General features: G+C 73.7%; 96 protein-coding genes, 1 tRNA gene, 2 rRNA genes, 1 other RNA gene, 2 pseudogenes and 1 riboswitch (1 of these 103 running past the window's edge). Of the genes and pseudogenes, 73 read left to right on the top strand and 29 right to left on the bottom strand.

Features of this window, described 5'->3' with window-relative positions; all coding sequences use genetic code 11:
* Window positions 1–140, top strand: a 23S ribosomal RNA gene (locus AB0M03_RS03130); the annotation flags it as partial.
* Between the two features lie 72 nt (window positions 141–212).
* Window positions 213–329: ribosomal RNA gene (rrf, locus tag AB0M03_RS03125) — 5S ribosomal RNA — on the top strand.
* Between the two features lie 84 nt (window positions 330–413).
* Here the strand turns inward: rrf and AB0M03_RS03120 are convergent.
* Window positions 414–1,370: an LLM class flavin-dependent oxidoreductase gene (locus AB0M03_RS03120; protein ID WP_363487747.1), complete on the bottom strand. Its 957-nt coding sequence runs from the start codon at window positions 1,368–1,370 to the stop codon at window positions 414–416.
* Window positions 1,371–1,454: 84 nt separating this feature from the next.
* Between AB0M03_RS03120 and AB0M03_RS03115 the strand changes: the two genes are divergently transcribed.
* Window positions 1,455–2,279: a helix-turn-helix transcriptional regulator gene (locus AB0M03_RS03115; protein ID WP_363487745.1), complete on the top strand. Its 825-nt coding sequence runs from the start codon at window positions 1,455–1,457 to the stop codon at window positions 2,277–2,279.
* Here AB0M03_RS03115 and AB0M03_RS03110 read toward each other — a convergent pair.
* The 5 genes from AB0M03_RS03110 to AB0M03_RS03090 all read right to left on the bottom strand — a co-directional run bounded on the left by AB0M03_RS03110 (window position 2,246) and on the right by AB0M03_RS03090 (window position 7,831).
* A complete protein-coding gene (locus AB0M03_RS03110; RefSeq protein ID WP_363487743.1) occupies window positions 2,246–3,556 on the bottom strand; it encodes a DUF58 domain-containing protein in 1,311 nt (436 codons plus the stop codon). The genes AB0M03_RS03115 and AB0M03_RS03110 overlap by 34 nt on opposite strands.
* An 85-nt stretch (window positions 3,557–3,641) precedes the next feature.
* Complete coding sequence (locus tag AB0M03_RS03105) at window positions 3,642–4,589, bottom strand: MoxR family ATPase (RefSeq protein WP_363487783.1); 948 nt, start codon at window positions 4,587–4,589, stop codon at window positions 3,642–3,644.
* 68 nt (window positions 4,590–4,657) lie between these two features.
* A complete protein-coding gene (locus tag AB0M03_RS03100) occupies window positions 4,658–5,950 on the bottom strand; it encodes a DUF4350 domain-containing protein (RefSeq protein ID WP_363487741.1) in 1,293 nt (430 codons plus the stop codon).
* A complete protein-coding gene (locus tag AB0M03_RS03095; protein ID WP_363487739.1) occupies window positions 5,947–6,630 on the bottom strand; it encodes a DUF4129 domain-containing protein in 684 nt (227 codons plus the stop codon). The genes AB0M03_RS03100 and AB0M03_RS03095 overlap by 4 nt, the downstream gene beginning before the upstream one ends.
* A 4-nt stretch (window positions 6,631–6,634) precedes the next feature.
* The gene (locus tag AB0M03_RS03090) at window positions 6,635–7,831 is read right to left on the bottom strand and encodes a hypothetical protein (RefSeq protein WP_363487736.1); all 1,197 of its coding nucleotides are present in this window, start codon (window positions 7,829–7,831) and stop codon (window positions 6,635–6,637) included.
* Between the two features lie 284 nt (window positions 7,832–8,115).
* Here AB0M03_RS03090 and mtrA point away from each other — a divergent pair, with 284 nt between their 5' ends.
* The 3 genes from mtrA to AB0M03_RS03075 all read left to right on the top strand — a co-directional run bounded on the left by mtrA (window position 8,116) and on the right by AB0M03_RS03075 (window position 12,752).
* A complete protein-coding gene (gene mtrA / locus AB0M03_RS03085) occupies window positions 8,116–8,793 on the top strand; it encodes an MtrAB system response regulator MtrA (protein ID WP_363487734.1) in 678 nt (225 codons plus the stop codon).
* Window positions 8,794–8,929: 136 nt separating this feature from the next.
* A complete protein-coding gene (gene mtrB, locus AB0M03_RS03080; RefSeq protein WP_363487781.1) occupies window positions 8,930–10,930 on the top strand; it encodes an MtrAB system histidine kinase MtrB in 2,001 nt (666 codons plus the stop codon).
* Entirely contained in the window at window positions 10,920–12,752 is a 1,833-nt protein-coding gene (locus tag AB0M03_RS03075) for an LpqB family beta-propeller domain-containing protein (RefSeq protein WP_363487732.1), read from the top strand. The genes mtrB and AB0M03_RS03075 overlap by 11 nt, the downstream gene beginning before the upstream one ends.
* A 39-nt stretch (window positions 12,753–12,791) precedes the next feature.
* Here the strand turns inward: AB0M03_RS03075 and AB0M03_RS03070 are convergent, their stop codons facing one another.
* Window positions 12,792–13,478, bottom strand: a complete 687-nt coding sequence (locus tag AB0M03_RS03070; protein WP_363487779.1) for a phosphoribosyltransferase family protein — start codon at window positions 13,476–13,478, stop codon at window positions 12,792–12,794.
* A gap of 477 nt (window positions 13,479–13,955) precedes the next feature.
* On the opposite strand from AB0M03_RS03070, the gene raiA reads away from it, so the two are divergent.
* Window positions 13,956–14,642: a ribosome-associated translation inhibitor RaiA gene (gene raiA, locus AB0M03_RS03065; RefSeq protein ID WP_363487730.1), complete on the top strand. Its 687-nt coding sequence runs from the start codon at window positions 13,956–13,958 to the stop codon at window positions 14,640–14,642.
* 164 nt (window positions 14,643–14,806) lie between these two features.
* Complete coding sequence (locus tag AB0M03_RS03060; protein WP_363487728.1) at window positions 14,807–15,547, top strand: response regulator transcription factor; 741 nt, start codon at window positions 14,807–14,809, stop codon at window positions 15,545–15,547.
* A 27-nt stretch (window positions 15,548–15,574) separates the two neighbouring features.
* Here AB0M03_RS03060 and AB0M03_RS03055 read toward each other — a convergent pair whose 3' ends face one another.
* Window positions 15,575–16,720 carry a crosslink repair DNA glycosylase YcaQ family protein gene (locus tag AB0M03_RS03055; protein ID WP_363487726.1) on the bottom strand — a complete coding sequence of 382 codons (1,146 nt, stop codon included), beginning with the start codon at window positions 16,718–16,720 and terminating at the stop codon, window positions 15,575–15,577.
* A 305-nt stretch (window positions 16,721–17,025) separates the two neighbouring features.
* Between AB0M03_RS03055 and secA the strand changes: the two genes are divergently transcribed.
* The gene (gene secA, locus AB0M03_RS03050; protein ID WP_363487724.1) at window positions 17,026–19,776 is read left to right on the top strand and encodes a preprotein translocase subunit SecA; all 2,751 of its coding nucleotides are present in this window, start codon (window positions 17,026–17,028) and stop codon (window positions 19,774–19,776) included.
* A gap of 82 nt (window positions 19,777–19,858) precedes the next feature.
* Here secA and AB0M03_RS03045 read toward each other — a convergent pair whose 3' ends face one another.
* The gene (locus tag AB0M03_RS03045) at window positions 19,859–20,407 is read right to left on the bottom strand and encodes an Rv3235 family protein (RefSeq protein WP_363487722.1); all 549 of its coding nucleotides are present in this window, start codon (window positions 20,405–20,407) and stop codon (window positions 19,859–19,861) included.
* Window positions 20,408–20,724: 317 nt separating this feature from the next.
* Between AB0M03_RS03045 and AB0M03_RS03040 the strand changes: the two genes are divergently transcribed.
* The 5 genes from AB0M03_RS03040 (at window position 20,725) to AB0M03_RS03020 (ending at window position 30,095) form a co-directional block, all read left to right on the top strand.
* Complete coding sequence (locus AB0M03_RS03040; protein ID WP_363487720.1) at window positions 20,725–21,777, top strand: patatin-like phospholipase family protein; 1,053 nt, start codon at window positions 20,725–20,727, stop codon at window positions 21,775–21,777.
* A gap of 120 nt (window positions 21,778–21,897) precedes the next feature.
* A complete protein-coding gene (locus AB0M03_RS03035) occupies window positions 21,898–22,407 on the top strand; it encodes a hypothetical protein (RefSeq protein WP_363487718.1) in 510 nt (169 codons plus the stop codon).
* A gap of 30 nt (window positions 22,408–22,437) precedes the next feature.
* Window positions 22,438–23,109 carry an HAD family hydrolase gene (locus AB0M03_RS03030; RefSeq protein ID WP_363487716.1) on the top strand — a complete coding sequence of 224 codons (672 nt, stop codon included), beginning with the start codon at window positions 22,438–22,440 and terminating at the stop codon, window positions 23,107–23,109.
* A gap of 104 nt (window positions 23,110–23,213) precedes the next feature.
* A complete protein-coding gene (pruA, locus tag AB0M03_RS03025) occupies window positions 23,214–24,839 on the top strand; it encodes an L-glutamate gamma-semialdehyde dehydrogenase (protein WP_363487777.1) in 1,626 nt (541 codons plus the stop codon).
* A 315-nt stretch (window positions 24,840–25,154) separates the two neighbouring features.
* Window positions 25,155–30,095, top strand: a complete 4,941-nt coding sequence (locus AB0M03_RS03020; protein ID WP_363487714.1) for an NAD-glutamate dehydrogenase — start codon at window positions 25,155–25,157, stop codon at window positions 30,093–30,095.
* Between the two features lie 21 nt (window positions 30,096–30,116).
* On the opposite strand, the gene AB0M03_RS03015 is transcribed toward AB0M03_RS03020, so the two are convergent.
* A complete protein-coding gene (locus AB0M03_RS03015; RefSeq protein ID WP_363487712.1) occupies window positions 30,117–31,151 on the bottom strand; it encodes a helix-turn-helix domain-containing protein in 1,035 nt (344 codons plus the stop codon).
* Window positions 31,152–31,222: 71 nt separating this feature from the next.
* On the opposite strand from AB0M03_RS03015, the gene AB0M03_RS03010 reads away from it, so the two are divergent.
* Window positions 31,223–31,861 carry an HD domain-containing protein gene (locus tag AB0M03_RS03010; RefSeq protein ID WP_363487710.1) on the top strand — a complete coding sequence of 213 codons (639 nt, stop codon included), beginning with the start codon at window positions 31,223–31,225 and terminating at the stop codon, window positions 31,859–31,861.
* Window positions 31,862–31,915: 54 nt separating this feature from the next.
* On the opposite strand, the gene AB0M03_RS03005 is transcribed toward AB0M03_RS03010, so the two are convergent.
* A complete protein-coding gene (locus AB0M03_RS03005; RefSeq protein ID WP_363487708.1) occupies window positions 31,916–34,669 on the bottom strand; it encodes an FHA domain-containing protein in 2,754 nt (917 codons plus the stop codon).
* A gap of 291 nt (window positions 34,670–34,960) precedes the next feature.
* Between AB0M03_RS03005 and AB0M03_RS03000 the strand changes: the two genes are divergently transcribed.
* The 3 genes from AB0M03_RS03000 to prfB all read left to right on the top strand — a co-directional run bounded on the left by AB0M03_RS03000 (window position 34,961) and on the right by prfB (window position 39,320).
* Window positions 34,961–36,757, top strand: a complete 1,797-nt coding sequence (locus tag AB0M03_RS03000; RefSeq protein ID WP_363487706.1) for a protein kinase — start codon at window positions 34,961–34,963, stop codon at window positions 36,755–36,757.
* A gap of 158 nt (window positions 36,758–36,915) precedes the next feature.
* Complete coding sequence (locus AB0M03_RS02995; RefSeq protein ID WP_363487704.1) at window positions 36,916–38,175, top strand: serine/threonine-protein kinase; 1,260 nt, start codon at window positions 36,916–36,918, stop codon at window positions 38,173–38,175.
* Between the two features lie 35 nt (window positions 38,176–38,210).
* Window positions 38,211–39,320, top strand: a complete 1,110-nt coding sequence (gene prfB, locus AB0M03_RS02990) for a peptide chain release factor 2 (protein WP_363487702.1) — start codon at window positions 38,211–38,213, stop codon at window positions 39,318–39,320.
* A gap of 149 nt (window positions 39,321–39,469) precedes the next feature.
* Here the strand turns inward: prfB and AB0M03_RS02985 are convergent, their stop codons facing one another.
* Entirely contained in the window at window positions 39,470–39,664 is a 195-nt protein-coding gene (locus AB0M03_RS02985) for a hypothetical protein (protein ID WP_363487700.1), read from the bottom strand.
* Between the two features lie 337 nt (window positions 39,665–40,001).
* On the opposite strand from AB0M03_RS02985, the gene ftsE reads away from it, so the two are divergent.
* From ftsE to AB0M03_RS02935, 10 genes are all read left to right on the top strand, one after another.
* Window positions 40,002–40,691 (top strand): cell division ATP-binding protein FtsE, encoded by a 690-nt coding sequence (ftsE, locus tag AB0M03_RS02980; protein ID WP_363487698.1) that lies wholly within the window; start codon window positions 40,002–40,004, stop codon window positions 40,689–40,691.
* Between the two features lie 54 nt (window positions 40,692–40,745).
* Entirely contained in the window at window positions 40,746–41,657 is a 912-nt protein-coding gene (ftsX, locus tag AB0M03_RS02975; protein ID WP_363487696.1) for a permease-like cell division protein FtsX, read from the top strand.
* Window positions 41,658–41,767: 110 nt separating this feature from the next.
* The gene (locus AB0M03_RS02970) at window positions 41,768–42,883 is read left to right on the top strand and encodes a S41 family peptidase (RefSeq protein ID WP_363487694.1); all 1,116 of its coding nucleotides are present in this window, start codon (window positions 41,768–41,770) and stop codon (window positions 42,881–42,883) included.
* Window positions 42,884–42,973: 90 nt separating this feature from the next.
* Window positions 42,974–43,456 carry an SsrA-binding protein SmpB gene (gene smpB, locus AB0M03_RS02965; RefSeq protein WP_363487692.1) on the top strand — a complete coding sequence of 161 codons (483 nt, stop codon included), beginning with the start codon at window positions 42,974–42,976 and terminating at the stop codon, window positions 43,454–43,456.
* Between the two features lie 126 nt (window positions 43,457–43,582).
* Window positions 43,583–43,960: a transfer-messenger RNA gene (ssrA, locus tag AB0M03_RS02960) on the top strand.
* A gap of 193 nt (window positions 43,961–44,153) precedes the next feature.
* The gene (locus AB0M03_RS02955; RefSeq protein ID WP_363487690.1) at window positions 44,154–45,521 is read left to right on the top strand and encodes a nitrate/nitrite transporter; all 1,368 of its coding nucleotides are present in this window, start codon (window positions 44,154–44,156) and stop codon (window positions 45,519–45,521) included.
* Between the two features lie 218 nt (window positions 45,522–45,739).
* Window positions 45,740–46,924, top strand: coding sequence for a uroporphyrinogen-III synthase (locus tag AB0M03_RS02950; RefSeq protein WP_363487688.1), 1,185 nt, complete (start codon window positions 45,740–45,742; stop codon window positions 46,922–46,924).
* Window positions 46,925–47,057: 133 nt separating this feature from the next.
* Window positions 47,058–49,346, top strand: a complete 2,289-nt coding sequence (locus AB0M03_RS02945; protein WP_363487686.1) for a UvrD-helicase domain-containing protein — start codon at window positions 47,058–47,060, stop codon at window positions 49,344–49,346.
* A 373-nt stretch (window positions 49,347–49,719) separates the two neighbouring features.
* Window positions 49,720–51,195: an NAD-dependent malic enzyme gene (locus tag AB0M03_RS02940; RefSeq protein WP_363487684.1), complete on the top strand. Its 1,476-nt coding sequence runs from the start codon at window positions 49,720–49,722 to the stop codon at window positions 51,193–51,195.
* Between the two features lie 481 nt (window positions 51,196–51,676).
* Window positions 51,677–51,958 carry an HU family DNA-binding protein gene (locus tag AB0M03_RS02935; RefSeq protein ID WP_030271959.1) on the top strand — a complete coding sequence of 94 codons (282 nt, stop codon included), beginning with the start codon at window positions 51,677–51,679 and terminating at the stop codon, window positions 51,956–51,958.
* Between the two features lie 75 nt (window positions 51,959–52,033).
* Here AB0M03_RS02935 and murA read toward each other — a convergent pair whose 3' ends face one another.
* Window positions 52,034–53,374 (bottom strand): UDP-N-acetylglucosamine 1-carboxyvinyltransferase, encoded by a 1,341-nt coding sequence (gene murA / locus AB0M03_RS02930; RefSeq protein WP_363487682.1) that lies wholly within the window; start codon window positions 53,372–53,374, stop codon window positions 52,034–52,036.
* A 315-nt stretch (window positions 53,375–53,689) separates the two neighbouring features.
* Here murA and AB0M03_RS02925 point away from each other — a divergent pair, with 315 nt between their 5' ends.
* From AB0M03_RS02925 to AB0M03_RS02885, 9 genes and pseudogenes are all read left to right on the top strand, one after another.
* A complete protein-coding gene (locus tag AB0M03_RS02925) occupies window positions 53,690–54,259 on the top strand; it encodes a YqgE/AlgH family protein (protein WP_363487680.1) in 570 nt (189 codons plus the stop codon).
* Window positions 54,260–54,332: 73 nt separating this feature from the next.
* Entirely contained in the window at window positions 54,333–54,608 is a 276-nt protein-coding gene (locus AB0M03_RS02920) for a DUF3039 domain-containing protein (RefSeq protein ID WP_363487678.1), read from the top strand.
* A gap of 60 nt (window positions 54,609–54,668) precedes the next feature.
* On the top strand, window positions 54,669–56,309 hold the full coding sequence (locus AB0M03_RS02915) for a beta-N-acetylhexosaminidase (RefSeq protein WP_363487676.1): 1,641 nt from the start codon (window positions 54,669–54,671) through the stop codon (window positions 56,307–56,309).
* A gap of 376 nt (window positions 56,310–56,685) precedes the next feature.
* Entirely contained in the window at window positions 56,686–57,552 is an 867-nt protein-coding gene (locus tag AB0M03_RS02910) for an FAD binding domain-containing protein (RefSeq protein ID WP_363487775.1), read from the top strand.
* Window positions 57,553–57,593: 41 nt separating this feature from the next.
* Window positions 57,594–58,055 (top strand): annotated as a pseudogene (locus AB0M03_RS02905) ((2Fe-2S)-binding protein); the annotation flags it as partial.
* A 725-nt stretch (window positions 58,056–58,780) separates the two neighbouring features.
* A complete protein-coding gene (locus tag AB0M03_RS02900; protein WP_363487674.1) occupies window positions 58,781–61,051 on the top strand; it encodes a xanthine dehydrogenase family protein molybdopterin-binding subunit in 2,271 nt (756 codons plus the stop codon).
* 138 nt (window positions 61,052–61,189) lie between these two features.
* On the top strand, window positions 61,190–62,491 hold the full coding sequence (locus AB0M03_RS02895; RefSeq protein WP_363487672.1) for a S8 family serine peptidase: 1,302 nt from the start codon (window positions 61,190–61,192) through the stop codon (window positions 62,489–62,491).
* Between the two features lie 120 nt (window positions 62,492–62,611).
* Window positions 62,612–62,941, top strand: coding sequence for a hypothetical protein (locus AB0M03_RS02890; RefSeq protein ID WP_363487670.1), 330 nt, complete (start codon window positions 62,612–62,614; stop codon window positions 62,939–62,941).
* Window position 62,942: 1 nt separating this feature from the next.
* Window positions 62,943–64,382, top strand: coding sequence for a WXG100 family type VII secretion target (locus tag AB0M03_RS02885; RefSeq protein WP_363487668.1), 1,440 nt, complete (start codon window positions 62,943–62,945; stop codon window positions 64,380–64,382).
* Between the two features lie 148 nt (window positions 64,383–64,530).
* On the opposite strand, the gene AB0M03_RS02880 is transcribed toward AB0M03_RS02885, so the two are convergent.
* Window positions 64,531–64,605 (bottom strand) — tRNA-Cys (locus AB0M03_RS02880).
* 284 nt (window positions 64,606–64,889) lie between these two features.
* Window positions 64,890–64,952: riboswitch (guanidine-III (ykkC-III) riboswitch) on the top strand.
* Between the two features lie 50 nt (window positions 64,953–65,002).
* Between AB0M03_RS02880 and AB0M03_RS02875 the strand changes: the two genes are divergently transcribed.
* Window positions 65,003–65,317, top strand: a complete 315-nt coding sequence (locus AB0M03_RS02875) for an SMR family transporter (protein WP_363487666.1) — start codon at window positions 65,003–65,005, stop codon at window positions 65,315–65,317.
* Between the two features lie 98 nt (window positions 65,318–65,415).
* Entirely contained in the window at window positions 65,416–66,864 is a 1,449-nt protein-coding gene (locus tag AB0M03_RS02870; RefSeq protein WP_363487664.1) for an MFS transporter, read from the top strand.
* A 53-nt stretch (window positions 66,865–66,917) separates the two neighbouring features.
* Here the strand turns inward: AB0M03_RS02870 and AB0M03_RS02865 are convergent, their stop codons facing one another.
* Complete coding sequence (locus AB0M03_RS02865) at window positions 66,918–68,165, bottom strand: hypothetical protein (protein WP_363487662.1); 1,248 nt, start codon at window positions 68,163–68,165, stop codon at window positions 66,918–66,920.
* Window positions 68,166–68,438: 273 nt separating this feature from the next.
* Here AB0M03_RS02865 and AB0M03_RS02860 point away from each other — a divergent pair, with 273 nt between their 5' ends.
* The 3 genes from AB0M03_RS02860 (at window position 68,439) to AB0M03_RS02850 (ending at window position 72,130) form a co-directional block, all read left to right on the top strand.
* Window positions 68,439–71,126, top strand: a complete 2,688-nt coding sequence (locus AB0M03_RS02860; RefSeq protein WP_363487660.1) for a phosphatidylglycerol lysyltransferase domain-containing protein — start codon at window positions 68,439–68,441, stop codon at window positions 71,124–71,126.
* 158 nt (window positions 71,127–71,284) lie between these two features.
* The gene (locus tag AB0M03_RS02855; protein ID WP_363487773.1) at window positions 71,285–71,803 is read left to right on the top strand and encodes a class F sortase; all 519 of its coding nucleotides are present in this window, start codon (window positions 71,285–71,287) and stop codon (window positions 71,801–71,803) included.
* A gap of 45 nt (window positions 71,804–71,848) precedes the next feature.
* Window positions 71,849–72,130 carry a phosphatidylglycerol lysyltransferase domain-containing protein gene (locus AB0M03_RS02850; protein WP_363487658.1) on the top strand — a complete coding sequence of 94 codons (282 nt, stop codon included), beginning with the start codon at window positions 71,849–71,851 and terminating at the stop codon, window positions 72,128–72,130.
* Window positions 72,131–72,140: 10 nt separating this feature from the next.
* Here the strand turns inward: AB0M03_RS02850 and AB0M03_RS02845 are convergent, their stop codons facing one another.
* Window positions 72,141–72,578, bottom strand: coding sequence for an SsgA family sporulation/cell division regulator (locus AB0M03_RS02845; RefSeq protein ID WP_363487656.1), 438 nt, complete (start codon window positions 72,576–72,578; stop codon window positions 72,141–72,143).
* A 321-nt stretch (window positions 72,579–72,899) separates the two neighbouring features.
* Between AB0M03_RS02845 and AB0M03_RS02840 the strand changes: the two genes are divergently transcribed.
* The 5 genes from AB0M03_RS02840 (at window position 72,900) to AB0M03_RS02820 (ending at window position 77,525) form a co-directional block, all read left to right on the top strand.
* Entirely contained in the window at window positions 72,900–74,729 is a 1,830-nt protein-coding gene (locus AB0M03_RS02840; RefSeq protein ID WP_363487771.1) for a DEAD/DEAH box helicase, read from the top strand.
* Window positions 74,730–74,935: 206 nt separating this feature from the next.
* On the top strand, window positions 74,936–75,172 hold the full coding sequence (locus AB0M03_RS02835) for a TM2 domain-containing protein (protein ID WP_363487654.1): 237 nt from the start codon (window positions 74,936–74,938) through the stop codon (window positions 75,170–75,172).
* Between the two features lie 83 nt (window positions 75,173–75,255).
* Entirely contained in the window at window positions 75,256–75,630 is a 375-nt protein-coding gene (locus tag AB0M03_RS02830; protein WP_363487769.1) for a DUF2752 domain-containing protein, read from the top strand.
* A gap of 387 nt (window positions 75,631–76,017) precedes the next feature.
* Complete coding sequence (locus tag AB0M03_RS02825; RefSeq protein ID WP_030271919.1) at window positions 76,018–76,668, top strand: helix-turn-helix domain-containing protein; 651 nt, start codon at window positions 76,018–76,020, stop codon at window positions 76,666–76,668.
* 50 nt (window positions 76,669–76,718) lie between these two features.
* A complete protein-coding gene (locus AB0M03_RS02820; protein ID WP_363487651.1) occupies window positions 76,719–77,525 on the top strand; it encodes a hypothetical protein in 807 nt (268 codons plus the stop codon).
* Window positions 77,526–77,552: 27 nt separating this feature from the next.
* On the opposite strand, the gene AB0M03_RS02815 is transcribed toward AB0M03_RS02820, so the two are convergent.
* Entirely contained in the window at window positions 77,553–78,035 is a 483-nt protein-coding gene (locus AB0M03_RS02815; protein WP_263105176.1) for an Lrp/AsnC family transcriptional regulator, read from the bottom strand.
* Window positions 78,036–78,249: 214 nt separating this feature from the next.
* Here AB0M03_RS02815 and AB0M03_RS02810 point away from each other — a divergent pair, with 214 nt between their 5' ends.
* A complete protein-coding gene (locus tag AB0M03_RS02810) occupies window positions 78,250–78,846 on the top strand; it encodes a VOC family protein (RefSeq protein WP_363487649.1) in 597 nt (198 codons plus the stop codon).
* A 19-nt stretch (window positions 78,847–78,865) separates the two neighbouring features.
* On the opposite strand, the gene AB0M03_RS02805 is transcribed toward AB0M03_RS02810, so the two are convergent.
* Entirely contained in the window at window positions 78,866–79,390 is a 525-nt protein-coding gene (locus AB0M03_RS02805; protein WP_363487647.1) for a hypothetical protein, read from the bottom strand.
* 167 nt (window positions 79,391–79,557) lie between these two features.
* Here AB0M03_RS02805 and AB0M03_RS02800 point away from each other — a divergent pair, with 167 nt between their 5' ends.
* From AB0M03_RS02800 to AB0M03_RS02785, 4 genes are all read left to right on the top strand, one after another.
* Window positions 79,558–80,274: a response regulator transcription factor gene (locus tag AB0M03_RS02800; protein WP_363487645.1), complete on the top strand. Its 717-nt coding sequence runs from the start codon at window positions 79,558–79,560 to the stop codon at window positions 80,272–80,274.
* Window positions 80,275–80,369: 95 nt separating this feature from the next.
* A complete protein-coding gene (locus tag AB0M03_RS02795) occupies window positions 80,370–81,773 on the top strand; it encodes a HAMP domain-containing sensor histidine kinase (RefSeq protein ID WP_363487767.1) in 1,404 nt (467 codons plus the stop codon).
* 173 nt (window positions 81,774–81,946) lie between these two features.
* Complete coding sequence (locus AB0M03_RS02790; protein WP_363487643.1) at window positions 81,947–83,473, top strand: cellulose binding domain-containing protein; 1,527 nt, start codon at window positions 81,947–81,949, stop codon at window positions 83,471–83,473.
* Window positions 83,474–83,677: 204 nt separating this feature from the next.
* Window positions 83,678–85,090 (top strand): glycosyltransferase 87 family protein, encoded by a 1,413-nt coding sequence (locus AB0M03_RS02785; RefSeq protein ID WP_363487641.1) that lies wholly within the window; start codon window positions 83,678–83,680, stop codon window positions 85,088–85,090.
* 94 nt (window positions 85,091–85,184) lie between these two features.
* Here AB0M03_RS02785 and AB0M03_RS02780 read toward each other — a convergent pair whose 3' ends face one another.
* A complete protein-coding gene (locus AB0M03_RS02780; protein ID WP_363487639.1) occupies window positions 85,185–85,601 on the bottom strand; it encodes an SsgA family sporulation/cell division regulator in 417 nt (138 codons plus the stop codon).
* Window positions 85,602–85,814: 213 nt separating this feature from the next.
* Between AB0M03_RS02780 and AB0M03_RS02775 the strand changes: the two genes are divergently transcribed.
* Both AB0M03_RS02775 and AB0M03_RS02770 read left to right on the top strand, forming a co-directional pair.
* Window positions 85,815–87,752: an RDD family protein gene (locus tag AB0M03_RS02775; protein ID WP_363487637.1), complete on the top strand. Its 1,938-nt coding sequence runs from the start codon at window positions 85,815–85,817 to the stop codon at window positions 87,750–87,752.
* A 134-nt stretch (window positions 87,753–87,886) separates the two neighbouring features.
* Window positions 87,887–88,570 carry an RDD family protein gene (locus AB0M03_RS02770; RefSeq protein WP_363487636.1) on the top strand — a complete coding sequence of 228 codons (684 nt, stop codon included), beginning with the start codon at window positions 87,887–87,889 and terminating at the stop codon, window positions 88,568–88,570.
* 128 nt (window positions 88,571–88,698) lie between these two features.
* Here AB0M03_RS02770 and AB0M03_RS02765 read toward each other — a convergent pair whose 3' ends face one another.
* Window positions 88,699–88,971, bottom strand: coding sequence for a hypothetical protein (locus tag AB0M03_RS02765; protein ID WP_363487634.1), 273 nt, complete (start codon window positions 88,969–88,971; stop codon window positions 88,699–88,701).
* Window positions 88,972–89,200: 229 nt separating this feature from the next.
* Here AB0M03_RS02765 and AB0M03_RS02760 point away from each other — a divergent pair, with 229 nt between their 5' ends.
* From AB0M03_RS02760 to AB0M03_RS02735, 6 genes are all read left to right on the top strand, one after another.
* Window positions 89,201–89,878 (top strand): endonuclease V, encoded by a 678-nt coding sequence (locus AB0M03_RS02760; protein ID WP_363487632.1) that lies wholly within the window; start codon window positions 89,201–89,203, stop codon window positions 89,876–89,878.
* 158 nt (window positions 89,879–90,036) lie between these two features.
* Complete coding sequence (locus tag AB0M03_RS02755; protein ID WP_363487630.1) at window positions 90,037–90,504, top strand: hypothetical protein; 468 nt, start codon at window positions 90,037–90,039, stop codon at window positions 90,502–90,504.
* Window positions 90,505–90,574: 70 nt separating this feature from the next.
* Window positions 90,575–91,936, top strand: a complete 1,362-nt coding sequence (locus AB0M03_RS02750; RefSeq protein WP_363487628.1) for a WXG100 family type VII secretion target — start codon at window positions 90,575–90,577, stop codon at window positions 91,934–91,936.
* 91 nt (window positions 91,937–92,027) lie between these two features.
* Window positions 92,028–93,434 carry a S8 family serine peptidase gene (locus AB0M03_RS02745; protein WP_363487626.1) on the top strand — a complete coding sequence of 469 codons (1,407 nt, stop codon included), beginning with the start codon at window positions 92,028–92,030 and terminating at the stop codon, window positions 93,432–93,434.
* 124 nt (window positions 93,435–93,558) lie between these two features.
* Window positions 93,559–93,765, top strand: coding sequence for a hypothetical protein (locus AB0M03_RS02740; RefSeq protein ID WP_363487624.1), 207 nt, complete (start codon window positions 93,559–93,561; stop codon window positions 93,763–93,765).
* 33 nt (window positions 93,766–93,798) lie between these two features.
* On the top strand, window positions 93,799–94,239 hold the full coding sequence (locus tag AB0M03_RS02735; protein WP_363487622.1) for an HIT family protein: 441 nt from the start codon (window positions 93,799–93,801) through the stop codon (window positions 94,237–94,239).
* 23 nt (window positions 94,240–94,262) lie between these two features.
* Here AB0M03_RS02735 and AB0M03_RS02730 read toward each other — a convergent pair whose 3' ends face one another.
* The 3 genes from AB0M03_RS02730 to AB0M03_RS02720 form a co-directional block, all read right to left on the bottom strand.
* Window positions 94,263–94,802, bottom strand: a complete 540-nt coding sequence (locus AB0M03_RS02730) for a GNAT family N-acetyltransferase (RefSeq protein ID WP_363487620.1) — start codon at window positions 94,800–94,802, stop codon at window positions 94,263–94,265.
* Window positions 94,799–95,290, bottom strand: a complete 492-nt coding sequence (locus tag AB0M03_RS02725; protein WP_363487618.1) for a GNAT family N-acetyltransferase — start codon at window positions 95,288–95,290, stop codon at window positions 94,799–94,801. The genes AB0M03_RS02730 and AB0M03_RS02725 overlap by 4 nt, the downstream gene beginning before the upstream one ends.
* 76 nt (window positions 95,291–95,366) lie before the next feature.
* Window positions 95,367–96,005 (bottom strand): NAD(P)H-binding protein, encoded by a 639-nt coding sequence (locus tag AB0M03_RS02720; protein ID WP_363487616.1) that lies wholly within the window; start codon window positions 96,003–96,005, stop codon window positions 95,367–95,369.
* 116 nt (window positions 96,006–96,121) lie between these two features.
* Here AB0M03_RS02720 and AB0M03_RS02715 point away from each other — a divergent pair, with 116 nt between their 5' ends.
* Together AB0M03_RS02715 and AB0M03_RS02710 are read left to right on the top strand one after the other, a co-directional pair.
* Window positions 96,122–96,649: a helix-turn-helix domain-containing protein gene (locus tag AB0M03_RS02715; protein ID WP_363487614.1), complete on the top strand. Its 528-nt coding sequence runs from the start codon at window positions 96,122–96,124 to the stop codon at window positions 96,647–96,649.
* Window positions 96,646–97,176 carry a DinB family protein gene (locus AB0M03_RS02710; RefSeq protein WP_363487612.1) on the top strand — a complete coding sequence of 177 codons (531 nt, stop codon included), beginning with the start codon at window positions 96,646–96,648 and terminating at the stop codon, window positions 97,174–97,176. Before AB0M03_RS02715 ends, AB0M03_RS02710 begins: the two co-directional genes overlap by 4 nt.
* Window positions 97,177–97,207: 31 nt before the next feature.
* Here AB0M03_RS02710 and AB0M03_RS02705 read toward each other — a convergent pair whose 3' ends face one another.
* Both AB0M03_RS02705 and AB0M03_RS02700 read right to left on the bottom strand, forming a co-directional pair.
* Window positions 97,208–98,290, bottom strand: a complete 1,083-nt coding sequence (locus AB0M03_RS02705; RefSeq protein WP_363487610.1) for a DUF2332 domain-containing protein — start codon at window positions 98,288–98,290, stop codon at window positions 97,208–97,210.
* Window positions 98,291–98,407: 117 nt separating this feature from the next.
* Window positions 98,408–98,797: a hypothetical protein gene (locus tag AB0M03_RS02700; protein WP_363487608.1), complete on the bottom strand. Its 390-nt coding sequence runs from the start codon at window positions 98,795–98,797 to the stop codon at window positions 98,408–98,410.
* Between the two features lie 550 nt (window positions 98,798–99,347).
* Between AB0M03_RS02700 and AB0M03_RS02695 the strand changes: the two are divergent.
* Window positions 99,348–99,464, top strand: a pseudogene (locus tag AB0M03_RS02695) (cation diffusion facilitator family transporter); the annotation flags it as partial.
* 453 nt (window positions 99,465–99,917) lie between these two features.
* Window positions 99,918–100,778, top strand: a complete 861-nt coding sequence (locus AB0M03_RS02690) for a hypothetical protein (RefSeq protein WP_363487606.1) — start codon at window positions 99,918–99,920, stop codon at window positions 100,776–100,778.
* On the opposite strand, the gene AB0M03_RS02685 is transcribed toward AB0M03_RS02690, so the two are convergent.
* On the bottom strand, window positions 100,753–101,325 hold the full coding sequence (locus AB0M03_RS02685; RefSeq protein ID WP_363487604.1) for a hypothetical protein: 573 nt from the start codon (window positions 101,323–101,325) through the stop codon (window positions 100,753–100,755). The genes AB0M03_RS02690 and AB0M03_RS02685 overlap by 26 nt on opposite strands.
* A gap of 314 nt (window positions 101,326–101,639) precedes the next feature.
* Between AB0M03_RS02685 and AB0M03_RS02680 the strand changes: the two genes are divergently transcribed.
* Entirely contained in the window at window positions 101,640–102,668 is a 1,029-nt protein-coding gene (locus AB0M03_RS02680; RefSeq protein WP_363487602.1) for a hypothetical protein, read from the top strand.
* Between the two features lie 30 nt (window positions 102,669–102,698).
* On the opposite strand, the gene AB0M03_RS02675 is transcribed toward AB0M03_RS02680, so the two are convergent.
* Together AB0M03_RS02675 and AB0M03_RS02670 are read right to left on the bottom strand one after the other, a co-directional pair.
* A complete protein-coding gene (locus AB0M03_RS02675) occupies window positions 102,699–103,286 on the bottom strand; it encodes an isochorismatase family protein (protein ID WP_363487600.1) in 588 nt (195 codons plus the stop codon).
* A gap of 198 nt (window positions 103,287–103,484) precedes the next feature.
* Window positions 103,485–104,813, bottom strand: a complete 1,329-nt coding sequence (locus tag AB0M03_RS02670; RefSeq protein ID WP_363487598.1) for a nicotinate phosphoribosyltransferase — start codon at window positions 104,811–104,813, stop codon at window positions 103,485–103,487.
* A gap of 150 nt (window positions 104,814–104,963) precedes the next feature.
* Between AB0M03_RS02670 and clpS the strand changes: the two genes are divergently transcribed.
* The 8 genes from clpS to AB0M03_RS02630 all read left to right on the top strand — a co-directional run bounded on the left by clpS (window position 104,964) and on the right by AB0M03_RS02630 (window position 110,736).
* Window positions 104,964–105,257 (top strand): ATP-dependent Clp protease adapter ClpS, encoded by a 294-nt coding sequence (clpS, locus tag AB0M03_RS02665; protein WP_363487596.1) that lies wholly within the window; start codon window positions 104,964–104,966, stop codon window positions 105,255–105,257.
* A 98-nt stretch (window positions 105,258–105,355) separates the two neighbouring features.
* Complete coding sequence (locus AB0M03_RS02660) at window positions 105,356–105,931, top strand: DUF2017 domain-containing protein (protein WP_363487594.1); 576 nt, start codon at window positions 105,356–105,358, stop codon at window positions 105,929–105,931.
* Window positions 105,932–106,163: 232 nt separating this feature from the next.
* On the top strand, window positions 106,164–107,606 hold the full coding sequence (locus AB0M03_RS02655) for an amino acid permease (RefSeq protein ID WP_363487592.1): 1,443 nt from the start codon (window positions 106,164–106,166) through the stop codon (window positions 107,604–107,606).
* 97 nt (window positions 107,607–107,703) lie between these two features.
* A complete protein-coding gene (locus AB0M03_RS02650; RefSeq protein ID WP_363487590.1) occupies window positions 107,704–108,135 on the top strand; it encodes a M67 family metallopeptidase in 432 nt (143 codons plus the stop codon).
* Window positions 108,136–108,272: 137 nt separating this feature from the next.
* Window positions 108,273–108,389, top strand: a complete 117-nt coding sequence (locus tag AB0M03_RS02645) for a putative leader peptide (RefSeq protein WP_363487588.1) — start codon at window positions 108,273–108,275, stop codon at window positions 108,387–108,389.
* 97 nt (window positions 108,390–108,486) lie between these two features.
* Window positions 108,487–108,765: a MoaD/ThiS family protein gene (locus AB0M03_RS02640; RefSeq protein ID WP_363487586.1), complete on the top strand. Its 279-nt coding sequence runs from the start codon at window positions 108,487–108,489 to the stop codon at window positions 108,763–108,765.
* Window positions 108,765–109,733: a cysteine synthase gene (locus tag AB0M03_RS02635; protein WP_363487584.1), complete on the top strand. Its 969-nt coding sequence runs from the start codon at window positions 108,765–108,767 to the stop codon at window positions 109,731–109,733. The genes AB0M03_RS02640 and AB0M03_RS02635 overlap by 1 nt, the downstream gene beginning before the upstream one ends.
* Before the next feature lie 250 nt (window positions 109,734–109,983).
* Entirely contained in the window at window positions 109,984–110,736 is a 753-nt protein-coding gene (locus tag AB0M03_RS02630) for an MBL fold metallo-hydrolase (RefSeq protein ID WP_363487582.1), read from the top strand.
* Between the two features lie 21 nt (window positions 110,737–110,757).
* Here AB0M03_RS02630 and AB0M03_RS02625 read toward each other — a convergent pair whose 3' ends face one another.
* Window positions 110,758–111,659, bottom strand: the 3' portion of a protein-coding gene (locus AB0M03_RS02625) for a branched-chain amino acid transaminase (protein WP_363487580.1). The gene runs 25 nt beyond the window's last position; 902 of the gene's 927 nt are visible here — the last part of the coding sequence; its start codon lies off the right edge, out of view; it ends in the stop codon at window positions 110,758–110,760.

Raw genomic sequence — 111,659 nt, 5'->3', positions numbered from 1 at the left:
GGAAGCCTGCTTCGAGATGAGCACTCCCACCTCCTTTGAGAGGGTAAGGCTCCCAGTAGACGACTGGGTTGATAGGCCGGATATGGAAGCCCCGTGAGGGGTGGAGTTGACCGGTACTAATAGGCCGAGGGCTTGTCCTCAGTTGCTCGCGTCCACTGTGTTGGTTCTGAAACCACGAACAGACAGGTGTCTGATTCACGGTTTCACAGTGTTTCGGTGGTCATAGCGCGAGGGAAACGCCCGGTCACATTCCGAACCCGGAAGCTAAGCCTCGGAGCGCCGATGGTACTGCAGGGGGGACCCTGTGGGAGAGTAGGACGCCGCCGAACAATCATTCAGAGAAGCCCCCTCCCCTTCGGGAGGGGGCTTCTCGCATTTCCGGACCCGAATCGGCCGGACAAATCCGAGCCGGATCAGTTCAGCTCGGGCAGGATCTCGGCAGCTGTCTCCAGTTGGACGTACTGCTCGTCGAGAGTCAGGCCGCCGAGGCGGAGGACCAAGTGGTGGGCGCCGGCGTTGGTGTACTCGCGCAACCGGGCTGCGACTTCCGCGCGTGGCCCGATGACCACGGCCTGGATCTTCCGGAGGTCGTCGAGGGGGAGGCCGTAGACGGCACGGGCGTATGCGTCCATGGCCTGGTGGGCACGTACGGGGTCGTCGTCGACCAGGACGGAGACGAAGAGGGCCGGTGTGATCGCCTCGGGAGGACGGCCGGCGACTGCGGCGGCGCGGTGGACGGTGTCGAGACCGGTGCGGTAGTCGGCCGGGTCGGGCGGATAGGGGAGCCATCCGTCGTAGTGGCGGCCGGTGCGGGCGAGAGCGGCGGGTGTGGCGCCGCCCAGCCAGATCGGCGGGCCGCCCGGGGTGTGCGGACGGACGGACGGCGGGACGTCCTCGAAGTGCAGGAGCTTGCCGTGGAAGGAGAACGGCTCGGTGGCCGTCCACAGACGGCACCAGAGCGAGACCGTCTCGTCCAGGCGGGTGAAGCGGTCCGGCCAGGGCACCTCGGAGAGCTCGTACAGGGGGCGGCCGAAGCGGCCGGGGAAGCCGGCGCCGACGGCGACGGTCAGGCGGCCGCCGGACAGCAGGTCGATCGAGGCCAGCGAGTGTGCTGCCTGGACGGGGCGGCGGAGGAAGGGCAGCAGGGCTCCCGTGCCGAGTTCGACGTGGCGGGTGACGGCCGCCAGCGCGGACAGCATGGTGAGTGCTTCGATCCGCGGGGTCAGGAGGGAGTCGTTGACGAAGAGCGAGGCGAACCCGAGCTCCTCGGCGCGCAGGGCGAAGGGGAGGAGCTCGCGCGGATCGGTGCCCTCGCCCCACTGGGCCTGCCCGGTCGGGAGGAGTACGCCGGCCTTGATGTCGTTCTGCATGCCGCCAGGCTCGCCCGCCCGCGGTATCGGCTCAATTCCCGAGAGGGAATGGCGCGGTGACGTACGGCTGCGGAGACTGGGGCCATGGACTTCCCGCAGGCACTGCGTGAGCGCCGGGCCCGCCGGCATCTGAGCCAGCTCGACCTGGCCCTGCGGGCGGGCACCACCCAGCGGCATGTGAGCTTCATGGAGAGCGGGCGCTCCGCCCCGGGCCGCAGGATGGTGCTGCGGCTGGCGGAGTCACTGGAGTTGTCGCTGCGGGAGAGCAACGACCTGCTACTGGCGGCCGGTTATGCGGCGGAGTTCGAGGAGAGTCCCTTGGACGCGGCGAGCCTCGTCCCCGTCCGGGAGGCGCTGGAACACGTGCTGGCCGGTCATCTCCCGTACCCCGCCGTGGTGGTGGACCGGCACGGCACCCTGGTGGCGGCCAATGCGGCGTTCCCCGTGCTGACCGAGGGGGCGGCACCCGAGCTGTGCGGACCGTCCGCCAATGTGTACCGGCTCGCCTTGCACCCACGGGGCATGGCACCGCGGATCGCCAACTTCGCCGAGTGGTCGCGACACATCCTGCTGCGGCTGGAACGGCGGGCGGAGCGCGGGGCGGACGGCCGACTGGCGGCGCTGCGGGAGGAACTCGGCGGGTACGTGCCGGCGGCCGCGACGGAGGGGGAGCCGACGGGGTTCGCCGTGCCGCTCCGACTGGAGTCGAGCCGCGGCCCGTTGCGGCTGATCACCACCGTGACCACCCTCGCCACGGCGGTCGATGTGACGCTCGCCGAGCTGATGCTGGAGGCGTTCCTGCCCGCGGACGGCGGGACCGCGCAGCGGCTCCGGGAGTTCGCGGAAGGAGCGGTGGCCGCAGCCGACGGTTGCAGTCAGAGCCGGCCGGCGGCCTTGAGCGCGAGGTAGGCGTCGGCGAGGGCCGGGGGCAGGGCGGCGGGCGGTGCATCGAGGACGGTCACACCGTGCCGGGTGAGGTGCTCGGCGGTGCGGCGACGGTCGGCCCTGGTCTGCTCGGCCGCCGCGGCCCCGTACACGGCGTCGAGGGTGCCGCGGCCGGCGGCCAGCTCGTCCAGTCGGGGGTCGGCCACGGAGGCCAGGACGACCTCGTGGCGCTTGGTGAGCAGCGGGAGTTGGGGCAGCAGGCCGTCCTCGGCGGCGCCGGCGTCCAGGCCGGTGAGCAGCACGATCAGCGAGCGGTGCGGGGCCATGCGCACGGCGGTGGCGGTGAGCGCGCGCAGGTCGGTCTCGACGAGGGCGGGCTCCAGGGTGGTCATCGCGTCGGTGAAGGCGGGGAGGACGTCGGTGGCGGAGCGGCCGACGACGGCGGCTCGCCGGACGCGGTCGTGGGCGAGCAGGTCGACACGGTCGCCGGCCTTGGTCGCGAGGGCGGTCAGCAGCAGGGCGGCGTCGAGGGCGGCGTCCAGGCGGGGGGCGTCGCCGACGCGTCCGGCGGAGCCGCGGCCGGTGTCCAGGACGATCAGGATGTGCCGGTCGCGTTCGGGCCGCCAGGTGCGGACGGCGACGGTGTTGCGGCGGGCGCTGGCCCGCCAGTCGATGGAGCGGACGTCGTCTCCCGGCAGGTACTCGCGCAGCGAGTCGAACTCGGTGCCCTGGCCGCGGGTCAGGACGGAGGTGCGGCCGTCGAGTTCGCGCAGCCGGGCGAGCCGGGAGGGCAGGTGCTTGCGGCTGGCGAACGGCGGCAGGGCGCGGAGGGTCCAGGGGACGTCGTGCGCGCCCTGGCGGGCCGCCAGGCCGAGCGGGCCGAACGAACGGACCGTCACCCGGTGGGCCCGGTGGTCGCCGCGCCGGGTCGGCCCGAGGACGGTGGTGAGCCGCCGCCGTTCCCCGGCCGGGACGGTGACGGTGTGCCGGGAGTTCTCGTACGAGCTGCCGGGGTGCCAGGCGGACGGTGCCCAGGCGTCCCTGACGAGGGCGCGGAGCGGGCGCCGGGAGGTGTTGGTGACGGTCAGTTCGATCTCGGCGGTGTCGCCGAGCCGGACCCGGGTGTCGCCGCCGCGGGCCAGCTGCAGGGTGCGGACGGGCGCGGCGAGGACCAGGTCGGCGGCAACGCCCAGCAGGACGAGCAGGGTGACGGTGCCGATCCCCGCCCAGGAGGGGACGACCAGGCCGACGACGAGCGCGCCGAGCGCGGCGAGCAGGGCGGTGCGGCCGGTCAGGGCCATGGGCGGGGCTCCTCGGGGTGTGCGGGGCGGCGGTCCGGACGCCGGGCTCCGGTGCGTGGCCGGGGCCGGGGAAGGCGGGGCGGGGTCAGCGCGGGGCGGGGGTCTGGGACAGGACGGCCTGGATCACCGAGTCGGCGGTGACGCCCTCCATCTCGGCCTCGGCCCGCAGCTGGATGCGGTGGCGCAGGGTCGGCAGGGCGAGCGCCTTGACGTCGTCGGGGGTGACGTAGTCGCGGCCGGCGAGCCAGGCCCAGGCCCGGGAGGTGCCGAGCAGGGCGGTGGCGCCGCGCGGGGAGACGCCGATGGACAGCGACGGCGACTGCCGGGTGGCCCGGCAGAGGTCGACGATGTAGGCGAGGACGTCAGGGGCGACGGTGACCTTGGCGATCTCCTCGCGGGCGGCGGCGATGTGGGCCGGCCCGGCGACCGGGCGGACGCCGGCGGCGGCGAGGTCGCGCGGGTCGAAGCCGGCGGCGTGCCGGGCCAGTACCTGGTACTCCTGGTCGCGGCCGGGAAGCGGCAGGACCAGCTTGAGCAGGAAGCGGTCGAGCTGGGCCTCGGGCAGCGGGTAGGTGCCCTCGTACTCCACCGGGTTCTGGGTGGCGGCGACCAGGAAGGGCTCGGGCAGCGGCCGGGGCTCGCCGTCGACGGTGACCTGGCGCTCCTCCATGGCCTCCAGCAGCGAGGCCTGGGTCTTCGGCGGGGTGCGGTTGATCTCGTCGGCGAGCAGCAGGTTGGTGAAGACAGGGCCGGGCTGGAAGGAGAACTCGGCGGTGCGGGCGTCGTAGACCAGCGAGCCGGTGACGTCGCCGGGCATCAGGTCGGGGGTGAACTGGATGCGCTTGGTCTCCAGGCTGAGCGCGGTGGAGAGGGTGCGGACGAGCAGCGTCTTGGCGACGCCGGGGACGCCCTCCAGCAGCACGTGGCCGCCGCAGAGCAGGGCGACGACCAGGCCGGTGACGGCCGCGTCCTGGCCGACCACGGCCTTGCCGATCTCGTCGCGCAGTGCGGTGAGCGCCGTGCGGGCGTCCACCGCGGCGGGGGCGGCGCCGGCGGGCGCGCCGGTCTTGGTGAGGGTCGTGCTGGCAGCGGGCTGCTCGGTCACGGCTGTCGTACCTGCCTTTCCAGGGCGTCGAGGTCGTCGGAGAGCCGCAGCAGCGCGGCGTCGTCGGTGGGCGGCTCGCCGTACAGCAGCGCGTGCAGGTCGGCGGACGGGCGGCCGATGCGGCCGGCGGCGGCCGCGCAGAGGGCGGCCGGGTCGGGCTCGCCGGCGGAGACCGGGACGCCGAGCACCGGGGCGATCCGGTGGCGGGCGGCGCGGCGCAGTGCGTCGGCGGCGTGGCCGCGGGCGTTCGCCCGGCGGTAGAGGCGGGCGCGGCCCTCGGTGGTCTCGGCGGCGCGGACGACGACGGGCAGTTCCTCGGAGACCACCGGGCCGAGCCGGCGGGCCCGCCAGGCGGCGGCCAGGGCCGCGGCGAGGGCGAGCTGCAGGGCGGCCCAGTTCCAGCCGGCCGGGACGTGGTCCAGCAGGCTGCGGCGGCCGGCCGTGGCAGGGGTGCCGGTGCTGTCGTAGTCGGGCAGGTACCAGACCAGGTGGGGCCGGGAGCCGAGCAGCCCGAGGGCGAGCGAGGCGTTGCCGTCCTTGGCGAGGCGCTGGTTGGTGAGCGGCCGGTCGGTGCCGAGGACGGCGGTCTGCCGCCCGGATCCGTCGGTGTGCAGGACGAGGGTCGGCCTGTTGTGCCGCGGGTAGCAGCCGGTGTCGCCGGGGGCCGGGTCGTAGAGGAGGCCGCCGAGTTCGGCGCTGCCGGCCGCGGTGGCCTCGGGGAGGCTGCACTGCGGCGGGGTGGACAGCTCGGAGGCGTAGTCGGGCAGGCCGTCGGCCGCCGTCGAGGTGCGGACACCGCGGGCGAAGGCGTCGAGCTGGGCGTCGTCCGGGGCGAGCAGGACCAGCCTGCTCCGCGGGCCGCGGTCGGCGGCGAGCCGGTCGAGCAGTGCCGGGTCGAGCAGGTAGGGGTCGGGCAGCACGACGGTGGTGTCGGCGGCGCCGAGGGCGGCGGTGAGCTCGGCCTCGCCCGCGGCGGTGCGAACGGTCACGCCCTCGCGCTCCAGCAGGCGGACGGCGGCGCGGGCGCCCTCCGGGTCGGGGGAGCGGGGGTCGAGCGGAGGCCAGGCGCTGCTGCCGCCGAGGCCGCCGACGAGCAGGCCGACGAGCAGCAGGAAGGCGGCGGCCAGCAGGTACCAGCGGGCGCGGCGCCAGCGGCGGCGCACGGGCACGGCCAGGCTCGTCCCGGGGGCCGTGCCGGCCGGCGCGCCGGGGTCGGCGGCCGTCCCGTCCGGGGTGCCGTCCTGGGCCTCGGCCGCGGGCGGTGCGGCGGTGGGCGGTGCGGTGGTCATGCGGCGGCTCCGCCGGTCGGGACGAGGACGGGACGGGCTGCCGCGAGGGCGCGGTCCAGCGCCAGCAGGCCGTCGTAGGCGGCCCGGTCGGCGGTGCGCTCGCCGTACACGACGTCGTCGAAGGTGCGGGCCGCGGAGGCGAGGGCGGCGGCGTGGTCGGGGAGGGCGCGGCCGGCCTCTGCGGCGGCCTCGTCGGCCGTCCGGCCGGGGCGGACGTCGAGCACCGTCCGCTCCTCCAGGGCACGCACCAGGGCGCGCATCTGCTCGCGGACGGCCTGCGGCCAGTCGCCGGCCGCGGCCCGGGCGGCGGCCTCGGCGCGGTGCTGGTCGGCGGTGCGCGGGCCGCGGTGGGCGAACAGCGCCTCGGTGCGGCCGGCCTCGCGGCGGGGCGTGCCGAGCCGCCACCACACGGCGGTGACCACCACGGCGGCCAGCAGCAGGGCGAGCACGGCGCCGGTGCTGCCGCCGGCCATGGACTCGCCGAGGTGCCCGAACAGCCTGCCGATCTGCTCGTCCAGCCAGTCCATGGCGCGCTGGGTCAGGCTCGGGTCGTGCCGGTGGTAGGCCGGGTTGAGCAGTTCGTCGCGGGCCGCGTCCCGCGCGGGCCCGCGCGGGACGGTGACCGGTGCACCCTCCGCGAGGACGCGCGGCAGCGCCCCCGGTTCCCCCCAGTACGGCATCGGCTCAGACTCCGGGGGAGGCCTGGTTGCCCGCCCAGCCGGCGGAGCCGTACTCGGGCAGGCCCGCGGCGCGGGCGAGCTCGATGTCGAGCGCCTCGCGGCGGATGCGCTGGTCGATGTAGAGCAGCACGTTGACGGCGGCGCCGAGCGGGATGGTGAACGTGGCGACGATGGTGCCGCCGATCGCGAGGATCAGCAGGCCGAGCGGCGGCAGGCCCATCACGAAGGGGTTGTCGGCGGTCGGGGCCTCGTCGCCGGCGACGGCGAGCGCGGCGAGCGAGAACGGCATCATCACCATGCCGGAGGCGACCGCGATGAGCACCCGGGTCAGCACGTTGATGCCGAACAGCCGCCACCAGGAGCCGCGCACCAGCCGCCGGGAGCGGGACATCGCGGTGAACACGCCCTGCCGCTCCAGCACCAGGGCGGGTGCGGCGAGGCTGAGGTCGATCCCGAGCCAGAGCGCCACCGGCACGGCCGCCAGCGTCAGGATCGCGCCGAGGGCGAGCAGGGTGTCGTTGAGGCCGTCGACGATGCCGAGCACCACCAGGGCGATGCCGGGGACGAACGGCCCGACGACGATCAGGAAGGTGAGCAGGGTGAGCCCGGTCAGGGCGGCCAGCCGCGGCCGGGCGGCCTTCCAGGCGTCCCCGAGCGCCACCGGTTGGCCGAGGACGGCCTTGCTCACCACCATCGTCAGCATGCCGACCGCGACGACGCCCAGCAGCAGCTCGACCGGCACCGGCCCGAGCATCGCGGTGAGCTCCGAGGCGTCGCCCGGCTGCTCGTAGGCCCACCACTCGCCGAGCGCCTGCAGCACCTGCTGCACGGCGGCCAGGCCGAGCGAGAGGGCGAGTGCCGTCCGCCAGTGCCTGCGGACGGTGGTGACCGCGCCGTCGAGGATCTCGCCGACGCCCAGCGGGCGCAGCGGGATGATGCCGGGCTTCGGGCTCAGCGGCACGCCCCAGCCGCCCTGCACGCCGGGGCCGCCGCCGTACTGGCCGGTACCGCCGGGTGCGCCGTACCGGCCCGCGTCGCGGCTCTGGCCCTGGTGGGGAATGCTGCCGTACGCTCCGCCGTACGGACCGGGGCCGCCTGCAGCGTCGCCGACGGCGCCGGGCGGCTGGTCGGCCGGCGGCCGGACGTCGTCGCGGGGCGGCTCGGGCGAACCGGGCGAGGCCCAGCCCGGGGTGTCGGTCATCAAAGCTCCTTGTCGGAGGCCCGGGGCTTCGTGGCCCGGGCCCGGACGTCGGGTCGGCGTCGGATCGGGTACGGCGTACGGCCGGAACTCGCTGCTGCGCCGCCCATCGTGCCATGGTGGCGCCGACGGCCCCAGGGGTATCCCGTTGCTGATCGACAACGGTCGGCAGGTACGGCCCCGACCGGGGTTTTTGCGGTGTTCTGCCCGGTTCGCAGCCCGCGTCGGGCGACCCCCCTGTCCGGGCTGTGGGGCAGGTCACAATCGGGTAATGAGAAGATGGAGTCATGAAGGGACGCGTCCTCGTCGTTGATGACGACACCGCACTGGCCGAGATGCTCGGCATCGTGCTGCGTGGTGAAGGATTTGAGCCGTTTTTCGTCGCCGACGGGGACAAGGCGCTAGCCGCGTTCCGGGAGACCAAGCCCGACCTCGTGCTGCTCGACCTGATGCTTCCGGGTCGCGACGGCATCGACGTCTGCCGTCAGATCCGGGCCGAGTCCGGCATCCCGATCGTGATGCTGACCGCGAAGACGGACACGGTGGACATCGTCGTGGGCCTGGAGTCCGGCGCCGACGACTACGTCACCAAGCCGTTCAAGCCCAAGGAGCTGGTGGCCCGGGTTCGCGCCCGGCTGCGCCGCGCCGAGGAGCCCACGCCCGAGCAGCTCACCATCGGCGACCTCGTCATCGACGTGGCCGGCCACTCGGTGAAGCGCGACGGCCGCGGCATCCCGCTGACCCCGCTGGAGTTCGACCTGCTGGTCGCGCTGGCCCGCAAGCCCTGGCAGGTGTTCACCCGCGAGGTGCTGCTGGAGCAGGTCTGGGGCTACCGCCACGCCGCCGACACCCGGCTGGTCAACGTCCATGTCCAGCGCCTGCGCTCCAAGATCGAGAGGGACCCGGAGCGCCCCGAGATCGTGGTGACCGTGCGCGGCGTCGGCTACAAGGCGGGGCCCAGCTGACGTGGGGCAGTTCGAAGCTGACGACTCCCCGTCGGGCATCGCACCCGGCGGGGAGGCTGCTGTGCGCGGAGACGTACTGAGTTCGACCACGGAGGGCCGGCGCAGGCGCCGCGGCCCCGCCGCGTTCTGCGCCCAGGTGATCCGTCAGTTCCGGCGGCCGGTGCGACGCCTGATCGCGCTGTACCGCCGCTCCATCCAGCTGCGCGTGGTCGCCGCCACGCTGCTGCTCTCCGTCGTGGTCGTGCTGGTGCTCGGCGTGGTCGTGGTCGCGCAGGTGCGCACCGGCCTGCTCGACACCAAGAAGCACGCCGCACAAGGCCAGGCGTTCGGCGGCTTCCAGATCGAGCAGGACAAGATCAACGAGGCGATCAACCTGCAGGCGAAGGCCGGCACCGGCACCGACCCCTCGCGGGACGAGGTCGGCACCTGGCTCATCAAGCAGGTCTCCGACCTCGCCAGCGGCGGCACCGGCGTCTACTCGGTGATCGCCCTGGTGCCCTCCACCGGCCAGCAGGAGAGCGCGCCCAGCGCGGCCCTGCGCGGCGCCTGGTACTCCGGCAACATCGTCCCCGACTCGATCAGCCAGGACCTGCGCGACGAGGTCGCCGCCGAACCCGGCACCCCGCACCAGCAGACCACCGAGATCCAGCGCTCCACCGACGACGGCAGCCCCTCGTACAACGAGCCCGGGCTGGTCATCGGCAAGCAGTTCACCGGCCCCGACGGCAACCCGTACCAGCTGTACTACGTCTTCTCCTTCGGACAGGAGACCAAGACCCTCGGCCTGGTCACCGGCACCCTGGCGACCGCCGGCGTGTTCGTGGTCATCCTGCTCGGCGGCATCGCCTGGCTGGTCGTCCGGCAGGTCGTCACCCCCGTGCGGATGGCCGCCGGGATCTCCGCACGGCTGGCCGCGGGCCACCTCGAGGAGCGGATGAAGGTGACCGGGACGGACGACATCGCCCGCCTCGGCGAGTCCTTCAACCGGATGGCCAACGCCCTGCAGGCGCAGATCCGGCAGCTGGAGGAGCTCTCCCGGGTGCAGCGCCGCTTCGTCTCCGACGTCTCGCACGAGCTGCGCACCCCGCTCACCACCGTGCGGATGGCCGCCGACCTGATCTACGACAGCCGCGACGACCTCGACCCGATGGCCGCTCGCTCCGCCGAACTGCTGCAGGACCAGCTGGACCGCTTCGAGTCGCTGCTCGCCGACCTGCTGGAGATCAGCCGCTTCGACGCCGGCGCCGCGATCCTCGACGCCGAGCCGGTCGACCTCCGGGAGATCGTGACCCGCGTGGTCGAGGCCGCCGACCCGCTGGCCCAGGCCAAGGGCAGTGCGGTGATCGTCCGCGGCGCGGAGAAGCCGGTCGTCGCCGAGGTCGACTCCCGGCGGATCGAGCGCATCCTGCGCAACCTGGTCGTCAACGCCCTGGAGCACGGCGAGGGCCGCGACGTCGTCGTCCGGCTCGGCACCGGCGAGGGCGCGGTCGCCGTCGGCGTCCGCGACTACGGCATCGGCCTCAAGCCCGGCGAGGCCTCCCGGGTGTTCCACCGGTTCTGGCGCGCCGACCCGTCCCGGGTGCGCACCACCGGCGGCACCGGCCTCGGCCTGTCCATCGCCGTCGAGGACGCCCACCTGCACGGCGGCTGGCTCCAGGCCTGGGGCGAGCCCGGCGGGGGATCGCACTTCCGCCTGACCCTGCCCCGCACCCGCGGCGGCGAGATCAGCCGGGCCCCGTTCCGGCTGGAGCCGGAGGACTCCCGGCACAACCGCGGCCTCGCCGCCCCCGGCGCGCCCTACCGCCGCGCCGTCCGCCCGACCGGCGCGACCGCGCTCACCGCGGCCGACGGCGCCGCCGACCAGGACGGTCCCGAGAGCCCCGACGGCGGGCAGTCCGGTTTCGGCAGCGGCCTCGGCGGCGTGCTGTCGATCGGCCCCGGACTGGGCCGCCCGCAGGCCGCACCCGTCGCCGACCCCTCGGACGTCCGGGCGGTGGCCTCGGGGTACGGTGCCACCGGGGCCCAGGTCGTCGTCGACTGCGGACCTGGCCGCCCGACACTCCCTCCCCAGGAGGGTCCGGACACCGCCGACACCGGGAGGCCCCAGCGTGCGAAGGACGAGCGGCGTGAGGGCTGAGCTGCGCTCCGCCCGGGCCGCCTGCGCCGCACTCGCCGTCCTGCTCGCCGCGGGCTGCGCCGCGATGCCCGCGGACGGCCCGCCCGAGCGGGTCGAGCTGCCGCAGGGCTCCGGCGCGGAGAACCTGCAGGTCCGGGTGTTCCCGGTGCCGCCGCACAAGGGCGAGGACCCGCGCGACCTGCTGGCCGGCTTCCTGGCCGCCTCCAACGCGGACGAGGCCAAGGACTACGAGACCGCGCTGAAGTACCTGACCGCCGACGCGGGCAAGCGGTGGAACCCGCAGGCGGGCGTCACCGTGCTCGCCGCCACCCTGCACCGGGACAAGACGGTCGTCGCCACCGACACCACCTCGATCACCGTGACCGGCAGCAAGGTCGCCGAGCTCGACGAGGACCACTCCTACCGGACGGTCTCCGACGAGGCGTACCAGCAGCAGTTCACCTTCGTGAAGGAGACCGAGGGCCCGGACAAGGGGGAGTGGCGGATCGACCGCCTCCCGGACGGCCTGATCGTCGATCAGACCAACTTCCGGAACTCCTACCGGGCGGTCCACCGCTACTTCTACGCCTCCTCCGACCCGTCGGCCGACGGCGCCACCCCGTCCGTCATGGTGCCCGACCCGATCTACCTGCGCCGCCGCACCGACCCGCTCACCGCGGCCGCCAAGGCGCTCGCCGCCGGGCCCTCGCAGTGGCTGTCGCCCGCGGTCTACTCGGCCTTCGAGGGCGTGCGCATCCAGGGCGCGGTGACGGTCAACGACAGCCGGGCCGCCGCGGTCCGCGTCGACGTCGCCGACTTCGGCGGCCGGCAGAGCGCCTGCAAGCAGATGGCCACCCAGCTCTTCCACACCCTGGCCGACCAGCAGGGCAAGGCCCAGCTCGACCGGGTCGACCTGTCCGGCGCCAAGGGCGGCTGCTCGGTCACCGCCTCCGAGGCCGCCGACTCCGCACCCGGCCGGCTCGCCGGCTCTGCAGGGGCCGCCCAGTACTACCAGGTCGACACCGGCCAGCTGCTCCTGCTGCAGGGCGACGGCCCGGGCCGCGCCGTCTCCGGCCCGCTCGGCCAGTCCGGCCAGCCGAAGATCGGCGAGGTCGCCGTCCGCCGCGACGGCACCGGCGCCGCCGCGATCGGCGCGGACGGCCGCTCCCTCTACGTGACCGGGTTCGGCGAGGCGGAGAAGCTCGGCGACCCGGTGATCACCAGTCACTCCACCCAGGCCGGGCAGGGCCTCGCCTCGCCCAGCTGGGACGGCCGGCAGAACCTCTGGCTGGTCGACCGCGACCCGGCCGCGCCGCAGGTCTACCTGGTGCGCGGGCGCAAGTCCGTCGCCGCCCAGGTCGACGGCCTGGCCGGCCGCACCGTCCAGGACGTGCGGGTCTCCTCCGACGGCGCCCGGATCGCCCTGGTGCTCAAGGACGGCTCCGGCCGGCGCTCGCTGCAGATCGGACTGGTGGTGCACGAGGGCACGAGCGGCTCGCCGCGGGCCCGCATCACCGGCCTGCGGCCGGTCGCCCCGCTGCTCACCGATGTCGCCTCGGTGTCCTGGGCCGACACCGACCAGCTGCTGGTGCTCGGCAAGGAGCAGGGCAAGCTCCAGCTGCTCAACTACGTGGGCACGGACGGCTCGCAGTCCAGTGACTCCCCGCTGCAGGGCGGCGAGTCGATGACCACGGTGTCCTCCGCCGAGAGCCGCACGGGCGAGAGCGTGCCGCCCGTCCTGGCGTACTCCAGCGACCACCGGATCTTCCGGCTGCAGGGCAACCAGTGGCGCGAGGTCGCGCTGCAGGGCCACCCGGCCGCCTCCTTCGGCTACCCGGGCTGACGCACGGGCCCAGCGCCCCTGAGCGACCCTCTTCGAGGGTTACCGGCCCAGCCCGATCGAGGCCGCCCGGCGGGCGGTTGCTGCCACGGTGGCGGCGGCCCGGGGCGGGCAGCCGGCTGCCCGTAGGGCGCGGGCGGCTTCGGCGAGGCTGGCCCCGGTGGTCACCAGGTCGTCCACCAGGACGACCGGCCGGCCGTGCAGGAGTGCGACGGTGCGCGGCCGGACCGTGAGCGCGCCGTGCAGGTTGCGGTGCCGTTCGGCGGCCGACAGCCCGGCCTGGTCGGCCACCCGGCGGGCGTGCCGCAGCACCGGTGCGACCCGTGCCGGCCGGCCCGCCCGGCGGAGCTCCCGTGCGGCCGCCCGGGCCAGCCGCAGCGCCGGATCGTGCCCGCGCTCCCGGACCGACCGGCGCGTGGAGGGCACCGGGACGAGCAGCAGGGGTGCGCCCGGCGCACCGGGGGCGCCTGCCGCGTCCGCGGAGCGTACGGCTGCCGCGAGCGCCGATCCGAGCGGCCGTGCCAACCGCAGGGCGCCGCGCTCCTTGTGGGCGATCAGCAGGTTCCGCACCGGCCCGCCGTACGGCGTGGCGGCGTGCACCGGCGGCAGCCCGTCCGGCGGCGGCTCGGGCCCGGCCGGTCCGGCCGCCGCGCAGGTCAGCAGCGCCCGGCAGGCGGGGCAGAGCTGGCCGGCGCCTTCGCCGCAGCCCGCGCAGCGGGCGGGCAGCAGCAGGTCGAGCAGGCCGCCGAGGAGGCCTGCGGTGCGCGGCGCGGTCACGGACGCCTCCCGTGGCACACGGAGCACGTATGACGTGCACGAATGGGACACCGGACGGTGCCGCAAGTGTCGTGCGGCCCCTTGCCGGGGTACGGACTGCGCCATACGGTGGGCGCCACGGAGCGTGTTGTCCAGCTGTTAACCGGTGTTTCACTCCATGGGAGGTAAACAATGGGTGACAGCCGTACAGCCGGTCCGGTCTCGCCATGGTGTTCGACTGGGGAGGCGGAATCCCCGAGCGAGGTGTTCCATAAGGCACACAGGGGGTTTCAAGCGCTCCTGGTGGGGAGGAAGTGAGGTGAGGGCCAGTCGAGTTCGCCGCTCCCGGCGAAGGTGGGGGGCTGGTGGCGGATTGACTGGTCCGGCTGGGTCTCAGTCCGGTCCGGGTGCGTTCCGGATCGGCGACAGCACAAGGGATCGGAGTTCTGCGTGGACATCGTCGTCAAGGGCCGCAAGACCGAGGTGCCCAAGAGGTTCCGCGAGCACGTGGCCGAGAAGCTGGAGAAGGTCCAGAAGTTCGACGGCAAGGTGATCAGCCTCGACGTCGAGGTGTCCAAGGAGCACAACCCGCGCCAGGCCGACCGGTCCGAGCGGGTCGAGATCACTCTCCGTACCCGCGGCCCGGTGATCCGGGCCGAGGCCGCCGCGAGCGACCCGTACGCGGCGCTCGACCTGGCCTCGGCGAAGCTCGACGCGCAAATGCGGAAGTCCGCCGACCGGCGCCGGGTGCACAAGGGCGGCAACGGCCGCACCCCCGTCAGCGTCGCAGCGGCGACGGCCGCCCTGGCCGCGCTCCCCTCGACCGAGCAGACCGAGGGCCCGGTCAACGGGGCGGCCCGCAAGACCATGATGGGCTCTCTGGAGGTGGAGGGCGACGGACCGCTCGTCGTCCGCGAGAAGACGCACCCCGCCGCGCCGATGTCGCTGGACCAGGCGCTGTACGAGATGGAACTGGTCGGCCACGACTTCTTCCTGTTCGTGGAGAAGGACAGCGGCCTGCCGAGCGTGGTGTACCGCCGGCACGGCTACCACTACGGCGTCATCCACCTGAAGGAGGACGCGACGGCCGTCGGCGGAGGCGCCGGCGGTGCGATCAACGGACCGGACGAGGACTGATCCCGTCCCGCTCCGGCAGCACGACAGATCGATCGACCGGGTGACCCCGGCGGCCCTGCCGCCGGGGTCACCCAGCTGGGCGGACCGGTCTCGGAGGGTGATCAACGCCGCTGCGGTCATGGAATGATGGAGCCGACATCAACCGGCGACCGGGGGAGGAGCGGATGGGCGAGCCCATCAGCCGTGGTGCGGAGGTCGGCCTGGCGGGCGGCGGGTCGGGCGGCCCCCCGGCGTACCGGGCGGAGCCGATCAGGGTGCTGGTGGTGGACGACCACGCGCTGTTCCGCCGCGGCCTGGAGATCGTGCTCGCCGAGGAGGAGGACATCAAGGTCATCGGCGAGGCGGGGGACGGCGCGGAGGCCGTGCTCAAGGCCGCCGACCTGTTGCCGGACATCATCCTCATGGACGTCCGGATGCCGCGCCGCAGCGGGATCGAGGCCTGCACCGCGATCAAGGACGTGGTGCCCAGCGCCAAGATCATCATGCTGACGATCAGCGACGAGGAGGCCGACCTCTACGAGGCCATCAAGGCCGGCGCGACCGGCTACCTCCTCAAGGAGATCTCCACCGACGAGGTCGCCACCGCCATCCGCGCGGTCGCCGACGGCCAGTCGCAGATCAGCCCCTCGATGGCGGCCAAGCTGCTCACCGAGTTCAAGTCGATGATCCAACGGCGCTCCGACGACCGGGAGTTGGTGCCCGCACCGCGGCTCACCGACCGGGAACTGGAAGTGCTCAAGCTGGTCGCCACCGGGATGAACAACCGGGAGATCGCCAAGGAGCTCTTCATCAGCGAGAACACCGTGAAGAACCACGTCCGCAACATCCTGGAGAAGCTGCAACTGCACTCCCGGATGGAGGCCGTGGTCTACGCGATGCGCGAGAAGATCCTCGAAATAGGCTGACCCGGGCCCGGCCCGCCGGCCGGGGCCTCAGAGCAGCTTCTCCAGGGCCGGGCGCAGCCCCTCGTCCGCCAGCCGCTCCACCCGCACCGCGTCGCAGCCCACCCAGGCCGCCGCCTCGCGCAGCGCCTCGGCCAGCGGCGCCACGAACTTCGGCCCCTCCAGCGAGACCTGACGTGCCACCAGGGTGCGGCCCTCGCGTGCCGGGTCGACCCGGCCGACCAGCCGGCCGCCCGCCAGCAGCGGCATGGCGAAGTACCCGTGCACCCGCTTGTGCTTGGGCGTGTACGCCTCCAGCCGGTGCGTCATGCCGAAGATCCGCTCGGTGCGGGCGCGGTCCCAGATCAGCGAGTCGAAGGGTGAGAGCAGGGTCGTGCGGTGCCGGCCGCGCGGCTCGGAGGCCAGCGCCGCCGGATCGGCCCAGGCCGCCGCCGCCCAGCCCTCGACCTGCACCGGCACCAGGCCGGAGGCCTCGATCACCGACTCCACCTGGGTGCCCTTGAGGCGGTGGTGGTCCATCAGGTCGGCTCGCGTCGCCACCCCGAGTGCGGCGCCCGCCTGGGCGACCAGCCGGCGCAGGCACTCCTCGTCGGAGAGGTCCTGGCCGTACAGCTCCGCCGGGACGGCCTGCTCGGCCAGCTCGTAGACCCGTTTCCAGCTGCGCCGCTCGGTGCACACCACGTCGCCGAAGGCGAGCGCCCGCTCCACCGCGATCTTGGTGTCGGACCAGTCCCACCACTCGGCGGTGCGCTTGGCGCCGCCCAGCCCCGTCGACGTCAGCGGCCCCTCGGCCCGCAGCTTGTCCAGCACCGCCCGGTACGTCTCCGGCGGGACCTGGTGGCCCCAGAGGTTGCCGCGGCCGCGGTAGGCGCGGCGCCGGAAGGCGAACAGCGGCCACTCCTCGATCGGCAGGATGCACGCCGCGTGCGACCAGTACTCGAACGTCGTCTCCGAACCCCAGTACGCGCCCTCCACCGCGGGGCGCCCCACGGCGCCGAGCCGTGCGTAGGGGACCAGTTCGTGCGAGCGGGCCAGCACCGAGATGGTGTCCAGCTGGACGGCGCCGAGGTGGCGCAGCACGCCGCGGACCCCGCCGCGGCGGTCCGGGGCGCCCAGTAGCCCCTGGGCGCGGAGGGCGATCCGGCGGGCCTGGTCGGCGGAGAGCATGACGGTCATGCCGGGCAGCGTAGGCCCTGCCACTGACAACCGGCCGGGGCCGCGGACGACCGGTCGCCGCCGACCGGCCCCGGCCGCCGGGAACCTGTGCGACCCGCCGGGGGTTGACCGGAAAGAGGAGGCACGGGTTGACCGTTTTGTCCCGGGGCCGGTGCTTCGCAGCGCTTTGCCCCTCCGGGTGACACAGGAATACCGTGCTGACGGACCTCCCGGCGGCTTGGCCTCCTCGCATACGATGGCCCGTACGGTGGGGTAGGTCTCGCCGATTGTCATCCAGAGCCGATCCAGGCAAGGAGCCCGCTCACGTGTCCGTCTTCGACAAGATCCTGCGCGCAGGCGAGGGTAAGATCCTCCGCAAGCTGCAGCGGATTGCCGCCCAGGTCAACTCGATCGAAGAGGACTTCGTCAACCTCAGCGACGACGAGCTGCGCGCACTGACCGACGAGTACAAGGCCCGCCTCGAAGAGGGCGAGAGCCTGGACGACATCATGCCGGAGGCCTTCGCGACCGTCCGCGAGGCCGCCAAGCGCGTGCTGGGCCAGCGCCACTACGACGTGCAGATCATGGGCGGCGCCGCGCTGCACTACGGCTACGTCGCCGAGATGCGCACCGGCGAGGGCAAGACCCTGGTCGGCACCCTGCCCGCGTACCTCAACGCGCTGACCGGCAAGGGCGTCCACCTGATCACCGTCAACGACTACCTCGCCGAGCGCGACTCGGAGTGGATGGGCCGGGTGCACCGCTTCCTCGGCCTCGAGGTCGGCGTGATCCTGGCGAACATGTCGCCGGCCGAGCGCAAGCGCCAGTACGGGATGGACATCACGTACGGCACGAACAACGAGTTCGGCTTCGACTACCTGCGCGACAACATGGCCTGGTCGAAGGACGAGCTCGTCCAGCGCGGCCACAACTTCGCGATCGTCGACGAGGTCGACTCGATCCTCATCGACGAGGCCCGCACCCCGCTGATCATCTCGGGCCCGGCCGACCAGGCCACCAAGTGGTACAACGACTTCGCCAAGCTGGTGCTGCGCCTCAAGCGCGACCGCGACTACGAGGTCGACGAGAAGAAGCGCACGGTCGGCATCCTGGAGGACGGCGTCGGCCGGGTCGAGGACTACCTCGGCATCGACAACCTCTACGAGTCGGTGAACACCCCGCTGGTCGGCTTCCTCAACAACGCCATCAAGGCGAAGGAGCTCTACAAGGCGGACAAGGACTACGTCGTCATCAACGGCGAGGTCATGATCGTCGACGAGCACACCGGCCGCATCCTGGCCGGCCGCCGCTACAACGAGGGCATGCACCAGGCGATCGAGGCCAAGGAGGGGGTGGAGGTCCAGAACGAGAACCAGACCCTGGCCACCATCACCCTGCAGAACTTCTTCCGCCTCTACGACAAGCTGTCCGGCATGACCGGTACCGGCACCACCGAGGCCGCCGAGTTCCACCAGATCTACAAGCTCGGCGTGGTGCCGATCCCCACCAACAAGACGCCGCGCCGCATCGACCAGCCCGACCTCATCTACAAGTCGGAGCCGGCCAAGTTCGCCGCCGTCGTCGAGGACATCGCCGAGAAGCACGAGAAGGGCCAGCCGGTCCTGGTCGGCACCGTCTCGGTCGAGAAGTCCGAGTACCTCTCCCAGGAGCTGCGCAAGCGCGGCATCCCGCACGAGGTGCTGAACGCCAAGCACCACGAGCGCGAGGCGCAGATCGTCGCGCAGGCCGGCCGCAAGGGCGCTGTCACCGTCGCCACCAACATGGCCGGCCGCGGCACCGACATCATGCTCGGCGGCAACGCCGAGCACCTGGCCGCCGCCGAGCTCGCCCAGCGCGGCATCAACCCGGAGGACACCCCGGAGGAGTACGAGGCCGCCTTCCCGAGCGCGCTGGACAAGGCCAAGGAGGCCGTCAAGGCCGAGCAGCTGGAGGTCCAGGAGCTCGGCGGCCTGTACGTGCTCGGCACCGAGCGCCACGAGTCCCGCCGCATCGACAACCAGCTCCGCGGCCGCTCCGGCCGCCAGGGCGACCCGGGCGAGTCCCGCTTCTACCTGTCGCTCGGCGACGACCTGATGCGCCTGTTCAAGGCCGGCATGGTCGAGCGCGTGCTCTCCATGGCGAACGTCCCGGAGGACGTGCCGATCGAGTCCAAGATGGTCACCCGCGCCATCGCCTCCGCGCAGACCCAGGTCGAGCAGCAGAACTTCGAGATCCGCAAGAACGTCCTCAAGTACGACGAGGTCCTCAACCGCCAGCGCGAGGTCATCTACGGCGAGCGCCGCCGCGTCCTGGAGGGCGAGGACCTGCAGGAGCAGGTCGGCCACTTCATGGACGACACCGTCGAGGCGTACGTCAACGCCGCCACCGGCGAGGGCTTCGAGGACGACTGGGACCTCGAGAAGCTCTGGACGGCCCTCAAGCAGCTCTACCCGATCTCCCTGGACCTGGACGAGCTGGAGGAGGAGGCCGGCGGCACCGCCGGGCTCACCCCCGAGTTCCTCACCCGGACCATCCAGGAGGACGTGCAGGCCGCCTACGGCCGCCGCGAGGACCAGCTCGGCGAGCAGATCATGCGCGAGCTGGAGCGCCGCGTCGTCCTGTCGGTGCTGGACCGCCGCTGGCGCGAGCACCTCTACGAGATGGACTACCTGCAGGAGGGCATCGCCCTGCGCGCCTACGCGCAGCGCGACCCGCTGGTCGAGTACCAGCGCGAGGGCTACGACATGTTCGCCGCCATGATGGAGGGCATCAAGGAGGAGTCCGTCGGCTACCTGTTCAACCTGGAGGTCCAGGTCGAGCAGCAGGTCGAGGAGGTGCCGGTCGCCGAGGACGCCGTCGCGCTGGAGAAGGCCGACGCCCGCCCGGAGATCAAGGCCAAGGGCCTGGAGGCCCCGGCCCGCCAGCGCCTGCACTACACCGCGCCGACCGTCGACGGCGACGACACCGTCATCGAGGGCGACTTCGAGGACTCCGTGGTGGACGAGGGCGACGGGATGACCCGCGCCGAGCGCCGCCGCGCCGCGAAGGCCGGCCGCGGCCGGCGCCGCAAGGCCTGACACCTGCAGAGCCCGTCCGCAGGGCGCCGCACCCCGCACCGGGGCGCGGCGCCCTGCGGCGTTCCCGGCACGGTGCGGCCCGTCAGCGCGCCTCCACCGCGGCGCACTGCCACTGCTCGGTGCGCCGGTGCCGCTCCAGCCGGAAGGCCACCATGTGGTGGCGCGGGCCGAACTCCACCCGGACGCACACCTCCAGCGCGTCCGGCGCCGGAGCCGAGTCGTACACCCGCCCCAGCCGGGTCTGCGGCGCCCGGCCGCGGGGCCGCAGCGGGCCCGTCCGCACCAGCGCGGTGAGCTGCTGGTACCCGTGCAGGGTGGTGTGCCGCTGGAGCTGGCCCGCCGGGCGGACCCCGGTCAGCACCTCGACCAGCCGCTGGGCGAAGCGTGCCGCCAGATCGCCCTGACCCGCCCCGCGGGAGGGCGCGCAGCCCGTGCGCGGCCGGTGCGGGGCGCGCGGCCCGGCGGCCGCCGGGTGGCCGGGCGGCGGTGCGGCGTGCCGGCCCGGGTGGGCGTGGCGGACGGGCCGGCGCGGCTGCGGGCGCCCGGGCACGTGCACCAGCGGGCGGACCAGCGGCGCGGCGGCCCGGCTCCCGGTGTGTGCGGCGGGGGCGGTGCTGCAGTGCTCGGCCATGGGGACCGACCTCCTGTCGGGCTGGCTCCGGCGGGGTTGTCGCCCCCTGTGCTACCGGGCCGGTGCGGCGCTCTCAAGAACCCTCCGGCGGGCGTCGGGGAGCGGCCGCCATGTCACCTATCCGGGTGATGTCCGCTGTGGCGGTGGGCCCGGCAGGCCGCTGGGCGTGGCGCCGCGTTGACGTGCACCGGGGTTCCGGCGGTGCACGAAGGAGTACGGACGCGCCGGGTGAATCCGCAGTGCGGGGCGGCCGGGCGAACGGACCTACCGCCCGGTAGGGCGGAGGATCGGCAGGCAGGAGACCCCAGGGAGGCGGCATGGTGACCGAGGTGACCACCGGCGACGGCCAGGTGGCGGGACGCGGCGCGGGCGGCCCGCGGCGCGGCCTGGTGCTGGGCGGCGGCGGCATGCTCGGCGCGGCCTGGACGGTCGGTGCGCTCTGCGCCGTGGAGGAGGCCACCGGCTGGCGGCCCGGCGCCGCCGACGTGATCCTCGGGACGTCGGCCGGCGCCATCCTCGGCTCGATGCTCGCCGCCGGGGTCGAGCCCGGCCACCTGAGGGACCACCAGCGCGGGCTGCCGATCACCGGCGGCCCGCTGGCCGGGGTCGAGTTCGACTACGACACGGCGGCCGGCGGCGCGATGCCGCGCCGCCCCGCGGCCGGCATCGGCTCGCCCGGGCTGCTGCGCGACGCCGTCCGGCACCCCCGCGACTACCCCTTCCTCACCATGGTCTCCGCCGTCGTCCCGCCCGGCCGGGGCTCGGTCGCCCCGGTCGGAGAGCTCGTACGGGCGCTCACCGGCGGCGACGGCTGGCCCGACGGCTCCCCGCTGCGGGTGGTCGCGGTCGACTACCGCAGCGGCCGCCGGGTGGTCTTCGGCGACGCCGGGGCGCCGGTCGCGCCGGTCGCCGACGCGGTGATGGCCTCCTGCGCGATCCCCGGCTGGTTCGCCCCGGTCGAGCTCGCGGGCGCCCCGTACGTGGACGGCGGCTGCTGGTCGGCCACCAACGCCGACCTGATGGCCGCCCGCGGCCTCGACGAGGTCTACGTGCTCGCGCCGATGGCACTGCGGCTGCACCCCGAGGGGCGCGCCGAGCCGGGCCGCGGCGCGGTCGCCGCGCTGCGCGAGTGGCGGGCCCGGGACCGTCCGCGCGGCATGCTCGCCCAGCTGGTCAGCCGCTACCGCCGGACGGTCACCCGGCAGATGATGCGCGAGGCCCGCGAACTGCGGGCGGCCGGCACCAGGGTGCAGCTGCTCGCCCCCACCCTCGCCGACCTGGCGGTGATGGGGCCCAACATGATGGACCCGGCCCGGCGCCCCGAGGTGCTGGACTCGGCGCTGAGCACCACCCTGGCCGCGCTGCGGTGAGCCGGTTGCGGCGGCGGCCTTGTGCAGAGCGGGCGGTGCGGTGATCACCGGCCCCGTATCCTTGGGGGGCGGCGGGCGCGGGCCCGACGGCCCGCATGACCCAGAAGCGGAGTGCCACCGATGCGCGTGTACGTGCCGACCACGTTGACCGGCCTTGCGGCGGCGCACCCCGGCGGCGTCCTGGAGCAGGTGGCGGCGTACGCCGTCACGCCGGCGCTGCGCGAGTGGTACGTCAGCGACGACCTGGAGGAACTGGAGTACGCGGCGCTGAACCGGGCCGCCCAGGCCTCGCTGCGGCTGCTGTCCGCGGACCCGGCGGCGCCGCGCCGCCGCGTGGTGCTGGCGGTGGAGGTCGCGGACTCCGCGGTCGGGCCGTTCGCCGGGGACGAGTACCAGGACCAGGCCTCGCTCGGCCGGGTCGTGCTGCACGGCCCGGTGCCGCTGGCGAAGGCCGCCGCGGTGCACGCCGACGCGGCCGATGAGGACGTGGTCGCCGACGTGACGGCGGCCGCCGCCGCCATCCAGGCCGCCGACAAGGGCGATGAGGACGCCCAGTTCACCGTCGACGGCGCCGAGGACCACGAGCTGCTCTGGTTCGCGACGCAGGAGATCCCGGGCCTGCTGGCCTGACCGTCACCGGCGGGAGGTAGCGTTCCCAGGATGCGCACGCACATCGTCTGGGACTGGAACGGCACGCTCTTCCACGACATGGAGGCCGTGCTGGCCGCCAGCAACGCCGCCTTCGAGACCGTCGGGCTCCCCCCGCTCAACCTGCAGGAGTACCGGGAGCTCTACGAGATCCCGATCCCGCGCTTCTACCAGCGGCTGCTCGGCCGGATGCCCAGCCAGAGCGAGTGGGAGGCGCTGGACGACGCCTTCCACGACCGGTACCGCGAGCTCAGCCCGGACTGCGGCCTGACCGACGGCGTGCCGGCCCTGCTGACCGGCTGGCGGGCGCAGCCCGGCCGCAGCCAGTCCCTGCTGTCGATGTACGAGCACGAGCGGCTGGTGCCGGTGGTCGACGCCTTCGGCCTGGCCGGGCACTTCCTGCGGGTGGACGGCCGCACCGGCGCGTCCGGCGGCCGCAAGGCGGGCTTCCTGGCCACCCACCTCCGCGGGCTCGGCCCGGGCCTGGAGCCCGCCCGCACGGTGCTGATCGGCGACGCGGTGGACGACGCCGAGGCCGCCCGGGAGTCCGGCATCCACGCGGTGCTGTACACCGGCGGCTCGCACACCCGGCAGAAGCTGGAGGCGGTCGGCGTGCCGGTCGTGGACTCGCTCGCCGAGGCCGTCGCGGTCGCCGAGGAGCTGACCGGCCGACCGGTGGGCTGACGCGCCGGGCGCCCGGCTCGGGGCGTGTCGGCGGGGCACGATCGGCCCGGCGGCGGTCAACCTGGTGGGGCAACCGTCACCGGACGAGTGGAGCCCGCATGCCCCTGGACGCCGTCACGCAGGTCCCCGCCCCCGTCAACGAGCCGGTGCACGGCTACGCCCCCGGCAGCCCCGAACGGGAGCGGCTGGAGCGGAGACTGGACGAGCTGGCCGCCGAGCCCGTCCCGCTGCCGATGACCATCGGCGGCGAGCAGCGGTTCGGCGGCGGCGAGCGGATCGACGTCGTCCAGCCCCACCACCACGCCGCCCGGCTCGGCGTGCTCGGCAACGCCACCCACCAGGACGCCCAGCTCGCGGTGGACGCCGCCCTCGCCGCCGCCCCCGACTGGCGGGCGCTCTCCTTCGACGACCGGGCCGCCGTGTTCCTGCGCGCCGCCGACCTGCTGGCCGGCCCGTGGCGGGAGACGCTGGCCGCCGCGACCATGCTCGGCCAGTCCAAGACCGTGCAGCAGGCGGAGATCGACGCACCCTGCGAACTGGTCGACTTCTGGCGGTTCAACGTGCACTTCGCCCGGCAGATCCTGGCCGAGCAGCCGGAGTCCTCGCCCGGGGTGTGGAACCGCGCGGACCACCGGCCGCTGGAGGGGTTCGTCTACGCCGTCACCCCGTTCAACTTCACCGCGATCGCCGGGAACCTGCCCACCGCCCCCGCACTGATGGGCAACACCGTGGTCTGGAAGCCCTCGCCGACCCAGACGCTCGCCGCCCACCACCTGATGCGGCTGCTGGAGGAGGCCGGCCTGCCGCCCGGGGTGGTCAACCTGGTCACCGGCGACGGCCGCGCCCTCTCCCGGGTCGCCCTCGCCAGCCCCGCCCTGGCCGGGCTGCACTTCACCGGCTCCACCGGGACCTTCCACAGCCTGTGGAAGGAGATCGCCGCCAACCTGGGCCGCTACCGCGGCTACCCGCGGATCGTCGGCGAGACCGGCGGCAAGGACTTCCTGATCGCCCACCCCTCGGCCGACCCGGACGCGCTGCGCACCGCCATGATCCGCGGCGCCTTCGAGTACCAGGGCCAGAAGTGCTCGGCGCTGTCCCGCGCCTACCTGCCGCGCAGCCTGTGGGCCCGGATGCGGGAGGACTTCCTCGCCGAGGTCGACGCGCTGCCCGTCGGCGACGTCACCGACCTCAGCAACTTCATGGGCGCCCTGATCGACCGCCGGGCCTACGAGAAGAACCGCGCCGCGATCGAGCGCGCCGCGCACGACCCGGAGGTGGAGCTCGCCGCGGGCGGCCAGTACGACGACGCCATCGGCTGGTTCGTCCGCCCGACCGTGCTGGTCTGCGGGGACGGCCGCAACGAGGTCTTCCGCACCGAGTACTTCGGCCCGATCCTGGCCGTCCAGGTGTACGAGGACGCCGACTGGGAAGCCGCCCTGGGGCGAGTGGACACCGATGCGCCCTACGCGCTGACCGGGGCGGTGGCCGCCCGCGACCGGTACGCGATCGCGCAGGCCGTGGAGCGCCTGCGCTTCGCCGCCGGGAACCTCGCCATCAACGACAAGCCGACCGGGGCGGTCGTCGGGCAACAGCCGTTCGGCGGCGGACGCGCCTCCGGCACCAACGACAAGGCGGGCGCCGCCCAGAACCTGCTCCGCTGGACGTCCACCCGCTCGATCAAGGAGACCTTCGTGCCGCCCACCGATTACGGCTATCCGCACATGAGGTGACAGCTGCGAAACAGCTGGCAGGGGCTGACAGGAAGTGACCCGCCGGTTTGGACAAGGTGTCCAGTAGGGCGTCGGCATCCTGCAGGATTGCTCCTCTGTGTCCCCTGACACCTTCGTTTCGTCAGGTTAGGCTGACTGGCGTCGCCGGGGGCTTTCCCGCTGGCCAAACGACCTGTCGTACCCAGGTGCAGGGCTTCTCATGCGTGGCACGAGCGGTTTTCGCCCTTGGATACGCGAGTATGGCGGACGGACCCGGCGGTGCACACCCAGTCATCACCGAGTCACGCAACGGCGCGCGACAGGAGCCAAACAGCCATGCAGACCAAGCTGGACGCAGCCAAGGCCGAACTGCTCACGAAGGCAGCAGCAGCCGCTGAGAACAGCCAGGTGGGGGGAGCGGCGCCAGGGGAGGGGCTGAGCAACGGCGCTCTGGCCACGTACCTGCACCACTACTACCTCCACACCGCGCCCGAGGACCTCGTCGACCGCGACCCGGTCGACGTGTACGGCGCGGCCGCCTCCCACTACCGGCTCGGCCTCAAGCGGCCCCAGGGGACGGCAGAGGTCCGGGTGCACACCCCGACCGTCGAGGAGAACGGCTGGTCCTGCGGCCACACCGTGGTCGAGGTCGTCACCGACGACATGCCCTTCCTCGTCGACTCCGTCACCAACGAGCTGACCCGCCTCGACCGCGGCATCCACCTGGTGGTCCACCCCCAGCTGGCCGTCCGCCGCGACATCACCGGCAAGCTGCTGGAGATCCTCGACATCGACGCCTGCTCGCGCAGCCAGGCCGCCGGCGCCGAGTGGCCCGCCGACGCCGTCGTCGAGTCCTGGATGCACATCGAGATCGACCGGGAGACCGACCGGGCGGACCTCCGCTCGATCGAGACCAACCTGCGCCGCATCCTCGGCGACGTCCGCGAGGTCGTCGAGGACTGGTCCAAGATGCGCGACTCCGCGCTGCGCCTGGCCGACGAGCTCGCCGAGCAGCCCCCGGCCCACCTGCCCGAGCAGGAGGTCGGCGAGGCCTGGGAGCTCATGCGCTGGCTGGCCGACGACCACTTCACCTTCCTCGGCTACCGCGAGTACGACCTGGTCGAGCACCAGGGCGAGGAGGTCCTCAAGGCCGTCGCCGGCACCGGCCTCGGCATCCTGCGGGCCGACCCGCTGAGCCACGACAGCGACCACCACCCGGTCAGCGAGGCCTTCGGCCGGCTCTCGGCCCCCGTCCGCGCCAAGGCGCACGAGAAGAAGCTCCTCGTGCTCACCAAGGCCAACAGCCGCGCCACCGTGCACCGCCCCGCCTACCTCGACTACGTCGGCGTGAAGAAGTTCGACGCCAACGGCGAGGTCGTCGGCGAGCGCCGCTTCCTCGGCCTGTTCTCCTCCGCCGCGTACACCGAGTCGGTCACCCGCATCCCGGTCGTCCGCCGCAAGGTCCAGGAGGTAGTCTCCGGCTCCGGCTTCTCCGGCGACAGCCACGACGGCCGCGACCTGCTGCAGATCCTGGAGACCTTCCCCCGGGACGAGATGTTCCAGACCCCGGCCGCGGAGCTCCAGGCGATCGCCACCAACGTCCTCTACCTGCAGGAGCGCCGCCGGCTGCGGCTGTTCCTCCGTCAGGACGAGTACGGGCGCTACTTCTCCGCGCTGGTCTACCTGCCGCGCGACCGCTACACCACCCGCATCCGGCTGCGCCTGACCGAGATCCTCAAGGAGGAGCTCAGCGGCCACGCGATCGACTACACGGTGTACGCCACCGAGTCGGTCCTCACCCGCCTGCACTTCGTCGTCCGCGTCGCCCCCGGCACCGAGCTGCCCCAGCTCACCGACGCCGAGGTCGAGCGGATCGAGGCCAAGCTCGCCGAGGCCGCCCGCTTCTGGATGGACGGCTTCAACGACCAGCTGCACATCGAGCTGGGCGAGGAGCGCGCCGCCGAGCTGTCCCACCGCTACGGCAACGCCTTCCCCGACGGCTACCGCGCGGACTTCACCGCCCGCACCGCCGTCGCCGACCTCAAGCAGATCGAGTCCCTGCAGGGCGAGGGCGACTTCCGGCTCAACCTGTACCAGCCGGTCGGCGCCGGCGACGACGAGCGCCGCTTCAAGATCTACCGGGTCGGCGGGCCGATCTCGCTCACCGAGGTCCTGCCGGTGCTGCAGCGCCTCGGCGTCGAGGTCCTCGACGAGCACCCCTACGCGCTGCGCCGCTCCGACGGCACCACCGCGTGGGTGTACGACTTCGGCCTGCGGCTGCGCGAGGCCACCGAGCTCACCGACGAGGCCCGCGAGCGCTTCCAGGAGGCCTTCTCCGCCACCTGGACGGGCAAGGCCGAGAACGACGGCTTCAACGGCCTCGTCCTCACCGCCGGCCTGACCTGGCGCCAGGCCACGGTGCTGCGCGCCTACGCCAAGTACCTCCGCCAGGCCGGGAGCACCTTCTCCCAGGACTACATGGAGGACGCGCTCCGCAACAACGCCCACACCACCCGCCTGCTGGTCAACCTCTTCGAGGCCCGGCTCAGCCCCAGCCACCGGCTGGGCGCCGACGAGCTGACCGAGGGCCTGATGGAGGAGCTGGACGGCGCGCTCGACGAGGTCGCCTCGCTCGACGAGGACCGCATCCTGCGCTCCTTCCTGCACCTGATCAAGGCCACCCTGCGGACGAACTTCTTCCAGCACGCCGATGACGGCGCCTGGCACTCCTACGTGTCGATGAAGTTCGACCCCAAGGCCATCCCGGACCTCCCCGCGCCGCGCCCCGCCTTCGAGATCTGGGTGTACTCGCCCCGCGTCGAGGGCGTCCACCTGCGGTTCGGCAAGGTCGCCCGAGGCGGCCTGCGCTGGTCCGACCGCCGCGAGGACTTCCGCACCGAGATCCTCGGCCTGGTCAAGGCCCAGATGGTCAAGAACACCGTCATCGTCCCGGTCGGTGCCAAGGGCGGCTTCGTCGCCAAGCAGCTGCCGGACCCGGCGGTGGACCGCGAAGCCTGGCTCGCCGAGGGCATCGCCTCGTACAAGACCTTCATCTCGGCGCTGCTCGACATCACCGACAACCTCAGGGGCGGCGAGGTCGTCCACCCGGTCGACGTCGTCCGCCACGACGAGGACGACACCTACCTCGTCGTCGCCGCCGACAAGGGCACCGCCACCTTCTCCGACATCGCCAACGGCGTCGCCGAGGCGTACGGCTTCTGGCTGGGCGACGCCTTCGCCTCCGGCGGCTCCGCCGGCTACGACCACAAGGGCATGGGCATCACCGCCCGCGGCGCCTGGGAGTCCGTCAAGCGCAACTTCCGCGAACTCGGCGTCGACACCCAGTCCGAGGACTTCACCGTCGTCGGCATCGGCGACATGTCCGGCGACGTCTTCGGCAACGGCATGCTGCTCAGCGAGCACATCCGCCTGGTCGCCGCCTTCGACCACCGGCACATCTTCCTCGACCCGAACCCGGAGGCGGCGGTCTCCTACGCCGAGCGCCGCCGACTGTTCGACCTGCCGCGCAGCTCCTGGGACGACTACGACAAGTCGCTGATCTCCGCCGGCGGCGGCGTCTTCCCGCGCACCGCCAAGGCGATCCAGCTCTCCCCGCAGGTCCGCGAGCGCCTCGGCATCCAGCAGGCCAAGCTCACCCCGGCCGAGCTGATGAAGGCCATCCTGCAGGCGCCCGTCGACCTGTTCTGGAACGGCGGCATCGGCACCTACGTCAAGGCCTCCACCGAGACCAACGCCGAGGTCGGCGACAAGGCCAACGACGCCATCCGGGTCGACGGCAACCAGGTCCGCGCCCGGGTCATCGGCGAGGGCGGCAACCTGGGCTGCACCCAGCTCGGCCGCATCGAGTTCGCCGCGAACGGCGGCCCCGAGAACACCGGCGGCTGGATCAACACCGACGCCATCGACAACTCGGCCGGCGTGGACACCTCCGACCACGAGGTGAACATCAAGATCCTGCTCAACCAGGTCGTCGCCGACGGTGACATGACGGTCAAGCAGCGCAACGCCCTGCTCGCCGAGATGACCGACGAGGTCGGCCGCCTCGTCCTGCGCAACAACTACGCGCAGAACGTGGTGCTCGCCAACGCCGTCGCCCAGGCGACCAGCATGGTCAACGTGCACGCCCGCATGATCAGCCGGCTGGAGTCCGCCGGGCAGCTCGACCGGGCCCTGGAGTTCCTGCCCACCGAGAAGCAGATCCGCGAGCGCCAGCAGACCGGCCGCGGGCTCTCCCAGCCCGAGCTGTCCGTCCTGCTCGCCTACACCAAGATCACGCTGGCCGACGAGCTGCTCGCCACCGAGCTGCCCGACGACCCGTACTTCCGCTCCGCGCTGCACCAGTACTTCCCGAGCGCGCTGCGGGCCCGGTTCGCCGACGCGATCGACAACCACCCGCTGCGCCGGGAGATCATCACCACCCTGATCGTCAACGACACGATCAACCGCGGCGGCTGCACCTTCGCCTTCCGGCTCCGCGAGGAGACCGGCGCGACGATGGAGGAGATCGCCCGCACCCACGCGGCGGCCCGCGCCGTCTTCGGCCTGGAGCAGCTCTGGGACGAGATCGAGCACCTGGACACCCGGGTCGGTGCCCGGGTGCAGACCAAGATGCGCCTGCACGTCCGCCGGCTCGTCGAGCGCGCCACCCGGTGGATGCTCAACAACCGCCGCCAGCCGCTGGACATCGCCGGCACCATCGAGTTCTTCCACGACCGCGTCAACCAGGTCTGGGACAGCCTGCCCAAGCCGCTCCGCGGCGAGGACGCGGCCTGGTTCGACTCGATCTACGAGGAGCTCGCCGGCGCCGGCGTGCCGGACGCCCTGGCCACCCGGATCGCCGGTCTCTCCTCGGCCTTCCCGACGCTCGACATCGTCGGCGTCGCGGACCGCTCCGAGGCGGACGTCATGGAGGTCGCCGAGCTCTACTACGACCTCGCCGACCGCCTGCAGATCACCCACCTGCTCGACCGCATCATCGAGCTCCCGCGGACCGACCGCTGGTCCTCGATGGCCCGTGCGGCCATCCGCGAGGACCTCTTCGCGGCGCACGCGGCGCTCACCGCGGACGTGCTGGCCTGCGGCCCCGAGGGCTCCTCGCCCGAGGACCGCTACCGGGCCTGGTCCGACCTCAACGGCACCCTGCTGAGCCGGGCCAAGACCACCCTCGACGACATAAGGGGTTCGGACAACTACGAGCTGTCCAGCCTCTCGGTCGCGATGCGGGTGATCCGCACCCTGCTGCGCACCGGCCGCTGACGGCCACCGGGCCCGGACGGGCTACTCGGGGGCGCGGGGAACCGCGTGCGTCGGAAGGTTCGGCATCGAGCCTTCCGGTCCGCGCGGTTCCCCGCGCCCCCGTTCGGCCGTCCGCGTCCTGAAGGTGTCGCGGTAGGCACTCGGGGGAACGCCGACCTGGCGGCGGAAGAGGGTCCGGAGGTTGGCCGGGGTGCCCAGGCCGGACCGGCGGGCGACGGTCTCCATGGGGGCGTCGGAGCCCTCCAACAGCTCCCGGGCGCGGTCGATCCGGGCTTCCAGCAGCCACTGCATCGGCGGCATCCCGGTCTCCTCGTGGAACCGCCGGATCAGCGTGCGCCGGGACAGGCAGGCCTCGCGGGCCAGCCGGTCCACGGTGAGCGGCTCGTCCAGGTGCCGCAGCGCCCACGCCCGGACGCCGTCCAGCGGCCCGGAGCGGGCGGCCGGGGCCGGCCGGTCGATGTACTGGGCCTGGCCGCCGGTGCGGTGCGGCGCGGCCACCAGCGACCGGGCCCGCCGGTTCGCGGCCGCCGCCCCGGAGTCCCGGCGGACGATGTGCAGGCACAGGTCGATGCCCGCCGCCACGCCGGCCGAGGTCAGCACGTCGCCCTCGTCGACGTAGAGCACGTCCTCCTCCACCGTCACCTCGGGGTGCGCCCGGGCGAGTTCGGCCGTGTGCTGCCAGTGTGTGGTGGCCCGCCGGCCGTCCAGCAGGCCGGTGCCGGCCAGGACGAAGGCGCCGGTGCAGATGGAGACCATCCGGGTGCCGCGGGCGGCGGCCGCGGCCAGGGCGGCGCGCACCGGTTCCGACGGCGGCCCGGGCCGGGCCTGGCCGGGCACGACGACGGTGTCCGCCGAGGCCAGTGCCTCCAGCCCGTGTTCGACCAGCAGTGCGGGCCCGCCCTCGACGGGCACCGGCCCGGGCGTCTCGGTGCACACCGTCAGGGTGTAGGTGCCGTCCCAGTTGCCGAAGGTCTGGACGGGGATGCCGTAGTCGAGCGCCAGCACGCCGGGCAGGGCGAGCACGACGATCCGGTGCGGTGCGGGGGCCTCGGACATGGCACGATCCTATCGGCACGTGGCATTCGTGCCACTGACCGCGCGGCGGCCCGGCTCACTACGGTCGAAACATGACTTCCGTTCCCGAACTCCCCGGCACGCCCCTGGCCCTCCGCACGATCGAGCACGTCCGTGCCCACGTCACCGAATCGGTGGCCAACCACAGCTTCCGCAGCTACGTCTTCGCGATGCTGCACGCCGAGCACGAGGGGATGCGGCCCGGCGCCGACTTCGACCCGGACCTGCTGTTCCACGCCTGCGCCATGCACGACCTCGGCACCTCGCCGAAGGCGGAGGGCGTGCAGCGGTTCGAGGTCGAGGGCGCCGACATGGCGGCCGCGTTCCTCACCGACCACGGGGTGGGCGCGGCCGGCGCCGACCTGGTGTGGGAGGCGATCGCCCTGCACTCCTCGCCCGGCATCGCCGAGCGCCGCGGGCCGCTCACCCGCCTGACCCGGGCCGGCATCGGCATGGACTTCGGGCGCGGCACCGACGCCGTCACCGACGCCCAGGGCCGGGAGATCCACGACCGCCACCCGCGTCTGCGGATGGTTGCCTCGCTGGTCGACGAGATCGTCCGGCACGCGGGCCGGGGCGCGCTGACCGCACCCCGGTACAGCCTCCCCGGCGAGCTCGCCCGCGAGCGGGGCGAGGCCGGGCACCCCACCGAGCTGGAGCTGACGGCGGCCTTCTCCCGCTGGGGCGAGTGAGTGCCCGGGAGGGGCGAGCACCCGTACGGGTGAGCACCGCGCGCGGGCCGGTCGTCAGCCCTGGGCGGCCGCCCGCTGCAGGGCGCTGGCCAGCAGCGCCAGGTCGGTGGGGCCGTTGCCCAGCTCGCGCACCGGGCGGCGGGTCGGCGGCAGGCCGAGCTGCAGCGGGTCTATCGCGACGACGGTCGGCCGCAGTGTCGACGTCCGCGGGATCCGGCCGCTGACCCGGGCGGTCTGGAAGGCCGTCACTCCGCCGTCCGGGCGCCGCAGGTAGCCGCGGCCCGGGGTCTCCTCGGGCAGCGCCGCCGCGTCCGGCAGGTGGATCAGCTGGTCGGACTCGGCCGGGTGGTCGGTGCGCAGCGCGATCCGGACCTGGGCGGCCTCGTCGATCTCGGTGCCGACCGTGCGGTCCGGTGCGCCGGTCGCGGCGACCAGGTGCATGCCGAGCCGCCCGCCGCGTTCGGCGACGGCGGCGAGCGCCCGGGACAGCGGCCGGCCGGCCGGGGAGGTCGGCGCGTACAGGGCGTCGAGGTCGTCGACGACCACCACCATCCGGGGCAGCTCCTGCCGGGCGGGCGCCGGTGCGTCGTCGGGTGCGGTGCGCTGCTCGACGACCCGGGCGGCCGCGGTCGCGGCCCGGCCGGCGGGACCGCCCGCGGTGACCAGCGCGGGGGCCTTCCGGAGTATCCGCGCGGTGTGCCAGGCGGTGAAGTCCCGGCCGTCGAGCAGCGTCTCGCGGTGCGCCAGCTCGTCCAGCAGGCCCTCGGCGGTGAGCATGGCCTGCCGCGGGTCGGCGGCGGCGTCCAGGTGCGCGGTGACGTGCGGCAGGTCGGTGCAGGCCCGCAGGCCGGCCGCCGGGTCGCGGTCGGCGGGGGAGCGGGACTCCACGACGGTGATCTCCAGCCGCTCCGGGCGCTCCGCCACGGCGAGCGAGGCGACCAGCGTCCGCAGCAGTTCGGTCTTGCCGGAGCCGGCCGCGCCGCCGATCAGCACGTGCGGCCCGCCGTCGGCGCCGTGGCCCTCGGGGGCGTCGGCGTCGGCGAGGTCGACGGTGCACAGGCCGTCCCGGGCGGTGCCCAGCAGGGCCGTCGCCGCACCGGGGCCGTCCGGCAGATCCGCCCAGCGCTCCGAGAGCTTCGACGGGGTGACCGCCTCCAGACGCAGCAGGTCGAGCAGGCGCAGCGCGTCCGGCAGCGGGCCCCGGGAGACCGGGGCGGCCTCGCGCAGCGGGGCGAGGGCCCTGGCCAGGCGCTCCGCCCAGGCGACCGGGACGGCGTCCAGGGCGACGTCCTCGATCCGCTCCCGGGTGCCGCCCGCGGGCAGGTCGACGGTGAGCCGGGTGGCGACCTCGCCGGTCACCACGGCCCGGGCGCCGACGCCCTCGGGGAGGTCGTCGGCGGTGTCCGCGAGGCAGACCGGGAAGACGCCGACGGCCGGGCCCTGCCGCAGCAGCAGGGCGAGGCCCTCCCGGGCGGCCGGAGTGCCCGGGTCGCCGTCGACGAGGACGACGGTGGCCTCCGGGCCGGCCGGGGCGGCGGCGAGCTCGGCGAGCCTGGCCTCCGCCTGCTCGGAGCCGAAGCCGACCAACAGCCGGCAGTCCTGGCCCTGGCCGGGGCGCAGGTGGGGCAGCCACATCGTCCAGTGCCAGTCCGCGGCGCGTTCCTCGTCCCCCGCGACCACGACCAGGGCGAGGCCGCTCGGCGGGTGCAGGACGGCCAGCTGGGCGAGCAGGGCGCGGGTCAGCCCGGCCAGCCGGGGGCGGGGGCCGGCCAGGCCGAGGCTGCCGGCGCTCTGCAGGTCGACGGCGACCGGGACGGCGGGCAGCAGGGTGCCCGGGGCGGTGCCGGACCCGCCGGGCCGGTCGGCGGTGCCGAGCCGCAGGGCGAGGGCGTCGGGGTGGGCCGGGGTGCGCTCCCACAGCCGGGTGCCGTGGCCGAGCGCGGCGAGCAGCAGGGCGGCCGGGTCGGGCCAGCGCTCGCGCCGGGCGGCGGCCTGCCGGGTGCGGGCGGCGGCGTGCTGGGCGGCCGCCTCGGGGGCGGGCGGTGGTGCGGTGCGGCTGCGCCGCAGCGAGAGCAGGCCGCGGCCGCGCCCGCCGGGCACGTGCGGGGCGACCGGGGGCGGCGGCGGGGCGGCGGCGGCGGTGCGCGCGGTGGGCCGCTCGGGGAGCTGGAGGTGGCCTTCGCCGTCCGGCGCGGCCGGGCGCGACCCGGATTTCCCCCCGATGTCCTGGCGGGTCAGCTGCAGGGTGGACTCGCCGAGCCGGACGAGGCCGCCGTCGGGGAGCTCCGCGCTGTCGTCGCGCAGCCAGCGGCCGTCGAGCAGGGTGCCGTTGGTGGAGCCGAGGTCCCGGACGGCGACCGTGCCGTCGGCCAGGTGCAGGGCCAGGTGCAGGCGGGAGACGTCCGGGTCGTCGAGCGGGACGTCGGCCTCGCTGGAGCGGCCGACCCTGATCTCCTCGCCGTGCAGGCGGTGCACGCCGCCGGCGTCCGGGCCGCCGACGACCCGCAGCTCGGCGGCGGCGGGCAGCTCGTCGGGCTCGGTGTCCGGATCGGGCTCGCCGAGGGAGAGCACCGCCCCGTCGATCAGCGGGGGACGGCCGAGCAGCGCCTGGTCGTCCACCCGGTCCGCCCCGGCGTACAGCTGCACGTGCGTGGCGGAGCGCGGGCCGCGCACGCCCGCCGCGCCCGCGAGCGCGCCGGCGACTGCGCCGAGCGCCGTACCGGAGGGGGCCGTGACCAGCACGTCCGTGGACGATCCGGCGCCGGCCGGGCCGCTGCGCGGTCGAAGGACGGTGAGCCGGATCTGCATCTCGCCCGGGTCCCTTCTGCACACGTGTGGTGCCTGCCATCCTGCCACCCTGGAGCGACAGTCCGGGCACGGTACCGGATTTGACGATCTTGCGATCATCGCCCGGGACCGGGCCGACGATACGTCAGTCCGGGCCGCCCCCAGGGGTCGGCCCGGAGACTTCCGGCCGGCATGCGGTGCGCTCGCCTCGGCAAGCCGCCCGGTCACCGTTAGAGTTTGCGAAAACCGCGAAATCGTGGCCACCCTGTCCGATCCCGTCGGGCAGCGGGCCGAGCGACCACAGGAGTACAGGTGCGGCCGGTCGGCAGCAAGTATCTGATCGAGGAGAGCCTCGGGCGCGGGGCCACCGGTACGGTCTTCCGCGGCCGGGTCCGCGACGACGCGGCCGTGCCCGGCCTGGAGCCCGGCCGCGCGGTCGCGGTCAAGGTGCTGCGCGAGGAGCTGGCCACCGACCCGGACGTGGTGATGCGCTTCCTGCGGGAGCGCTCGGTGCTGCTGCGCCTGACCCACCCGAACATCGTCCGGGTGCGCGACCTGGTGGTGGAGGGCGAGCTGCTCGCCCTGGTGATGGACCTCGTCGAGGGCCCCGACCTCTTCCGCTACCTGCGCTCCAACGGCCCGCTCAGCCCGATCGCCGGCGCGCTGCTGATGGCGCAGATCGCCGACGCGCTCGCGGCCAGCCACGCGGACGGCGTCGTCCACCGCGACCTGAAGCCGGCCAACGTGCTGCTGGCCACCACGGCCGGCCCGGACGGCACCGAGCAGATGCACCCGATGCTCACCGACTTCGGGATCGCCCGCCTCGCCGACTCCCCGGGCATCACCCGCACCCACGAGTTCGTCGGCACGCCCGCCTACGTCGCCCCGGAGTCCGCCGAGGGCCGCCCGCAGACCGCCGCGGTCGACGTGTACGGCGCCGGCATCATGCTGTACGAGCTGGTCACCGGCCGCCCGCCGTTCCAGGGCGACGGGCCGATCGCGGTGCTCCAGGCGCACCTCGCGCAGGAGCCCGAGCGGCCCCGCTCGCTGCCCGAGCCGCTGTGGACGGTCATCGAGCGCTGCCTGCGCAAGAACCCGGCCGAGCGCCCCACCTCGACCTCGCTGGCCGAGGCCCTGCGGGTGGTCGCCGCCGGTGTCGGCGTGCACTCCTCGCCCGACGCCGTGGAGGCCGCGCTCGCCGTCGGCGACCTGCTGCTGCCCGACCCGGCCCTGGCCGCCGCCGCGGCTGCGCCCGCCGCGTTCGCCGGCTCGGCCGACGCCACCCAGGTGCTGCCCTCCCGCGGCTTCGACCCGGCCGCCGCCACCCAGGCCTTCGCTTCTCCGGGAGCCGAGGACCGCACCCAGGTGATGGCGCCGCCGCCCGCCGGTGCGGCCGACCGCACCCGGGTGATGCCCCCGCTGCCGCCCACCGCGCCGCCCGGCGAGCCCGAGGCGCCGCACCCGTGGCAGACCCAGCTGCGGGCCGCCCGGGACCGCAACCAGCAGACCCAGATCGGCTACTTCGACCCGGAGGAGCTGGGCAGCCCCCAGGTCGCGCCGCAGCCGTACCAGGCCCCGCAGGGCCGGCCGCCGCAGGGCCGCCCCGCCCAGCAGCCGCCGCAGGGCCGCGGGCAGGGCGGCTACTCCCAGCGGCCGCCGGTGGCCCCGCCGCCGTACCAGGCCCGGCAGAACCCGCCGCAGCCCCCGCAGGGCTACCGGCAGCCCCCGCCGGCCGCGCCGCAGCCGTACCAGGCCGCACCCGCCCCCCAGCCGTACCAGGCGGCACCGGCCCCGCAGGCCTACCCGCCGCCGCAGCCGCCCGCGCCGGCCCGCCGCCAGGAGCCGGCCCCGCAGCGCCGGGCGGAGCCGCCCGCGCCGCCGCAGCGCCGCGAGCCGGCCCCGCGGCGGGAGCCCCGCCCGCGCAGCCGCAACCGGATGTACATCCCGGGCCTCGGCTGCCTCAAGGGCTGCCTGATGGTGCTGCTGATCCTGGCGATCGCGGCGGTGGCGCTGTGGAACTTCACCGACCTGCCGGTGTACTGGGAGAACGTCAAGACCTGGTTCGGTCAGGCGAGCGACTGGGTGAGCGGACTGACCGGGAGCCAGTGACCTGACGGACCGGCAGGTTGCGATTTTGGCGCTTTGTCGACAATTCACGAATTTTCCGTGATTCGACCTGCTCCGGGAGGCCTCCGGCGCCCCCCGGAGGCCTCCCGGGCGCGTAGGTTGGTCGTCGAGCACCGACCTACCGAGCCCACGGAGCAGCATTGGCACGCAAGATCGGCAGCCGCTACACCGTCCACCAGGTGATCGGCCGGGGTTCCGCCGGCACCGTCTGGCTCGGCGAGGGCCCGGACGGGCCGGTGGCCGTCAAGTTGCTGCGCGAGGACCTGGCCTCCGACCAGGTCCTGGTCGGCCGCTTCGTCCAGGAGCGCGCCGCCCTCACCAGCCTCGACCACCCCCGGGTGGTCGGCGTGCACGACATGGTGGTCGACGGCAGCGACCTCGCCCTGGTCATGGACCTCGTCCAGGGCACCGACCTGCGCACCCGGCTGGAGCGCGAGGGCGCGCTCCCCCCGCTGGCCGCCGCCTCGGTGATCGCCGACGTCGCCGACGGCCTGGCCGCCGCCCACGCCGCCGGCATCGTCCACCGCGACGTGAAGCCCGAGAACGTGCTGCTCGACCTCGCCGCCCCGCCCGGCCCCGGTGGCGCCCCCCGCGCCAAGCTCACCGACTTCGGCATCGCCCGCCTCGTCGACGCCCCCCGCCGCACCCGGGCCACCCGGATCATCGGCACCCCCGACTACCTCGCCCCCGAGATCATCGAGGGCCTGGAGCCGCGCGCCGCCGTCGACATCTACGCCCTCGCCACCGTGCTGTACGAGCTGCTGGCCGGCTTCACCCCCTTCGGCGGCGGCCACACCGGCGCCGTGCTGCGCCGCCACGTCACCGAGAGCGTCCCGCCCGTCCCCGGCATGCCGGACGGCCTGTGGCGGATCATCTCCGAATGCCTGGCCAAGGCCCCCGCCTCCCGGCTGCGCGCCGCCGAGCTGGCCTCCCGGCTGCGCGAGCAGCTGCCGGTGCTGGCCGGCCTGCCGCCGCTCGCCGTCCCGGCCCAGCGCGGCCCGGCCGAGGACGTCCCCACCCCGGGCGAGGCCGTCTACGCCGAGATCGACGCCGGCACCGGCACCCACCGCCGCCGGCGCGGCCCGGCCGTGCCGCTCGTCCCCGCCCCCTCGCCGGACTCCACCCGCGACACCCACACCAGCCTGCGCCGCCCCTCCCCGCAGGAGCTCGCCTCCTACGCGGCCGAGTCCCGGGCCCAGCGCTCGGCGGCCCCGGTGACCAGCCACCGGCGCCGCCGCCTGGTGCGCCGCCGCCGGATGCTGGCGGTGCTGATCGCCACCGTGCTGCTGCTCGCCGGCGCCGCCGCCGCGTACAGCGCCTTCGCCGCCGAACCACCCGCCGCGGGGGCCGTACACGCCCTGCTCGGAGTGCCTGCGGCGACCCCCGGCCCCCCGGTGTAGCCGAACGGTCTCCGCGAACCATTACGCTTGAGGGCGTGGCAGCCGTCGATCCTTCCGAAGAGCTCAAGAACCTCGAGACGACCATGGGGTCGATCGAGGCCGTCCTCGACCTGGACAAGATCCGGGCCGACATCGCGACCCTGGAGGAGGAGGCAGCCGTCCCGACCCTCTGGGACGACGTCGCCAACGCGCAGAAGGTCACCAGCCGGCTCTCCTTCCTCCAGGGCGAGCTGCGCAAGTTCGAGACCCTGCGAGGCCGGGTCGACGACCTCGCCGTCCTGTTCGAGCTGGCCGAGGACGAGGACGACGCGGACACCCGCGCCGAGGCCGAGGCCGAGCTGGAGTCGGTCAAGAAGGCCGTCGAGGAGCTCGAGGTCCGCACCCTCCTGTCCGGCGAGTACGACGCCCGCGAGGCCCTGGTCAACATCCGTGCCGAGGCCGGCGGCGTCGACGCCGCCGACTTCGCCGAGCAGCTGATGCGCATGTACCTGCGCTGGGCCGAGCGGCACGGGTACCCGACCGAGGTATACGACACCTCGTACGCCGAAGAGGCCGGCATCAAGTCCGCGACCTTCACCGTCAAGGCCCCGTACGCCTACGGCACCCTCTCCGTCGAGCAGGGCACCCACCGCCTGGTGCGCATCTCCCCGTTCGACAACCAGGGCCGCCGGCAGACCTCCTTCGCCGGCGTCGAGGTGCTCCCGGTCGTCGAGCAGTCCGACCACGTCGACATCGACGAGGGCGACCTCCGCATCGACGTGTACCGCGCCTCCGGCCCCGGCGGCCAGGGCGTCAACACCACCGACTCCGCGGTGCGCATCACCCACCTCCCGACCGGCATCGTGGTCTCCTGCCAGAACGAGCGCTCGCAGATCCAGAACAAGGCCTCGGCGATGAACGTCCTCCAGGCCAAGCTGCTGGAGCGGCGCCGCCAGGAGGAGAAGGCCGCGATGGACGCTCTCAAGGACAGCGGCAGCTCCTGGGGCAACCAGATGCGTTCCTACGTCCTGCACCCGTACCAGATGGTGAAGGACCTCCGCACCGAGCACGAGGTCGGCAACCCGCAGGGCGTCCTCGACGGCGACATCGACGGCTTCATCGAGGCCGGCATCCGCTGGCGCAAGCAGCGGGAGACCGCGAGCTGATCGGTGGGATGACGGCCTCGATGAACATCGAGCACAGCATCGAGGCCGGCATCCGCCGGCGCAAGCAGCGGGAGACCGCGAGCTGATCGGCGCAGACGTGAAAGAAGGGCCCCGGAGCTTCGGCTCCGGGGCCCTTCGGGCGTTTCGGGTCAGGCCAGCGCCTGCCGGGCGATGAGTGCCACCGCGAACAGCGCCGCGATCAGCGCGAGCAGCGTTGCCGGCGTCAGGGCGGCGAAGGGGCCCTGCTGCTCCTGCAGCCGGGCGCGGTTGGCGCGGCACACCGGGCACCGGCCCTCGCTCACGCGGCCGTTGCAGTTGGCGCACACCAGATGGTCGCAGGTCATGCGATCTCCTCCTTGCTGTCACTGCAAACGCACCGGACGGGCCGATGGTTCCGTCCGTCTCTCCACTGTGCCAGGTTCGCAGGCGCTCGGCGCCCGCAGAGCCCGGCTTCCCGGGGGCCTTTGTGAGATAGCTCGCAAAGAACGGCCTGATGATTTCCGGACAGATCGGATCAATCTCCGACGAATCAACGGTCAGTACCCGACCCGGCACTGCAGGTGCGGCCGAGGTTCGCGTATGGTCCCAGACCTGGAGCGGTCGGGGAGGATGCCGCTCCGCCCGCCGCACCCGGTCCGAGGCGCGGACGGACCCACCTAGGATGGCCTCCGTGATGCAGCCGTGATCAGATTCGACAACGTCTCCAAGACCTATCCCAAGCAGAACCGTCCTGCCCTGGACAACGTCTCGCTGGAGATCGAGAAGGGTGAGTTCGTCTTCCTGGTCGGCTCGTCCGGCTCCGGGAAGTCGACCTTCCTCCGGCTCTGCCTGCGCGAGGAGCGGCCCAGCACCGGTGCCGTGCACGTGCTCGGCAAGGACCTCGGCAAGCTGTCCAACTGGAAGGTGCCGCACATGCGCCGCCAGCTGGGCACGATCTTCCAGGACTTCCGCCTGCTGCCGAACAAGACCGTCGCGCAGAACGTCGGTTTCGCGCTGGAGGTCATCGGCAAGCCGCGCAGCGCCATCGCCAAGGTGGTGCCCGAGGTCCTCGAGCTGGTCGGCCTCGGCGGCAAGGAGGACCGGATGCCCGGCGAGCTCTCCGGTGGTGAGCAGCAGCGCGTGGCGATCGCCCGGGCCTTCGTCAACCGCCCGATGCTGCTGATCGCGGACGAGCCGACCGGAAACCTCGACCCGCAGAACTCGGTCGGCATCATGAAGCTCCTCGACCGCATCAACCGCACGGGCACCACCGTGCTGATGGCCACGCACGACCAGGCCATCGTCGACCAGATGCGCAAGCGCGTGATCGAACTCGACAAGGGGCTGCTGGTCCGCGACCAGGCCCGCGGTGTGTACGGCTACCAGAACTAGTCGCCGCCGTAACGCCTGACCGCCCGCCTGCACTGACCCTGGATTGAGAGAAGCATGCGCCTCCAGTTCGTCCTCTCGGAGATCGGCATCGGCCTCCGCCGCAACCTGACGATGACCATCGCGGTCATCGTCAGTGTCGCGCTCTCCCTCGCCCTTGCCGGTGGCAGCCTCCTGGTCCGCGACCAGGTCAACTCGATGAAGGGCTACTGGTACGACAAGGTCGAGGTCAGCATCTCGTTCTGCACCAAGTTCGACATGGCGGCCTCCGCGCAGTGCGCCAGCGGCGCGGCCACCGACGAGCAGGTGGAGTCCGTCAAGGCCAAGCTCGACACGATGAAGCCGCTGGTGGAGAAGGCCACGCTGGAGTCCTCCTCGGAGGCCTACAAGCACTGGAAGGAGTCGAACCCGGACAACCCGCTGCTCGCGGCGGTGGGCCCGGAGGCGATGCCGCAGTCGTGGCGGGTCAAGCTCAGCGACCCGACCAAGTACGACGTCATCCAGAGCGCCTTCGCCGGCAAGCCCGGCGTGAAGTCGGTCGACGACCAGCGCCGCATCCTGGAGAACCTGTTCGGCCTGCTCAACGGCCTGCAGACGGCGGCCTTCGTGATCATGGTGCTGATGCTCTTCGTGGCACTGCTGCTGATCGTCAACACCGTCCGGGTGTCGGCCTTCAGCCGCAGGCGCGAGACCGGCATCATGCGCCTGGTCGGTGCCTCGAACTTCTACGTGCAGATGCCGTTCATCGCGGAGGCCGCGGTGTCCGCCCTGCTGGGCGCCGTGATGGCCTCCGGCCTGCTGCTGCTCGGCCACTTCTTCGTCCAGCACTGGCTGGCCAAGCGGGTGCTGTTCATCCAGTTCATCGGCCTGTCCTCGGTGCTGACGGTGATCCCGCTGCTGGTCGTGGTCGGCATGGTGATGGCCGGCATCGCCGCCTTCTTCACCCTGCGCAAGTACCTCAAGGTCTGACCTGCAGGGCCACGGGCGGCCCCGGACGGCACTGCGCCGTCCGGGGCCGCCCGTGTCGTACCCGGGCGTTCCGTCGCCCCGGCGGGCCGCCGCCGCCTAGACTCCGGTCCATGCCGGGAAGTCCGCGTCGGGTACGCCAGGGAGCCACGCTCACCCTGGTGTTCGGCGTCGTGCTCATGGCCGGCGCCGCGAGCGGTGCCTGGGGCGAGCCGCTGACCGTGCCGCTGCCGCCCTCCATGGACGCCGCCGCGCAGATCGCCGCCGGCCGGGACGTCACCGGGGCCGACCTCAGCCCGCAGCAGGCCGAGCAGCTGGTCGACGCCAGCGGCGACCGCTGGGCGGCCTACCTGAGCCCGCAGGAGTACGCGGACCTGGTGCGCGGCCGCTACCTCGGCGTCGGCCTCTCGGTCGACCGCACCCGCGACGGTTCCACCGCCGTCTCCGCCGTCCAGCCCGGCGGCCCCGCGGCCCGGGCCGGGATCGCCGTCGGCGACCGCCTGGTGTCCGTGGACGGCACCGAGGCCGACGGGCTGCCGGTCACCGAGGTGGTCGCCCGGCTGCGCGGCCGCGCCGAGGACCGGGTGGCCAGGACGGTCGCGGTGACCGTCTCGCGCGGCGCTTCCGCCCCCCGCGAGGTGCTGCTGGGGCGGGCCGTGCTGGCGACCGAGGAGGTCGCCGTGGAGCACCTCCCGGACGGCGTCGTGCGGATCACCGTGCGGGCCTTCACCAGTGGCGTGGCCGAGAAGGTGCGGGCGGCCGCCCAGGGTGCCCGGGCGGTCGTCCTGGACCTGCGGGGCAGCTCCGGCGGCCTGGTCGAGGAGGCGGTCGGCACGGCCTCGGTCTTCCTGGACGGCGGGCCGGTCGCCTCGTACGAGTCCCGCGGGGTGCGGCGCGAGCTGACCGCCGCGTACGGCGGCGACACCGCCACGCCGCTGGTGGTGCTGGTGGACGGCGGCACGATGAGCGCCGCCGAGCTGCTCGCGGGCGCCCTGCAGGACCGCTGCCGGGCCGTCCTGGTGGGGGCCCGGACCTTCGGCAAGGGCACCGTGCAGCAGCCCAGCCGGCTCGCCGACGGCGGCGTCGTCGAACTCACGGTGGGCCGCTACTACACCCCCGAGGGCCGCTCGCCCGACGGCGAGGGGCTGCAGCCCGACGTCCCGGCCGGTCCGGAGTCCGCGACCGGGCTCGCCCTGCACGTCCTGGCGGGCCTCGGGCCGCGCCGCTGAGGCCCCGGCCGCCGGGCCGCGGGCCCGCCGCGCCGCCCCGGCGCAAAAGGGCTGCCGCGCACCGCGCCGAGGTGCGAGAATGACCGCGCTATGGCAAAGGAAAAGGGCAACAAGCTCATCGCGCAGAACAAGCGGGCGCGGCACGAGTACACCATCCTCGACACCTACGAGTGCGGGATGGTGCTGACCGGTACCGAGGTGAAGTCCCTCCGCGAGGGCCGGGCGAACATCGTCGACGGGTACGCGTACATCCAGGGCCACGAGGCCTGGGTCGACAACCTGTTCATCCCGGAGTACACCCAGGGCACCTGGACGAACCACTCGGCCAAGCGCAAGCGCAAGCTCCTGCTGCACAAGCTGGAGATCCGCAAGCTGGAGTCGAAGGTCAAGGAGACCGGCCACACGCTGGTGCCGCTCTCCCTGTACTTCAAGGACGGCCGGGTGAAGCTCGAGCTGGCCCTCGCGGTCGGCAAGAAGCTGTACGACAAGCGGCAGACCCTGCGCGAGCAGCAGGACCGCCGCGAGTCGGACCGCGCCATCGCCGCGGCCCGCCGCCGCCAGCGCGCGGTCTGACCGCGCCGGGAGGGGGTCGCGCCCCGCCGCCGGGTAATGCGCTGGACCCTTCCGGGGCCGACCGCGTACCATGGCACTCGCACCGCCGGAGGGCCCGCCCTTCGGAGCTGTTTGTCAAATCAACATGGGGATGATCGGTTTCGACGGTGGTAGTCGAAACAGGAGAAGCGAGCCGAGGAACGCGGCAATGATCTCGTTAACCACGTGTCGCAAAAAAATAATCGCCAACACCAAGCGCGATACCCCGCAGTTCGCTCTCGCTGCCTGATCAGCGAGCGAATAGGGTGTCAGACCGGGGAGTTCCCGACCCGGACCCTGGCATAATCTAGGGAACTCAACCGTCCGCCCCGGCTGCGGGGGCGGAGGGGAAACCAAACAGTAGCTGGGCCCGTCGGCGGCTTGTCCGCGTGACTGCCGGGGCCGAGAAAAGCACAGCGGACTGCGCTCGGAGAAGTCCTGAATCCACTCCATCGGACCCGGGTTCGATTCCCGGCATCTCCACCATCCCATGTGCACCAGGCCGTCCTCCTTCCGGAGGGCGGCCTTCGTGTGTCCGGCGCCTCACACCCGGCCCGCCGGGTGGGTGAGAGGACGGTTCCGCAGCCTTCACAGAGCACAACGAAGCGGAAACCCCGGCCTCCTAGCGTCGTTCACGACAGCACGGGCAGGGCAGGCACCGGCACGCAAGGGGAGACCGATGAGCGACACAGCCCAGCGCAGAACAGGCGGCCGCTGGATCCAGGAATGGCGGCCAGAGGACACCGAATTCTGGGAGCGCACCGGCAGCCGGGTGGCCAACCGGAACCTGATCTTCTCAGTGTTCTCCGAGCACATCGGCTTCTCCATCTGGAGCCTGTGGTCGGTGATGGTCCTCTTCATGGGCAAGGACTACGGCATCGACCCGGCCGGCAAGTTCTTCCTCGTCGCCATGCCGACCCTGGTCGGCTCCTTCGTCCGCATCCCCTACACCTTCGCGGTGGCCCGCTTCGGCGGCCGGAACTGGACGATCGTCTCGGCGCTGCTGCTGCTCCTCCCGACCCTGGCGGCCGCGTACGTGATGCACCCGGGCACCTCCTACACCACCTTCATGGTGGTCGGGGCGCTCACCGGTGTCGGCGGCGGCAACTTCGCCTCCTCCATGACCAACATCAACGCCTTCTTCCCGCTCCGGAAGAAGGGCTGGGCGCTCGGCCTCAACGCGGGCGGCGGCAACATCGGCGTCCCCGTCATCCAGCTGATCGGCCTCGGCGTGATCACCTGGGCCGGCGCCACCTCGCCCCGCCTGGTGCTCGGCATCTACATCCCGCTGATCGTCGTCGCGGCGGCCTGCTCGGCCCTGTTCATGGACAACCTGGCCCAGCTGAGCAACGACACCGGCACCTTCACCGCGATCCTCAAGGAGAAGCACACCTGGCTGATGTCGGTGCTCTACATCGGCACCTTCGGCTCCTTCATCGGCTTCTCCTTCGCCTTCGGCCTCGTCCTGCAGAACCAGTTCGGCCGTACCCCGCTGCAGGCCGCCCAGCTCACCTTCATCGGCCCGCTGCTCGGCTCGCTGATCCGCCCGGTGGGCGGCTGGCTCGCGGACCGCTGGGGCGGCTCCCGGATCACCTTCTGGAACTTCGTCGCCATGGCCGCCGCGACCGGCGTCGTCGTCTACGCCTCCTCGATCAAGTCGCTGCCGGTCTTCCTCGTCGGCTTCATCGGTCTGTTCGTCTTCGCCGGTATCGGCAACGGCTCCACCTACAAGATGATCCCCGGCATCTTCGAGGCCAAGGCGCAGGACCGGATCGCCGCCGGCGACACCGCCGAGGACGCCGCAGCCTGGGCCCGCCGGATGTCCGGCGCCGCCATCGGCGTCATCGGCGCGGTCGGCGCGCTCGGCGGACTCTTCATCAACCTGGCCTTCCGCCAGTCCTTCCTCACCACGAAGAGCGGCACCCCCGCCTTCATGTCCTTCCTCGCCGCGTACGCCGTCTGCTTCGCCCTCACCTGGGCGGTCTACCTGCGGCGGCCCTCGGCCGCCCCGGCCGGCGCCCAGGCCCCGGCCCTCGTCAAGGTCTGAATCGCCCGAAAGGGGCCGGTCCGCACCCGTGGACCGGCCCCCACCTGCGAAACAAGCCCGAAATCGGACCGACCCGGCGGTGTCACCCCGCCACGGGACGATGAAACTCCACCCACCCACCCCGTCGCCCGCGACGTCCCCGCCAAGGACCCGTTGCGGACGGCACGTCCCGACGGCCCGCCGACAGCCCCGGGGCGCACCACGAAGGACGTCTGCCCATGGCCGACCTGACCGCCGGCGAGACCGCCGCCCTCGTACCGTCGCAGGACGCAGCCCCGCCACTGGCCGGCTACACCATCGGCATCACCGCCGCCCGCCGCGCCGACGAGCTGGCCGCCCTCCTGCAGCGCCGCGGTGCCACCGTGCTCCGCGCCCCCGTCCTGCGGATCGTCCCGCTCGCCGACGACACCGAACTCCTCGCCGCCACCAGGGCCCTGGTCGCGGACCCGCCGGACATCGCCGTCGCCACCACCGGCATCGGCTTCCGCGGCTGGATCGAGGCCGCCGAGGGCTGGGGCCTGTTCGACGACCTCGTCGGCAGCCTCGCCAAGACCGAGATGCTCGCCCGCGGCCCCAAGGCCAAGGGCGCCATCCGCGCCGCCGGGCTCCGCGAGGCCTGGTCCGCCGAGTCCGAGTCCTCCGTCGAGGTGCTGGAGCGCCTCCTCGAGGAGGGCGTCGACGGCCGCCGGATCGCCGTCCAGCTGCACGGCGCCCCGCTGCGCGACTTCGTCGACTCGCTCACCGCCGCCGGCGCCGAGGTCGTCGAGGTCCCCGTCTACCGCTGGCTGCCGCCCGCCGACCTCGGCCCGGTCGACCGCCTCCTCGACGCCTGTTGCAACGGCTCCCTGGACGCCGTCACCTTCACCTCCGCACCCGCCGCACTCAGCCTCCTCGGCCGCGCCGCCGAACGCGGCCAGACCGCCGACCTGCTGCACGCGCTGCGGCGCGACGTCCTGCCGGTCTGCGTCGGCCCGATCACCGCCGCACCGCTCGAAGAGCTCGACGTCGCCACCGTCTGGCCCGAACGGATGCGGCTCGGCGCCATGGTGCAGACCCTCACCGCCCAGCTCCCCGACCGCGCCCGCCGCCTCTCCGTCGCCGGGCACACCCTCGAACTCCGCGGCCAGGCCGCCCTCGTCGACGGCGACCTGCGGCCGGTGCCGCCGGCCGGGATGGCCCTGCTCCGGGCCCTCGCCCGCCGGCCCGGCTGGGTCGTCCCCCGCGCCGAACTCCTGCGGGCGCTGCCCGGCAGCGGCGACGACGAACATGCCGTGGAAACCGCCATGGCCCGCCTGCGGGCCGCCCTCGGCACCCCCCGCCTCATCGCCACCGTCGTCAAACGCGGCTACCGCCTCGCCGTCGACCCCGTCGCCGCCCCCGGCACCAAGTACGGCGACGAATAGGGACCGGGGCAGCACATCAGGGGCGCGTGGGGGCACCTGATGTGCTGCAACCGGTGCGGCGGCCGGTGAGGTCGGGTAGGGAGTAGGATCTTCCGTCCGCCGCATCCCCCCGCGCCGCATCCCCCCGAGGCCCATGCACACCACACCAGAGACCACCGACTCCGTCCGCGACCGCGAGATCGCGGAGGAGCAGCGCCACCTCGACACCGTCTACCGGCGCTTGGAGGAGAAGCTCGCCGAGGCCGAGTACATCCTCGAGGACGCCGCCAAGCGCGTGCAGGTCGGCACCCCCGGCGCCCTCGCCGAGCGGGACGCCCAGGTCTTCCGGGCCGGTGCGCACCTGCAGCGCCTGAACAGCGAGTTCGAGGACTTCCTCTTCGGCCGGATCGACCTCCAGCAGGCCGATGCCCCCGAGGAGCACGGCATCCCCTCGCAGACCCCGCTGGACCCGGCCGACCCCGCCGTCGCGGAGACCCTGCACATCGGCCGCCTCGGCGTGCTCGACGCCGAGTACGGCCCGCTGGTGATCGACTGGCGCGCCCCCGCCGCCGCCCCGTTCTACCGCTCGACCCCGCTGGAGCCGGGCCGGGTCGTCCGCCGCCGGGTGATCCGCTCCAAGGGCCGCAAGGTCATCGGCGTCGAGGACGACCTGCTGCGTCCCGACCTGGCGCCGACCCTGGACGGCCGCGAGCTGGCCGTGGTCGGCGACGGCGCCCTGATGGCCTCGCTGGGCCGGGCCCGCAGCCACACCATGCGCGACATCGTCTCCTCGATCCAGAAGGAGCAGGACGAGGTCATCCGGGCCGCCGCGGCCGGCGCCACGCTGGTCACCGGCGGGCCGGGCACCGGCAAGACCGCCGTCGCGCTGCACCGCGCCGCCTTCCTGCTGTACCAGGACCGCCGCCGCTACGCGGGCGGCATCCTGGTGGTCAGTCCCACCCCGCTGCTGGTCTCGTACACCGAGGGCGTGCTGCCCTCGCTGGGCGAGGAGGGCCAGGTCGCGATCCGGGCGGTGGGCAGCCTGGTCGACGGCATCGAGGCGGCCCGCTACGACTCTCCGGAGACCGCGTGGGTCAAGGGCTCGGGCAGGATGGTCCAGCTGCTGCGCAGGGCCGCCAGGGCGGCCCTGGAGTCCGGTGCGCCCTCCGAGCTCAAGGTCTTCGCCCGGGGCGAGGCGCTGCGGCTGGACGCGGGCCGTCTGAAGGCGCTGCGCTCGGCCGTGATCGGCAGTGGCGGCACCCCGCTGAACCTGCTGCGCCCGAGGGCCCGCCGGCTGCTGCTGGACGCCCTGTGGCAGGACGTCACCCGGAACCTGCCGAAGCCGACGAGCCACTTCGAGCGCGAGCAGCGCCAGGACGAGCGGGAGGCCTTCGACGAGTACGTCTCCGACGAGGCGGTCTTCCTGGACTTCCTGGAGGCCTGGTGGGCGCCGCTCACCCCGCGCCGGGTGCTGGCGACGCTGCGCCACCCGCGGCACACCAACCGGATCGCCCGCCGCGCGGTGACCCCGGAGGAGTCGCGGCTGCTGGCGGCGTCCTGGCGGCACCTGGACCAGCGGGGCGAGGGTGCGCTGTCGGCGCACGACGTGGCGCTGGTCGACGAGCTGCAGGTGCTGCTCGGCGAGCCGGCCCGTCCGAAGGTGCGCGAGGTGGACGCGGTGGACCTGCTGTCGGGTCTGGACGAGGTCACCACGTACGCCGACCGCACGGCCCGGCAGCGCGAGCGCGTCCCGGTGGAGCGGACGGAGTACGCGCACGTGATCGTGGACGAGGCGCAGGACCTCACGCCGATGCAGTGGCGGATGATCGGCCGGCGGGCCCGGATGGCCACCTGGACGATCGTCGGCGACCCGGCGCAGTCCTCCTGGCCGTTCCCGGCGGAGGCGCAGTCCGCCATGGACGAGGTGCTCTCCGGCAAGCCGCGGCGCCGCCACACTCTGACCGTGAACTACCGCAACCCGGCGGAGATCGCCGAGGTGGCGGCGAAGGTGCTGGCGCTGGCCGCGCCGGGCACGCCGTCGCCGAGCGCGGTGCGCTCGACCGGCATCGAGCCGCGGTTCGCGGCCGTCCGGGAGACCGGGGCGGGGGCCTTCGGCCGGGCCGTCCGGGCGGAGCTGGAGCGGCTGCTGGGCGAGGTGGACGGCACCGTGGCGGTCGTCGTGCCGATGGACCGCAGGGAGGAGGCGGCCGGCTGGGCGGAGGGCCTGGGCGACCGCGTGGTGGCGCTGGGCAGCCTGGAGGCGAAGGGCCTGGAGTACGACGCGACGGTGGTCGCCGACCCGACCGGCATCGCGGGGGAGTCGGAGGCCGGCCTGCGGGTGCTGTACGTGGCGCTGACCCGCGCCACCCAGCGGCTGACGGTGCTCTCGGGCCCGGACGACCTGCCGGACTCCGACGGCGTGCCCGCCCTGCTGCACGGCTGACCGGCCGCCGGGACCGCACCGGCCGCCGAGGGACTGCGGAGACGACGAAGGCCCCCACCGGGAGGTGGGGGCCTTCTCATGTCAATGACACCGACCCGCCATGCTCGCCTCGCGGCAAGTGGTCGCTCGAAGCGACGAAGGTTGGGCCCGGGGGCTTGGATCGAGCCGGTGTCCCGTCCAATGTAACGCATCGGCTCGGGACGCCAAGGCCGCGGCGGGAGATTTTCGGCGGAGCACACGAGTGGCCCTGCCCCGCCGTGCGGTGCCCTTTGTGGGTTCTGCACACTCAATGAACTTTATTTCTGGCTACCGCCCGGTAAGTGCGACGATCGAGATCGGACAACCCTCAAGAGCGGACGGAAGAAGGACGTCGATGGCGACGGTGCCCAGTGTCTCCAACTCGATCACTGTGCGGCTGGAGGTCCCGGCCCGGGGCAACGCCGTCAGCGCGATCACCACGGCCGTCGAGTCCTCCGGGGGTTCGGTCACCGGTCTCGACGTCACCGCCTCCGGCCTGGAGTCGCTGCGCATCGACGTGACCGTCGCGGCCGCCTCGGTGGCCCACGGCGAGGAGATCGTCGAGAAGCTCCGCACGATCGACGGCGTGAGCATCGGCAAGGTCTCCGACCGTACGTTCCTGATGCACCTCGGCGGCAAGATCGAGATGTCCTCGAAGCTGCCGATCCGCAACCGCGACGACCTCTCGATGATCTACACCCCGGGCGTCGCCCGGGTCTGCATGGCGATCGCGGAGAACCCGGAGGACGCCCGCCGCCTGACCATCAAGCGCAACAGCGTCGCCGTGGTCACCGACGGCTCCGCGGTGCTGGGCCTCGGCAACATCGGCCCCAAGGCCGCACTGCCGGTGATGGAGGGCAAGGCCGCGCTGTTCAAGCGCTTCGCCGGCATCGACGCCTGGCCGATCTGCCTGGACACCCAGGACGCCGACGAGATCGTCGCCATCGTGAAGGCCATCGCCCCCGGCTTCGCCGGCATCAACCTGGAGGACATCTCCGCCCCGCGCTGCTTCGAGATCGAGGCCCGGCTGCGGGAGGCGCTGGACATCCCGGTGTTCCACGACGACCAGCACGGCACCGCGATCGTCGTCCTGGCGGCGCTGACCAACGCGCTCAAGGTGGTCGGCAAGGACATCGCCGACATCCGCGTGGTGATGTCGGGCGCCGGCGCGGCGGGCACCGCGATCCTCAAGCTGCTGCTGGCCGCGGGCGTGGAGCACGCCACCGTCGCCGACGTGCACGGCGTCGTCCACGCCGGGCGGGACGACCTCAACGACAACCTGCGCTGGATCGCCGCGCACACCAACCGCTCCGGCCGCACCGGCAGCCTCAAGGAGGCCGTGTCCGGCGCCGACGTCTTCATCGGCGTCTCCGCCCCGAACGTACTGGACGGCGACGACCTGGCCACCATGGCGGAGGACGCGATCGTCTTCGCGCTGGCCAACCCCGACCCGGAGGTCGACCCGGCGATCGCCCGGCAGACCGCCGCGGTGGTCGCCACCGGCCGCAGCGACTTCCCGAACCAGATCAACAACGTGCTGGTCTTCCCCGGCGTCTTCCGCGGCCTGCTGGACGCGCAGAGCCGGACGGTCGACACCGACATGATGATCGCCGCGGCCCGGGCGCTGGCCACCACGGTCGCGGACGACCAGCTCAACGCCAACTACATCATCCCGAGCGTCTTCCACCCGGACGTCGCCAAGACCGTGGCGGCGGCCGTCCGGGAGGCCGCGCTGGCCGCCCGGGAGGGCCAGGAGCAGGTTCCGGCGCGTCCGACGCCGGGCATCGTCGGCACCCTCGACACGTCGTCCTTCCCGGTCGTCGGCATCTGACCGGAGTGTTGTTCTTGACCGCTCAGGTGTGCGAACGACGTCGCGGTCGCCAGACCCGCCCCTTGCCCTTGCGACACAAGGGGAAGGGGCGTGTTTGGGCTTGTCGGTGCCAGGGCGTACGGTAGCCCTGCACGGGGTGGCGTGTCCGACAAGTACGGAACGTCCCTCCCGGTTTTCCGGCGTGTCGTCCAGGCCGCCGCCCGTTCCGGTCCGCCGGAGCCGACGGAGCGTCACACCTCCGCCGGACGGGTGGGGTTCGGGGCGGCGTCGCCGGTGGCCGATTGGCTTTCTCAGTGCCGGTCGGGGCAGGATTCGTACCCGGGCGGGCGGTTTGCGGCGCTTCGGGGCCGGAGCCCGGCCCCTGACCACCCCTCGCCTGAACGAGCACCAGTGTGCGGACCAGCGGCCCATCCGGGTTCCCCCGGAGGGGGCGACCGATGGGGCCCCCGTACACCGCAAGCAACAGACCACAGGAGTACACATGAACCGCAGTGAGCTGGTGGCCGCGCTGGCCGAGCGCGCCGAGGTGACCCGCAAGGACGCCGACGCCGTTCTGGCCGCCTTCGCCGAGGTCGTCGGTGAGGTCGTCGCCAAGGGTGACGAGAAGGTCACCATCCCCGGCTTCCTGACCTTCGAGCGGACGCACCGCGCTGCGCGCACCGCCCGCAACCCGCAGACCGGCGACCCGATCCAGATCCCGGCCGGCTACAGCGCCAAGGTCAGCGCCGGTTCCAAGCTGAAGGAAGCCGCCAAGGGCGCCTGAGGCTCGTAGCAGCCCGAGAACCACGATGGCCGGCCTCCCCCTCGGAGAGGCCGGCCATCGGCCGTGCTGGGGCCGTCAGACGGTCACCGGCTCCTCGCTGGGCAGCTCGACGTGGGCGCCGAGGTCGCGCAGCTTGGCCATGAAGTTCTCGTAGCCGCGGTTGATCAGGTCGATGCCGTGCACGGTCGAGGTGCCCTCGGCCGCCAGCGCCGCGATCAGGTACGAGAAGCCGCCGCGCAGGTCCGGGATGATCAGCTCGGAGCCGATCAGCTTGGACGGGCCGGAGACCACCGCGGAGTGCCGGAAGTTGCGGGCGCCGAAGCGGCAGGGGGTGCCGCCGAGGCACTCGCGGTAGAGCTGGATGTGCGCGCCCATCTGGTTCAGCGCGCCGGTGAAGCCGAGGCGGGACTCGTACACCGTCTCGTGGACGATGGACAGGCCGTTGGCCTGGGTCAGCGCGACGACCAGCGGCTGCTGCCAGTCGGTCTGGAAGCCGGGGTGCACGTCGGTCTCCAGGGCGATCGCCTTGAGCTCGCCGCCCGGGTGCCAGAAGCGGATGCCCTCGTCGTCCACCTCGAAGGCGCCGCCGACCTTCCGGAAGGTGTTCAGGAAGGTCATCATCTCGATCTGGCGGGCGCCGCGGACGTAGATGTCGCCCTTGGTGGCCAGCGCGGCGCACGCCCAGGACGCGGCCTCCAGGCGGTCCGGCAGCGCCTTGTGGTTGTAGCCGCCCAGCTCGTCCACACCGGTGATCAGGATGGTGCGGTCGGTGCCCATCGAGATGATCGCGCCCATCTTCTGCAGGACGCAGATGAGGTCGACGATCTCCGGCTCGACGGCCGCGTTGCGCAGCTCGGTGACGCCCTCGGCGAGCACCGCGGTCAGCAGCACCTGCTCGGTCGCGCCGACCGAGGGGTAGGGCAGCTCGATCTTGGTGCCGTGCAGGCGCTGCGGGGCGACCAGGTAGGTGCCCTGCGGGTGCTTCTCGATGGTGGCGCCGAACTGGCGCAGCACCTCGAAGTGGAAGTCGACCGGCCGGCCGCCGATGTCGCAGCCGCCCAGGCCCGGGATGAACGCGTGGCCGAGCCGGTGCAGCAGCGGGCCGCAGAACAGGATCGGGATGCGCGAGGAGCCGGCGTGCGCGTCGATGTCGGCGACGTTGGCGCTCTCGACGTGCGAGGGGTCGAGGATCAGCTCGCCGTCCTCGTCGCCGGTGCGGACGGTCACGCCGTGCAGCTGCAGCAGACCCCGGACGACCTTGACGTCGCGGATGTCCGGCACGTTGCGCAGCCGGCTCGGACCCTGGCCGAGCAGCGCGGCGACCATGGCCTTGGGGACCAGGTTCTTGGCACCGCGGATCTGGATCTCGCCTTCGAGCGGGTTACCGCCGTGGACCAGCAGGAGGTCGTCGGTCATCGTTCTCGCAATCCGGGGTGCGCAGGGGGTTTTTTCGGCTGCGGGGCAGGGGGAGACGCGAGTGGAAGGTCCTTCCACCGTCGGCGAAAGCCCTTCCACCATCCATAGATGGTAGAGGGTGGGCGATTGGTTCCCGTGTGCCCCTTTGGTGATCATGCTTCGGAGGCCCCGCGGAGGCCCGCCGGCGCTCACCGGGTACGGCCGTCCGGGTGGTCCGTGCCCGGTGCTCCCCGGCCCCGGGGCCGCGCCCGGCGGGGGTCGAGGAGGTTTCGTGTTGGATGCCCGTACCGGGCCGTACTGCGGGATCATGTGGACATGACCGCGGCCCTCTCCCACACCGGCCGACTGCTCGTCGCGACGCCCGTGCTCACCGATCCGAACTTCGCGCGAGCGGTGGTACTGCTGCTCGACCACGACGACCAGGGCGCGCTCGGGGTGGTGCTGAACCGGCCGACCCCGGTCGAGGTCTCGACCGTGCTGGACGGCTGGGCCGACCTGACCGGCCAGCCCGCCGTCGTCTTCCAGGGAGGGCCGGTGGCCCTCGACTCCGCGCTGGCCATCGCGGTCGTCCCCGGCGAGCCCGGCCACGGCGAGCCGATCGGCTGGCGGCGGGTGCACGGCGCGATCGGCCTGGTCGACCTGGAGGCGCCGCCCGAGGTCCTGATGGGCGAGCTCGGCGCGCTGCGGGTGTTCGCCGGCTACTCCGGCTGGTCGCCGGGGCAGCTGGAGACGGAGATCGCCGAGGGCGCCTGGTACCTGGTCGACTGCGAGCCGGGGGACGTCTCCAGCCCCGAGCCGGAGCGGCTGTGGCGCTCGGTGCTGCGCCGCCAGCGCGGCCCGCTGGCGATGCTGGCGACCTACCCGGACGATCCGACCATGAACTGAGCGCTGCCGCCGCCCCCGGGCGCCCGGTGCGCTACTGGCCCGCTTCGGAGCGGCGCCCATAGACTTGGCACCCATGAGCACTCTTGAGCCCGAGCGCGGACTCGGCACCGGCACCCTGGTCGAGCCCGTTCCCCAGGTGTCCCACGGGGACGGCGACCACGAGCGCTTCGCGCACTACGTCCAGAAGGACAAGATCATGGAGAGCGCCCTCTCCGGGTCTCCCGTGGTGGCGCTCTGCGGCAAGGTCTGGGTCCCCGGCCGCGACCCGAAGAAGTACCCGGTCTGCCCGATGTGCAAGGAGATCTTCGAGGGTCTCGGCCAGGGCGGCGACGGCGGCGACGACAAGTAACGCGGAGTCCGACCGGCAGTGGTCTGTACCACTGCCGGTCGACGGGGCAGGATGGCCCGCATGGATCTCATCCCCGCCCCCCGGCACCTGAAGGTCTTCCACGGCGACCTCGGCCCGTGGAGCTTCCGGCTGCGGCCGGACACCCGGATCGCCGCCGCCGACGGGGCGCAGGGCGTCGCCCGCTGGCTGCGCGCCGAGCTGTCCGCCGCCACCGGCTTCACCTTCGACGCCTGCACCCCCGAGCAGGGCCGCCTCGGCACGCGGACGATCCACCTGGAGTTCGACCCCGAGCTGCGCGCCACCGCCGGCCGCGAGGCCTACGGGCTGTCCGTCAACGACTACGGCGCCTTCCTGCGCGGCGGCGGCCGCCCCGGCCTGTTCCACGCCGCGCAGACCCTGCGGCAGATGTTCGACCCGCGGATCTACCGCCGTGCCCCGCTGCCCGGCACGGACTGGGTGCTGCCCTCCGTGCAGGTCGAGGACGCGCCCCGGTTCGGCTGGCGCGGAGTCCTGCTGGACGTCGCCCGGCACTTCCTGCCCAAGGCCGACGTGCTGCGCTTCCTCGACCTGATGGCCGCGCACAAGCTGAACGTCCTGCACCTGCACCTCACCGACGACCAGGGCTGGCGGATCGAGATCCGGCGCCACCCGCGGCTCACGGAGGTCGGCGCCTGGCGGGAGCGCTCGATGGTCGGCCACCGCTCCGGCGGCCGCCGCGACGACCGGCCGCACGGCGGCTACTACACCCAGGACGACCTGCGCGAGATCGTCGCGTACGCCGCCAAGCGGCACATCACCGTCGTGCCCGAGATCGACCTGCCCGGCCACGCGCAGGCCGCCCTCGCGGCCTACCCCGAGCTCGGCAACACCGACGTGGTGGACACCGCCGCACTCGGCGTCTGGACGGACTGGGGGATCAACCCCAATGTGCTCAACGTCTCGGACGCCACCCTGCGCTTCTTCGAGGGCGTGCTGGAGGAGGTGCTGGAGATCTTCCCGTCCGAGTTCGTCCACCTCGGCGGCGACGAGTGCCCCAAGGACCAGTGGCGGGCCAGCCCGGCCGCGCAGGCCCGGATGGCGGAGCTCGGCCTGGCCGACGAGGACGCCCTGCAGAGCTGGTTCATCGGGCACTTCGACCGCTGGCTGGCCGACCGCGGCCGCCGGCTGATCGGCTGGGACGAGATCCTCGAGGGCGGCCTCGCACCGGGCGCCGCGGTCTCCTCCTGGCGCGGCTACGAGGGCGGCATCGCCGCCGCCCGGGCCGGCCACGACGTGGTGATGTGCCCCGAGCAGCACGTCTACCTGGACCACCGGCAGGCCCCGGGGGAGGACGAGCCGGTCCCGGTCGGGTACGTCCGCACGCTCGAGGACGTCTACCGCTTCGAGCCCGTCCCGCCGGAGCTCGACGGGGCCGCCGCCGCCCGGGTGATCGGCACCCAGGCCAACCTCTGGACCGAGTTCATGACGAGCGCCCGGGACATCGACTACCGGGCCTTCCCGCGCCTCGCCGCCTTCGCCGAGGTCGCCTGGTCCGACCTGCCGCGCGAGCCCGGCGCGCGGGACTGGGCCGGCTTCGAACGCCGGATGGCCGCCCACTACCCGCGGCTGGACGCGCTCGGCGTCGAGTACCGGCCGCCCGGCGGCCCGCACCCGTGGCAGCGCCGGCCCGGCGTCGCGGGCAGGCCGGCCGAGGGCCCCTGAGCCCCCGGAGGTGCCCCCGCGCGCCCCTTGCGGAGCACCCGCACGCCGTCGGGGACACGCCCCGGCGGCCCCGGGGGCGGGCCCGGGCGGCGTCGACGGCGCGGCGGACGGGTCGCCCCTGATGCCGCGACAGGTCAACATCCGATGAACATCCGCGCAGAGGGGTTCCGCTTCGGTTCGTTTTGTGGCCTGATTCGTCCGGTATTGCCCTCACCCTCGCAGCACCCGGCAAGTGATCATCCGGCATTGTGTGCCAGAGTTGCCCAACCCGGCCCGATCGCCCGTACCCTACGGGCCAGGCCGCACTGCCGGTGGGGAGGGCAGGGCAGTTGATGAGCAAGTGGAGCACGGTGGAATCCTGGTGAACCGGACGATCATGCTGCCGGCCTCGGTCGACGAGGCCGTCGAAGCGCTGGCCGCGACCCCGGGAGCCGTCCCGGTGGCCGGCGCGACCGACCTCATGGAGGCGGTCAACGCAGGCCGGCTGCGCCCCGCCGCCCTGATCGGCCTCGGCCGCATCACCGAACTGCGCGGCTGGCGCTACGAGGACGGCGGCACCGCCGTACTCGGCGCCGGACTCACCCACGCCCGGATGGACCGCCCCGACTTCGCCGCGCTCATCCCCGCCCTCGCCGACGCCGCCCGCACCGCGGGCCCCCCGCAGATCCGCAACGTCGGCACCCTCGGCGGCAACATCGCCACCGCCGCGGCCGCCGGCGACACCCTCCCCGTGCTCGCCGCCCTCGACGCCACCGCCACCCTCGTCCGGGCCGGCGGCAGCCGCGACGTCCCGATCACCCACCTGCTCACCGGCCTCGACCCGCTGCGCCCCGGCGAACTCCTCACCTGGGTGCGCGTCCCGCTGCTGCACGCCCCCCAGGTCTTCCTCAAGGCCGGCGGCCGCAGCGGCCCGGCCCGCGCCGCCGCCTCCGTCGCCGTCGTCCTCGACCCCGCCCGCCGCGCCGTGCGCTGCGCCGTCGGCGCGGTCGCCCCCGTGCCGCTGCGGCCGCACGAGGCCGAGGCCTGGGTCGCCGGCTGCATCGACTGGGACGCCCGCGGCGAGGACGGCGTCCAGCCGATCGACCCCGCGGCGCTCGCCGCCTTCGGCGAGTACGTCGCCGGCGCCTGCGTCCCCGACGCCGCCCTGGAGGGTGCGAACGAGGGGGCGAGGGCCACCCTGGTCCGCCAACGGCGTACCGTGGCTGTGCTGGCCCGCCGGGCACTGGGAAGGGCGCTGAAGTGACGGACGAACTCAACGGCCTCGGCGACGTGCGGCCCTGCACCTCGTACACGCTCCGGGTCAACGGCTTCGAACGGCCGGTCAACGACGCGTGGATCGGCGAGAGCCTGCTCTACGTGCTCCGCGAGCGGCTCGGCCTGGCCGGCGCCAAGGACGGCTGCGAGCAGGGCGAGTGCGGCGCCTGCACCGTCCAGGTCGACGGCCAGCTCGTCGCCGGCTGCCTGGTGCCCGCAGCGCTCGCCGCCGACAGCGAGATCGCCACCGTCGAGGGACTCTCCGGCGCCGGCACCGCCAGCGACGTCCAGCAGGCCCTCGCCGAGTCCGGCGCCGTCCAGTGCGGCTACTGCACCCCCGGCCTCGCCATGGCCGTCCACGACCTGCTGCAGCGCAACCACCGGCCCACCGACGTCGAGGCCCGCCAGGCCCTGTGCGGCAACCTCTGCCGGTGCACCGGCTACCGCGGCGTGCTCGCCGCCGTGCAGACCGTCGCCCAGGCCCGCGAGGCCGAACTCGAGGCCGAGCTCACCGCCGCCGAACAGGCCGCGGCCGAGCAGGCCGAGGCCGCGGCCGCCGCCGTACCCGCCGAGCAGCCCCGGCCCGCCGGCCAGCAGTCCGCCGCCGACCTGCCGCTCGCCGGCGAGCTCCCGCTCTACGCCGACTCCGAGCTCTGGGTCGAGGCCGACCAGTACGCCGCCGCCCACCAGGCCCAGGCCCCCGCGGCCCACCCCGCCGCAGGCCCGGCCGACGGCTACGACACCGGCTACTACCAGCCGCCGCAGCCCCCCGAGGGCTACCTCGGCCACGTGCCCGCCCCGGCCGGCCCGCCCGGCCACGAGCCCGCCCCGTACGACACCGGGCACTACGAGGCCACCCCGGCCCACGGCACCGCCCACGACGGACCGGCCCAGGACGCCACGCCCGCGCACGGCACCCCGTACATCCCGACGCCCGCGCACGGCACCTCCTACGAGGCCGCCCCGTTCGGCGCGACCCCGCCGCACGGCACCCCCGTGCACGACACGGCCGGCTACGACGGCGCCCCCGTCTACGAGAGCGGCTACGAGACCGGCCAGGTCTACGTCGGCGGCGCCGGCTACGAGGCCGCCCCCGGCTACGACGCCCCGGTCTACGAGCCCGCTGCCGGCTACGACCCCGCCGGCTACGCCGTCCGGCCCGCGTACGACGGCACCACCCCCGCCCACGGCATCAGGCTCCCCGAGGACGAGAACGCATGACCGCCCCCACCGAGCAGGAGGCCCCGGCGCCCGAACCGTTCGGTCTCGGCAGCTCCCCGCTGCGCACCGACGCCCTCCCCAAGGCCCTCGGCATCTACCCCTACGCCGCCGACCTGTGGGCCGAGGGACTGCTCTGGGGCGCCGTCCTGCGCTCCCCGCACGCCCACGCCAAGATCACCTCGGTCGACACCTCCGCCGCGCTCGCCCTGCCCGGCGTGCACGCCGTCGTCACCGCCACCGACCTGGCCTCCTGCCCGGCCCCCGGCGACCGCCCGGTCCTCGCCGGTGAGGTCGTCCGCCACCACGGCGAGCCCATCGCCGCCGTCGCCGCCGAGACCCCCGACACCGCCCGGCTCGCCGCCTCGCTCATCACCGTCGAGTACGAGCTGCTGGAGGCCGTCACCGACCCCGAGGCCGCCTTCAACGCCGCGCCGCTGCACCCCGACGGCAACCTCTTCCGGCACCTCCCGCTGCGCACCGGCGACCCGGAGGCCGTCGGCGAGTTCGTCGTCGAGGGCCTCTACCAGGTCGGCCGGCAGGACCCGGCCCCCATCGGCGCCGAGGCCGGCCTCGCCGTGCCCCGCCCCGACGGCGGCGTCGAGCTCCACCTCTCCACCACCGACCCGCACGGCGACCGCGACCGCACCGCCGCCTGCCTCGGCCTCGACCCCGACCGGGTCCGCACCGTCGTCACCGGCGTCCCCGGCGCCGCCACCGACCGCGAGGCGCTCTCCTTCCAGGTCCTGCTCGCCCTCCTCGCGCTGCGCACCGGCCGCCCCGTGAAGATGACCCTCACCCGCGAGGAGTCCTTCCACACCCACACCTCCCGGCACCCCGCCCTGCTCCGCTACCGCCACCACGCCGACGCCGAGGGCAAGCTGGTCAAGGTCGAGGCGCAGATCCTGCTCGACGGCGGCGCCTACGCCGACGTCTCCGCCGAGGCGCTCGCCGCCGCGACGGCCTTCGCCGTCGGCCCCTACAACTGCCCCAACGTCTTCGTCGACGCCTGGGCCGTGCGCACCAACAACCCGCCGGCCGGCCGGATGCGCGGCGAGGGCGCCCTGCAGACCTGCTTCGCCTACGAGTCCCAGCTCGACCAGCTGGCCAAGCAGGTCGGCGTCGAACCGCTGGAGATCCGCCGCCGCAACGCCATGGCCACCGGCGACCCGCTGCCCACCGGCCAGGCCGTCACCTGCCCGGCCCCGGTCGAGGCCCTGCTCGACGCCGTCACCGAACTCCCGCTGCCCGCCCTCCCGGTCGACGACCCGGAGGCCGAGTGGCTGCTCCCCGGCGGGCCCGGCGGCGCCGGCGACCCGGCCGCGGTGCGCCGCGGCATCGGCTACGCCGTCGGCATGGTGCACATGCTCGGCGCCGAGGGCGAGGACGAGGTCTCCACCGCCACCGTCCGGGTCAGCGGCGACCACGCCACCGTGATCTGCGCCGCCGTCGACGCGGGCCAGGGCTTCGCCACGCTCGCCCGGCAGATCGTGCAGAGCGTGCTCGGCGTCTCCGAGGTCTACGTCGCCCCGGTCGACAGCGACCAGTCGCCGGCCGGCCCGTCCGCCCGCGGCCGGCACACCTGGGTGTCCGGCGGCGCCGTGGAGAAGGCCGCACTGATGGTCCGCCACCAGCTGCTGCAGCCGATCGCCGCCAACTTCGGCATGTCGGTCGAACTGCTCTCCATCGCCGACGGCAAGATCACCTCGTACGACGGCGTGCTCGGCATGCCCGTCGCCGAGGCCCTGGAGGGCAAGGAGCTCTGGGCCACCGCCCAGTGCCGCCCGCACCCCACCGAGCCGCTGGACGAGAACGGGCACGGCGACGCCTTCGTCTCCATCGCGTTCTGCGCGATGCGGGCCGTCGTCGACGTCGACATCGAGCTCGGCGCCGTCCGGGTGGTCGACGTCACCGTCGCCCAGGACGTCGGCCGGGCGCTGAACCCCCGCCAGATCGAGGACCGCATCGAGGGCGCCGTCGCCCAGGGCATCGGCCTCGCCCTGATGGAGAACCTCCGCACCGAGGGCGGCCGGCTCGCCAACGCCTCCCTCACCGGCTACCGGCTGCCCACCGCGCTCGACACCCCCGACATCCGGATCGCCTCGCTGCTCGAGGAGCGCGACGTGGTCGCGCCCTTCGGTGCCAAGGCGGTGAGCGGCGTCCCCGCGGTCGTCGCCCCGGCCGCGGTCGCCGCCGCCGTCCGCGCCGCCACCGGCATGCCCGTCGGCCGCCTCCCGATCCTCCCCGAGGACGCCACCGTCACCGGCTGACGCACCGCCGCCCGAGGGGCGCGCTGGGGTTGAGGGAGAGTCAGTACACCGCCGGACAGACGATACGATCGAAGCTGCCCTGATCACGGGGGCGTGACGACAACGTACGGGCAGCAGCAGACGACTGACGGGGTAGTGATGACGCTGACCAGGGCCATGCGCGCGCTTGGCGCCACGACATTGGCAGGTGCACTGCTGCTGACGGCCGCCCCCGGGGCGGCCGCGGACCAGGTGCGGGACGGCCAGTGGGCCAACCAGTACTTCCAGCTCGAGAAGGTCTGGTCGGTCACCAAGGGCGAGGGCGTGACCGTCGCCGTCATCGACAGCGGCGTCGACGCCACCCACCCCGACCTCACCGGCCAGGTCCTGCCGGGGTACGACGAGAGCGGCAAGAACCTCAACACGAAGCCGACGGACCCGCACGGCACCGGTATGGCCGCGGAGATCGCAGGCCGTGGACACGGGAGCAACGCTGGTGTCGTCGGCCTGGCGCCCGGCGCCAAGATCCTCCCGGTGTACAAGGGCGACGCGCAGGGCTCCGACGCCATTCCCCAGGGCCTGCGCTGGGCCGTCGACCACGGCGCCAAGGTGATCAACATCTCGCAGGGGTCGTCACTCGAGAACCCCGACATGCCGGCCGCGATCGCCTACGCCTACCAGCACGACGTCCTGGTCGTCGCGGCCGCGGGCAACAACGGTTCGGTGGTCGACAACCCTGCCAATCTGCCGGGTGTGCTCGCGGTGGCCGCGGCCGACAAGAGCGGCGAGATCTGGGCCGACTCCAGCTTCGGGCCCGAGATCCGGCTGGCCGCCCCCGGCGTCGGTATCGTCACGGCAGGCAAGTGCGGCTCCAGCCAGTACTGCCTGGGCAGCGGTACCTCGGACGCGGCCGCCTACGTGTCCGGTGCGGCGGCGCTCGTCCGCGCCAAGTTCCCCACGCTGACGGCCGGCCAGGTGGCCAACCGACTGGCCAAGTCGGCAGCCGTTCCGCCGTCCGCCAGTGGTGCGAAGCTCCCCGATCCACACTTCGGCTACGGTGTCATCCGGCCTTACGAAGCGCTCACCATGGACATCCCGGCCGGCAGCCCGGAGGGGCCGCTGACCAAGCCCGAGGGTGCGGCCGCGCCCGGTACCGCATCGCCCGGGGCGGTGGTGCCGAAGCCGAAGTCGACCAGCAGCTTCTCGGGCATCACTCCGCTGCACGTGGTCGCCGGCGCTGCCGTCCTGGTGGTGCTCTTCGTGATCGTGGTCGTCGTGGCCACCCGCAGCCGCCGCAGGCCGCCGAACGGCCCGGTGCCGCCGCAGGGCCCCGCACCCTACGGTGCTGCGCCCGGCTGGCCGCCGGCCCAGCAGCCCTACGGGACGCAGCCCCCGCCCCCCGGTCACCCCCAGCAGCAGCCGTACCAGAACCCGTACCAGGGCGGTAATCCGCCGCGATGACGGTGTGTCAGTACACGGCCTAGAAGCGATACGATCGGATGCCCTGTCAGGGCGTCATGCCCCGTTGACGACGGGGTGCAGCAACAACGGGGAAGTACGGACTCCAGGGGGAGGAGTGACATGGCCGACGGATACCGCGTCAACACCGGCGAGCTGGAAGCCGTCGTGAAGCGCCTGCGGGCCCTGCAGCAGGGTCTGAGCGAGTGCGGCAACAAGGCGAAGTACAACACGGTCCTCGTCAGCGACGACTTCGGCGCGAACTTCGACGAGGCGAAGAAGCTCTTCGCCGCGCACTCGCAGATGCAGCAGTTCCTGAGCCAGCACATCCAGGAACTCGACTCGCTGATCAACGACTTCGGGGACAAGACGCACGCGGTCACCACCGCGTACCGGACGCGCGAGGACGAGTTCGTCGCCTCGACGAAGTCGATCCAGTCCGGGGGAGCGTGACATGAGCAAGTTCGAACACGAGGACCTGATCCCGCTCAAGCGGATGATCGAGCACTCCCGGCCGGAGCGCCTCCACGAGGTCAGCCAGCACTGGACCAACGTCCAGAAGGAGCTGGAGCAGGCGATCACCGACCTGCAGCGCGCCGTCCAGCACGCCACGGCGAACTGGGAGGGCGCTGCCGCCGACGGCTTCACCAAGCGGGCGACCCTGCTGCAGTCCAGCATGACCAACACGGCCGCCCACGCCCAGAACACGTCCGCCGCCATGAAGTACGCCGGTCAGGCGCTGCAGCAGGCCAAGGAGACCATGGCGCAGATCAAGGTGCCCAGCACCTTCGATCGCGGGGTCAAGCTGGTCGGTGACGGCTTCGACCGCTCCGACGCCCAGTTCAAGGCCGACCTGGCGGGCGGCATGGACCGGATCAGCGCGGTCAACAAGAACTACGGCGAACTGTCCGCGACCGAGATCTCCCACCAGTACGCCATCGGCGTCATGGAGCACCTGGCCCCGCAGTACACGCAGGCGGCCGGGTACCTCAAGACGCCGATGAAGAACGATCGCCACGAGCCTCCGACGGAGTACCCGCCCCAGCCGGAGAACCCCGTCCCGCCGAACACCGTTTGCCCGCCGCCCGTGCCGCCGAAGTACCCGAACGGCGTGCCGGACGACCGGTCGGACAAGCCGGGGCAGGTCGACCCGCAGGGGCCGAAGCAGCAGATCCCGCACACGCCGGCGATCCCGACCCCGCTGCCGGGCGACCGGCCGCCCGGCAGCACACCGGGGATTCCGACCGGCCCGGTCAACCCGCCGAGCACCAACATCGACAGCCTGCCGCCGGTCGGGACGCACCCGACCCCCGGCGGCGGCGGTACCGGCACGCTGCCCACGAGCCCCGGTGGTGGCGGCGGTCTCGGCGGCGGCAACCTCGGCGGCGGTGGCGGCATCGGCGGCGGAGGCATGATCCCGGGCGGCCTCGGCGGCGGTGCGCTGCCCGGCCGCGGCGGCACGGCCGGCGGCGCCGGTCGCGGCGGTGCCACGGGCCCCGGCGGCCGGACCGGCGGCGGCGCGGGTGGTGCCGGTACCGGTGGGGGCACCGGCCGGCCGGGGATGCCCGGCATGGGCGGCATGCCCGGTGCGGGCGCGGCCGGAGCCGGCGGCAAGGGTGCCGGCGGCAAGGGCGGCAGCGGTCTGGTCCGTCGCGGCGGCGGTGTGATCGGCGGCGCCAAGGGCGGCACCGGCGGCCGCGCGTTCACCGAGGGCGGCTCCGGCATCGGCAAGGGCCGGGCCGGGCAGGGCGGTGCCCCCGGCGGCGGCTTCCACGGCGGCAACGCCGCGACCGGCAAGAAGAAGGACAAGAACAACGGTCAGCGCCCCGACTACCTGGTCGAGGACGAGGAGACCTGGCGCGGCGGCTCGGCCAACCCGCCGGTCATCGACTGACCTGCAGGCCGACGGCGCGGGCCGGCCCGGACAACCGGGTCGGCCCGCGCCGTTTCCATGTGCGCGGGGGAATTCTGGAATCCCATCGGACGGAAAAGGAAATGCCGCACCGCCGGGCGGCGGAATTCGCCGTCCGGTGGCGCGGAAATGGAGGCCGTGGCGGGAATTGAACCCACGTAAACCGCTTTGCAGGCGGCTCCCTGAACCACTCGGGCACACGGCCGGGGGGTGACGGAGATGCCCGTGCGGGCCCGTCATGAGAGGGGTGGAGCGGTGCGCGCGTCAGGCGCAGCAGGAACAGCGACAGCCGGGACAACGGGCGGCACAGGTGCGGGGCGCTGCGATCGCCGCCGTCTTCCTGTTCATGGCCGACTCCTGTCGTCACTGTCGTGGTGGCGAGCCCTTTTCGGGCCCCGCCGTGCTGGTGAATTCATCTTATGGGGTGCGGGCGGGGGTGCGTCAATATTCGAGTATGAATTCCGCGTGTCGTCCTGTGTTACGTTCGAGGGGAGGCGCGGACCTGCGCCCCGGACGAGGTGCGTCGTACCCGGCAGGACAAGACGGCGCGGTACTGCGGCGGCAGCACAAGAGCTGCCGCCCCTTACTGCGGAGGTGCCGTCGTGGCCTGGCTGGTGTTGATCGTCGCGGGTGTGCTGGAGACCGTCTGGGCGGTGGCGCTGGAGGCGACCAAGGGGTTCTCGCGCCCGCTGCCGACCGTGGTGTTCGCCGTGGCGCTGGCGCTCTCGATGGGCGGCCTCGCCGTCGCGCTGCGGAGCATCCCGCTGGGGACGGGCTACGCCGTCTGGGTGGGCATCGGCGCGGTCGGCACGGCGCTGTACGGAATGACGGTGCTGGGCGACGCGCTGACGGCGGCCCGGGTGTCCTGCCTGCTGCTGATCCTCGGCGGGGTGCTCGGGCTGAAGGTGCTGCACTGAGCCGCGGGGGCCGACGGAGGTCCTAGATCGGAGGGCGGAGACGATCACCTCCTCCGGGTCAGGAGTCACATGGCCGTGAGCGCCTTACGATGGCAGGCATGGCCACCACCTCCTCATCGACCCCGGTCGACCGCGCTGCCCCCGTGCCCGACGCCGACTCCGTCGGCGGCGTGATGAGCGGCCCCTACCGGGCGCTGACCCTGGGGATCGTCTCGGTGGTCCTGCTGCTGGCCTTCGAGGCGACGGCGGTGAACACGGCCATGCCGGTCGCCGCCCGCCAGCTGGACGGCCTGGGGCTGTACGCCTTCGCCTTCTCCGGCTACTTCACCACCACGCTGTTCGCCCTGGTGGTGTCCGGCCAGTGGTGCGACCGCCGCGGGCCGCTGGCGCCGCTGTTCACCGGCATAGCCGTCTTCGGGACGGGCCTGGTGGTGGCGGGCACCGCGGTCGGCATGTGGCCGTTCGTCGCGGGCCGGGCGATCCAGGGTCTGGGCGGCGGCCTGGTCATCGTCGCGCTGTACGTGGTGGTCGGACGGGCCTTCCCGGAGCGGCTGCGGCCCTCGGTGTTCGCGGCGTTCTCGGCGGCCTGGGTGCTGCCCTCGATCGTCGGGCCGCTGGTCGCCGGCGCGGTGACCCAGCACCTCGGCTGGCGCTGGGTGTTCCTGGCGGTGCCGGCGCTGATCGTGCTGCCGCTGCTGGTGATGGGCCCGGCGCTGCGCCGCGCCGAGCGGGCCCAGCCGCCGCTGCGCCCCGCCCCCTTCGACCGGCGCCGGACGTGGTGCGCGGCACTGGCGGCGCTCGGCGCCGGGCTGCTCCAGTACGCGGGCCAGCGCCTGGACGCGGTGGGCCTGGTGCCGGCCGCGGTGGGTGCGGCGCTGCTGCTGCCGGCCGTGGTGCAGCTGCTGCCGCCGGGCACGCTGCGGGCGGCCCGCGGGCTGCCGACGGTGATCCTGCTGCGCGGGGTCGCGGCGGGTGCGTTCTTCGCGGCGGAGGCGTTCGTGCCGCTGATGATGGTGACCCAGCGCCACCTGTCGCCGACCCTGGCCGGCCTGACCCTGACCAGCGGCGGCCTGTCCTGGGCACTCGGTTCCTGGCTGCAGGGGCGGTCGTGGGCGGACCGGCACCGGGAGGCGCTGATCCGGGCGGGCTTCGTGCTGACCGCGGTGGCGATCTCGGGTGCCGCGCTGGTGCTGGTGCCGGCGGTGCCGGCCTGGGCGGCGGCGGTGGCCTGGGCGGTCGGCGGTGTCGGCATGGGCCTGGCGGTGGCGAGCATCAGCGTGCTGATGATGAAGCTGTCGGCGCCGGAGGACACCGGCGCCAACTCGGCGGCGGTCCAGCTGAGCGACGCGCTGGGCAACGTGCTGCTGATCGGTCTGGCCGGCGTGCTGTTCGCGGGCCTGGGCGGCGGTTCGGCGGCCGCCGCCCAGGACGCCTCGGCCCCGGCCGGCGCGTTCGCGGTGATCTTCCTGGTGATGACCGGGGTGGCACTGCTGGGCGCCCTGGTGTCCGGCCGGACGTCGACGGACCGCAAGGCTGTCGCCGCCTAGGAGTTCGTCCTCGAAGGCGCTCGGACCGGTCCAGTGGCGTGTGGGGCCCGGTTTCAGGAGCCGGCGGGGCCGCCGAGGAAGGACTGCCAGCCGCCGGACGGGGACTCGCCGGGGCCGAGCGACTGCAGCTTGCGCAGCACCGCCGGGTCCTGGACCTCCAGCCACTCGACCAGCTGCCGGAAGGACACCAGCCGCACCTCGGGCTTGCCCGCGATCGCCTTGAGGGCCTCCTCGACGGCGTTCATGTAGATGCCGCCGTTCCACTGCTCGAAGTGGTTGCCGATGACCAGCGGGGCCCGGTTGGTGTTGTACGCGCGCTCGAAGCCGGCGAGGTAGGAGTCCCGGGCCTGGTTCTGCCAGGCGCCGTACTGCCCGGAGTCGCCCTTGGTGCTGCTGCCGGACTGGTTGTACATGATGTTGTAGTCCATCGACAGCACCTGGAAGCTGTGCCCGGGGAACGGGACGGACTGCAGCGGGAGGTCCCACAGCGCCCCGCCCTGGAACTTCTGCGGCCACACCTGGAGGCCGCCGGGGCCGCTGCTGTCGTACTTCCAGCCGCGCTTGGCGGCGGTCGGGAGCAGCCCGCGCTGGCCCTCCAGACAGGGGGTGCGGCCGCCGATCAGCTCCTTGCGGTAGTCGAAGGGCAGTGCGGGTAGGTCGGTGAAGCCGGTGTTGGTCCGCCAGTTCATGACGAAGTCCATGGCCTGCTGGATCTCGCTGTCCCAGTCCTCGGGCGACCAGCGGCCGCCGCCGGTGGGGCCGCAGAAGTGGCCGTTGAAGTGGGTGCCGATCTCGTGGCCCTCCAGCCAGGCCTCGCCCACCTGACGGACGGTCTCCCGGATGTGGTCGTCGCTCAGGTAGCCGATGTCGGAGGCGCCGACCGGGTGCTGCGGCGGCCGGTACAGCTCCCGCTTGGACTCGGGGAGGGTGTAGATGCCGCTGAGGAAGAACGTCATCCGGGCGTCGTGGTCCCGGGCGAGCTTGCGGAAGCGGCTGAACAGCCCGTTGTCGAGCTCGCCGGCGCCGTCCCAGGAGAACACCACGAACTGCGGGGGCCGCTGGCCGAGCTCCAGTGGTACGGCCTCCGGCTGGTTCGGTTGCGGTCCCGAGTCGGAGGTCGACCCGTCGCCGATCAGCGACGCGGGCGGCTTGGGGGTGTCCGAGCCTGCTGCTCCCGAGGCCCGGACGGGAGGCGCCGCCTGTTCGCCGCCGTCGGAGCGCTTGCCCGCACAGCCGGCGGCGAGAGCGGCCGCGGTGGCGGCGCCGCCGGCCAGGAGTGTCCTGCGGGAGAGAGCGTCCATGGTCGTCTCCGTTCGGGGAGTGTCTGTTCGCAGCGGGACCGCGTGGGCTGACAGTCCGACAGTCGGATCGACGGTCCGGGGTGGGTTGCGGCCCACAGCATGGCATGTCGGAGCCGCTGCGCCGGGGAACGCGGAACGGACCCGGCGGGGTCGGCCGAAACGCTCGCCCGTTCGGACCATCGCACCGGGTCACCCGGTGGCGGAGCCGGGCTGAGCCGACGTCAGATGGTGGGAAGCCGTCCCCCGCACCGACGCCCGGAGGTCCCGTACGCCATGTGGCAGTCGCTGCTCGACGCGTACCGGGATCGGATCGTCGACACCGGGCGGGAGCCGCTGTTCCTGCTGCTGGTGGGGCTGCTGGCCTCCTTCCTGTTCATCCGCTTCAGCGTCCGGATGATCCGGCGCGGCACCAGCTGGTGGCCCGGCAACGTCACCCCCGGCGGCCTGCACATCCACCACGTGGTGTTCGGCCAGGCGCTGCTGCTGATCTGCGGGGTGGGCGCGTTCACCGTCCGCGGCGACGGCGGGCACCTGTGGAACGTGCTCGCCGTCGGCTTCGGGATCGGCGCCGGCCTGGTCCTCGACGAGTTCGCCCTCGTGCTCCACCTGCAGGACGTCTACTGGAGCGAGGAGGGCCGCAAGTCCGTCGACGCGGTGATCCTGGCGGTGGTGGTCATCGCCCTGCTGCTGCTCGGCGAGCTGCCGCTCGGCGGCTTCAGCTCCCACCTGACGCCCGGACAGCTGATCGGCGCCGGGGTGCTGCTGATCCTGGTCGCGATCACCCTGTTCAAGGGCAAGATCTGGACCGGCCTGCTCGCGGTGATGCTGCCGCCGCTGGCGATGGTCGGCGCGGTCCGGCTGGCCCGCCCGCAGAGCCCGTGGGCGCGCTGGCGCTACCGCACCCGCCCCAAGCGGATGGCCCGCGCCGAGCGCCGCGAGAACCGCATCCACCGGCGGATCGTCGACGTCAGGACCTCCTTCTACAACGTGCTGGCCGGCGCCCCCGACGCCGCCGCCGTGGAACCGGCCACCGCCGAACCCACCGCCGGACCCGCGGCCGGACCCGCACCCGCCGACACGCCTTCCGCCGCCCCGCCCACCCCCCGCCCCGCGCCCGAGGCGGCCCCGGCCGCCGCGCAGCCCCGCCGCCCGGCACCGGCGAAGCCCGCCGCCTCCGCCCCCGCCCCCGAACTCCGCCCGGAGCCGCCGGTGCCCGCCTGGCGCCGTCGCTTCGCCACCGGCGCCGAGTGGTACGTCCGGGTGGTCGCCCTGCTCAACCTGGTCGCCGGGATGATCGAGCCGTTCCGCCAACAGGTCCAACGGGCCAACCGGGGCGACTTCTTCACTCCCGTCCTGGTCGCCTCCGGCTTCACCGGCGCGCTCTTCGCCGGACTGCTCGCCGTCATGCTGCGCCGCCGCAAGCGGGCCGCCTGGATCGTCACCACCGTCCTGGTCGCGCTGTACACCGCGCTCTTCGCCCTCGCGCTCGCCTACCCCGACTACCGCGAACACCCCTTCAACTGGATCTCCGCCCTGATCACCGTCGCCCTGCTCGCGGCCCTGCTGATCGGCCGGCCCGTCTTCACCGCCCGCGGCACCCGAGGCAACGTGCTGCTGGCCGCCGTCGTCCTGGTGGCCGGCGGCGCCCTGCTCACCGTGCTCGGCGCCGCCGTCGTCCGCGCCACCTACCCCGGCACCCCGCCCGACTGGGGCGACGCCTCGCTGTACGTGCTGCTGCGCCTGCTCACCCTCTCCGGGGTCGTCCAGGTCGCCGACGTCGACGTGCCCGGCTGGGTGGACCTGGGGATCAACCTGCTCGGCGCGGCCCTGCTGCTGGTCGCGCTGCGGGTGCTGTTCCGCTCCCCGCGCGGGCGCGTCGAGCAGCAGCCCGACGACGAGCGGCGGCTGCGCGAACTGCTGGCCCGGCACGGCGCCCGCGACTCGCTCGGTTACTTCGCGCTCCGCCGCGACAAGGCGGTCTGCTGGTCGCCGTCCGGCAAGGCCGCCGTGCTGCACCGTGTCGTCAACGGCGTCGCCCTCGCCTCCGGCGACCCGATCGGCGACCCCGAGGCCTGGCCGCAGGCGATCGAGGTGTGGCACCGCCAGCTGCGCGAACAGGGCTGGATCCCGGCCGTCACCGGCGCCGGGGAGGCCGCCGCCACCACCTACACCCGGGTGGCCGGGCTGCGCGCCCTGGAGTTCGGCGACGAGGCCGTGGTCGAGACGGCGGGCTTCACCCTGGAGGGCCGCACCATGCGCCCGCTGCGGCAGGCGCACAGCCGGGTCCGGAAGGCCGGCTACCGGGCGGTCGCCCGCTACCACCGGGACGTGCCCCCCGAGCAGATGGCCGACCTCGTCCGGCTCGCCGACGCCTGGCGGCACGGCCGCACCGAACGCGGCTTCTCGATGGCGCTCGGCCGGCTCGGCGACCCGGCCGACGGCGACTGCCTGATGATCGAGTGCCGGGACGAGAACGACCGCACCTGCGCCCTGCTCAGCTTCGTGCCCTGGGGCGAGCACGGGCTCTCCCTCGACCTGATGCGCCGTGACCGGGAGTCCGACAACGGCCTGGTCGAGTTCATGGTCACCGAGCTGCTGCTGCGCGGCGCCGCCGGCGAACTGCCGGTCGTCCGGGTGTCGCTGAACTTCGCGATGTTCCGGGCCGTCTTCGAGGAGGGCGCCCGGCTCGGTGCCGGGCCGGTGCTCCGGCTGTGGCGGGCGGTGCTGCGGTTCTTCTCCCGCTGGTGGCAGCTGGAGTCCCTCTACCGGGCCAACGCCAAGTACCGGCCCGAGTGGCATCCCCGCTACATGCTCTACGAGAAGTCCACCGAGCTCTTCGCGATCGGCTTCGCCAACGCGCTCGCCGAGGGCTTCCTCACCCGTCCCCGGCTGCCCGCCGTCCGCCGCCGCCGACCGGAGGCTCACCTGGACGGGGCAGCGGCGGATGCCCCGGGCGGCTGACAGCCCTTCACTTGAGACGGACCGCGGACCGCGGACCCGACCGGACGGGAGCACGGGTGGGCGGACAGCACAGGAGCCCCTGGTCGGGCACGCTGGCGGCCGCCGCCGCGCTGGTGCTCGGCGCCTGGATGCTGCACGGCGGCCGCGTCCTGCCGCCGATGCCCACCGCCGAACAGGGCGTCGACGCGCTCGGCGCGCCCATCGTCGTCGCCCCGCCGATGCCCAGGTCCGCGCCCACCCGCATCCGCATCCGCGCCGCGGGAGTGGACGCCCCCGTCACCGGCCTTGCCCTCGACGCCGACGGCAGCCTGGAGCCGCCGCCCGAGGACGACGACAACCTGGCCGGCTGGTACGCCGCGGGCACCGCGCCGGGCGAGAGCGGCACCGCCGTCCTGGCCGGTCACGTCGACACCGGCAGCGGCCCCGCGGTCTTCTACCGGCTCGGCACGCTCCACCGCGGCGACCAGGTGGAGGTCGTCCGCGCCGACCGCAGCACCGCCTGGTTCGCCGTCGACGGCGTCGAGGTCTACCCCAAGAAGGACTTCCCCGACCGCAAGGTCTACGCCGCCGCCCCCAACGCCCAGCTGCGGCTGATCACCTGCGGCGGCGGCTTCACCCACCGGGACGGCTACGACGGCAACGTCGTCGTCTACGCCCACCTCGTCCGCGCCGCCTGACCCGACCGCGGCCGACAGGAGCCCGATGGACCGCAGCCCCGCCTCGTGGAGCCCGCTCGACCGGACCCGCCACCTGCAGACCGCCCAGGGCCGCCGACCGCGCTGCAGCGGATGCTCGACTGGACGGGCAAGGTGCTGGAGCCGGTGTACGGCTTCCGGTCGCTGCTGGCCTTCAAGGCGAAGTTCCGGCCCGAGTACCGGCCCATGTACATGGTCTACCCGGACCCGGCGGCGCTGCCCGCCATCACCAGGGCGATCGGCAAGGCGTGCCTGCCGCACATGACGCCCGGGCAGGGGGTGCGACTGATGCGCAGGCTCTCGGGCTGAACCCGTCGGCTCAGCCGAGCAGTTCGGCGAGCGCCCGGTCGGCGTCCAGCAGCAGGGTCTCCCGCTCCTCGGGGACGGCCAGGTAGCTCTCGAACAGGAAGCGCCGCAGGTCGGCCGCCTCGAACCGGACCAGCGCGACGCCCTCGGCGGAACGCAGCTCCACCATGGTCCGCCCGCCCGCCGTGGGGCGGACGTGCACGTCGCCGACGCCGTTCGGCGCGTCCAGGCCGGCGGCGAGCAGCCACCGGGCGAAGACCCACTCGACCTCCGCCGGGGCCTCGGGGAGCGCCTCGCCGTCCAGCGAGAACTCGGCGGGGAAGAACATCCGGACGGCCAGCGGGTCGTCCGACCGGTAGTGCAGGGTGACCCGCAGCGCGGCGGTGCGGTGCGTGGTGACGAAGAGGCGGGCCTGGACGACCTGCTCGACGAGGACGGGCGCAGCAGACATGTCGGTTCCTCCCGATGTCGTCCTGCCCCGAAGTTCGCGGGCGGAACGTGTGACGTGTGTGGGTTCTGTGACGGCCGGGGCCCGACCGTTCCACCCGTGGGGGAGTGCCGCCCGGGCTCGCCCTTACCGGCCCCGCGCTGTGATCCCCCTCACGCCCGGGCGGTCCGTGCGACGGTCGAGCCTGGGTGGGCCACGCGGCGCGGGCCGGTAGGCTGGGCTGGTTGTCCGACCGCCGCCCGACTGCCGGCCGGGGCCGAGAAAAACGCCCCTGACCTGCGACGATCCCCTCCGGAGCCCGTGAGTACCGCCGCCGCTTCCCCGATGTCGCCGCTGTTCTCCGACGTTGCCTCGCCGCACGCGCCCGTCCGCCCGACCGGCACGTCGAACGCCTCGCACCACCTGTCCCCGGCCTTCCCGGGCCGCGCCCCCTGGGGCACGGCCGGCAAGCTGCGGGCGTGGCAGCAGGGCGCGCTGGACAAGTACATCGAGAAGCAGCCCCGGGACTTCCTGGCGGTCGCCACCCCGGGCGCGGGCAAGACGACCTTCGCCCTCACCCTGGCCTCGTACCTGCTGCACAACCACCTGGTGCAGCAGGTGACGGTCGTCGCCCCGACCGAGCACCTGAAGAAGCAGTGGGCGGAGGCCGCGGCCCGGATAGGCATCCGGCTGGACCCGGCCTACTCCTCGGGCCCGCTCTCCAAGGACTACCACGGCATCGTCGTCACCTACGCGGGCGTCGGGGTCAACCCGATGCTGCACCGGAACCGGACCGAGGCCCGCAAGACCCTCGTCATCATGGACGAGATCCACCACGCCGGTGACTCGAAGTCCTGGGGCGAGGCCTGCTTCGAGGCCTTCGAACCGGCCACCCGGCGGCTGGCGCTGACCGGTACGCCCTTCCGCTCGGACACCAACCCGATCCCGTTCGTGGCGTACGAGCCGGACTCCGAGGGCCTGCGGAAGTCCGTCGCGGACTACACCTACGGCTACGGGCACGCGCTCGCCGACCACGTCGTCCGCCCGGTGATCTTCCTCTCGTACAGCGGCAACATGCGCTGGCGCACCAAGGCCGGCGACGAGCTGGAGGCCCGGCTCGGCGAGCCGATGACCAAGGACCTGATCGCCCAGGCCTGGCGCACCGCGCTCTCCCCGCAGGGCGAGTGGATCCCGAGCGTGCTGCAGGCCGCCGACCGGCGGCTGAGCGAGGTCCGCAAGGCGATCCCGGACGCCGGCGGCCTGGTGATCGCCACCGACCAGAACGTGGCCCGCGCCTACGCCAAGATGCTGCGCGAGATCAGCGGCGAGAAGGTCACCCTCGTCCTCTCCGACGAGGCCGAGGCCTCCAAGCGGATCTCCGACTACTCGGCCGGCACCTCGCGCTGGATGGTCGCGGTGCGCATGGTGTCCGAGGGCGTCGACGTGCCCCGGCTGTGCGTCGGCGTGTACGCCACCTCGATCTCCACCCCGCTGTTCTTCGCCCAGGCGGTCGGTCGCTTCGTGCGTGCCCGCAAGCGCGGCGAGACGGCCTCGGTCTTCCTGCCGACCATTCCGATGCTGCTGGGCTTCGCCAACGAGATGGAGCTGCAGCGCGACCACGTCCTCGACCGGCCGAAGAAGGAGGGCGACGGCCTCTTCGACGAGGAGGACCGGCTGCTCGCCGAGGCGGAGAAGGCCAACGACGGGCCGGACACCGGCGGCGAGGAGTTCTCCTACGAGGCGCTGGGCAGCGACGCGGTCTTCGACCGGGTGCTGTACAACGCCATGGAGTTCGGCATGCAGGCGCACCCGGGCAGCGAGGAGGAGGAGGACTACCTCGGCATTCCGGGCCTGCTGGAGCCGGACCAGGTGCAGATGCTGCTGCAGAAGCGCCAGCACCGGCAGATCCAGCGCTCCAAGGCCAAGCCGGCCGAGGAGGCGGACCTGATCGAGCTGCCCGCCGAGCAGCGGCCGGTGGTGACCCACCAGGAGCTGCGCGAGCTGCGCAAGGAGCTCAACGCGCTGGTCGCCGCCTGGCACCACCGCACCAACCAGCCGCACGGCACCATCCACAACGAGCTGCGCCGCCAGTGCGGCGGGCCGCTGACCGCGCAGGCGACGGCCAATCAGCTGAAGGCGCGGATCGCCCGCATCCGGGAGTGGGCCACGTCCTGACATCCGTTCGGGGCCGGAGTGCCCCGGACGGAGTCTCTCCTCTTGGCAAAGAAACTGTGGAGACACGCGGTCATATGATCCGTTAATCTTCCGCGTGCCCGGTGTCGGGGCGCCCCCGTGCGGTGGAGCTCCGGTGCCTGTCCCACATGCCGAGACATCGCCGTCCCGTACGGCGGGCCGGCCATTGCATCGAACGAGGAGCCCCAGTGGCGTACACCGCCAACAACCCCGAGCTGTCCGACAAGTCCAAGGTCGTCGCAGGCCTCCTGCAGATCTTCCTCGGCGGCTTCGGCATCGGCCGTTTCTACACCGGCCACACCGGCATGGGTGTCGCCCAGCTGCTCACCTGCGGCGGTCTCGGCTTCTGGGCCCTGATCGACGGCATCATCTTCCTGGTCAGCGACACCCGCACCGACGCCCAGGGCCGCAAGCTGCGTTCCTGACCGTGCGTCCGGACCGGCCGAACCGGCACCCCCGCCCCGGGAGCAGCACCCGGGGCGGGGGTGCCGGCCGTCTCCCGGCCGCCCTGCGCCACCCGGCGGCCGCACCGCTGGCCCTGCTCGCCGCGGGCCTCGCCGGCGCCGGGTACCTGTACGGCCGCGACCCGCACCTGCCCGGGCAACTGCTCCCGTTCTGCCCCTGGCGCCGCCTGACCGGCCTTCAGTGCCCCGGCTGCGGCGGCACGAGGATGGCGTACGACCTGCTGCACGGCGACCTGCTCGCGGCCTGGCACGACAACGCCGCCCTGCTGCTCGCCCTCCCCTTCGTGGCCACCTGGTACCTGGTGCGCCTGCGGCACGGACTGGCCGGCCGGCACTGGAGGCTCCGCCTCGCGCCCCGGACCGTCGCCGCCCTGCTGGCCGCCGCCGCGCTCTGGACGGTCGGCCGCAACCTGCTCTGAGCCCGCCGGACCTTCGATTCCCCGGTGGCGGCCCGCGCCGGCCCCGTCCGGCGGCGCACGCTGTCCGGAGTCCGGTCAGATATCGAACAAACGAGCTACGAGGGCCGGAATTATGGGCACCTTGTCCGCTTTTGCGTCACGACTTTCCGTCGATGTTGACCGAATTTTGGACAACTACTTCCGCAGGCTGCCGAGAGTTCACTACCTTTCCCCCACGCTCGCTCGAACGACCACCCAGATCCGAGACGGGCACCCGCGGAGTTGTGCCCTCGTCGATGGCGCCGAGTTCCCCTCTCCAGCGCGGACACCCACCTGCGCGTGACACCTCCGTCCCGGCCCGAGCCCCAGCGCCGGACCGGTGACCGCCGCGGAAAGGACTTGCGCGTCGTGACTGCAGAAACCTCCCAAACCCTGGACCGCGGTGTCCGGGTCCTCAAGCTCCTCGCCGACTCCGAGCGCGGGCTCACCGTGACCGAGCTCGCCGCCCGGCTCGCCGTCAACCGCACCGTGGTCTACCGCCTGCTGGCCACCCTCGAACAGCACGGACTCGTCCGCCGCGACATCGGCGGCCGGGCCCGGGTCGGCCTCGGCGTGCTGCGCCTCGCCCACCGCGTCCACCCGCTGCTCCGCGAGGCCGCGCTGCCCGCCCTGCGCAGCCTCGCCGAGGACCTCGGCGCCACCGCCCACCTCACCCTGGTCGACGGGAACGAGGCGCTCGCCGTGGCCGTCGTCGAACCCAGCTGGACCGACTTCCACGTCGCCTACCGCACCGGCCTGCGCCACCCGCTCGACGAGAGCGCGGCCGGCCGCGCCATCCTCGAGGCCCGCGGCTTCCCCAACCAGCGCCGCCCCGAACAGGGCTTCGTGATCACCCGCGCGGAGGAGCAGTCCGGCGCCAGCGGTGCCGCGGCCGCCCTGGTCGGCCTGAGCGGCATCGAGGGCAGCGTCGGCGTCGTGATGCTCAACGGCCTGGTGCCCGAGCGGGTCGGCCCCCGCGTCGTCGAGGCCGCCACCGAGGTCGCCGACGCGCTGCGCTGATCCCGTCCGCGGGGTCGGGGCGGGGCCGCGGGTGTGGTTCGATGCGGGATGTGTCTCCTGCGAAGCTGCCCCCGGTCCTGACCGCCCCCAAGACCCGCGCCCTGGCGCTGTGCACCGGCGTGGTGCTCGCGCTCTTCGCGGTCACGGCGTTCGTGCCGCTGCCGTTCACGCTCACCCAGCCGGGCGTCACCGCGGACACCCTCGGCAGCTACAAGGGCGTCCCGGTCATCACCGTCACCGGCAAGCCGGTGCGGACCACCAGCGGGCAGCTCCTCGCCACCACCATCTCCGCGACCAACGCCGGGGAGAAGATCAGCTTCCGCACCGCCCTGCAGGCCTGGGCGCGCGAGGACGAGGCGGTGCTGCCCAGCGAGGCCGTCTACCCCGAGCGCGACCCGGACAAGGCCGAGCAGGAGACCGCCCAGCAGATGACCGAGTCCCAGGACAGCGCCACCGCCGCCGCGCTCTCCTACCTCAACCTGTCGCCCTCCCAGGTGGGCGTGGAGATCGACCTCGGTGACATCGGCGGCCCCAGCGCCGGCCAGATGCTCAGCCTCGGCATCATCGACAAGATCGCCGGCAACGGCCACGGCGGCGACCTCACCGGCGGCCGGATCGTGGCCGGCACCGGCACCATCGACGACCAGGGCATCATCGGCGCGGTCGGCGGCGTCTCGCTCAAGACCCGGGCCGCCGCCCGGGACGGCGCCACCGTCTTCCTGGTCCCCGCCTCCGAGTGCTCGGACGCGAAGGTCGACACCCCCGCGGGGCTGCAACTCGTCCCGGTCACCACCCTCGCCTCCGCCGTCGCCGCCCTCAACGCCATCGACAGCGGCGGCTCCGTGCCCAGCTGCTGACACCGCATCGGTCCGGCCGGGCCCGGCCTACTCCCGGGCGGCCTGCTCGACCAGTGGCAGGATGCGGTACGGCACCGGGTTCTCCAGGGCGATCGCCGTCGACGCCCGGACGATCCCGTCGAAGCCGACCACCCGGTCGATCACCCGCTGCAGGTCCGCATTGGACCGGGCGACGATCCGCACCAGCATGTCGCCCTGCCCGGTGATGGTGTGCAGCTCCAGCACCTCCGGCACGGCCGCCAGGTGCGCCCGCACGTCGCTGCCCTGCCCCTGCGAGATCTCCAGCGTCGCGAACGCCGTCACCGGGTAGCCGAGCGCGGCCGGGTCGACCTGCGGGCCGAAGCCGCCGATCACCCCGCGCGCCTGCAGCCGGTCCAGCCGGGCCTGCACCGTGCCGCGCGCCACCTGCAGCCGGCGCGAGCACTCCAGCACGCCGATCCGAGGCTCCTCGCTCAGCAGCCGGATGAGCTTCCCGTCGAGGGCGTCGATGGCGTCGTTGGGGGAGTGCACGGCCGCTCCGTCCGATAGGCGGGCCCGACGGGTGGTCGACCCGGTGGGCAATCTGTCCAGTGGGTGCGGCCATTGTCCGGTCGCCCGGGACACCTTGCCCAGGAGGAAACGGAACAGTTGCGCGACGGTGTGAGCCGCGCCACCCTCCTGCACACCCCGCGGGCGGCCCGGCACCCACCCGCACCGCCCCCGGGGACGACCCGGGAGGCCCGCCATGTCCGAGCACGCCCCGCACCGCACCGAGCACATCGCGAACACCCGGTACCGCGAGCCCCGCACGCCCCACGCCCGCCCGGACCCGCTCGCCGCCCTGCTCCCCGCAGACGGCCGGGCCGCCCGCGGCAGCGGCCCGCTCGCCACCACCGACGCCCTGGTCCTCGCCGTCCGCGACGCCCGCCGCACCGCCCACGGGTACCGCACCGCGCTCGGCATGCACTGCACCGCCTACGCCGGCCCGGAGACCGGCAACCCGCACCTGCACTCCTACGTCCTGGAGTCCGGCGGCACCCGCTACGTCCTCAGCTCGGCCGCACGGCCCGGCGGCAGCCTCGCCCGGCACCTCGCCGACCACGGCGAGGGCGTCCTCGAGGTGGGCCTGCGGGTGGCCGACGCCTACTACGCCTACGACTACGCCGTCGACCGCGGCGCACTGCCCGTCACCGAGCCCTACGAACTGAGCGACCGCCACGGCACCGTCGTCATCGCCGTCATCGGCACCGCAGGGCCGGTACGGCACACCCTGGTCGACCGCAGCCGCTACACCGGCCCCTACCTCCCCGGCTACGTCGGCCCGGGCACGGTCGGGTGGTGATCACCCTTGGGACCGGAGCTCAGCGGACGACGGTCTGGACGTCCGGAGGGTGGCCGTTCCAGGTGACGAAGACCGAGTTGGCGCTGTTGTCCTTGGAGAAGTCGATCCGCATCCAGTGGTCGCCGTTCCACACCTGCATCTGCCAGCCCGGGTCAGGGGTCGCCGAGACCAGTTCCGCCCGGTCCGGGTGGATGTCCAGCGCCACCCGGCCGCCCGGCACCAGGTAGCTCCGCACCGACGACGGCGAAGCCGACTTCTTCGGCGAAGCCGTCCGGACCGGGCTCGGCAGGGTCGGGCTCGCCGACGGCGAACCCGCCGACGGGGAGTCGGCCGAAGGCGTCGGCTCGGGCGCCGTCACGGTCGTCTCCACCACCGGCGACGGCGGATTCGACATCCCGGCGACGGCCGCCGACGGCAGCGGCACCGCCTGCGGCCGCTCGAAGCCCGCCTCGGAAAGCACCGTGTGCACGCCCCACCAGGACAGCGCCACCGCCGCTCCGGTGGCCACCGCCCAGGCGCCGATCTGTACCAGTCCGCTCCGCATCGTCCGCACATCCTGCCGCATCCCGGGCGCCCGCAGCGCCCCGGGCCCGGCAATCCCGTGAAAGGTTGCGGCAAAGCTGTGAAACCTCTCCGCCACACCCCGGCCAAACAACGCATAACGCCCGAGGTACAGACCAATGGGCGGTCCATGCCGTACCGTGCAGGGCCATGGCAACAGTGCTCGTGGTCGAGGACGACCCGTTCGTACGCTCCGCGTTGATCCGACACCTCGCCGAGACCGGACACGCGGTGCGCAGCGTCGGCACCGCGCTGGAAGCACTCCGCGAGGTCGCCCAGGTCGGCTGCGACCTGGTGATCCTCGACCTCGGCCTGCCCGACCTCGACGGCAGCGAGGCCCTCAAGATGATCCGCGGACTCACCAACGTGCCCGTCATCATCTCCACCGCCCGCGACGACGAGGCGGAGATCGTCCGCCTGCTCAACGCCGGCGCCGACGACTACCTCGTCAAGCCGTTCTCCCCCGAGCACCTGACGGCCCGGATGGCGGCCGTGCTGCGCCGCCTCGGCGGCGGCAGCGCCCCCGCCCCGCAGGTGCTGCGCGTCGGCGGCCTCGCCATCGACGTGCAGCGCCGCGAGGCCGCACTCGACGGCCGACCGCTCGACCTGACCCGCCGTGAGTTCGACCTGCTCGCCTTCCTCGCCGCCCGGCCCGGCGTGGTCGTGCCGCGCAAGGAGATACTCGCCGAGGTCTGGCGCCAGACGTACGGCGGCGACCAGACCATCGACGTCCACCTGTCCTGGCTGCGCCGCAAGCTCGGCGAGACCGCGTCCCGCCCCCGCTACCTGCACACCGTCCGCGGTGTCGGGGTCCGGCTGGAGGCGCCGACCGGGGCGGTCGCCGATCCGGTGGGCCGCCGGACATGAGGCCTTCCGGCACCGGGCCGACCGGCTCGGAGGCCCCGGCGGTACCGACCGCCGCGGACGCACCCTCCGGCCGCCGGCCCCGCTTCACCCGCTCGCTGCGCTGGGCCCTCGTCAAGGCCGCGGTCGCGGGCACCACGATGGTCGCGCTGGCGTTCCTGATCCCGCTCGGGCTGATGGTGCAGCAGACCGCCAGCGACCGCGCCTTCACCGCCGCCGAGCGGCAGGCCGCCGCGCTCGGCCCGGCCCTCGCCATCACCACCGACCAGGACCCGATCGCCCGCGCCGTCGCCTCCACCGACGCCGGCGCGCACGACCGCGTCGCCGTCCACCTGCCCTCCGGCGGAGTGGTCGGCGAGGGCCGGGCCGCCGACGCCGACGTCGCCACCGCGGGAGGCGACGGCAGCACCCACAGCGTCCGCTCCTTCACCGTCCGGGTGGCCGGCGGATTCGCCCTGCTCCAGCCGGTCGCCGTCGAGAACGGCCGGATCGCCGTCGTCGAGGTGTACGTCGCCGAGGCCGACCTCAGCCGCGGCGTCGGCACCGCCTGGCTGGTGCTCTCCCTGGTCGCCCTCGCCCTGGTGACGATCGCCGTCCTGGTCGCCGACCGGCTCGGGGCCCGGATCGTCCGCCCCGCCCGCCGACTGGCCGGCGCGGCCCGCTCGCTCGGCTCCGGCAACCTCGCCGTCCGGGTGGCCGTCGACGGGGAACGCGCGAAGGGCGCCCCCGAGGAACTCCGCGAGGCCGGCCACGCCTTCAACGCCATGGCCGACCGGGTCGTCCACCTGCTCGCCGCCGAACGCGAACTCGCCGCAGACCTCTCCCACCGGCTGCGCACCCCGCTCACCGTGCTGCGGCTCAATGCGGCCTCCCTCGGTGAGGGCGACGCCGCCGACGCCACCAGGCACGCCGTCGCCCAGCTGGAGCGCGAGGTGGACCAGATCATCCGCTCGGCCCGGCGCGGCCGGGAGGAGACGCCCGCCGTCCAGCTCGGCTGCGACGCCGCCGAGGTGATCCGCGAGCGGGTCGGCTTCTGGTCGGCGCTCGCCGAGGACGAGGGCCGGCCCTGGCAGCTCGCCGGAGCCGATGCGCCCGTCCAGGTGCCGGTGCAGCGCGGCGACCTCGCGGCCGCCATCGACGCCCTGCTCGGCAACGTCTTCCGGCACACCGCCATGGGCACCGCCTTCTCGGTCGACGTGCTGGCCACCGACAGCTCCGTCATCGTCCTGGTCGGCGACGCCGGCCCCGGCTTCACCGACCCGGAGGCCGCCATCGAACGCGGTGCCGGCCACGGCGGCGAGGGCTCCACCGGCCTCGGCCTGGACATCGTCCGCAAGCTCACCGAGGCCACCGGCGGCGACCTCGCGCTCGGCCGCTCCGCCGGGCTCGGCGGCGCCGAGATCCGGCTGCGGCTGCAGACCCGCCCGGCGGGGGACACCCAGCGGGCCGGGCGCCGCCGCCGCGTCCGGCAGGCCCGGCGGCGCGCCGCAGGCGTCCAGTAGGTCCGCCGAGGACGGGCCCGAGGGCGGCCCGCGGCAGGTGCCTTAAGAGCTCCCTAAGAGAGGCTCACCCCTTCCTGAGCAGCGGATTCACCGCCGTTACGGACCGGTAGCGTCTGCGGCGCCCGGGTCGTCAGGGACCCGGCCCGACCCCTCTCAGCGGAGGTACGCCGACCATGCCGAGCCAGCCCACCCGTCGCCAGGGACGCCGCCGTCGCAGCCGCAAGGGCGCGATCATCGGGTCCTCGGCGGTCGCCACCGTGATCCTCGCGGGCGGCGTGGTCGCCCTCGCCACGTCCGCGAGCGCCTCCTCGCTCGGTGCCGCCTACAGCCGCACCAGCACCTGGGACAGCGGCTACACCGGCCAGTACGTGGTCACCAACCCGGCCTCCGCCGCGATCGACGACTGGACGCTCAGCTTCGACCTCCCGGCCGGCGCCAGGATCTCCTCGCTGTGGAACGCCACCTTCAGCGCCTCCGGCCAGCACGTCACCGTGAAGCCCGAGTCCTGGAACAAGCGGATCGAACCCGGCAAGACCGTCAACGTCGGCTTCGTCGTCCAGGGCTCCGGCGGCGCCCAGGCCGAACCCGCGCACTGCCTGATCAACAACGTCTCCTGCACCAGCGGCACCGGCCCCACGCCGATCCCGTCCGGCCGGCCCACCACCGCCACCCCGAAGCCGTCCACCAGCCCCACCGGCTCCACCAAGCCGACCGCCACCCCGACCCCCACCGCGACGAAGACCACCGCCTCGCCCACGCCGACCTCCACCGGCACCCCGGGCGGCGGCCGCTTCGCCCCCTACGTCGACACCTCGCTCTACCCGGCCTTCGACCTGGTCGGCACCGCCAAGGCCACCGGCGTCAAGCACTACACCCTGGCCTTCATCGTCTCCGGCGGCGGCTGCACCCCCAAGTGGGGCGGCGTCAGCGACCTCAACAGCGACGCCGTCGCCGCCCAGATCGGCGCGCTGCGCGCGGCCGGCGGCGACGTCCGGGTCTCCTTCGGCGGCGCCAACGGCAGCGAACTCGCCACCGCCTGCTCCTCCGCCGGCGACCTCGCCGCCGCCTACCAGAAGGCCGTCGACGCGTACGGCCTCACCAAGGTCGACTTCGACGTCGAGGGCGGCGCCCTCGCCAACACCGCCGCCAACACCCGCCGCGCCCAGGCCGTCGCCCAGCTCCAGCGCACCGCCGCCGGCAAGGGCAAGGCCCTGGACGTCTCCTTCACCCTGCCCGCGCTGCCCAGCGGCCTCACCCAGGACGGCATCGGCCTGGTGAAGAACGCCAAGGACAACGGCGTGCAGATCGGCGCGGTCAACATCATGGCGATGGACTACGGCGACGGCGCCGCCCCCAACCCGCAGGGCCGCATGGGCAAGTACGCCATCGACGCCGCCACCGCCACCCAGGCCCAGGTCAAGGGCGTCCTCGGCCTCTCCGACGCCGCCGCCTGGGGCAAGGTCGCCGTCACCCCGATGATCGGCGTCAACGACGTCGCCAGCGAGGTCTTCACCGTGGCCGACGCCACCCAGGTCGCCGAGTTCGCCAAGACCAAGCACCTCGCCTGGCTGGCCATGTGGTCCGGCACCCGCGACAAGGCCTGCCCCGGCGGCGCCAAGCAGTACGCCGACGCCACCTGCAGCAGCATCGACCAGCAGCCGCTCGCCTTCACCCGCGCCTTCGGGGCGTACACCGGCTGACGGCCTCCGCGCACCCCGGGCGGGACCCGACCGCCCGCCCGGGGCGCCGGAACACGGCGGCACCCTCCGGAACACGGGGCCGGAGGGTGCCGCCCTTTTCGCGTCCCGCGGCGACTCCTCCGCCGCGTCCGCCGTCGTGCCTCAAGGAGCCGCGGACGCGTCGGGTAGTGTCGCTAGCCGGTTCACCGGCGGACGGAGCGGAATGTGACAGCGGTGCGAGAGGCCGACCGGGCCCCCGGCCGGCAGCCCGAGCGGCAGTCCGGACCTGCACCCGAACACCGGACGACGGTCCTCGGCGCGCCCCTGCGGGCCCTCCGGGAGGCACCGCGCGGCCCGCTCACCGCGGCCGCCGCACTGGCCGTCCTCTCCCTGCTGACCTACGCCACCGTCCGGCACTTCGTCGGCACCTCGATGGTCGACATGATCGTCTACCGGGCGGAGGGCGCCGCCGTCGCCCAGGGGCACGACCTCTACGCCCTGCGCGTCACCGAGTGGAACCTGCCCGCCACCTACCCGCCGTTCGCCGCGATGCTCTTCGTGCCGACCACCTGGTTCGGCATCGGCGTCCTCCGGGTGGCCGTCACCGCGGGCAACATCGTCCTGCTGGGCGTCCTCGCCCACCTCTCCTTCAAGCTCGCGGGCTGGCCCCGCCGCGAACTGAGGCCCGTCGGCGTGGTGCTCGCCACCGGCCTCGGCGTCTGGCTCGAACCCGTCTTCACCACCCTGCGCTACGGTCAGATCAACCTCGTCCTGGCCTGCCTGATCCTCTGGGACCTCGGTCGCGCCGACCACCCCGCCCGCACCGGCACGGGACCGCTCCGGCGCCTCCCCAAGGGCGTCGCCATCGGCATCGCCGCCGGCATCAAGCTCACCCCCGGCCTCTTCGCCGTCTACCTGCTCGTCACCGGACGCATCCGCGCCGCCCTCACCGCAGGCCTCACCTTCCTCGGCACCGTCGCCCTCGGCGCCGTCCTGCTCCCCGACGCCACCCTGGGCTTCTGGACGAAGTACCTCTACGACTCCTCCCGGGTCGGCAAGACCGAGATCGTCGACAACCAGTCCGTCCGCGGCGCCGTCGCCCGACTCCTGCACACCGCCGACCCCGGCACCCTGGCCACCCTCGCCGGAGCCGCCGCCGCCGTCGCCGGACTCGCCACCGCCGCCTGGGCCCACCGCAGCGCCCGCTGGCTGCCCCGCGGCGAGGCCTGGGGCATCTGCTGCGCCGCCGTCACCGCCGTCCTGATCTCGCCGATCAGCTGGACCCACCACTGGGTGTGGTGCATGCCCGTCCTGGTGCTCCTCGCCGCCGAGGCCGCACACGAGCGGACCCGGCCCGCCGCCGTCCGGCGACTGCGCTGGCGGGTGATCCTCGGCGCGACCCTGATCGCCTTCCTGTCCTTCGGCATGTGGGTCGTCCCCCACAAGGGCGACCTCGACCTGCACCTCTCGCCGCTCCACCAACTGCCCGCCGCGGTCTACCCGCTCGTCGGGCTGTGCTTCCTGGCCGTCGCGGCCGGCCGCGTCACGGCCCGCCGCCGCGCCGCCGGCGAACCGCTCCTCCGCTTCCCGCAGCAGCGCCCCGCCCCCTCGACGGAACCCAGCCGCACCGGCGTCTAGGGGCCGTACGGAGCGTGGGCCGCGTTCACCCGGACGTGGAGCGCGGCGGGCGGGTGGCCGTTCACCCGGGCGTGGGGCCGCCCGCGCCCGCCGTTCACGCCAGCAATTCGGCCAGGCAGTGGTCCAGGTCGAGCGCCGCCAGCTCCCCGCCCGGCGGCACCAGCCGGTGCGCCCGCTCCAGCCACCCCGCGACCGCCGCCAGCGGGGCCTCCAGCAGCGCGTCCCCCGCCGGCGAACTCAGCGCCAGGCACAGCACCCCGCGCCGCCCCGACCGCTTCGGCCAGAGCCGCACGTCGCCCTGCCCGCACGGCCGGAACGTCCCCTCCACCAGCAGGTCCCGGGAGAACACCCAGGTCACCGGGCTGCCCGTGTCCAGGTGGAAGGTCACGTGCACGGCGAACGGGTCGTGGCTGCCGTACGAGAGCCGGGCCGGCACCGGGACGCTGCGCTCGGGGGACAGCACCAGCTCCATCTCCAGCTCCAGCTCGACCACGCTCGGCGTCTGCTCCATGACCGCTCCCTCTCCGCTCCGAGGGGCCGCCCCTCGGCCCCTCCACCGGAGGAGAGGGGTGTCCGCGCGAGTTCTTACACAGATTCCGGAAGGAGTGTTTTTTCCCGAGAACCGCCGGGAAGGCAGGGCCCGAGGTACTACCCTTTGTGACTGCCTGGCGACTGTGCGCCTGCGCCCCAAGCGCCATCGACGCTGCCACGAAAGAAGAACCGCATGACGGACCGGCCCAACGGCGGGGCCGCGGACACCGCCGTCGGCCCCATGCCGGGCTACTACCCAGACCCGTCCATCCCGGGTTTCGTCCGCTACTGGGGTGGCACCGGGTGGGTGCCCGGCACCACCCGCCCGGCCCCGGCGGAGGGCGAGGTGCTGGAGCCGCCCCGCATCCGCAACCGCCACACGCCGCCGGTCGTCCCGCCGACCGCGGCCCCGCCGCCCGCCACGCCCGTCCGGGAGGGGGCGCCGGCCGGCCCGTTCGCCGTGCCGCCGTCCGAGTCGCGGCCGTCGGGGGTGCAGGCGGCCGAGGACGCCGCGTTCGACGTGTTCGCACCCTCGGAGGCGGCCCCCGCCGAGGACGGCAGCGGCTCGGCACCGACGCCGGCCGTGCCGTCGCTGCCGGACTGGCCCTCGCCGCCGCTCTCCGCCTCGGAGACCCGGACCGGGCCGGTGTACTTCGACGAGACCTCCGCCGGCGCCTCCTTCGTGATGGCGGCCCACGCCGAACTGGAGCTCCGGCCGCGCGCGGACGTGGAGGCGCTGCGGTCCGAGCCGGCCGCCCTGAGGCCCGTCCCGGCGACTTCGGTGCCGCCCACCGTCGTGCCGCCCGTCGCCCTGCTGCAGGGCCCCGGGGACGCGACCGGCGACACCGCGGCGGAGGCCGTCGCCGCACGGGCGGGCGCGTCCGGGTGGCAGGCCGACCCGCGGGCGCAGCGCGGCCTCCTGGAGACGGGCGCCGCGCCGCGCTGGGTGTCCTGGGGCGTGCTTCCCGTCGGATCGGACGCCGAGGCGCCCGAGGGGGCCGACGGGGTGCACGCCGCAGCGCCGCCCTCCTTCCCGGCCCCGGCCCCCGTACGGGCGATGCCCGCGGCCCCGGCCGACCCCGAGCAGTCCGAGGCGGGTCCGGAGCCGGAGGCGACGTCGGCACCGGACGCGCCGGAAGCCGCCGAGGAGGTTCCGTCCGAGCCGGAGGTGCAGCCCGGGGCCGCCCCGGAGGCGGCCGAACCCCGGGACGCGGAGGCCGTCGAGTCCGTCCGCGAGCCGGTGTCGCTTCCCGAGGCGGCCGAGTCGCCCGCCGAGGAGTCGCGTACGGCTGCGCCCGCCGCGCCGACCGTGCCCGAGGTCGCCGTGCCCGCCGTGGCGGAGGCCGCCGCCCGGCCCGCCGCGGTGCGGGTGGCCGGGGCGCCTGCCGTCCCGGCGCCGGGACGGCAGGGTCGACCCGGGTGGGCCGTACCGCAGGCGGATCGGGGGAGACCCGGGTCGCAGCAGAAGCCGGCCGGGCCGCGTACCGCCGAGCAGCGCCCGTCCCGTCCCCGTTCCGCCGAGTCGCGCCCCTCGGAGCCGCGCCCGTCCACGACCCGCCCGTCCGGGGTCCGTGCGCCAGAGTCCCGCCCGTCGGAGTCGCGGAAGACGGCCACGCCCAAGCCGGCACCGCTGCAGTCCGCCGGGCTGGGGCGGCGGCTGGCCGCCCGGGTGGTGGACTCGCTCGTGGTCCTCGTGGTCGCCGTCGCGGCCGGTGTGCCGCTCGGGACGTCGGCGGTCGCCCACGTCCAGGCGAAGCTCGAACAGGCGCGGACGGCCTCCGCCCTGGCCGGCCACGAGGTCCGGGTCTGGCTGGTCGACGAGGTCGTCCTCGGCAAGGCGGGTGTGCTGCTCGGCGTGCTCGTCCTGCTGGGCCTGCTGTACGAGGTGCTGCCGACGGCGCGCACCGGCCAGACCTTCGGCAAGCGGCTCGCCCGGGTCCGGGTGGTGGACGTCCGCGCCGGGCGCGGCGGCGGCCGCAAGCCGCCGTCGGTCGGCCGGTCGCTGGTGCGATGGGCCGTCAGGCAGTTCGCGGTGCTGATGCCGGTCGGCCTGCTGTGGCCGCTCTTCGACCGGCGCACCCGGCGCGGCTGGCAGGACAGGGCGGCGGGCACCCGCGTCGTGAAGGGCTGATCCGCCGTCATCGTGCCAGGTGCCGGGCCGCCGCCTCCGTGGCCGGCCCCGGCGCCCGGCTGCGGTCCCGCGACCCGGCGGTAAACGGGGCGAATGTCCCGATTCCATGGCATTTGCGGTGTTCTACTCGGTGCATGAGCACCAATGACCCCTCGGGCCAGGAGCCGGAAGGGGGCGGCAAGCCCTCCTTCGACAAGCAGCCCCCGCAGGAGGGCACGCCGTCCGGTGCGCCGTCCGATCCGTACGGCGCGCCCCCGCCGCCGCAGGCGGGGAGCCCGTACGACACCCCCGGTGACTACACCGGCACCTACGGGGCCCCGCCCGGCGGCGGTGCACCTCCTCCGCCGCCGCCCCGGCAGCCGGGGGCGGAGCCCGGTGCCGGTCCCGTCCCCGGGATGCCCCCGCTCGGCACCTGGCCGAACCGGATCGTCGCCACCTTCGTGGACTTCCTGCTGGTGGAGGCGGTCGCGGTGCTGCTGGTCGTGCCGTTCGCCAGCTTCGGCAAGCAGGACGGCTGGGTCGGCGCCACCTGGCTCGGCTACCTGCTCTTCCTGGTGTACGAGGGCCTGATGCTCAGCCGGGACGGCCAGACGCTCGGCAAGAAGCTGATGAAGGTACGGGTGGCCATGCTCGCCGACGGCAGCGTCCCGAACGCCGCCGCGGCCTGGACCCGGGCCGCGACCTTCGTCGTCCCGGCGCTGATCTGCTGCGGCGGCCTCTGGTGGCCGATCGACCTCCTGTTCGGCGTCTTCGACAAGCCGTACCGGCAGTGCATCCACGACAAGGCGGCGAAGACGGTGGTGGTGTCCGCCGTCTGACGGCCGCTCCGCCGCGCGGCACCCCGTGGGAACGGGGACGGACGGCCGCGGGCCGCGGCCGGAGTCAGGGACCGGCCGCGGCCCGCGGAACCATGATCCCCGGAGCCGCCCGGGGGAAACGCCGTGCGTCAGGCCCGGCCCGCGTACTCCGGGCGCTGCTCGGGCACCGGGGCGGCGGAGGGCGTGCCCGTGGCACCCGGCTGCGGGGTGCGGGCGAGGCGCCGCTGGGCGGACAGCGTCGTCAACAGCGCGGTGGCGAGCGTGCCGAGCGCCACGGCGAAGGCCACGAGCACGACGACCTCGAACACCCCGGTGGAACCGGAGACCGCCAACAGGGCGACGGCCGAGACGACGACGGTGAAGGTGCCGGTGCAGAGCTGGGGGAGGGTCGGGCGCGGCATGGCGGTCAGTCCTTCACGCGGTGTCGGCGGTGGGAGTCCGTTCGGTGGGGCCCTGGGAGAGGTCTACCCGGCGTGGAGGGCCTCTACGTCCAGCGTAATCGTGCATATGTCGGGCACGAGGGGCGCACGGGTTCACACCCGGCCGCTGTCGGCGCCATGGCACTGCGCCCCCGCCGGAAGACAGTCGGTACGGTGATCGTCCGACCGACGTCGCGACACTGGGGGACACGTGACCGTACCCGCCGACTGGCCCACCGACGAGGCCGGCGCGCTCGCCCAACAGCAGCGCCTCCGACCGATGGTGTCGGCCACCGGGCCCGCACCGGCCTCCGGCTCGCTGGTGGCCGGCGTGGACGTCGCGTACGACGACGAGCGGGACGTGGTGGCCGCCGCGGCCGTCCTGCTCGACTACGACAGCCTGGAGCTCGTCGGCCAGGCCACCGCCGTCGGACCGGTCGCCTTCCCCTACCTGCCGGGCCTGCTGGCGTTCCGCGAGCTCCCGGCCGTCCTCGAAGCCCTCGACGGCCTCGGCCGCCTGCCCGACCTCGTCGTCTGCGACGGGTACGGCCTCGCCCACCCGCGCCGGCTAGGCCTCGCCAGCCACCTGGGCGTCCACACCGGCCTGCGGACGATCGGCGTCGCCAAGAACCCCTTCACCTTCACCTACGAGCCGCCCGGCCCGGAGCGCGGCGCCTGGTCGCCCCTGGTCGACAGCGGCGAGGAGGTCGGCCGCGCCGTCCGCACCCGCCAGGGCGTCAAACCGGTGTTCGTCTCCGTCGGCCACCGCATCGGCCTGGCCGAGGCGGTCGAGACCACCCTGAGGCTCACCCCGTCCTTCCGGCTGCCCGAGACCACCCGCCGCGCCGACTCCCTCTGCCGCCGCGCCCTGGCCGCCGCCACGGCCTGACGGTCAGACAGTTCGCGGGCGCCGGCTGGTCCGCAGGTCAGCACCCGAGCCCCGAGTCCGCCGTGAGGGGCGGTTTTGGCTTGACGTGGCATGTGTTAGACATTAAGGGTCAGGCCCGGGTCATGACGGCAGGGATGTACGGGGGAGGCACGACAGACGTGAGCACGGGGAGCGGTTCCGGCTACCGCGTGGAAGTGGACGGCCTGCGCGCCTTCGCGTCGCAGGTCCGAGGACTGCTGAGCGAGTTCGAGAGCGCCGCGGGCGGCTCTCGGGTGCACAGCCAGAGTGGGGTCGGGCGCTCGGCCTTCGGCACCTTCCCGGAGGCCGAGGCGCTGCACGCCAAGTACGAGGCGATGCGCGACGGTCTGCGCGACGTTCTGGACGCTCTGCAGGAGGCCATCGAAGAGGCCCAGCACAAGGCGGAGCTGACGGCGCGGAACTACGAGGAGCAGGAGCACGAGACCTCGCGGTCTCTCAAGGTCAACTCCGACGGGTGGTCGGTGGGCAGCACGGCCACCCCTGTGACCGCGGCCTACCGGCCCGGCGCGAGCGGTCCCGCAGTCGGCCCGAAGGGGCCGGCCGGCAGTTCTCCCGCCGGCAGCGGCAACCCGCAACCGTCATGGTAGTGACCGGTGTCCTGAACAGGGACAGCCAGCTTGAGGCCGATTTCGGGACGGGGACGGAAGGCGTCCGAGCATGAGCGGATACACCAACTTCAACGGGTACAGCCACGGCGACATGCGGAGCATGGTGCAGTCCATGGACTCCGGCGGCGTGATGGCCGCCGGCGACCCATGGCGCAAGGCCGCCGACACCCTCAAGCAGATCCGCACCGCGCTGCACACCGCGTCGGCCGACGCGACGTCCTCGTGGGAGGGCGCGACCAGCGACGCCTTCTACAGCAAGATGACGAGGCTCGCCAACGCGGTCAACAACGCGGCCGCGTACGCCAATGACGCGGCCATCACCATGCAGATGATGTCCGAGGCGATCGACACCGCCAAGCGGGACATGCCCGAGGAACCGGGCTTCTGGGACAAGGCCGGCGACGCGATCAGTGACACGGCCAAGTCCACGGTCGGCGTCGACGACGAGGACACCCGCACGGCGGTGTCCGACGAGAAGAAGGCCCAGGCGGTCGCGGTCATGGAGACGCTGGCGGCCAAGTACCGTACGGCGACTACTTATCTGAAGCCGCCGCCGCGCGTTCCCCGGGAGGAGATCGAGGACCTTCCGGCACCGGACTCGTCTGCTGCCGGCGCAATCAGCGGCATGCTCGTGGGAGGCGGCCTCGGGCTTGCAGGTGGCTCCGGGTCCAGCACCGGTTCAGGGACCTCCACTGCTCGCCGTTCCACCTCCACCGCGTCGCCTCAGTCTCCCAAGACCTCGCCCGCGCGCATCACCGACAACGGGATCAGCGGCGGCACTGCCAATCCGACGCCGAAGCCCAAGACTCCCACGCCGGTCGGCCCGGGTACCGGTATCGACGGTGTCCACGTCGGCAACCGTCCGCCCGGGACGGGTGGCACGGGCCCCGTCCAGCCCGGACTGGGCGGTGCGGGTGGCCAGCACACGGGCGGCGGCGGAGGAGTTATCGACGCCGGCCTGGGGGCGGGCGGCAACCGTGGCGGTTCCGGCGGCCAGGGCGGTTCGACGCTCGGTCGGAGCGGGACCGGCGGTACGGGCGGCAGCGGTCTCGGCCGCGGCACCAACGCCTTCGGTGCCGGCGGCATGGGCGGCGGCGGCCTCGGCTCCGGCTCTGCGGGCAAGACGGCGGGTGGCAGTGCCGGCGGCAGTCTCGCCCGGCGGGGCGGCGGCGTGGTCGGCGAGGCCAGTGCCGGCGGTGCCGGCCGTGGCGCCTTCACCGAGGGCGGGTCGGGCCTCGGTCGCGGCCGCGCCGGACAGGGCGCTCCGGGTGCCGGTGGCCACGGCATGCCCGGCTCCCAGGCCGGCGGCAAGAAGGACAAGAAGAACGACAAGCGGCGCCCGGACTACCTCGTCGAGGACGAGGAGACCTGGGCGTCGGGGGAGCGCACCAACCCCAACGTGGTGGAATGATCCCCAGCGCCCCGGAACGGGCCCAAACCTGATCGGGCGTCTCGTCGCACCGCCGACGAGACGCCCGCCGGACGGACGAGGTGACGACGGCTTGACGACCAACCGACCGATGCGGGGTATGGCCGTACTCGCTGCGGGCGCCCTCCTGTGGGGGATCAGTGCCGCACCGGCGAGCGCGGACACCGTTCGCGAAGGCCAGTGGGCATTGAACAATTACCACGCCGCGAGGGATGTCTGGCCCATCAGCCAGGGCGAGAACGTCACTGTGGCGGTCATTGACTCAGGTGTCGCCGACCACCAGGACCTCACCGGGCAGGTGCTTCCGGGTACGGACTGCTCCGGCGAAGGCTTGGACTACAAGACCGACAAGGTCGGTCATGGCACGGCCATGGCCAGCCTGATTGCTGGCCATGGCCACGGCGACCAGGCCGGGATCATGGGTCTGGCACCGAAGGCCAAGATTCTTCCTGTTCGCATCGGAACCTTCGATGTCGACAGTGGTTCCACCATCTCCGGCAACCTGGCCAAGTGCCTGCGGTATGCCGTTGACAACGGAGCCAAGGTCGTCAACATGTCGATCTCCGGTACCAGTACGGAGGAGGGCGTCCGGGAGGCCATCAAGTACGCGGTCGACAAGGACGTGGTGCTGGTCGCCTCGGCCGGAAACTCTGGCCCGGATCGCCCCGTGGAATACCCGGCCGCGTTTCCCGGCGTCGTGGCAGTGGGAGCGGTGGACCAGCAGGGCAACATCTGGTCCAAGTCGAACAACGGGTCTGAGGTGACCCTCGCCGCGCCCGGCGTCGACATCTATGGTGCGACCGCGAAGTCGGCCTCCAGCTACGGCAAGGGCAACGGCACCTCCGGAGCGGCCGCCTACGTCTCCGCCATCGCCGCTCTCGTCCGGGCCAAGTACCCGAACCTCTCCGCGGGCCAGGTCATCAACCGGATGGTCAAGTCGGCGATCGCCCCGCCGGACAAGTCGTCCGTGCCGAACAACAAGTACGGCTACGGCATCGCGTCCGCGAAGGGTGCGCTGGCTCCGAACCCCGCGGTGGACAACGGGCCGAAGGAGAACCCGCTGCTCACCCGGGTCGAGTCGCAGGCCGATCCGTCGGGCAAGCCGTCCTCTGCGGCGTCCAAGCCGGCCGGGGGCAGCACGGCTCCGGACAGCAGTGCGTCCAAGAGCGACGACGGCGGTATCCCGGTGTACGTGCTGGCGATCGTCGGTGTGCTCGCGCTGGTGGTGATCGGCGGCGTGATCGTTCTGGTCAAGCGTTCCCGCGGCAACGGGAGCGGTGGCGGCGGCAACGGCGGTGGCGGTGGTGGTGGGTTCGTGCCGCCGACTCCTCCGCCGTACGGGCCGGGTGCGCAGCAGTTCCCGCCGCAGCAGCAGTCCCCGTACCCCGGTCAGGGGCAGCCGCAGCCGTACGGGGCGTCCCAGTCGTACCAGCAGCAGTACCCGCAGCAGCCGCCGGCGGGCGGCAGCCCGTACCGGTGATGTGCGCGGCCGCCGGGGAGCCGCGCGGCTGACACGCCTACGAACGGCGGAAGTTTCACAGGCCCTGACGGCCCTTCGGGTAGGGGTGGAATCCCTCTCCACCACCGACCCGAAGGGCCGTTCCATGTTGAAGAAGCTCGCTTCCGTCGTTGCGATCGCCGCGGCTGTGACCGTGTTCTCCGCACCTGCTCCGGCGTTCGCGGACGGGCCGAAGACGCCCGAGGAGGCGGCGGTGTGCGCGGAGCTGCTGTCGACGGTGTTCCCCGGTCTGGGGCAGGCGTCGATCGACGCGATCTGTGCGGTCCAGGACGACGACGACACGAGCCGCTGACACGGCTTCACACGGCGTTCTAGGCTCGGTGCCATGGACTGCTACACCTGCGAACGGACGGCCGAGGCCGACGGCCTGGCCCCGCGCGAGCTGATCGGCGGGGACGAGTACTGGCGGGTCGCCCACGCCTTCAATTCCTCGCTGCCGGGCTGGCTGGTGCTGGTGCCCCGGCGGCACGTCACCTCGCTCGCCGCGCTGACGGACGAGGAGGCGGCCGGGCTGGGCCGCTGGCAGGTGCGGTTGTCGAGGGCGCTGGCCGAGGTGACGGGGTGCGCGAAGACGTACGTCGCGCAGTTCGCCGAGGCGGAGGGCTTCGCGCACGTCCACTTCCACGTCGTCCCGCGGGGCGTGGACCATCCCGCGGAGTTCCGCGGGCCGCGGGTGTTCGGTCTGCTCGGCGCCGAGCCGGCGGTCGGCCCGGAGGAGATGGACGGCCTCGCCCTCCGCCTCCGGGCCGCCCTGGGTACCGGCTGAGGGACCGGGGCGCCTGCGGGCCGTCAGAGCTTGAGGTACATCACCAGCAGGTCGACGTAGCCGAGTTCGGCGTGCCGGAAGGCTTCCGGGACGGTGCCCACGATCTCGAAGCCGAGGGACTTCCAGAGCCCCACGGCGCGCGTGTTGGTGGCGACCACGGCGTTGTACTGGAGGGCCCGGTAGCCGTCGGCGCGGGCCTGCGCGATGACGTGCTCGCCGAGGGCCCGGCCGATGCCGCGCCCGGAGTGCCGCGGGTCGACCATGAACCCGGCGTTGGCGATGTGCGAGCCGGGGCCGGCCTGGTTGGGGTGCGTCTCGGCGGTGCCGAGGACGGTGCCGTCGGCGTCCACCGCGACGACCGTCCGGCCCGGCGGCTCCTTGAGCCACCAGGTGCGGGCCTCGTCCGCGGTGATGTCCCGGGGCCAGGTGAAGGTGTCGCCGGCGGCGACGATCTGCCGGAGGAACGGCCAGATGGCGGGCCAGTCCGCTCGGGTTGCCTCACGAATGATCACGCCCGGCAGGATGCCCCGCCCGGTCGGTGCGGTGCCACCGAATTCCCTCATCCGAGGTCCTTCGCCAGCCACAGCTCCGCGTAGGGGTCGTCGCCGTACGGGTCGGTGGGCCGGTAGCCGAGGGCGGTGTACAGCGCGATGGCCTCGGTGAGGTCCTTCCGGGTGTTCAGCAGGATCCGGGTGGCGCCGCGCTCCCGTGCGGCGTCCTCGGCCGCGCCGACCAGCCGCCTGCCCGCGCCGCCGCGCCTGGCGTCGCGGGTGACGAACACCCGGGTCAGCTCGCCGGTGCCGGGCGCGATCCAGCGGATGCCGATGCAGGCGACCGGGGTCGCCCCGGCCCGGGCGAGCAGCAGGATCCCGCGGTCGTCGAGCAGGTCGGCGTTGTCCGCCATCAGCGCGGCGATCTCCTCCTCCTCGGCGGGCCGCCCGTAGTACCGGCTGATCAGCTCGTCCATGTAGGCGCGCAGCACCGGGACGGAGTCCGGATGGTCGACGGGCACCGCGGTGACGGTCCAGGTGGCGGGGGAGGCGAGGCTCATCCGGTCATTCTCGGTCGGGCCCGGCCCCGGGGGCCAACGGTTTCCGGCGCCCCGGGCCCGTGGCGGGCGGCATCCGCTACGCCCGTACGCCGATCTGCTCGCGGTGGTGCGCGGGCGCGGTGACCTCGTCCAGCACGGCCACCGCGAGGTCCGCGTGCGAGATGTGTCCGCCGCCCTCCGGCAGCACGGGGGCGCCGACCCGGTAGCGGCCCGTCCGGACGCCGTCGTGCCCCAGGTCCATGGGCGGGGTCACCACCACCCAGTCGAGTGCCTGCGGGGCCGCTGCGAGCACGTCCAGTGCCGCGCTGTGGCCGAGCGAGAAGGCCCGGTACTCGGCGGGGAAGTCGGGCCCGTCGTGGACGAGCACACCGGGTGCCGTGGCGAGCGTGGTGGCCACGCCCACGCTGACCAGCCGCCCGACGCCCGCCCGGCCGAGCCCGGCCACCAGGCCGGCCGTGGTCGACCGGTAGAAGCCGGTTGACGGCACGTCGGCCCGGTACAGCGAGCCGACCGCGGCCTCGTGCCCGGCCGCGGCCGCTGCCACCGCGTCCGGGTCGGCGGCGTCGCAGGCCACCAGCGTCACGCCGGGACCGGCCAGATCGGCGTGCCGCTCCGGTGCGCGGACGGCCGCCGTCACCGGGACGCCCCGGCGGACCGCCTCGGCCACCACGGCCCGCCCGACCCGTCCGCCCGCTCCGAACACCACTACCGCCATCACGACCACCCCTGTCCGGGAAGGGCCGGCGCGGTCGCCGGCCTCGGGGCGACGGTAGGACGGCAAGTACCGGTTACTTCAACGGTATCGGCGCCCCCGGCAGTACCGTCGGGACCATGAGAGCCCGCCCGCACCCGCCGACCGTGGCAGACCGGTCGACCGCAGCAGACCGGCCGGCCCCGCCGCCCGCGGACCACCCGCCGCTCCCCCCGCTCACCGCGGACTTCTTCGCCGACTGCGCGGACGGCGACCCGCGGCCGCCCGTCCGGGGCAGCGAGAAGTGGGGCTGGAAGATCATGCGCTGCCTGGAGGCCGGCCCGCGCCGCTTCTCCGAGCTGAAGGTGCCGCTCGCCGGGATCACGCCCAAGGTGCTCGCCGAGTCGCTGCGCGCGATGGAGCGCGACGGCGTCGTCCTGCGCACCGCCTACGACGAGAACCCGCCGCGGGTCGAGTACGCGCTGACGCCGCTGGGCCGCTCCCTGTTCGGGCCGATCGACGCGGCCTGCGCCTGGACCCGGGAGCACCTGGCCGAGATCCGGGCCGCCCGCGCCGCGTACGGGCAGCGGGGTGGCAGCATCTTGGCGACGGCTGGCGTTACCGCCACTGGTGGGCCCGGCGCGGCCGGCGGCATCCTGGACGCATGATCACTCCTGACACCAAGGACTGGACCTGGGTCCTCGAGCGCTCCTGCGACGACTGCGGCCTGGACACCCCGGCCGTCGTCCGCGAGAACGTGCCCGGCATGGTGCGCGCCAACGCCGCCTCCTGGGTGGAGCTGCTGGCGGCGGACCCGGCCGGGCTGCGCCGCCGCCCGCAGCCGGAGGTGTGGTCCCCCCTGGAGTACGCCTGCCACGTCCGCGACGTCTTCCGGCTCTTCGACCGGCGGCTGGCGCTGATGCTCGAGCAGGACGACCCGACCTTCGCCAACTGGGACCAGGACGAGACCGCGGTGGCCGAGCGCTACGGCGAGCAGGACCCGGCCGTCGTGAGCGCCGACCTGGCCGCCGCGGCCGAGCAGCTGGCGCAGTCCTTCGCGCAGGTGTCCGGCGTCCAGTGGCAGCGCACCGGCCTGCGGACGGACGGCGCGCGCTTCACCGTGGAGACCTTCGCCCAGTACCTGATCCACGACCCGGTGCACCACCTGTACGACGTGACCGGCGAGCGGGTCTGAACCGGCCCGCCGCCCGGCCGCCGGCGGGCCGTCAGTCCACCGTCCAGGCGGGGTCGGCGGCCCGTGCGGGCAGGCCGTGCGGGGCCGCCTCGGCGAGCACCTCGACCGGCCCGCCGCCGCTCCGCACGGCGAGGACGAACGGGTGCGCGCCGCCGATCCGCCGCGGCTCGAAGGCGATGTGGGCGAACGGCGCGGCCGCCGAGGAGGACGCCGCCAGGCGCGCCAACTCCTCCTCCACCCGCGCCCATTCGTCCGCCGGGACGTACTGGCGCATCACCGAGTGCCACACCACGGTGAGCGTCCCCGGCTCGACCCCGGCGCCGCGCAGGAAGTCGCCGGCGCCGACCGCCTCGACCCGGGTCGGCACCTCGGCGGCGAGCCGCAGCGCGCCCTCCAGCCGCGCCGTCCGGGCCGGCTGGTCCGGCCAGACGTAGGCGCGCAGGGCGAGCGAGCCGTCCGCCGACCGCGGGTCGATCGGGGTGAGGTCGCAGCCCAGGCGCTCGGTGAAGACCAGCGGCTCGGCCTGCCGTGGCAGCCACGCCGGCAGCGTGCCGCGCCAGGCGCCGGCCAGCTGCACGGGGGAGTCGGCCGGCCCGAAGGCCCAGCCGGGAGCGGTGCAGCGGAAGCGGTCGGCCAGCAGGTTGAGCCCCGCGCTGGAACCCAGTTCGAGCAGCCGTACCGGCATCCGCCGCTCGCCGAGGACGTGCAGCAGCCCGGCGATCAGCAGGTTGGACCGGCCGACCTCGTTGGTCTGCGGCGGCCGGGTGAGCCAGTCCCGCACCCAGGGCAGATAGGCGGCGACCGTCTCGCGGAACGCCGGCCACGCGGCCCCGGGGTGCTCCGGGTCGGTGCTGCCGCCGGCGCTCGGGTAGTGGGCGGCGAGGGCCGGCGCGCGGCCGGTGAGGACCAGGGCGTGCACCCCGCCCAGCAGCCGCAGGGCCATCGCCTGCGGGCCCGCGGCCTCCTCGTGGCCGGCCAGGGCGGCCGCGCACGGGCCCCCCTCCCGGATGTCCGCCGCGGCGAGCCCCAGCAGGGCGGCGTAGAGCGGGGAGCCGAGCTCGGCACAGGCGGTGGCCTGCTGCTCGAACATGGCGGCGGCGTGCTCGATGGACACGTGGGTTCTCCGTCCGGTCGACTGGAGATCATCATTCGCCCGCGGAACGGCCGCAACACCGGCCCCACGGGTGATTCCGCTCACCGGGTCACGATCACGGGGCGCTGCGCCGCCCCGTCACCACTCCTGGGGCATCCGGCGCAGGGCGTGGCGGAGCTGCCCGGCGACACTGGCGGTCTCCGCGCCCACCACGTCGGCGATCTCGGGTGCGGCCAGGCCCACCACGTAGTGCAGGATCGCAAGGTCCTCGTCGGCCGCGGCGGGACGGTGCTCGGCGAGCGGCTCGCTGTTCGGCCGGTCGCACTCGGCGACCGTGCTGCGCAGGATCTGCCAGGCGATGGCGGTGGGGTTGGAACTGCCCAGCACCTCCGGCCACACCTCGGCCAGTGTGCGGAAGGCCTGGTCGACGACGCGCCCGGCGACGGCCGGCTCGTGGAACCAGACCCGCGCGTAACTCAGGTAGCGCGGACGGTGCAGCTCGCAGAAGGCCGTGAACTCCAGAGGCATGTCCGCCAGGTCGGTGCCGGCGGCGGGGCTGATCGATACTGTGGCAGGGACATGACGATCAGTCACATCAGCCTCTCGATCTGGTTGCGTCGGAAGGGTCGCCCGGTGCTCACTCTAGGCCCTTGCGTGGCTGCTGTGGGTGACAAGTCCGCCGAGATGCATGGAACGGGCCTGATTGGTATGCGATATGACGGTCAATCAGCCTGCTGGTCGGAGGAGGTGCAGGTGTGAGGGTATCGCACCTGGTCACGGAGGGTAGAACGCCGGTGGCTGCAACGGTGTCGAGCTGCTGCCGCCCCGGGGCGCACGGCGGGCCCGGCGCAGCCGTCCGGCCGCCCGCACCGCCTGTCCGCCCGTCCCGGCCATCCGCTCCGCCCGCGCTCCCGCCACGCCTCCGGCAGGGGCGACCGGCCGACGGGGACCCGGCCGGAGGACTGCGGACGCTGTGGATCTCCCTGCCCGGCCCCGCCCTCCTGCCCGGCGGCCGGCCGCACCCGTGCGTACGGCTGCGGACGGTCCGGGGGCCTTGCCGGAAGGGGCCGAAGTGACCGCCGTCGACCGGCTGCTCCACCCGCGACCGGCCGGCCACCGGTGGACGGTGGCGGGTGCGGCGCCGGTGGGCTTCCCGGGCAACGAGTGGGTGGCACGTTACCGCATCCGCAGCGGCGCCGGACCTGTTCCGCGGCGCTCGCCGTGACGGCGTGCGCGCCCGAGCGGAGGGGACGGCCCTGCCGGCCGTCCGGGATCGGCGCCGAGGCCCGGCCCGGGTGCGGCAGGTCGCGGACCTGCGGTCGGACCGGTGGTCGCGGCCGCGGTCCCGGGCGGTGCCGTGCGGCCCCGCCCGGGAGGCCGGACACCCGGTCGGCGGGCGGCGCCGGTCCCGCGCCGGTGGATGCCGCCGGGCGCGGCCCCGCGCGGTGGACGGCGTACGCCGAGCCGGCCGGGCACACCTCCACGACCCGTCGCGCCGCCCCGGGAACAGCGGGGGTGCCCGCCGGGGCGCCGGGGCCCCGACACGGCCCCGGGGGCGCTCCCTGACGGCCGGTCAGGGTTCGATCGGGGCTCCGTCCGGACTGTCACCGATGTCGGCCCACCGTCTGCGAACGGCAGGCTGACGGCCATGGCAACCGACACCAGTTCGCACCGCAGCCCGAACCCGCACCGCCCCGCCGCGACCGGCGCACCCGGGCGCCGGGCAGGGCTCGCCGCCGCGCTCGCCGCCACCGCCTGCGCGGCCGCCCTGGCACTGCCCTCCGCGGCCCACGCCGCCCCGGCAGCCCCCGCCCCGGCGGCCCTCACCGCGACGGCCGCCAGCGCACCGGCCGCCGGGCCCGCCGCGCAGAGCCCCGAGGCCGAACTCGCCGCGCTGGAGGCCGGCTACCAGGACTGCCCCGACCTGCCCGCGGGTGCCGATCCGGCCCGCTGGCGCTGCGAGGTCCACCTGACCGCACCCAGGCTCCGGCTCGGCGCGGTGGACCTGCCGGCGCTGCGCCCGATCATGATGGTGCACGCCGAGGGCCCGCTGGCCGACGGCACACCCGGGCAGGTCTGGGGGGCGTGGCGCAGCGGCGGGCCGACCCGGGTCCCGGGCGGCCTGACCGGCACCCCGGCGGGCGACCGCAGCCCGGTGGCGGGGCTGACCCTGGAGGCCGAGTACGGCGGCCGCTCGGACTTCTACACCGGCGCGATGGACCTGCGCTTCCGGCTGGCCGGACCGCTGCTGCCGAAGGGCTGCACGGTCGGTGCGAGCACCCCCGTGGAACTGCACGCCAAGCGGGCGGGCTCCTCGGAGTGGGTCTCCCGGAACCCGCCGCTGATCCACTTCTCCGCGTACGACGACACCTTCGCCGCGCCGGCGCCGGAGGGCTGCGGCCCGCTCACCGGGCTGCTGTCCCGTCGGCTGGGCCTTCCGGCGGCGGGCGGCAATCTGCTGTCGTACGACGCGAGTTACACCTTCAGGATGTACGACCGGCTGGGCTGACCCGGCGCCGGACGGCGGCTGCGGCCGGGGCGGGCGGCGCCTCGGCCGCCCGCCGTCCGCCCGTGCCCTGGGTCGTGCCGGCCGCGCTTGCCGCGAGGGCGGCCGCCCCGGCCGCGGCAGCTGCGGCAGCGGCTGCCGCGACCGGGGCCGCGGCCTCCCGGCGGGCCTGCTCGGGGATCGGCGCCGGCGCCCCGTCCGGAGGGCCGTCGCACGGGGTGCCGGCGCCGCTGCGGGCGCGAGCGAGCTCCTCGAAGGCCTCTCTGGCGGCCAGGTAGGCCTGGACGGCGGCGATGCCGTAGACCGGCTGGATCAGCTGGTGGCCCTTGAAGAACGGGCGGGCGGGTGCGAACCCGGCGGCGGTCACCAGGTCGCGGATCTCCGTTATCTCAGCCTCCGTCCGGGCGGTGAACCGGACCTCCCAGCCCTTCTTGTACGTGTGGCCGTCCGCGCTGTTGCGGCGGGCGAGGTCGGGCCGGCGGACGTAGCCGGGGAGACGGCCGAGGCGCATTTGGGCGGCGCGCAGGCCGGGGATCTCGTCACGTGGCATGAGCCGATGGTAGGCAATCGGACGGCTGCCGGTGGTCGGCGGGTGGTGCTTCACAGTATGGCCTTGGTCACGCTCGGTCAGTAACCGCTGATCATCGAGGGTGGTACGGTTCTTGATCACTATGTACCGATTCGATGAAAAACGGATCGTCACGTCCCAAGTCCGCCTAATCCGTCATTCGGGTGAACGTCCTTTACGTCGAACGGGTGAGGTTATGGGGGCTTTAGGACGGACCCGTCCCGTTTTCGCGACGGTTGGGTAACAGGTCGTCAAGTCGGGCGTGCAGTTGTGGCGGCAGTGGGGAGGGTGTGGGCATGAGCTACCGGATTCCTTCCCAGCCGCTCTCCCTGGAAGAGCTGGCTCGGCGTCAGCAGAACGTGGTCACCGCGAGCCAGCTGCGGGCGCGCGGCGTGCCCGCGCGGGTGGTCACCGAGCACTGCCGGCGCGGCGGTCCGTGGCAGCGGCTGCTGCCCAGGGTGTACCTCCTGCAGGACGGCGACCCGACACCCGAGCAGCGGATGTGGGCGGCCCTGCTCTACGCGGCGCAGAACGGCCGCGAGGAGGGCGGGCGCGAGGGCGCCGTGATCACCGGCGCGGCGGCCCTGGCGCTGTACGGCTTCGCCTCGGTGCCGCGGCTGCCCGCGGTGGTCGGCGTGGAGGTCCTGGTGCCCCGTCAGCGGCGCCTGAAGGACGCCGGCTCGGTCCGCATCCTGCGCACCGGGCGGGCGCTGGAGGCGCGATCGGTGCACGGGCTGGCCTGCGCGCCGGTGGCCAGGGCGGCGGCCGACGCGGTGCGCGAGTGGACGGACACGGGGGCGTTCGAGAGCGGGGCCGTTCGCCCGGCGCTGCTGCGGGCGATGCTGCGCGAGGCGGTGACGCGCCCCGAGGGCGGCTGCAGCCTGCGGGAGCTGATTGCCGAGCTGGGCGAGGCCCGGCTGCTCGAGGAGCCGCGGGTGCGCGCCGCGGTGGACGAACTGCTCGCCGCGGAGCGCGAGTCGGTGCTCGCCCGGATCGGCGAGCTGGTGGACGAGTGGCTGCTGCCGGTGCCGCTGACCGGCCCGGAGCTGCGGATGCGCGGCGGCACGTACGTGGCCGTCCCCGACCTGTACTGGCCGGAGGCCGGGGTGGCGGTGGCCGTCGACTCCGACCTGCGGTGCGTCAGCGAGGGCGAGGCGGCCTGGGTGCGCGGGGAGCAGCACCGGATGGAGTACCTGGGGGTCCGGGTGGTGTACGTCTCCGGGTCGCGGGTCGCCGCCGAGCCGGACGCGGTCGGCGGCGAACTGCGCGAGGCGTTCAAGGCGGGCGGCACGGACGTGGTCGAGCTGGTCGTCACCGACCGCTGACCGCGACCGCGGGCCCGTCCGGGCGGGGTGTCAGCGCACCACCGGGGTGCCGGTCAACCGGACCCCGGCGCCGTCGAGTTCGGCCAGCGCCGCCTCGGTGGTGGCGGCGGCGACACCGGCGGTGAGGTCCAGCAGCACCCGGGTCGTGAAGCCCTCGCGGGCCGCGTCCAGCGCGGTGGCTCGGACGCAGTGGTCGGTGGCGATGCCGACCACGTCGACCTCGGTGACGCCCCGCTCGCGCAGCCAGTCGGCCAGCGACCCGCCGTTCTCGTCGATGCCCTCGAACCCGCTGTACGCGGCCGAGTGGGCGCCCTTGTCGAAGACCGCCTCGATCGCGCCGGAGGTCACCGACGGCGCGAAGTTGGGGTGGAAGCCGACGCCCTCGGTGCCCGCGACGCAGTGCACCGGCCACGAGGTGACGTAGTCCGGCTCGGCGGAGAAGTGCGCGCCGGGGTCGATGTGGTGGTCCCGGGTGGCCACGATGTGTGCGTAGCCGGGGGAGGCGTCGGCGATCAGGTCGGTGATGGCGGCGGCCACCTCGGCGCCGCCGGCGACGGCCAGACTGCCGCCTTCGCAGAAGTCGTTCTGCACGTCGACGACGATCAGGGCCCGGTGCATGGCTGGCTTCTCTCGCTGTGGGCGGTCCGCTGGCGGACCGGCGTGGGGGTCGGTCGGGTGGGGCGGTGGTGCCGTGGTTGCTGCCGGTCCCGGAACCGGCCCGGGATCGGGTGGGTCCCGGGCGGATGCCGGGGAGAGTGTGGTGGTGTCGAGAAGACTCTAGGGAGTGACGCGCGTAGGCGGAAGGCCCGCCGGGCGTCACCCGGCGGCGGTGGCGCCGCTCAGCAGCTCGGTCACGATCACGGGCTCGCCCTTCGACAGCTGGGTGGCCGACATCGGCAGTCCGGCACGGGAGCGCAGGTGGCGTTCGCGCGCCGCTTCCAGCGGCTCGCGCCCCACCACCTCGCCGCCGCGCACCAGCGGCACGTGCAGCAGGTGCGGCTCCAGCTGCGCGGGCACCGGGCCGATGCCGACCACCTCGGCCTCGGCGACGCCGTCCTCGTCGGGGCGGCGGGCCGCCCACTTGAGGCCGCCGGTGCTGGTCTTGCCGCCGGCCGACCGCTTGGCCACCGGGACGAGCGGACCGCCGGGCACCGCCTCCCGGGCGACCAGCTTGTAGACCATCGCGCAGGTGGGGTGGCCGCTGCCGGTGACCAGGTTGGTGCCCACGCCGTACCCGTCGACCGGGGCGGCGGCGAGCGCCGCGATGGCGTACTCGTCCAGGTCCGAGGTGACGATGATCCGGGTCTTGTGCGCGCCCAGGTCGTCGAGCTGGCGGCGCACCCGGTGGGCGAGCAGCGTCAGGTCGCCGGAGTCGATGCGGACGGCGCCGAGGTCCGGGCCCGCCACCTCGACCGCGGTGCGGACGGCCTCGGCGAGGTCGTAGGTGTCGATCAGCAGGGTGGTGCCGCGGCCCATCGACTCGACCTGGGCGGTGAAGGCGTCCCGCTCGCTGTCGTGCAGCAGGGTGAAGGCGTGCGCGGCGGTGCCGGTGGTCGGGATGCCGTGGGTGAAGCCCGCCTCCAGGTCGGAGGTGGCGCTGAAGCCCGCGATGTACGCGGCGCGGGCGGCCGAGACGGCGGCGAGCTCGTGCGCCCGGCGGGCGCCCATCTCGATCACCGGGCGGCTGCCGGCGGCCGCCGTCATCCGCGAGGCCGCGGCGGCGATCGCCGAGTCGAAGTTGAGGATCGACAGGACCAGCGTCTCCAGGATCACCGCCTCCGCGAAGGTGCCCTCCACGGTGAGCAGCGGCGATCCGGGGAAGTACACCTCGCCCTCGGGGTAGCCGTGGATGTCGCCGGTGAAGCGGTAGTCGGCGAGGAAGCGCAGGGTCGCGTCGTCGACCACCCGCTGGTCGGCCAGCCAGTCGAGCTGCGGGCCGGTGAAGCGGAAGTTCTCCACGGCGTCGAGCACCCGGCCGGTGCCGGCGACCACGCCGTAGCGGCGGCCGTTGGGCAGGCGGCGGGTGAACACCTCGAAGACCGAGCGTCGGTGCGCGGCACCGCTGCGCAGGGCGGCCTGAAGCATGGTGAGCTCGTAGCGGTCGGTGAGCAGCGCAGTGGAGCGGTGCGCGGTGATGGCGTCCATGAGGATGATGCTACTACCACTTAGCGTCAGAGTGACGATTTCTCCGTCGCGATGTCGACCCGGATTCGCTCGGACGTCCCCCGGATGGAAGCATGAGGAAAGGGGGAGACGCGCCTTCACCCCGGTCAGCCGCAGAGGAGAGAGCCAGTCGTGAGTGTCGCGCCGGTCGAGATCGAGCGTCCGGAGGTCGAAGGCGTCCCTGCGGTGGAACCGGACACGCCGTGGGTGACCATCGTCCACAACGACCCGGTGAATCTCATGAGCTACGTCCAGTACGTGTTCCAGGCCTACTTCGGGTACCCGAAGGACAAGGCCCGCGCACTCATGATGGAGGTGCACACCAAGGGGCGCGCCGTCGTCTCCAGCGGCACCCGGGAGGAGATGGAGCGCGACGTGCAGGCGATGCACGGCTACGGGCTCTGGGCGACCCTCCAGCACGACTGACGCCGCACGGCCGCGCCGCCGGGCCGAGGCCGCGGGCGCACCCGCAGGACACCGCACACGCAGACCCACTAACACGCAGACGGGCTGATTCAGAACTCATGGCTGGGTTGTTCCAGAGCGCCGGCAAGGGCGCCGCCGCGATCGCACTCGACGAGGTGGAGGCCTCCATCCTCCGGTCGCTGGAGGTGCAGATGCTGGAGCTGATCGGCCCCGGCCCCGGCGGCGCCAACGAGGACCCGCTGGCCGCACTGTTCGCCGAGGGCCCGACGGAGGCCCCCGGTGACCCGGCGCTGGCCAGGCTCTTCCCCGACGCGTACGGCGAGCCGGGCGAGCCCGCGGACTCGGAGACCCGGGCGATGGCCGGCGAGTTCCGCCGCTACACCGAGCTCGACCTGCGCGCCCGCAAGCGCGAGGACGCCCTGAGCGTCGTCCGCGCCATCGACGGCCTCGGCGGCGACGGCGGCGTGCTCACCGTGCCCGCCGGGGAGTGCCCGCGCTGGCTGGGCGCCCTCAACGACCTGCGGCTCACCCTCGGCTCCCGCCTGGATGTCACCGAGGAGGACGAGGAGGGTCTGTACGCCCTGCCCGACTCCGACCCGCGCAAGCCGCTGGTGATGGCCTACCTCTGGCTCGGCGGCATGCAGGAGTCCCTGCTGGAGGCCATGACCGCCTGAGCCCGTCCAGGGCGGGTGCAACCACAACAGGGGCGCCCGTGAGCCTTGAGGGCGCGCCCGAGCCGCCCCGCATCCCCCCTGTCCGGCATCCGGACGGGGGGATGCGGCATTCGGGGCAGCTACTGTCGAATCCGGACATGACATGCTCAATTAACGCTCAGATGGACACCGGTATCCGTGCGCACCGTGGTACGACTTCTCACCTCCCCACGATCAAGGACGGTGCGCGCCCATGGCCGATCAGCGCTACGACGAGGCGGTCCACGCCGACCACGGCGAGGAGGGCTACGCGCGCGGACTGGGCAGCCGCCAGATCCAGATGATCGCCATCGGCGGCGCGATCGGCACCGGCCTCTTCCTCGGCGCCGGCACCGCCATCTCCAAGGCCGGCCCCAGCCTGATCCTCAGTTACGCGGTGGCCGGCCTGGTGATCTTCGTCATCATGCGCGCCCTCGGCGAACTCCTCACCTACCGCCCGGTCTCCGGCAGCTTCTCCGAGTACGCCCGGGAGTTCCTCGGCCCGTTCGCCGGCTTCGCCACCGGCTGGACGTACTGGCTGTTCTGGGTGGTCACCGGCATGGCCGAGACCACCGCCGCGGCGGTCTACGTGCGGTACTGGGCGCCCGGCGTTCCGCAGTGGGTCAGCGCACTCGCCTTCCTGGTGCTGCTCTACGGCGCCAACCTGATCTCGGTGAAGCTCTTCGGCGAGATCGAGTTCTGGTTCTCGATGGTCAAGGTCACCGCCATCCTCGGCATGATCCTCATCGGCATCGGCGTCCTCACCCTCGGATTCTCCGACGCCGGCGACACCGCGTCGGTCACCCACCTCTGGTCCGACGGCGGCTTCTTCCCCCAGGGCCTCGGCGCCACCGTGATGACCCTTCAGATCGTGATGTTCGCCTACCTCGGCGTCGAACTCGTCGGCGTCACCGCCGGCGAGAGCGAGGACCCGGCGCGGACCCTGCCGCGTGCCATCAACACCCTGCCCTGGCGGATCGCGCTCTTCTACATCGGCGCCCTGGTCGTCATCCTCTCGCTCGTCCCGTGGCGGGAATTCGCGCCCGGCGTCAGCCCGTTCGTCGCCGCCTTCGAGAAGGTCGGCATCCCGGCCGGCGCCTCCGTCATCAACTTCGTGGTGCTCACCGCGGCACTCTCCTCCTGCAACTCCGGCATGTACTCCACCGGCCGGATGCTGCGCGACCTCGCCCTGCGCGGCCAGGCCCCCGGCCGGCTCACCGCACTCAACTCCCGCCGCACCCCGGCCGCCGCCATCACCGTCTCCTGCCTGCTGATGGGCGTCGGCGTGCTGCTCAACTACCTCGCCCCCGGCAAGGCCTTCGAGTACGTCACCTCCGTCGCCACCGTCTGCGGCCTGTGGACCTGGGCGGTCATCCTGGTCGCCCAGATCCGCTACCGCCGCGCCTGGCAGGCCGGCCGGCTGCCCGCCCCCACCTTCAAGGCGCCCGGCGGCCTGTGGCCGAGCCGGCTCGCGCTCGCCTTCCTCGTCCTGGTCGTCGTCCTCATCGGCTTCGACGAGGACGCCCGGATCTCGCTGTACGTCTTCCCGGTCTGGGCCGCCCTGCTGGTCGTCGGCCACCTCGTGCTCGCCCGCACCCGACCCGAGACGCTGTACGGCGGCTCCGGCGACCAGGTGCACGCCGGCGCCGACCGCTGACGGCCGCCGGCGGCCGCGTATCACCGGCCGTCCGGCAGCCGAGACGGGAGCCGGTCCCGGGCCCTGCCCCGGGACCGGCGCTGGCTATCCTGGCCGCATGCTGACCATCACCCGAGAACTGCGCGACCGCATCGTGGCCCACGCCCGTGCCGACCACCCGGACGAGGCCTGCGGCGTGGTGGCCGGTCCGGAGGGCAGCGGCCGGCCCGAGCGGTTCATCCCGATGCTCAACGCGGCCCGCTCGCCCACCTTCTACGAGTTCGACTCCGGCGACCTGCTCAAGCTCTACCGCGAGATGGACGACCGCGACGAGGTCCCGGTGATCGTCTACCACTCGCACACCGCCACCGAGGCCTACCCCTCCCGCACCGACGTCAGCTACGCCTCCGAGCCCGAGGCGCACTACGTCCTGGTCTCCACCGCCGAGGGCAACGGCGAGGACGACCCGTACCAGTTCCGCTCGTTCCGCATCGTGGACGGCGAGATCACGGAGGAAGACGTCGAGGTCGTGGAGGAGTACGCGGCCTGACCCGGGCCCGCAGCGGCCGGCCCGCCGCCCGGCCGCGACCGGCCGGGCTCGGGGCGCGTCTCGCCATGGAATACGGAAACATCCGTATCGCGAGACGTGGATGCCGGAGCGGGGGCGGGAATCTATACGATGAGTCCATGCGTTCCGTCGATGTGACCAACCGGGCCCCAGGCATCCGCCTCGTGGCGCGCCTGCACGTCGACCTGTGCCGGCTCGCCAGTGCGATCTGTCCCGGCACCGCCGACGCCCACTGACTCGGCACCGCCAGCCCGCCCCGGCCACCCCGGGGCCGTCACCCCTGCCGCGCCGCGTGCGGCGGCCCACCCGACCCACCTCCACAGGAGCGCAGCCATGGCCATCGAGGTCCGCATCCCGACCATCCTCCGTACGTACACCGACGGCGCCAAGGCCGTCGAAGGCGCCGGCAACAACCTCGGCGAGCTGTTCCAGGACCTCGACAGCCGCCACCCCGGCATCGCCGAGCGCCTCTTGGACGCCGGCGAGCTCCGCCGCTTCGTCAACGTCTACCTGAACGACGAGGACGTCCGCTTCCTCGAGGGCATCAGCACCGCCCTCGCCGACGGCGACAGCATCACCATCCTCCCCGCCGTCGCCGGCGGCATGAAGTAATGCGCTACGACAGCCCCATCGAGGCCGTCGGCAACACCCCGCTGGTACGGCTGCCGCGCCTGTCGGCGGCCGTGCCCGGGAACGCCGACGGCCTGGTGAGCCTCTGGGCCAAGCTGGAGGACCGCAACCCCACCGGCTCGATCAAGGACCGCCCCGCCCTCCACATGATCGAGCGGGCCGAGGCCGACGGCCGGCTCACCCCCGGCTGCACCATCCTCGAACCCACCAGCGGCAACACCGGCATCTCGCTCGCCATGGCCGCCAGGCTCAAGGGCTACCGCATGGTCTGCGTCATGCCCGAGAACACCAGCGAGGAGCGCCGCGAGCTGCTCCGCATGTGGGGCGCCGAGATCATCTCCTCCCCGGCCGCCGGCGGCTCCAACACCGCCGTCCGGATCGCCAAGGAGACCGCCGCCCGGCACCCCGACTGGGTCATGCTCTACCAGTACGGCAACCCGGACAACGCCGGCGCGCACTACGCAGGCACCGGCCCGGAGATCCTCGCCGACCTGCCCACCGTCACCCACTTCGTGGCCGGCCTCGGCACCACCGGCACCCTGATGGGCGTCGGCCGCTACCTGCGCGAGAAGGTCCCCGGCGTGCAGATCGTCGCCGCCGAACCCCGCTACGACGACCTCGTCTACGGCCTGCGCAACCTCGACGAGGGCTTCGTCCCCGAGCTCTACGACGCCGAGGTGCTCACCACCCGCTTCAGCGTCGGCTCCGCCGACGCCGTCCGCCGCACCCGCGAGCTCCTCCAGCAGGAGGGCATCTTCGCCGGCGTCTCCAGCGGCGCCATCCTGCACGCCGCGATCGGCGTCGCCCGCAAGGCCGCCAAGGCCGGCGAGCGCGCCGACGTCGTCTTCGTCGTCGCCGACGGCGGCTGGAAGTACCTCTCCACCGGCATCTACACCGCCGAGTCCACCGAGGCCGCGGTCGACGCCCTGCAGGGCCAGCTCTGGGCCTGACCCCCGCAGACCCCCGAGGCGCGGCACCCCCACGGGTGCCGCGCCTCCGCCGTTCCGCCCCGCCGGAGCACCCGCCGCCGACCCCGCCACCGGACCCGGCCCGTTCTGGTGATTCCAGCCACAGCCCGGCACGGAGACGGGGGCAAAGTGCCGCGCGCCCCTTACCCTCGACAACGCGAAGGGGCACCACTACCGACAGGTAGTGCCCCGTCGGCGTGGACCATGACCCATCGGGGCGGAGGGGCTCGGCATGAAACTGACCGTGGTGGGGTGCTCGGGGAGCTTCCCGTCCGCCGAGTCGCCCTGCTCCAGCTACCTCGTCGAGGCCGAGGGCTACCGGCTCGTCCTCGACCTCGGCAACGGCGCACTCGGCGCCCTGCAGAAGTACACCGGCCTCTACGACGTCGACGCCGTCATGCTCAGCCACCTGCACGCCGACCACTGCGTCGACCTCTGCGCCTACTGGGTCGCCCGCAACTACCGCGTCGAGGGCTGCCCCGACCCCGTCCCCGTGTACGGACCCCACGGCACCGCCGAACGCCTCGCCCGCGCCTACGACATGCCGGAGGAACCGGGCATGAAGGAGGTCTTCGACTTCCGCCAGCTCGGCAACCTCACCTTCGGCCTCGGCCCCTTCCGCATCACCAGCACCCGGGTCAACCACCTCGACGCCGAGGCCTACGGCTTCCGCATCGAACACGGCGGCGCCTCGCTCGTCTACTCCGGCGACACCGGCGAGTGCGCCGACCTCGTCGAGCTCGCCCGCGGCGCCGATCTCTTCCTCTGCGAGGCCGCCTACACCGACGGCAAGGAAACCTTCCAGGCCATCCACCTCAACGGACGCGAGGCCGGCGAACACGCGGCCGCCGCCGGAGTCGGCCGCCTCGTCCTCACCCACATCCCCCCGTGGACCGACGCCGAACACAACCGCCGCGACGCCGCCGCCGCCTTCCCCGGCCCCGTCGACCTCGCCCGCCCCGGCGCCGTCTACGAACTGACCTGAAGGGCGCCCCCCACGGCTTGCTCACACCCGGGTCAGCCAGTGCCCGTACCGCCGGTCCCCGCCGGACACCACCGCCCGGTACGCATCCGCCAGACGCTTCGTCAACGGGCCAGGAGCCGAAGGCAGTTCACGGTCGTCCAGCGAACCGACCGGCGCGATCCCGGCCGCCGTCCCGCACACGAACACCTCGTCCGCCGCATACAGGTCCGACCGCAGCAGCCGCTCCACCCGCACCTCCACCCCCAGCCCCCGGGCCAGCGCCAGCACCGTGTCCTGCGTGATCCCCTCCAGCGCACCCGCCGCCACCGGCGGCGTCCGCAGCACCCCGTCCCGCACCGCGAACACGTTCTCCGCACTGCACTCGCTCACCGAACCGTCCGCAGCCAGCAGCAACGCCTCGTCGTACCCCGCGTCCGTCGCCTCCCGCCGCGCCAGCACCGAATTCAGGTACGGGCCCGTCGCCTTGGCCGCCGGCGGCACACAGTTCGGGTCCGTCCGCCGCCAACTGCTCGTCTTCAGCCGCAGCGGATGCGAAGCCGCCTGCTCCGGCCACTCCCACGACGCGATCACCGTCGTCGTCGCAGCCCCCCGCATGTCCAGCCCCATCGTGCCGTACCCCAGGAACGCGAAGTGCCGCACATAACAGGCACCCTGACCGTTCGCCCGGAGCAGCTCCACCGTGCCCGCCGCCAACTCCCCGACACCGTACGGCAGCGGAAGCCGCAGCATGCGCGCACTGCGCACCAGCCGGCGCAGATGGTCCTCCAGCCGGAACACCGCCGGCCCGTCCTCCGTCTCGAACACCCGGGTGCCCTCCAACACCCCCGTCCCGTAGTGCAGCCCGTGCGAGAGCACATGGACCCGCGCCTCCCGCCACGGCACCAGCGCACCGTCGAACCAGATCGAAGAAGCCTCTGCCATCG

Origin of the sequence: Kitasatospora sp. NPDC051914 (assembly GCF_040680995.1) — a bacterium.
Classification (GTDB): domain Bacteria; phylum Actinomycetota; class Actinomycetes; order Streptomycetales; family Streptomycetaceae; genus Kitasatospora.
The sequence above is the reverse complement of the archived record's forward strand: the minus strand, read 5'-3'. Positions and strand labels throughout refer to the sequence as shown.

Coding starts and splice junctions, on each gene's coding strand:
- AB0M03_RS03120 (WP_363487747.1), bottom strand. CDS start 1,370: ATGCAGAACGACATCAAGGCCGGCGTACTCCTCCCGACCGGGCAGGCC.
- AB0M03_RS03115 (WP_363487745.1), top strand. CDS start 1,455: ATGGACTTCCCGCAGGCACTGCGTGAGCGCCGGGCCCGCCGGCATCTG.
- AB0M03_RS03110 (WP_363487743.1), bottom strand. CDS start 3,556: ATGGCCCTGACCGGCCGCACCGCCCTGCTCGCCGCGCTCGGCGCGCTC.
- AB0M03_RS03100 (WP_363487741.1), bottom strand. CDS start 5,950: ATGACCACCGCACCGCCCACCGCCGCACCGCCCGCGGCCGAGGCCCAG.
- AB0M03_RS03095 (WP_363487739.1), bottom strand. CDS start 6,630: ATGCCGTACTGGGGGGAACCGGGGGCGCTGCCGCGCGTCCTCGCGGAG.
- AB0M03_RS03090 (WP_363487736.1), bottom strand. CDS start 7,831: ATGACCGACACCCCGGGCTGGGCCTCGCCCGGTTCGCCCGAGCCGCCC.
- mtrA (WP_363487734.1), top strand. CDS start 8,116: ATGAAGGGACGCGTCCTCGTCGTTGATGACGACACCGCACTGGCCGAG.
- AB0M03_RS03060 (WP_363487728.1), top strand. CDS start 14,807: ATGGGCGAGCCCATCAGCCGTGGTGCGGAGGTCGGCCTGGCGGGCGGC.
- AB0M03_RS03055 (WP_363487726.1), bottom strand. CDS start 16,720: ATGACCGTCATGCTCTCCGCCGACCAGGCCCGCCGGATCGCCCTCCGC.
- AB0M03_RS03045 (WP_363487722.1), bottom strand. CDS start 20,407: ATGGCCGAGCACTGCAGCACCGCCCCCGCCGCACACACCGGGAGCCGG.
- AB0M03_RS03040 (WP_363487720.1), top strand. CDS start 20,725: ATGGTGACCGAGGTGACCACCGGCGACGGCCAGGTGGCGGGACGCGGC.
- AB0M03_RS03035 (WP_363487718.1), top strand. CDS start 21,898: ATGCGCGTGTACGTGCCGACCACGTTGACCGGCCTTGCGGCGGCGCAC.
- AB0M03_RS03030 (WP_363487716.1), top strand. CDS start 22,438: ATGCGCACGCACATCGTCTGGGACTGGAACGGCACGCTCTTCCACGAC.
- AB0M03_RS03020 (WP_363487714.1), top strand. CDS start 25,155: ATGCAGACCAAGCTGGACGCAGCCAAGGCCGAACTGCTCACGAAGGCA.
- AB0M03_RS03015 (WP_363487712.1), bottom strand. CDS start 31,151: ATGTCCGAGGCCCCCGCACCGCACCGGATCGTCGTGCTCGCCCTGCCC.
- AB0M03_RS03010 (WP_363487710.1), top strand. CDS start 31,223: ATGACTTCCGTTCCCGAACTCCCCGGCACGCCCCTGGCCCTCCGCACG.
- AB0M03_RS03005 (WP_363487708.1), bottom strand. CDS start 34,669: ATGCAGATCCGGCTCACCGTCCTTCGACCGCGCAGCGGCCCGGCCGGC.
- AB0M03_RS02985 (WP_363487700.1), bottom strand. CDS start 39,664: ATGACCTGCGACCATCTGGTGTGCGCCAACTGCAACGGCCGCGTGAGC.
- ftsX (WP_363487696.1), top strand. CDS start 40,746: ATGCGCCTCCAGTTCGTCCTCTCGGAGATCGGCATCGGCCTCCGCCGC.
- AB0M03_RS02970 (WP_363487694.1), top strand. CDS start 41,768: ATGCCGGGAAGTCCGCGTCGGGTACGCCAGGGAGCCACGCTCACCCTG.
- smpB (WP_363487692.1), top strand. CDS start 42,974: ATGGCAAAGGAAAAGGGCAACAAGCTCATCGCGCAGAACAAGCGGGCG.
- AB0M03_RS02955 (WP_363487690.1), top strand. CDS start 44,154: ATGAGCGACACAGCCCAGCGCAGAACAGGCGGCCGCTGGATCCAGGAA.
- AB0M03_RS02950 (WP_363487688.1), top strand. CDS start 45,740: ATGGCCGACCTGACCGCCGGCGAGACCGCCGCCCTCGTACCGTCGCAG.
- AB0M03_RS02945 (WP_363487686.1), top strand. CDS start 47,058: ATGCACACCACACCAGAGACCACCGACTCCGTCCGCGACCGCGAGATC.
- AB0M03_RS02940 (WP_363487684.1), top strand. CDS start 49,720: ATGGCGACGGTGCCCAGTGTCTCCAACTCGATCACTGTGCGGCTGGAG.
- AB0M03_RS02935 (WP_030271959.1), top strand. CDS start 51,677: ATGAACCGCAGTGAGCTGGTGGCCGCGCTGGCCGAGCGCGCCGAGGTG.
- murA (WP_363487682.1), bottom strand. CDS start 53,374: ATGACCGACGACCTCCTGCTGGTCCACGGCGGTAACCCGCTCGAAGGC.
- AB0M03_RS02925 (WP_363487680.1), top strand. CDS start 53,690: ATGACCGCGGCCCTCTCCCACACCGGCCGACTGCTCGTCGCGACGCCC.
- AB0M03_RS02920 (WP_363487678.1), top strand. CDS start 54,333: ATGAGCACTCTTGAGCCCGAGCGCGGACTCGGCACCGGCACCCTGGTC.
- AB0M03_RS02915 (WP_363487676.1), top strand. CDS start 54,669: ATGGATCTCATCCCCGCCCCCCGGCACCTGAAGGTCTTCCACGGCGAC.
- AB0M03_RS02910 (WP_363487775.1), top strand. CDS start 56,686: ATGCTGCCGGCCTCGGTCGACGAGGCCGTCGAAGCGCTGGCCGCGACC.
- AB0M03_RS02900 (WP_363487674.1), top strand. CDS start 58,781: ATGACCGCCCCCACCGAGCAGGAGGCCCCGGCGCCCGAACCGTTCGGT.
- AB0M03_RS02895 (WP_363487672.1), top strand. CDS start 61,190: ATGACGCTGACCAGGGCCATGCGCGCGCTTGGCGCCACGACATTGGCA.
- AB0M03_RS02890 (WP_363487670.1), top strand. CDS start 62,612: ATGGCCGACGGATACCGCGTCAACACCGGCGAGCTGGAAGCCGTCGTG.
- AB0M03_RS02885 (WP_363487668.1), top strand. CDS start 62,943: ATGAGCAAGTTCGAACACGAGGACCTGATCCCGCTCAAGCGGATGATC.
- AB0M03_RS02870 (WP_363487664.1), top strand. CDS start 65,416: ATGGCCACCACCTCCTCATCGACCCCGGTCGACCGCGCTGCCCCCGTG.
- AB0M03_RS02865 (WP_363487662.1), bottom strand. CDS start 68,165: ATGGACGCTCTCTCCCGCAGGACACTCCTGGCCGGCGGCGCCGCCACC.
- AB0M03_RS02860 (WP_363487660.1), top strand. CDS start 68,439: ATGTGGCAGTCGCTGCTCGACGCGTACCGGGATCGGATCGTCGACACC.
- AB0M03_RS02855 (WP_363487773.1), top strand. CDS start 71,285: ATGCCCACCGCCGAACAGGGCGTCGACGCGCTCGGCGCGCCCATCGTC.
- AB0M03_RS02845 (WP_363487656.1), bottom strand. CDS start 72,578: ATGTCTGCTGCGCCCGTCCTCGTCGAGCAGGTCGTCCAGGCCCGCCTC.
- AB0M03_RS02840 (WP_363487771.1), top strand. CDS start 72,900: ATGTCGCCGCTGTTCTCCGACGTTGCCTCGCCGCACGCGCCCGTCCGC.
- AB0M03_RS02810 (WP_363487649.1), top strand. CDS start 78,250: ATGTCCGAGCACGCCCCGCACCGCACCGAGCACATCGCGAACACCCGG.
- AB0M03_RS02805 (WP_363487647.1), bottom strand. CDS start 79,390: ATGCGGAGCGGACTGGTACAGATCGGCGCCTGGGCGGTGGCCACCGGA.
- AB0M03_RS02800 (WP_363487645.1), top strand. CDS start 79,558: ATGGCAACAGTGCTCGTGGTCGAGGACGACCCGTTCGTACGCTCCGCG.
- AB0M03_RS02790 (WP_363487643.1), top strand. CDS start 81,947: ATGCCGAGCCAGCCCACCCGTCGCCAGGGACGCCGCCGTCGCAGCCGC.
- AB0M03_RS02780 (WP_363487639.1), bottom strand. CDS start 85,601: ATGGAGCAGACGCCGAGCGTGGTCGAGCTGGAGCTGGAGATGGAGCTG.
- AB0M03_RS02775 (WP_363487637.1), top strand. CDS start 85,815: ATGACGGACCGGCCCAACGGCGGGGCCGCGGACACCGCCGTCGGCCCC.
- AB0M03_RS02770 (WP_363487636.1), top strand. CDS start 87,887: ATGAGCACCAATGACCCCTCGGGCCAGGAGCCGGAAGGGGGCGGCAAG.
- AB0M03_RS02765 (WP_363487634.1), bottom strand. CDS start 88,971: ATGCCGCGCCCGACCCTCCCCCAGCTCTGCACCGGCACCTTCACCGTC.
- AB0M03_RS02750 (WP_363487628.1), top strand. CDS start 90,575: ATGAGCGGATACACCAACTTCAACGGGTACAGCCACGGCGACATGCGG.
- AB0M03_RS02740 (WP_363487624.1), top strand. CDS start 93,559: ATGTTGAAGAAGCTCGCTTCCGTCGTTGCGATCGCCGCGGCTGTGACC.
- AB0M03_RS02735 (WP_363487622.1), top strand. CDS start 93,799: ATGGACTGCTACACCTGCGAACGGACGGCCGAGGCCGACGGCCTGGCC.
- AB0M03_RS02730 (WP_363487620.1), bottom strand. CDS start 94,802: ATGAGGGAATTCGGTGGCACCGCACCGACCGGGCGGGGCATCCTGCCG.
- AB0M03_RS02725 (WP_363487618.1), bottom strand. CDS start 95,290: ATGAGCCTCGCCTCCCCCGCCACCTGGACCGTCACCGCGGTGCCCGTC.
- AB0M03_RS02720 (WP_363487616.1), bottom strand. CDS start 96,005: ATGGCGGTAGTGGTGTTCGGAGCGGGCGGACGGGTCGGGCGGGCCGTG.
- AB0M03_RS02715 (WP_363487614.1), top strand. CDS start 96,122: ATGAGAGCCCGCCCGCACCCGCCGACCGTGGCAGACCGGTCGACCGCA.
- AB0M03_RS02710 (WP_363487612.1), top strand. CDS start 96,646: ATGATCACTCCTGACACCAAGGACTGGACCTGGGTCCTCGAGCGCTCC.
- AB0M03_RS02700 (WP_363487608.1), bottom strand. CDS start 98,797: ATGCCTCTGGAGTTCACGGCCTTCTGCGAGCTGCACCGTCCGCGCTAC.
- AB0M03_RS02690 (WP_363487606.1), top strand. CDS start 99,918: ATGGCAACCGACACCAGTTCGCACCGCAGCCCGAACCCGCACCGCCCC.
- AB0M03_RS02685 (WP_363487604.1), bottom strand. CDS start 101,325: ATGCCACGTGACGAGATCCCCGGCCTGCGCGCCGCCCAAATGCGCCTC.
- AB0M03_RS02680 (WP_363487602.1), top strand. CDS start 101,640: ATGAGCTACCGGATTCCTTCCCAGCCGCTCTCCCTGGAAGAGCTGGCT.
- AB0M03_RS02675 (WP_363487600.1), bottom strand. CDS start 103,286: ATGCACCGGGCCCTGATCGTCGTCGACGTGCAGAACGACTTCTGCGAA.
- AB0M03_RS02670 (WP_363487598.1), bottom strand. CDS start 104,813: ATGGACGCCATCACCGCGCACCGCTCCACTGCGCTGCTCACCGACCGC.
- AB0M03_RS02660 (WP_363487594.1), top strand. CDS start 105,356: ATGGCTGGGTTGTTCCAGAGCGCCGGCAAGGGCGCCGCCGCGATCGCA.
- AB0M03_RS02655 (WP_363487592.1), top strand. CDS start 106,164: ATGGCCGATCAGCGCTACGACGAGGCGGTCCACGCCGACCACGGCGAG.
- AB0M03_RS02650 (WP_363487590.1), top strand. CDS start 107,704: ATGCTGACCATCACCCGAGAACTGCGCGACCGCATCGTGGCCCACGCC.
- AB0M03_RS02645 (WP_363487588.1), top strand. CDS start 108,273: ATGCGTTCCGTCGATGTGACCAACCGGGCCCCAGGCATCCGCCTCGTG.
- AB0M03_RS02640 (WP_363487586.1), top strand. CDS start 108,487: ATGGCCATCGAGGTCCGCATCCCGACCATCCTCCGTACGTACACCGAC.
- AB0M03_RS02635 (WP_363487584.1), top strand. CDS start 108,765: ATGCGCTACGACAGCCCCATCGAGGCCGTCGGCAACACCCCGCTGGTA.
- AB0M03_RS02630 (WP_363487582.1), top strand. CDS start 109,984: ATGAAACTGACCGTGGTGGGGTGCTCGGGGAGCTTCCCGTCCGCCGAG.